The following is a 111,462-nucleotide window of genomic DNA, read 5'->3' on the forward strand; positions in this document are numbered from 1 at the left end:
GGGGCGGCTGCCGCAGCCGGCCCCGCCTCCGCTGCCTCCGCCCGGCACGCCCCCGCAGGGCAACCAGGCCCCCGGCACCCCGCCGCCCGGCACCCCGGTGCCCCCGCGCGGCCGCGGCTCCCGGCGTCCCGCGCCGGTCCGGCCGTGGCAGGAGGAGGCCCAGCGGCCACCCGACCCGGAGGCCACGCGGTTCATCCCGCGCACCGCCGGCGTCCCGATGAACTCGCGCTGGCCGGTCGCCGACCCGGACGTCATGCGCCCGTACGACGCGCTGGCCACCCAGGTCATGCCGGCGGTCAAGACGCCGCTGGTCAAGCCGGTCGAGCCGGGCAAGGAGGCGCCGGCCAAGGCGCCGTCGCTGGCGAAGGCGTCCGGCCGGATGGCCATCGCGTCGCTGATCAGCCGCATCACCGGCTTCCTGTGGAAGCTGCTGCTGGTCGGCGCGATCGGCCAGGGCATCGCGAACGACTCGTTCAACGTCGCCAACACGATGCCGAACATCATCTTCGAGCTGCTGATGGGTGGCGTGCTCGCCAGCGTGGTGGTGCCGCTGCTGGTCCGCTCGCAGGACGACCCGGACGGCGGCGCGGCCTACACCCAGCGGCTCATCACCGTGGCGTTCACGCTGCTGTTGTTCGGCACGGCCGTCGCGGTGCTCGCGGCGCCGGCGTTCACCAGCCTCTACGTCGACGGCTCCGGCAAGGCCAGCTCCGGCCTGACCACCGCGTTCGCCTACCTGCTGCTGCCGGAGATCTTCTTCTACGGCGTGTTCGCGCTGCTCTCGGCGGTGCTGAACGCCAAGCAGATCTTCGGCCCGACGGCCTGGGCGCCGGTGATCAACAACCTGGTGGTCATCTTCACCATCCTGGTCGTCTGGGTCATGCCGGGGGACATCAACACCGACCACCCGTCGATCACCGACCCGAAGGTGCTGACGCTCGGCATCGGCGTCACCGGCGGCATCGTCGCCCAGGCGATCCTGCTGGTGCCGCCGCTGCTGCGGTCGGGCTTCCGGTTCAAGTGGCGCTGGGGCATCGACAAGCAGATGAAGGAGTTCGGCGGCCTCGCGCTGTGGATCCTCGGCTACGTCGCCGTCAGCCAGATCGGCTACACGATCAACACGCGCGTGCTGACCAGCGGTTCACCCGGTGGTGTGACCGCGTACAGCAACGCCTGGCTGCTCTTCCAGCTGCCGTACGGCGTCATCGGCGTCTCGCTGCTGACCGCGATCATGCCGCGGATGAGCCGCGCGGCCGCCGACGGCGACCACAAGAAGCTGATCGGCGACCTCTCCTACGCGTCGCGGATGTCGACGGTGATGCTGGTGCCGATCTCCGCGGTGATGACCGTGGTCGGCGGCTCGATCGGCATCGCGCTGTTCACCTTCGGCAAGGGCACGATCGACACCGCCGAGCGGCTCGGCGACGCGCTCGCCATCTCGGCGTTCGCGCTGCTGCCGTACGCGCTGGTGATGCTCCAGATGCGGGTGTTCTACGCGATGAAGGACGCGCGGACGCCGACGTTGATCATGATCGTGATGACGCTGGTCAAGGTGCCGCTGCTGTACCTGTGCCCGGTGCTGCTGTCGCCGGACAACGTCGTGCTCGGCGTGATGATGGTCAACGCGCTGACGTTCGTCGTCGGCGCGATCCTCGGCCAGGTGTGGTTGTGGGTGACTTTGGGCAACCTGCGGAGCAAGCGGGTGATCGGCGTGATCCTGTTCACGGTGGTCGCCAGCGGGCTCGGCGTGGGTGCCGCCTGGGTGGTGGGGCAGATCGTGCCGGACTCGTTCGGGCCGACGCTGCAGGCGTGGATCAAGCTCTTCCTGCAGGGCATCGTCGGGATCGGGGTCTCGTTCGGAGTGCTGATGGCGCTGAAGGTGGAGGAGCTGAAACCGGCCACGTCGAGGTTCACCCGGTTGATCAAGCGGGGGTAACGATTCCGGTACGGAAGCCGACGACTCCCGCGTCGTATTCTGGGTAACCTTGGCGGGGGAGCTAACGGGAGAGAGTGCGGGTGGACACGAGGCGGAGCGAACAGGCGGGGGGTGCGAACCACGTGGGCAAGGCCCAGGTCGGATCGCTGGCCCCCGGGCGCGTGGTCGGCGACGGCCGCTACCGCCTCCTCGCGCAGTTCGGCGTGGACGAGCGGGGCGACGCGCACCTTTGGCGTGCGCGTGACGGGCAGCTGAAGCGCGACGTCGCGCTGACCCTGCTGGTCGGCGACCCGGCCGACCCGGAAGCCGCCCGGCTCGCGCGGCGCACCCTCGAACGCGCCACGCACGCGTCGAAGTTCGGGCACGGCGGCGTCGCCCGCGTGCTCGACGTGCTCGCGCTCGGCAGCGGCATCACCTCGAGCGAGGGACTGCTCGGGGTCGTCGTCGCGGAGTGGACCAAGGGCAGCGACCTGGTCGACCTCGTCGCGCAGCGGCCGGTGGCGCCCGCCGCGGCCGCGCGGATGGTGCAGGCGCTGGCCGAAGCGGTCGAGCAGGCCCACCAGAACGGCCTCGTCCTCGGCCTCGACCACCCCCAGCGCCTGCGGCTGACGCCGAGTGGCGCGCTGAAGCTCGCGTTCCCCGGCCCGCTGCCGGAGGCGACGCTGCGCGACGACGTCAAGGCGCTCGGCGCGGTGCTGTACCTGCTGCTGACCGGCCGCTGGGCGCTGCCCGGCGGGCCGCCCGCGATCGCGGCGGCGCCGATGTCGCCGCAGGGCCGGATCGTCCCGCCCCGCCAGCTGGTGCCGACGGTGCCGGCCGACCTGTCGTCGCTGGCCGTGCGCACGATCGAAGACGGCGGCAACGGCGGTATCCGCACCAGCGCGGCCATCCTCCGGATGCTCGACCAGGTGGCCGAGGAAGAGGAGCGCACCCAGCTGATCAAGGCCGTCGGCGGCGACCCGGCCGAGGGCGAAGGCACCGTCTGGACCACGAAGAAGCCGGTCAAGGACGTCGCGCGGCGGCGCAAGCTCGCGCTCGGCGTCACCGTGCTGGTGGTCGCCACGGTCGTCATCCTCGCCTGGGGCGGGCTGATGCTGATCAACGTCTTCCAGGGTGACTCGAAGGCGAGCGGGCCGACGATCAACGTCGCGGCGCCGCCGGCGTCGAGCCAGCCGGCCGGGCAGCCGCCCGCGTCGAGCGCGCCGGCCCCGCCGCCGTCGCCGGCCGTGGGCGCCGCGGTGAAGCCGCAGGCCGCGGCCGTCTACAACCCCGAGGGCAAGGGCGACAACACCGCGCGGGCGAAATACGCGATCGACGGCAAGCCCGAGACGCAGTGGCGCACCGAGCAGTACAAGCAGCAGTTCCCGGCCATCAAGCCGGGCGTCGGGCTGGTCGTCACCTTCAAGGACCCGATCAACCTGAGCCAGGTGCAGGTGTCCGGCGGCACGGCGGGCACCAAGGTCGAGATCCGCTCGGCGACCGAGAAGAACCCGGATCTGGCCGACACGAAGGTGGTCGGCAACGGCGACCTGAAGGACGGCGACACGACGATCCCGCTGGCCCAGCCGACGCAGGGCGAGTACTTCATCGTCTGGATCACCCAGCTGGGTGGCACGGACGGGGAGTTCCAGACGGAAATCGCCGACCTGACCTTCCTGCCTGCGGGGTGACGCACCCGACGGGGTCAGTAGGCTCTGCCGGGTGACAGCTGCAGCTCCCACGGATGCGGATCTGATAGCGGCTCACGCCGCGGGGGACCCCCATGCGTTCAGCGAACTCGTCCAGCGACATCGCGACCGCATGTGGGCAGTTGCCTTGCGCACGGTCCGGGATCCGGAGGAGGCCGCCGACGCGTTGCAGGACGCCTTCATCTCGGCGTTCCGCGCGGCCGACAAGTTCCGGGCGGAGTCGCAGGTCACGACGTGGCTGCACCGGATCGTGGTGAACGCCTGCCTCGACCGGATCCGCCGCCGGCAGGCGCGCCCGACCGTGCCGCTGCCGGAGACGGGCTTCAACGAGCCGGCCACCCCGCGCGACTCGATGGCCGAGCGCGAGACGAGCCTGCTCGTCCGCGAAGCCCTCGACCAGCTGCCGGAGGACCAGCGCGCCCCGATCCTCCTCGTCGACGTCGAGGGCTACTCCGTCGCCGAGACGGCCAAGATGCTCGGCATCGCCGAAGGCACCGTGAAGAGCCGGTGCGCGCGCGGCCGCGGAAAACTCGCGAAGGTTCTCGGACACCTGCGGAACCCCGATGCGATTGCGAACGTCCCAACTCACGAAAGCAAACGGGCCGGGCGCCAGCCGGGTAGCGGGGAGGGACGATGACGGACGAAAGCCGGGGGATCGGGGGGACCGTCGGTCCGCCCTGGTCTGTCGACGTGCTCGCCGACCTCCACGCCGGTGTGCTGGAGGACGCGCGGGCGGCCGAGCTGTGGCCGCTGGTCAACGCCGACCCGGAGGCCCGGGCGATCCTGGACGCGCTCGACGCGACGCAAACCGACCTGGCCTCCCTCGCCGAGGCGCCCGCGCCGCCGATGCCCGCGGAGTTCGCGGCTCGCCTGGACGCGGCGCTGGCCGCTGAAGCAGCCGCCCGCTTTCCAGCCCCGCGGGCGGCACCGGAGCAGGCCGGGTCCGGGGACGCCCAGGTGGTGGACCTCGCGGCGGCGCGGCGGCGCCGGAACAAGCGGCTCGGCTGGGCCGCCGGTGTCCTGACCGCGGCCGCGGCGGCGGTCGTCGCCGTGACGGTCGCGATCCCGGGCACCACGCAGCAGAGCGGCACGCCGAACGTCGCCGCCCCGGCGCCCACGGGCCCGTCGGTGGGCAGTGACGGCGCCGGCGCGCAGGCCCTGATCGGCAAGGGGCTCGGCGTCCGCGACTTCGGCCCGCTGCAGACCGAGGACAAGCTGGACGCGTGCGTCGCGGCCGCCGGGCTCGACCCGAAGGTGCGGCCCGAGGGCATCCGCCCGGTGAACGTCGGCGGCAAGGCCGGGACGATGATCATCCTGACCACCGGCAAGCTCGCGCAGTTCCGCTTGGTGGCCTTCGGCGCGGACTGCGGACCGGGTAATCCGGCGGTGCTCTTCGATAAGGTCGTCGGGGAGAAGTAGCGCCTGTCACCTCGGGAACACCGCCACCTACGATCGTGTTGAGCCTGGTACACGGGTCACTACGAGCGGAGGTCACGGGTGGCTGCCGAGGAAATCAGGAACCTGATCATCGTCGGGTCGGGTCCTGCCGGATACACCGCTGCCGTCTACGCGGCGCGGGCCCAGCTGGAACCGCTGGTGTTCGAGGGCACGCAGTTCGGCGGCGCGCTGATGACGACGACCGAGGTGGAGAACTTCCCGGGGTTCCGCGACGGCATCATGGGTCCGGACCTGATGGAGGAGATGCGCAAGCAGGCCGAGCGCTTCGGCGCCGAGCTGCGCGCGGAGGACGTCGAGTCGCTGGAGCTGGGCGGGGACGTCAAGTACGTCCACGCGAACGGCCGGCGCTACGCCGCCCGCGCGGTCATCCTCGCGATGGGTGCCGCGGCGCGGTACCTGAACGTGCCGGGCGAGCAGGAGCTGCTCGGCCGCGGTGTGTCGGCCTGTGCGACCTGTGACGGCTTCTTCTTCCGCGACCACGACATCGTGGTCGCCGGCGGTGGCGACTCGGCGATGGAGGAGGCGACCTTCCTGACGAAGTTCGCGAAGTCCGTCACCGTCGTCCACCGGCGCGACGAGTTCCGCGCGTCCAAGATCATGCTCGAGCGCGCCCGCGCGAACGAGAAGATCAAGTGGAAGCTGAACTCGCAGATCACCGGGGTGCTCGGCGACGGCAAGGTCGAAGGCCTGCAGCTGAAGGACACCAAGGACGGTTCCGAGTCGAAGCTGGACGTGTCGGGCTTCTTCGTCGCGATCGGCCACGACCCCCGCAGCGAGCTCGTGCGCGGGCAGGTGGACCTGGACGAGGACGGTTACGTGATCACCCAGGGCCGCACCTCCTACACCAACGTCGACGGCGTCTTCGCGGCCGGCGACCTGGTGGACCGCACCTACCGGCAGGCGATCACCGCCTCCGGCTCCGGGTGCAGCGCGGCCATCGACGCGGAACGATGGCTCGCGGAGCACGGCGAATCGGACGCGCACGAGGCGGCCGAGCTCGTCGGCGGCGGCTACGGCGCGGGCACCAACTGACTTTCCGGCGTTCACTCACCCTGAAGGAGCAACCATGACCAACACCGTGAAGGTGACCGACGCGACGTTCGTCGACGAGGTCCTGACCAGCGAAAAGCCGGTTCTCGTCGACTTCTGGGCGACCTGGTGCGGCCCGTGCAAGATGGTCGCTCCGGTGCTCGAGGAGATCGCGGCCGAGAAGGGCGACAAGCTGACGATCGCCAAGATCGACATCGACGAGAACCCGAACACGCCGCGTGACTACCAGGTGATGTCCATCCCGACGCTGATCCTGTTCCAGGGCGGCAAGCCGGTGAAGCAGATCGTCGGGGCGAAGCCGAAGGCCGCGCTGCTGTCGGACCTCGCCGACGTTCTCTGAACCGAAACAGCTCCGCGAACCCGGGGCCTGCGGGAACTCTCCCGGAGGCCCCGGGTTCTGCGCGTTCGGGGTAATCCACCCGGTGTGGGTGAATGGAGCGTGACCGGGGCCACCGAGGGTGCTCCACGATCGGGCTCTTGACGGACCTACCGGGCCTACGCTGTCACCGAGAGTTGGCAGGGCACAATAGAGGACCTGGGCCCGTCCCAGCGAAGGTTTTCTTGTTTCGCACCGAGCCCCCGTCGGTGCCCTAGGAAGAGCGAGGAGTGCATGCGGGTACTCCGCCGCGGTGACGCCGGTCCGGACGTCGCCGAGATCAGGTCCATCCTGGCCGGGATGGACCTGCTCCCGCCGGTCACCGGTACCGACGACTACGACACGTTCGACGTCGCCGTCGAGCACGCCGTCCGTGCCTTCCAGCAGCGTCGTGGGCTGATGACCGACGGCATCGTGGGTCCGGCGACCTTCCAGGCGCTCAAGGGCGCCAGCTACCACCTGGGCAGCCGCCCGCTGTCGTACATGATCGCCTCGCCGGTCCACGGCGACGACGTCTTCACGCTGCAGGAGCGCCTCACCGAGCTGGGCTTCGACGCCGGCCGCCCCGACGGCTACTTCGGCCCGGCGACCGAGCGCGCGCTCAAGACGTTCCAGCGCGACATGCGCCTGACGCCGGACGGCATGTGCGGCCCGGCGACCATCCGCGAGCTGCACCGCCTGTCCTCGCCGCGCGCCCGGGGCGGCCGCCCCGTGTTCCTGCGCGAGCAGGAGCAGGTGCGCCAGGCCGGCCCGCGGCTGCGCGGCAAGCGCATCGTGATCGACCCGGGCCACGGCGGCGACGACCTCGGCGTGGTCGCCGGCGGGCTGCGCGAGGCCGACATCGCCTGGGACCTCGCGCGCCGCCTCGAAGGCCGGATGAAGGCCACGGGCATGGAGGCGCTGATCTCCCGCGGCCCGAACCACAGCCCGACCGAGCTGGAGCGGGCCAAGTTCGCCAACGACGCGGGCGCGGACCTGTTCCTGTCCCTGCACAGCGACAAGAACCCGTCGCCGCGCGCGCAGGGTGTCGCGAGCTTCCACTTCGGCAACGGCAACGGCACGACGTCGACCGTGGGTGAGCTGCTGGCCGGCTTCATCCAGCGCGAGGTCGCGGCCCGCACGGGCCTGCAGGACAACCGCACGCACTACAAGTCGTGGGACATCTTCACCCGCACCCGCTGCCCGGCGGTCCGGATCGAGATCGGGTACCTGACGAACCCGGACGACGCCCGCAAGCTCGGCGACCCGGCGTTCCGCGACATCGTCGCGGAGGGCATCCTGATCGCCGTCAAGCGCCTGTATCTGTTGGGCGAGGGCGACCAGCCGACGGGAACGTTCACGTTCGCCGACGTCCTGGCGCACGAGCTGGCGAAGGCCGAATAAGGCCGACCACAACCGCTAGCGGTCCACCTTCACCTGCTCCACCACCCCTGGGGACGCGACACCCGCGTCCCCAGGTTTTCGGGCAGTCATCCACAGGTTTTCCACCGCGTCTATCAGCGCTCTGTGGATAACTCGGCACTTCTTCCACAGTTGTGCACACACCACGGAATCCGCTGTTTCGGGCACCCCGCAAACGTTTGCGGGGTCGTGGGAGAACGCGCTCAGGCGCGGCCGAGGCTGGGTTCGGCGGTGGTGATCGTCACCTGGCCGAGGAGCCGCTCCAGCGCCGCCTCGACGTCTTCCTTCCAGGTGATCGCCGAGCGCAGCTCCAGGCGCAGGCGCGGCCACTTCTGGTGGGGACGGACGGTCTTGAAGCCGACGCTCTGCAGGAACGCCGCCGGCAGCACGCAGCTGTGCCCGCCGTCGGGGTCCGTCTCGTCGGGGCGCGCGTCACCGAAGGCCTCGATCGCGCGCACACCGCGCTTGGTGAGGTCCTTGGCGACCGCCTGGACCAGCATCCGGCCGAGGCCGCCACCGCGGAACTCGGGGAGGACCTGGAAGGCGGTCAGCAGTACGGCGTCCGCGCTCGGCGGGGACGTCGGGAAGGCCAGCGACCGCGGGACGGCGTTCGGCGGCGCGTACAGCACGAACCCGACCGGCAGCGTGTCGCTGTAGACGATGCGGCCGCAGGAACCCCACTCGAGCAGCACGCTCGAAACCCAGGCTTCCTTCTCGACCTCGGTGGCGCCGAACTCCTCCGCCTGGTTCTTCAGGTGCGGGGCGAGTTCCCAGTACACGCACTGACGGCAGCTCTTCGGCAGGTGCTCGAGGTTGTCCAGTGTGACGCCCACGACGCGACGTGACACTCGCGACCTCCCTGACCTGCGCTCCCGACGGCGACCCGGCGCGAACACGGGTGCCATGGTCGAGGATAGGCGGATGTGACGAGCGCCGAAAGGCCAGGGGTCCCGGATGGGTGCCCGGTTACACTCGTCTGGATCTGTATCCATCGAGCCCCGGGTGAATCGTCGATGACCGAGAACCGCCCCAGCAAGCCGCAGAGCGGCCGCCAGAACCTCGACCCGCACCTCGAGCGGTACGCCGCGCGCACCGCCGGGATGACCGCCTCGGAGATCCGGGCGCTGTTCGCGGTGGCCAGCCGGCCCGAGGTGGTCTCGCTCGCCGGTGGCATGCCGAACCTGGCCGCGCTCCCGCTCGACACGCTGTCCGCGCAGGTGGCGGAGATCATCGCGGACGAGGGGCTCGTCGCCCTGCAGTACGGCTCGGCGCACGGCGTCCCGGTGCTGCGCGAGCAGATCTGCGAAATCATGGCGCTGGAAGGCATCAAAGCGCACCCGGACGACGTCGTGGTGACCGTCGGCTCCCAGATGGGCCTGGACATGGTCACGCGGCTGTTCTGCGACCCGGGTGACGTCGTGATCGCCGAAGGGCCGTCGTACGTCGGCGCGCTGGGCTCGTTCGCCGCGTACCAGGCGCAGGTCGTGCACGTGGCGATGGACGACCAGGGCCTGGTGCCTTCGTTGCTCCGGGAAGCACTCGATCAGGCGAAGAAGGCCGGTCGCCGGGTCAAGTTCCTGTACACGATCCCGAACTTCCACAACCCCGCCGGCGTGACGCTGGCCGTCGAGCGCCGCGCGGAGATCCTCGAGATCTGCCGCGAGCACAACGTCCTGGTCGTCGAAGACAACCCGTACGGGTTGCTCGGCTTCGACGGCCAGACCTACCCGGCGCTGCGCTCGACCGACCCCGACAACGTCGTGTACCTCGGTTCGTTCTCCAAGACGTTCGCCTCGGGACTGCGCGTCGGCTGGGTGCTGGCGCCGCACGCCGTGCGCGAGAAGCTCGTCCTGGCCGCGGAGTCGGCGACGCTGTGCCCGCCGACGTTCAACCAGATGATCGTGTCGCGCTACCTGGCCACGCACGACTGGAAGGGCCAGATCAAGAAGTTCCGCGAGAACTACCGCGACCGGCGCGACGCGATGCTGTCCGCGCTGGAGCAGTACCTGCCCGCGGGGTGCTCGTGGACCAAGCCGGACGGCGGGTTCTACGTCTGGGTGACGGTGCCGGAGGGCGTCGACACGAAGGCGATGCTGCCGCGCGCGGTGACCGCCCGGGTCGCCTACGCGTCCGGCACCGGGTTCTACGCCGACGGGTTCGGCAGCCGTCAGATGCGGCTGTCGTACTGCTACCCGACGCCGGAGCGCATCCGCGAGGGCGTGCGGCGGCTGGCCGCCGTGCTGGAGTCCGAAATGGACCTCGCACGCACCTTCGGTAGCGTGGGCACGCGCCAGATCCAGGGACCTCAGACGCCGTCGCCCGACACCGTCTGAAGTTCTTTACTGCTAAGGAGTTTCCACGGTGGTCGACCGTACCGTTGCCGTGCTCGCCGGCGGGCTTTCGCACGAACGCGACGTCTCGCTGAGGTCCGGGCGACGGCTTTCCGCGGCGCTCAAGTCCGAAGGCCTCGGCATCGAGGAGTGGGACACCGACGCGGGCCTGCTGGAGCGTCTGCGCACCCAGCGGCCGGACGCGGTGGTCGTCGCCCTGCACGGCGGCGAGGGCGAGAACGGCTCGGTGCAGACCGTGCTGGAGATGCTGGACGTGCCGTTCGTCGGGACCGGCTCCCAGGGCTGCCGCCGCGCGTGGGACAAGCCGACCGCCAAGGCGCTGCTGGAGAACGCGGGGTTCGTGACGCCGGGCTGGGCGGTGCTGCCGCACAGCACGTTCCGTGAGCTGGGCGCCCAGGCGGTGCTCGACGCGATGGTGGAGCACCTCGGCCTGCCGCTGATCCTCAAGCCGGACCAGGGCGGCTCGGCGCTGGGCACCCAGGTGGTCCGCGAGGCGGCCGAGCTGCCCGCGGCGATGGTCGGCTGCTTCGCGTACGGCGACACGGTGCTCGCCGAGCGCTTCGTCGACGGCGTCGAGGTGGCCGTGACGGTCATCGAGGGCGACGACGGGCCTGAGGCCCTGCCCGCGGTCGAAATCGTCCCGGAGAGCGGCGTGTACGACTACACGGCCCGCTACACGGCCGGCCTGACGGACTTCTTCACCCCGGCCCGGCTCGACGACGCCGCGGCCAAGGCGGTGGCCGAGCTCGCCGTCGCCGTGCACACCGTGCTCGGGCTGCGGGACATCTCCCGCACGGACGCGGTCGTCGCGGCGGACGGCACGGTGTACTTCCTCGAGGTGAACCCGTCGCCGGGCCTCACCGAGACGTCGACGGTCCCGATGGCGATCGAGGCGGCGGGCAAGTCGCTCGGCGCGGTGTTCGGCGAGCTGATCGGCCGCGCGATCTCGCGCTGACTCAGAGGTACGGACCGAAGTGGTCGGCCACCAGGCCGGCTACTTCTTCTGTGTTTCGGGAGCCGTCGATCTCGAGCACGCGGATACCCCGCGCGCGTACTTTGGCGGCGGCGTCCAGCGCGAGCAAGCGGTCACGCACCGGATCGCTCACTTCGGCGCTGATCGAGCCGGCGCGGGGCAGCGTCGCGGCTTGGTGCCTCCGGAACTCTTCGGTCGGCACCACGACGATCATCCGGCGTGGCGAGTCGAGCGCGCGCAAGCCGGCAGCGTCCACTCGAACCGCAACGCGAAGATCTCTCGCGCGTCGGCCGCCATCCGCCGGCGTCCGGCGGACCCAGTTCTCCTCCGGACCGCTCTCGACGGGTTCACCCCGCGCGAGCCGCCGGTGCCCACCGCCCGATCCAGAGCGCCCGGGCGATCGAACCCGACGGATCCCACACGCTTCCCCCTCATCGCTCAGCGTCGCGACGGTGGCACCGCTGAGCAATCATCACCGTGACGAAACACCCCGGGGTGATCCCTAATCGGTTTTCGGTGTCTGATTCGTCCCGTTCGCATCGATGATCGCGACGATCCGCTCGAGGTCGTCGACCGAGCCGAACTCGAGGGTGATCCGGCCCTTGCGCCGGCCGAGGTCGACCTTCACGCGCGTGTCGAAGCGGTCCGAGAGCCGGTTGGCGAGCTCCTGGAGCCCGGGTGCCTGGATCGGCTTGCGCGGCGCGGGCTTCGGCTTGGCCGGCTTCTCGCTCTTCTTGAGCGTGACGGCTTCCTCGGTCGCCCGGACCGACATGCCCTCCGCGACGATGCGCGCGGCGAGCTCCTCCTGGCTGTCGGCGTCCTCCAGCGACAGCAACGCGCGCGCGTGCCCGGCGGACAGGACGCCCGCGGCGACCCGGCGCTGCACCGGCAGAGGGAGCTTGAGGAGCCGGATCGTGTTGGTGATGACCGGCCGGCTGCGACCGATCCGGCTCGCCAGCTCCTCGTGCGTGACCGCGAACTCGTCGAGCAGCTGCTGGTACGCCGCCGCCTCTTCGAGCGGGTTCAGCTGGACGCGGTGGATGTTCTCCAGGAGCGCGTCCCGCAGCATCGACTCGTCGGCGGTCTGCCGGACGATCGCCGGGATCGCCTCGAGCTCCGCCTGCTGCGACGCGCGCAGCCGGCGTTCGCCCATGACGAGCTCGTACTCGTCGTTCCCGAGCTCGCGCACGACGATGGGCTGCATGAGCCCGAACGCGCGGATCGAGTGCTCGAGTTCGGCGAGCGCGTCCTCGTCGAAGACCTGGCGCGGCTGCTTCGGGTTGGGCTTGATCGAGCTGACGGGGATCTCGCGGTAGACGGCGCCGGCGACCTCGCCACCGTGCTGCTGGGCCTGCCCGTTGGCCGCGAACCAGCCCTTGTCCTCGGCCGCCTTCTTGTCCGCCGCGGCGCCGTCGGCGGGCGCCGGCAGCGCACCGCCGGTCGCCGGCCCCGTCGGGATGAGGGCGGCGAGGCCGCGCCCCAGCCCTCCTCTGCGCTCGGTCATGTGGAACTACCCTTCTCCATCTGTGCGCCGCGCTCGGCGATCTCCTTGGCCGCGTCGACGTAGCTCATCGCGCCGCGCGAGCCGGGGTCGTAGGCGAGCACGGTCTGGCCGTACCCGGGTGCCTCGGACACCTTCACGCTGCGGGGGATGACGGTCTTCAGGACGGTGTCGCCGAAGTGGTTCCGCACCTCGTTCGTCACCTGGTCGGCCAGCTTGGTGCGGCCGTCGTACATGGTGAGGAGGATCGTCGAGACGCGGAGCTCGCGGTTGAGGTGCTGCTGCACGAGCTCGATGTTGCTCAGCAGCTGCCCGAGTCCCTCGAGCGCGTAGTACTCGCACTGGATCGGGATGAGCACCTCCTGCGCGGCGACCATCGCGTTGACGGTGAGGAGGCCGAGCGACGGCGGGCAGTCGATGAAGACGTAGTCGACGCCGATCTCGTTGAGGATCTCCGAGGAGATCGCTTCCTTGAGCCGGGACTCGCGGGACGCCATCGAGACGAGCTCGATCTCGGCGCCGGCGAGGTCGATCGTCGCGGGGACGCAGAAGAGGTTCGGCGACTGCTCGGTCGGCTGGGCGGCGTCCGCGAGGGTCACCTCGCCGATGAGCACCTCGTAGATGGACGGCGTCCCGGACCGGTGGTCGACGTCGAGCGCGGTGCTCGCGTTGCCCTGCGGGTCGAGGTCGACGACGAGCGTCTTGAGCCCGTGGACGGCGAGCGCGGCGGCGAGGTTGACCGTGCTGGTGGTCTTGCCGACGCCGCCCTTCTGGTTGGCCACGGTCATCACCCGGCGGCGGCCGGGACGCGGGAGCATCCCTTCCTCCGGGTGCAGCAGACGCGCGGCGCGGGCGGCTTCTTCGGCGATCGGGGTCCAGCCCACGTCGGGGGTGGTCTCCGTGGAGTCGGACGGCGGGGGATTCACCGGTCTCGACACCTCCTCCATCTAGACGTCTGGTCGGTGGGCGAGTCGCGTCGTTTCACGTGGAACACGGCGACCCGTTAACGCTTCCTGCTCCGCGCCTTCGGCTTGCTCGTTGTCGGGAGGCGACGGATCTTCACGACCGTGCTGGGGACCTCTAGTACTGCGGCACCGCATTCGACGATCAGCGGGTCGGCCCCGCCGGCCTTGCGGATGGCGGCGCCGTCCCGGTCGATCTCGTCCGCCGCGCTGGCGCCCTTGAGGGCGACCAGGAAGCCGTCGGGACGGACCAGGGGCAGGCACCAGCCCGCGAGCCGGGCGAGGGGAGCGACCGCGCGAGCGGTGACGATGTCGGCGCCACCGAGCTGCTCACGCACAGGCCGCTCCTCCGCGCGTCCACGGACGATGGTGATCGGGAGTTCCAGCTTCTCGGCCACCTCGGCCAGCCAGTCCACCCGGCGGGCCATCGGTTCGAGCAAGACGATATCGAGGTCCGGTCGCGCGATCGCGAGCGGTACTCCCGGAAGCCCGGCACCGGACCCGACATCGACGACTCGCGCCCCTTGGGTCAGCTGCTCGCCGATGACGGCGGAGTTGAGGACGTGCCGCTCCCACAGCCGGTCGACCTCACGCGGCCCGATCAGGCCACGCTCGACGCCGTGGCGCTCCAGGAGTTCGACGTACCCGGCCGCTTGGTCCACGTGCTCACCGAACACTCGCTCCGCCGCGGCCCGTACCGCCCCGGCGGCCTGTTCCAAGCTCACTCCGTCTACTCCTCGTCCGCGCGTTTCACGTGAAACGCGCTCCTTCGATTGTCCCCGATGTCGAGGCGAAAACGAGCCGACAGTCCGCAGATGTGGAGAACTCCACTCGCCCGGCGGCCCGCGGCGGCCGGTTCCACGTGAAACACGACCCGCATCGGTCGGCCTCGGCGGGCGAGTTCCACGTGAAACATCACCGCTGTAATTCGCTCGGCCGCCGATGGGGGAGCGAGCGGCGCCACCGCCGAAGTCGCCACCATCGCGTGCGCGTTCGTCGCAGCGACGTGGGGCCGGGTACGCACCCACCCACACAAAGAAGCGGCCCCACCCGACCGGAGTCAAGTGGGGCCGCTGCCGACAACCGAAGCTCAGGACTCCGGGAAGATCACCACACGGCGCTTCGGGTCTTCGCCCTCGCTCTCGCTGGTGACTCCGGCGACCGTCGCCACCGCGTCGTGGACGACCTTGCGCTCGAACGGGCTCATCGGCTGCAGCCGCACCCGCTCGCCGCTCTGCAGGACCGACTCCGCCGTGGAGCGGCCGAGCTCGCGCAGCTCCTCGCGGCGGTCCGCGCGCCAGCCCGCGATGTCCAGCATCAGCCGGCTGCGGGAGCCCGTCTCCTGCTGGACCGCCAGGCGGGTCAGCTCCTGCAGCGCCTCGAGCACCGTGCCCCGCGGGCCGACGAGCTTCTCGAGGTCCTCGCCGCCGTCGATGCTCACGATCGCGCGGCCCGCTTCGACGTCCAGGTCGATGTCACCGTCGTAGTCGAGCAGATCGAGCAGGCGCTCGAGGTAGTCGCCGGCGATGTCGCCCTCTTGCACGAGGACGTCGTCGCCTCCCGACTTCTGCTCGGCCGCCTCGTCCGCGGCGGGCTCCTCCGGGGTCACGTCGTCCTTATCGGCGTCGATCGTGCCGACCGTCTCCGACATCATTCGTCTCCTCTCCGAACCGGTCGCGCTCAGCGGCGCTTCCGGCCCGACTTCCTGGTCGAGTCTTTGAGAAGGCCCGGCACGCCCGTGCCGTTGTCCTTCGAGCCGTTCTGGCCGTTCGTGTCGGCCGGGGTGGGGTCAGCCGCTTCCGCGGGCTCGGTCGGCGAAGACGACGAAGTCTGGGCGAAGCCGTGGGCCGAACCGGCCTTCGTGATCTTCTTCTGCGAGCCGCCCTGCGCGGGCTGGTTCTTCTTCTTCTGCTGGACCGGCTTCTGGCCGACCTTCGGCGCGGTCGGCTTCTGTCCCGGCTTCGGGCCGAGCGACGAGCGCTTCTCCGCGGCCTCCGCCTTGCGAGCGGCCTCTTCCTTGTCGATCTTCGTGTAGACGAGGCGCTGCTGCATCAGGGTCCAGCCGTTGTTCGCCAGCCAGTAGAAGAGGAGGCCGAGCGGGAACAGCGCACCGAAGACGAGCACACCGAGCGGGAAGATGTACATCGTCAGCTTGTTCATGATCGCGGTCTGCGGGGTGGCCGACGCGGCGTTCTGGCGGGCCACCGAGTGACGCGCGGTGAGGTGCGTGGCGATCGACGCGACGATCATCAGCGGCAGGGCGACCGGGAGGACGTTCCAGTGCCAGCCGGCGCCGCCCGAGCCACCGATCGCGGTGACGCCGTTGTGCACGGCCTCGCCGAGGTTGACGCCGAACAGCTTCGCGTTGGTGTACGACTGGACGTCGTGCTGGCTGAAGAAGTAGTTCTCGGTCTTGGGGCTGCCGTCCTTCGGCTGGATGCTGAACGCGCGGAGCACCCAGTTCAGGCCGATGAACACCGGGATCTGCAGGACCATCGGAAGGCAGCTGCCGAGCGGGTTCACGCCGTGTTCGCGCTGGAGCTTCTGCATCTCCTGCGCCTGGCGCTGCCGGTCGTTCGCGTACTTCTTCTGGACCTTCTTCATCTCCGGCGCGAAGTCCTGCATCTTCTTCATCGACCGGACCTGGTTCACGAACGGCTTGAACATGATGCCGCGGACCGTGAAGGTCAGGAAGATGATGCCGAGGATCCAGGAGATCGCCGTCGCTTCCCCGAAGACGAACCCGAAGACCTTGTGCCAACACCAGAGGATGAAGGACACGGGGTAGTAGATGAAATCGAGCACTGCTGCTACTCCTCGATCGGTGTTTCAGGTCGTCGGTGGCGCCACGAGAACTGCTCGGGCACGGGGTCGCGGCCAGGGGGTGTCCAGGGGCCGCAGCGCAGCAGCCGGCGCAGCGCGAGGTAGGAGCCGCGGCCGGCGCCGTGCCGGGTCAGGGCTTCGACTGCGTACGCGCTGCAGCTCGGGTAGAACCGGCAGGCCGGCGGCAGGAAGGGCGAAATCGCCTTGCGGTAGAGCTTGATGGGGAGCAGCAGGACCCAGGCGACGGGACCGGGCCGCGGGGGCTCGCTCTCCACGTCGTGCGTGTGGTCGTGCTCGGGGGTGGCTCGCATGCCGGTCACACCGCTGATCCGTGGTCGGGGGCCGCGTCGGCGGGACGCGCCGGGCGGGGGGCATCCCCGGCCGGACGACGCGACGCGGAAAGACCAAGCCGACGCAGCGCGGCGTCGAGATCGGCTCCGAGCTCGGCGCTGGACGCGGTGGCGGACGGCGGCAATGCCCTAACGACCAACGCGCTGCCTGGCGGAAGGGTTCCGAGCCGGGCCGAAACGAGGTGACGCAGCCGCCGGGTGACGCGGTGGCGGACCACCGAGTTGCCGACGGCCTTGCTCACCACAAAACCCGCCCTGGCCGCCGACGTGGAATCGGCGGCCCCGGACGGGTCCGTGGTCAACGCGTGGACGACGAGGCGGCGCTTGCCTGCCCGGGATCCGCGACGGAGAACCACGCGGAAATCCTCGCTCCGCCGCAAGCGTGCGGCAGCCGGCAGCACGGCGCGCCCCGACGTACCGGATCAGGCGGACAGCGCGGCGCGGCCCTTGCGACGGCGGCCCGCCAGGATGGCCCGGCCGGCACGCGTGCGCATGCGCAGGCGGAAGCCGTGCGTCTTGGCGCGGCGGCGGTTGTTCGGCTGGAAGGTGCGCTTACCCTTGCTCACTGCTTCTCCTGTGTGTCGCGTCGGACGCCGGGGTTTTCGCCCCGTCGTCTGGCGTGTCGTGCGGGCGCACGGCAGTCTCTGGTGTCTCCTACCAACGTGTGGCCTCGTCACGACGAGCGACGACAACGTGGGCACGCGAATAGCACCCGTCGCATACGGGAGACCTTACGAGGGTACGCACCCCTGTCCGGCGCTCGGTAAGCACCCCCTCGGCCACGGTACGCGACCGGGCCCGCGAGCCGAGATCATCGACGCCGCGGCACCGAATGGCAACACGCCGTACACCGTGAAATGCTTGCGACCCAGGATGCCTTGTGGCAGCGGGCGGGGCTTGTTAGCGTGCCTCTCTCGGGTCACCGGTCGAGGTGCACGAGTATCCGGGTGGTGGAGTGCCCACCGGCGTACGACGAGCCCGCAGGTGGCGTCGCCGCGGGTCGCCGTACATTAGTGCACAGCTGTGGACAACTATGTGGATATTCGCTGTGCCGGTGCGCACGCGGGTCCGCGCGGGAGCGCCGGACCGCGTGACCAGGGGTGATCGGCCGTCCACGCCGATGAGGGGAGGGGAGCCAGACAGGTGTCGGAGCACCAGCACAATCTGGGCGTCATCTGGGAACAGGTGGTACGCGAACTGTCCGACGGGACCCTGTCCCCCCAGCAGCGCGCCTGGATGCGCGTGACCCGCCCGATCGGCCTGCTCGACGGCACCGCCCTGCTGGCGGCCCCCAGTGACTTCGCGAAGGAAGCGATCGAACGCGGCCTGCGCGGCGCGATCACCGACGCGCTTTCCCGCCGGCTCGGCCGCGCCATCTCGCTCGCGGTGAAGGTCGACAGCACCGAGGCGGTCGCCCCGGTTCCCGCTCCCCACTACGTGCCGTCACCCGGCCGGGTGGAAAACGGCGCCGGGCCCGAGCCGGCGCCCGTGCCTCGGCCGGGTCCCGGTCCGATGCTGCCGCCGCCGCGTCCCGAGCCGACGCCGCCGCTGCCCCCGCACCAGTCCGTCGCGCCGAAGCCCGACGACGGTGACGACACGGACGAAGAAGTCGACGAAGAGGGCGAAGCGCTCGCCGCCGTCCACGAGATCTGGCCGACGTTCTCCGGCCAGCCGATCGCCGGCCAGCCCTACACCGCGCCGGCGCAGCCGCAGACGTCGAAGACGAAGCTGAACGAGAAGTACACCTTCGACACGTTCGTCATCGGCGCGTCCAACCGCTTCGCGCACGCGGCCGCGGTCGCCGTCGCCGAAGCGCCCGCCCGCGCGTACAACCCCCTTTTCATCTGGGGTGAGTCCGGGCTCGGCAAGACGCACCTGCTGCACGCGGTCGGCCACTACGCGCAACGGCTGTTCCCGGGCATGCGCGTCCGGTACGTCTCGACCGAAGAGTTCACGAACGACTTCATCAACTCGCTGCGCGACGACCGCAAGGTCGCGTTCCAGCGGCGCTACCGCGACATCGACATCCTGCTCGTCGACGACATCCAGTTCCTGGAAGGCAAAGAAGGTACGCAGGAAGAGTTCTTCCACACCTTCAACACCCTCCACAACGCGAACAAGCAGATCGTCGTCAGCTCCGACCGCCCGCCCAAGCGCCTCGAGACGCTGGAGGACCGGCTGCGGACGCGGTTCGAGTGGGGCCTGATCACCGACATCCAGCCGCCCGAGCTGGAGACGCGCATCGCGATCCTCCGCAAGAAGGCGGCGCAGGACAGGCTGGCGGTGCCGGGCGACGTCCTGGAGTTCATCGCCTCGCGCGTCGAGGCGAACATCCGGGAGCTCGAGGGCGCGCTCATCCGCGTCACCGCGTTCGCGTCGCTGAACCAGCAGCCGGTCGACGCCGGCCTGGCCGAAATCGTGCTGCGGGACCTCATCCCCGATTCGCACGCGCCGGAGATCACGGCGCCGACCATCATGGGCGTCATCTCCGAGTTCTTCGACGTGACGCTCGACGACCTGTGCGGCCCCGGCAAGACGAAGGCGCTCGCCACGGCCCGCCAGATCGCGATGTACCTCTGCCGCGAGCTGACCGACATGTCGCTGCCGAAGATCGGGCAGACGTTCGGCGGCCGCGACCACACGACCGTCATGCACGCGGACAAGAAGATCCGCAAGGAGATGGCCGAGCGCCGGCGCATCTACGACCAGGTGCAGGAGCTGACGTCGCGCATCAAGCAGCGCGCCCGCCAGTAGCACATCCCTTACCTCCCAACGACTTCGGGGCGTCCGCACACAGTGGACGCCCCGAAGTCGTCTTTGGAGTGTCCTAAGCGCACGTACGCGGCTTTGCTGCTTCGCGTGCGTACGCCTGCTTCGCCAAAGTCGTGAAAATTGTTTGTACACAAGGAAGTTTCCCCATGGTGTGGGCGGATTGCCCACAGTGCCAACGGATCCCTCATCAGCGACGACGTGGATTCCGTCCACACCCCGCCCACAGGTGATCCACAGTCCATCCACACCCTTGTCCACGCCGATTCCACAGGTTGCCCACATGATGTGCACAGGAGGGCCCCGTCACTCGGTAGAGCGATTCGGACCCCGCCGTCCACCCCCAGGAACAGTCCCGAACCTGGGGACAACCATGGGGACAACCGGGCCGAACTGTGGACGGATCGGGGGACGCCCGAAACCATCCACGGACGCCCCGAGTTGCCCACAGCTCCACCACCACGGTTCTCCACACGCCCCCGAGCGCTCCGACCTGCGCGAACGGCCTCAATCCACACAATCCACAACGCTTACTACTGCTACTGCCTTTAGATCTCTTCTAAGAGAGAAAAAGATAAAAACAGGCGGAGGACGAAGTTGGGGACAGCCGCGAGAACGTGTCGGCAAGTCGACAAAGTCAACGGGAGGCCGAGGTGACGGCGGGCCCCGCGACGGCCTAACGTGGACGCCTGCACCTGGTCCGCGCTCCGGCCGCGCAAGCGGGAGGGCGGACCGGCCGGAGGGGGCAGCCGGTCACTGCCCCGCGAGAACGAGGCCTGGCCCGAGCCACGAGCGCTCGGTCGTCGAAAGGATGCGCGCATGAAGATCCGCGTCGAGCGTGACGGGCTCGCCGACGCCGTCGCGTGGGTGGCCAGAAGCCTCCCCTCCCGGCCGCCGGTGCCGGTGCTGGGCGGTGTCCTGCTCGACGCCGGTTCCGACGGCGAGACCGACGCGCTGACCGTCTCGGGCTTCGACTACGAGGTCTCCGCCACGGTCGGCGTCCCGGCGACGATCGCCGACGGCGGCCGCCTCCTGGTCTCCGGCCGCCTGCTGGCCGACATCACCAAGGCGCTGCCCGCGCAGCCGGTCGAGATCTCCGTCGACGGCTCCCGCGCCACGATCACGTGCGGCAGCGCGCGGTTCTCCCTGCCGACCATGCCGGTCGAGGACTACCCGCAGCTGCCGTCCCAGCCCGCCTTCGCGGGTGAGCTCGCCGGCGACGCGTTCGGCCAGGCCGTCACGCAGGTCGTCGTCGCCGCGGGCAAGGACGACACGCTCCCGATGCTCACCGGCATGCGCCTCGAGATCTCCGGCAGCTCGCTGACCCTGGTCGCGACCGACCGGTTCCGGCTCGCCATGCGCGAGTTCACCTGGGAGCCGGCCGAGGGCCTGGCCGACGCCGCGGTGCTCGTCCCGGCGCGCACGCTCGCCGAAGCGGCCAAGACGCTCGGCGCGAGCGGCGCCACGATCCGCCTCGCGCTCGCCAGCGGCGAGGGCCTGCTCGGCCTGTCCGGCTCCGGCCGCTACACGACCACCCGCCTGCTCGACGCCGAGTTCCCGCCGTACCGCCAGTTGCTGCCCGCGTCGCACACCTCACGCGCGGTCATCGACGTGTCGGCTCTCACCGAGAGCATCAAGCGCGTTTCCCTGGTGGCGGAGCGGGGGACTCAGGTACGACTGGAGTTCGGGGACAACACGCTGCGGTTGTCCGCGGGCGGCGACGACGAGGGAAGCGCCGAAGAAGAGCTTCAGGTCGAGTACGAAGGTGAGCCGGTGACCATCGCGTTCAACCCGGGTTACCTCGTCGACGGCCTCGGCGCGCTCCACAGCGACCGGGCGGAGCTCACGTTCACCACGCCGAACCGGCCCGCGCTGATCAAGCCCGCCGACCCCGAGGGCAACGTCGTCCCCGGCTACCTCTACCTCCTGATGCCGGTCCGCCTGCCGGGCTGACCCGCACTTCTCGTTAGTACGTAAGGGGATCTCGATGGTTCAGCTCGGTCTCATCGGCCTGGGCAAGATGGGCTTCAACATGCGTGAGCGGCTGCGTGCGGCCGGTCACGAAGTGGTCGGCTACGACCGCAACCCGGACGTCACCGACACGACGTCGCTCGAAGACCTGGTGTCCAAACTGGACGGCCCGCGGATCGTCTGGATCATGGTCCCGGCCGGCGAGCCGACCCGCCAGACCGTCACCGAGCTGAGCAACCTGCTCGACGGCGGCGACATGGTCATCGACGGCGGCAACTCGAAGTACACCGACGACAAGCTGAACGCCGACCTGCTGCGTGCCAAGAACATCGGCTACGTCGACTGCGGCGTGTCCGGTGGCGTGTGGGGCAAGGACAACGGCTACGGCCTGATGGTCGGCGGCGCGGCCGCCGACGTCGAGCGGGCGATGCCGATCTTCGACGCGCTCCGCCCGGAAGGCCCGCGCGAGGAAGGCTTCTCGCACGCGGGCGACGTCGGCGCGGGCCACTACGCGAAGATGATCCACAACGGCATCGAGTACGGCATGATGCAGGCCTTCGCCGAAGGCTTCGAGCTGCTCGAGGCCGCGAAGGTCGTCAACGACGTGCCCGCCGTGATCAAGGGCTGGCAGCGCGGCACGGTCGTCCGGTCCTGGCTGCTCGACCTGCTCGTGCGCGCGCTCGACGAGGACCCGGAGCTGGACGACCTCGAGGGCTACGTCGAGGATTCCGGCGAAGGCCGCTGGACGCTGGAAGAGGCGATCAACAACGCGGTGCCGGCGCCGGTCATCTCGGCCGCGCTGTTCGCGCGGTTCGCCTCGCGCCAGGAGCACTCGGCCGCGATGCGCGCGGTCGCCGCGCTGCGCAACCAGTTCGGCGGGCACGCGGTGAAGAAGGCCGGCGGGTAAGGAGCAGCTGGTGTATCTGCGTCACCTGCAGGTCACCGACTTCCGCTCCTGGCCGCAGGCCGATCTCGCGCTCGACCCGGGGCCGACCGTGCTGGTCGGCCAGAACGGTCGCGGCAAGACCAACCTGCTCGAGGCGATCGGGTACGTCGCGACGCTGGGCTCGCACCGCGTCGCGACGGACGCGCCGCTCATCCGGCACGGCTGTGAACGCGCGCTGGTGCGGGTCGCGGTGGTCAACGACGACCGCGAGCTGACCGTCGAGCTCGAGATCACCAACGGCCGCGCGAACCGCGCCCGGGTCAACCGCGGCGCGGTCGGCCGGCCGCGTGACGTGCTCGGGATCCTGCGCACGGTGCTGTTCTCCCCGGAGGACCTGGCGCTCGTCCGCGGCGACCCGGGCGAGCGACGTCGGTTCCTCGACGAGCTGCTGGTGCTGCGCGCGCCGCGGTACGCGGGAGTCCGGGCCGACTACGAGAAGGTGCTGAAGCAGCGCAACGCCCTGCTCAAGACGGCGGGCAAGCGCCGGACCGGGCGGGAAGACCCGTACGCGCTCTCGACGCTCGAAGTCTGGGACGACCACCTCTCGGTGGCCGGCGCGGAGCTGCTGGCCGCGCGCCTGAACCTCGTCGCCGACCTCGCGCCGCACGCGGCCTCGGCCTACATGGGGGTCGCGCCGGACTCGCGGCCGGCGAAGATCTCCTACCGGTCGTCGCTGGGTGGGGCCCTCCCGCCGACGTACGGCGTACCGGATGGCGAACGGGCGCAACCCGAAGTCCTCAAGGACGTCTTGCTCAAGGCGCTCGGTGAAGCCCGCAAGGCCGAGCTCGAGCGCGGGATCAGCCTGGTCGGCCCGCACCGGGACGAGCTGGAGCTGATCCTGGGCGAGGCGCCGGCCAAGGGGTACGCGAGCCACGGCGAGTCGTGGTCGTTCGCGCTCGCCCTCCGGCTCGGCAGCTACGAGCTGCTGCGCGGGGAGGCGGGTGAGCCGGTGCTCCTGCTCGACGACGTGTTCGCCGAGCTGGACCGCAAGCGCCGGGCCCGGCTGGCCGAGGTGGCCGTGAGCGCCGAACAGGTGCTGGTGACCGCCGCGGTCGACGAAGACGTGCCGAGCGAGCTGGCGGGGAGCCGGTTCGTGGTGGCGGATGGTGAGGTCACGCGTGGCTGAACAGCGAAAACCAGGATCGGCAAGATCAACCCGAGCACCCGGTGTGACCGCTGACACAGGAGTTACCCACCGATCTGGGGACAAACCTGTGGACAGTGTGGATAAACCCGTGCCCGGGTTATCGCCGCGCGTGACCAAAAGGCCGGAACGGCCGCTTGACACCCCCCTCAAGGGGGTTAACCCGGCCGAGAACGGCGCGCCGACCACGCAGAGTGAAAACGGCACTGCTCCGAACGGGACCGGGACGAGTGGACGCGACCTCGCACATGCGGCTCTCGAGGCCGCGAAGGCCAAGGCGAAGGAGCGGGGCGTCCCGCCGGGCCGCCGTCGCCCCGCGGTCGGCGGCGGGCAGAACCCCCGGCGTCGCCGCTGGTCGGGGCCGGGCGCGGACGCGCGCGACCCCCAGCCGCTCGGTCGGCTGGTCTCCCGGCTCGTCCGCGACCGCGGGTGGAACGAGAGCGTCACGGGCGCCCGCGTCTTCGCCCAGTGGGCCAAGCTGGTCGGCGAGGACGTCGCCGAACACGCCCAGCCGGTCGCGCTGAAGGACGGCGAGCTCACCGTCCGCGCCAGCTCCACCGCGTGGGCCACCCAGCTGCGGTTGCTGCAGGGAAAGCTGCTGGCCAAGATCGCGGCGGGGGTCGGCAACGGCGTCGTGAAGCGGATGCGGATCCAGGGTCCGACCGCCCCGAGCTGGCGGAAAGGGCCCCGGCACGTGCCGGGTCGCGGCCCGCGTGACACGTACGGCTGACCCGGGTTGCGCGATGCTCGGTTGAATGCCCCGAGAACGCATCCAGACGCACTGAAATACGTCAAGACTCGGCTCGAACCGATTTCGTCCGTCTGTGACGCGTTCAGGGGTGTCCTTGCCGCATGTCAGCGGACGCGGCCAAGTACACTGGGAGGGAGCGAACGTCCGCTCGGGCGAGACGAGGAGAAACAAGGCCTGTGACCGAGAACAAGAGCGAGTACAACGCGTCGTCGATCACGGTGCTCGAAGGCCTCGAAGCGGTCCGCAAGCGACCCGGCATGTACATCGGTTCCACCGGTGAACGGGGCTTGCACCACCTCGTCCAAGAGGTCGTCGACAACTCCGTCGACGAGGCGATGGCCGGGTACGCCACCAAGGTCGAGGTTACCCTCCTCGCGGACGGCGGGGTGCGCGTCGTCGACGACGGCCGCGGCATCCCGGTCGACATGCACCCCAAGGAGAACAAGCCGACCATCGAGGTCGTGCTCACCCAGCTGCACGCGGGCGGCAAGTTCGACAGCGACTCCTACGCGGTGTCCGGCGGCCTGCACGGCGTCGGCATCTCCGTGGTGAACGCGCTGTCGACGAAGCTGCTCGCCGAGGTCAAGTACGGCGGCCGCGACTGGCGCCAGCTCTACACCGACCAGGTCCCGGGCCCCCTCGAAGACCTCGGCCCGGCGACCGAGACCGGCACGACGATGACGTTCTGGGCCGACGGCGACATCTTCGAGACCACGACGTACAACTTCGAGACGATCTCGCGCCGCCTCCAGGAGATGGCGTTCCTCAACAAGGGGCTGACGCTGTCCCTGCGCGACGAGCGCGTCGCCGACGAGGAGACCGAGGAAGACGCGGAGGGCAAGGTCGCCCGCGTCAAGGAGAAGGTCTACTGCTACCCGGGCGGGCTCGAGGACTTCGTCAAGCACATCAACGGCAGCAAGGACCCGATCCACCCCAGCGTGATCTCCTTCGACGCGAAGGGCACCGGCCTCGAGGTCGAGGTCGCGATGCAGTGGAACACCGGGTTCACGCCGTCGGTCTACACCTTCGCCAACACGATCAACACGCACGAGGGCGGCACCCACGAAGAGGGCTTCCGCGCGGCGCTCACCCGCGTCGTCAACTCCTACGCGCGCGACAAGAAGCTGCTCAAGGAGAAGGACGCCAACCTGACCGGTGACGACGTGCGCGAGGGCCTCGCCGCGATCGTCTCCATCAAGCTCGGCGAGCCGCAGTTCGAGGGCCAGACGAAGACCAAGCTGGGCAACAGCGAGGCCAAGACGTTCGTGCAGCAGCAGTCGAACGAGTGGCTGGCGGACTGGTTCGAGCGGAACCCGACCGAGGCGAAGACGATCATCAACAAGTCGATCTCCTCGGCCCAGGCCCGGATGGCCGCGCGCAAGGCGCGTGACCTGGTCCGCCGCAAGGGCGCGCTCGACATCGGCGGCCTGCCCGGCAAGCTCAAGGACTGCCGCTCCACCAAGCCGGAGGAGTGCGAGCTCTACATCGTCGAGGGTGACTCGGCCGGCGGCTCGGCCAAGGAGGGCCGCGACTCGATGTACCAGGCGATCCTGCCGATCCGCGGCAAGATCATCAACGTCGAGAAGGCCCGCATCGACCGCGTCCTCAAGAACACCGAGGTCCAGTCGCTGATCACCGCGCTCGGCACCGGCATCCACGACGAGTTCGACCTCTCGAAGCTGCGCTACCACAAGATCGTGCTGATGGCCGACGCCGACGTCGACGGCCAGCACATCACCACGCTGCTGCTCACCCTGCTGTTCCGGTTCATGACCCCGCTGATCGAGCACGGCCACGTCTTCCTGTCGCGGCCGCCGCTGTACAAGATCAAGTGGCCGCGCACGGAGCCGGAGTACGCGTACTCCGACCGCGAGCGCGACGCCGTCATCCAGGCGGGTGTCGAGGCCGGCAAGAAGCTCCCGAAGGACGACGCGATCCAGCGCTACAAGGGTCTCGGCGAAATGAACGCCGAGGAGCTGTGGGAGACCACGATGGACCCGGCGAACCGGCTGCTGGGCCGGGTCACGATGGACGACGCCGCCCAGGCCGACGACCTGTTCTCGGTCCTGATGGGCGAGGACGTCGAGGCCCGCCGCTCGTTCATCACGCGCAACGCGAAGGACGTGCGCTTCTTGGACGTGTAGGCGTCCCCTGCTCTTGTCCCGCCTGGACCACCCGCACCCGAGAAGGACCCCATGACGGAAACCCTCCCGCCGGCCCCGGAGAACGACCGGATCGAACCGGTCGACATCCAGCAGGAGATGCAGCGCTCCTACATCGACTACGCGATGAGCGTCATCGTGTCGCGGGCGCTGCCGGACGTGCGTGACGGCCTCAAGCCGGTCGCGCGCCGCATCCTGTACTCGATGTTCGACTCCGGCTTCCGGCCGGACCGCGGGTACAACAAGTGTTCCCGCGTCGTCGGCGACGTCATGGGCAACTACCACCCGCACGGCGACTCGGCGATCTACGACGCGCTGGTGCGGCTCGCCCAGCCGTGGTCGCTGCGCTACCCGCTGATCGACGGCCAGGGCAACTTCGGCTCGTCGGGCAACGACCCCGCGGCCGCCATGCGGTACACGGAGTCCCGGCTCGCGCCGCTGGCCATGCAGATGCTGGCCGACATCGAAGAAGACACCGTCGACTTCTCCGACAATTACGACGGCCGCACGCAGGAGCCCGACGTCCTGCCGTCGCGGTTTCCGAACCTGCTGGTCAACGGCGGGTCCGGGATCGCGGTCGGGATGGCGACCAACATCCCGCCGCACAACCTGCGCGAGGTGTCCGAAGGCGTCGTCTGGGCGCTGGAGAACCCCGAGGCGAACGACGACGAGCTGCTGGCCGCGCTGCTGGTCCGCATCAAGGGCCCGGACTTCCCGACCAAGGCGATGATCCTCGGCACGTCCGGCATCGAGGACGCGTACCGCACCGGCCGCGGCTCGATCCGGATGCGCGCGGTCGTCGAGGTCGAGGAGGACGCGAAGGGCCGCACGATCCTGGTCGTGTCCGAGCTGCCGTACCAGGTCAACCCGGACAACCTCGTCGAGAACATCGCGAACCTGGTCCGCGACGGCAAGCTCACCGGCATCGCCGACATCGCCGACGAGTCCAACAGCCGCTCGGGCATGCGGATCGTCGTCACGATCAAGCGGGACGCGGTCGCGAAGGTCGTGCTGAACAACCTGTTCAAGCACACCCAGCTGCAGCAGAACTTCGGCGTCAACATGCTGGCTCTGGTCGACGGCGTGCCGCGCACGCTGCGGCTCGACCAGATCATCCGGCACTACGTGAAGCACCAGGTCGAGGTCATCGTCCGGCGGACCAAGTTCCGCCTGAGGAAGGCCGAAGAGCGGGCCCACATCCTGCGTGGGTACGTCAAGGCCCTCGACATGCTCGACGAGGTCATCGCCCTGATCCGGCGGTCGCCGTCGGCGGACGAGGCCCGGCCGGCCCTGATGGAGCTGCTGGACGTCGACGAGATCCAGGCGACCGCGATCCTCGACATGCAGCTGCGCCGCCTGGCCGCCCTGGAGCGCCAGCGGATCATCGACCAGCTGGCCGAGATCGAGCTCGAGATCGCCGACCTCAAGGACATCCTCGAGAAGCCGGAGCGGCAGCGCGCGCTGATCCGCGACGAGCTGATGGCGATCGTCGAGAAGTACGGCGACGACCGCCGCACGCAGATCGTCGGCTTCGGCGGCGACGTGACCGACGAAGAGCTCATCGCGGTCGAGGACGTCGTCGTCACCATCACCCGCACGGGGTACGCCAAGCGGACGAAAACGGATCTGTACCGCTCGCAGAAGCGCGGCGGCAAGGGCGTGCAGGGCGCGACGCTGAAGCAGGACGACATTGTCCAGCACTTCTTCGTCTGCTCGACGCACGACTGGATCCTGTTCTTCACGAACAAGGGCCGCGTCTACCGGACCAAGACGTACGAGCTGCCCGAGGCCAACCGCAACGCGCGCGGCCAGCACGTGGCGAACCTCATGGCGTTCCAGCCGGACGAGCAGATCGCCCAGGTCATCCAGATCAAGAACTACGAGGTCGCGCCGTACCTGGTGCTCGCCACCCAGCGCGGCCTGGTGAAGAAGACGAAGCTCACCGACTTCGACTCGAACCGCTCGGGCGGCTTGATCGCGATCAACCTGCGCGAGGGCGACGAGCTGGTCGGCGCGGTGCTGGCGGCGGCCGACGACGACCTGCTGCTGGTGTCGGCGGAGGGCCAGTCGATCCGCTTCCACGCGACCGACGAGGCCCTGCGCCCGATGGGCCGCCCGACGTCCGGCGTGATGGGCATGCGCTTCAACGACGGCGACGAGCTGCTCGGCATCAGCGTCGTCAAGGAGGGCAAGTTCCTGCTGGTCGCGACGGACGGCGGCTACTCCAAGCGCACCCCGATCGAGGACTACCCGGTCCAGGGCCGCGGCGGCAAGGGTGTGCTCACCATTCAGCACGACCGCAAACGTGGCAGGCTGGTGGGTGCGCTCATCGTCGACGCCGAGGACGAGTTGTACGCGATCACCTCGAGCGGCGGCGTGATCCGCACGCCGGCGGGCGACGTCCGCAAGGCAGGACGGCAGACGAAGGGGGTCCGGCTGATGAATCTCGGCGAAGGAACCACTCTTCTCGCCGTCGCACGCAACGCGGACGAGCCCTCGGACGTCGCCAACGGTGACACCCCCGAGGACGCACCGGCTCCGGAAGCGCCGGACGCGGCGGGTGAGGAAACGACGGCCACGCCGGAGCAGTAAGTTTGCTCTCCGACGGCGGCCCCACGGCACGGGTAAGGACTGACTCTTCGTGACACCATCCGAGAATCCCGAGGCAGCGGGTTCGAACGGAACTCCGGCGAGCCCACCCTGGCAGCGGGTCGGCAAGGACGGCGACTCCGAAGCGACGGTCGGGATTGCCACGGACGAAGCGCTGTACAAGGCCGAGCCCCCGGCCGGCGAAACCCAGCCGGTCGCGGCGGAACAACGCCAGGTGGTGAGCGGAAGCGCGGCCCCCCGCCTCTTCGGCGGCGGGGGAGACACGCCCCCAGCCGGTGAGCCATCCGCGGCGGCGGTCCCGTCGGCGTCGGGCCAGCGAGCCCGCCCGAGCGCCCTCCGCCGCCCCGGCCGCGGCCCCCGCCGCGCGTCGCTGCAGGTCAAGCGCTTCGACCCGTGGTCGGTGCTGAAGCTGTCCCTGGTCCTGGGCGTGGCGATGTTCTTCGTCTGGCTGGTGGCGGTAGGCGTCCTGTACACGGTCCTGGACGGCATGGGCGTCTGGGACAAGCTGAACGGAACGTACTCGTCCCTGGTGGGCGGCGAAGGCGCGAACGCGTCATCGGAACCCCTGATCAGCGCGGGCCGTGTGTTCGGCATCGCGGCCATCCTGGGCGCGATCAACATCGTCCTGGTGTCGGCGCTGGCCACGGTGAGCGCGTTCATCTACAACGTGTCGGCGGACCTCGCCGGAGGCCTCGAAGTCACGCTGTCGGAGCGAGAGTAACCCGGTTGCAGGGCCCCTCCGGGGGTCCTGTAAAGTTCTCCTCGTTCAAGGGCCTATAGCTCAGGCGGTTAGAGCGCTTCGCTGATAACGAAGAGGTCCCAGGTTCAAGTCCTGGTAGGCCCACGCAAGTCAAAGCCCGGTTCGCTTCGCGCGGACCGGGCTTTTGCGTGACCCGGGTGACAAACTGAGTGACATCACTCCGAGGAGGCCTCGGCCTGATCGGCAGCTGCCTGTATCTACTCCGCGTCCACGACGATGCCCGCAACGGCTGTGCCGCCCGGTGAGTCGCTGGTAAGGATGACGTCGACGAATCGAGCTTTCTCAGCGAGTCGCCGATCGATCTCAGGGAGACCACCGGCGAAGGTCGCCTGGTCGAATAGGGCCTTGCCGGTGAAGGTCGCGTTGTCGAACGAGGCCTTGCTGGTGAAGGTCGCGCCGGTGAACGAGGCGAGGTCGGTGAAGGTCGCTTCCGCGAATGAGACTGGGCCGGTGAAAGTCGCCTCGCCGAATTGAGCATTGCTGGTGAAGGTCGCGCCGTAGAACCATGCCTCGCCGGTGAAAGTCGCGTCGACGAACCACGCGTCGCCTGTGAAGGTTGCGCTGTGGAACCATGCCTTCGCCGGTGAAGGTCGCTTCCAAGAACGAGGCAGAGCCGGCGAAAGTCGCGTCGACGAACGCGGCGAGGTCGGTGAAGATCGCTTCCGAGAATACGGCGGGGCCGGTGAAGGTCGCGTCGTCGAACGAGGCGGGGCCGTTGAAGGTCGCGCCGTTGAAGCGGACGCGCCGTAGTCGACGTCCCGATAGACCGAAGTCGATGAGGTGCGCGTTGGTCAGGTCGAGGTCGATGTCGGCCCAGAACTTCCCGCGGTTCTGCGGGTCAACGTGATCCTGAAGGATGCGCTGCCCCGCGAGTCGGACCTCGCGTTCCTGGGTCCGCTCCTGTTGTTCCGGGTCGTCGGTCGCCGGTGCGGGGTTAGGCGGCGTAAAGGGCATGCGCAGGTAGGCGCAGATGACGTTGACGATGCTCTGCCGTTGCCCCGGATTGTTGTGGGCGAGCCGTTCGAGAGCGTAGAGGCCGGCCAGGCGTACCGGGGCTTCAGCCGAGCCGAGCTGGTCGGCGGCCTTGGTGTACAGCTCGGTGACGTTCTTTTCTGTCGCGTCGCTCTCGCTGTGCCACTGTCGCCGTACGGCCAGCAGGAGCGCGAAGATGCCAGTGGTGCCGGCGCCGATGCCCAGCCCGGTCTTGATCGCGTCGACCCGCGCGGCACCGGGATCCTTTGCCGAAGCGGCCTCACCCAGTAGCCAGTTGGTCGCGACCCAGGCCACGACAACCACCACGATCGCAGCAGCGACGACGACCCACCAGCTCATTCCCGATGCCCGTGTTCGCGGTGCGTGCCGCCCGCGCAGCCGCCAGCCGGCGGCGGTTGCACCTGCCCCGCTACAGCGAACAGTGCGAGCGGCACGGCGTGCGGGCGTGCCCACCGGCCCAACGCCGGCCAGTCGACCCACCCGAACAGCACCGTCATCCCGCCCAGCAGCGCAGCCCCACTGAGCAACAAAGTTCCGCGCGCTGACGCCCAGTCCAGCGCGGGTAAGCGAGGCAGCGTCAGCTTCGTCACGCACGGTCAGTCGTTGCCGAGCGACCCGGTGCTACACCGGGGCAGCCAGACCTGGGTTCCGCTCACCGCACGAGCTTCTCCTGGCTGGCCGCCCAGGACGCCAACAGCGCCAGACCATCCGCCGCCGCCGTGTCGGCGGGTGCGGTGTAGACGTTCATCAGCAAACCAGGTTCAGCGGAAAGCTCCATCGACTCGACGTCCAGCTCGAGCCGGCCCACCACCGGATGGTGCAAACGCTTGCGCCCGGACCGGTGGAGCCGAACATCCTGAGACGCCCACCGCCGCCGAAACAGTTCGCTGCGTGTCGACAGCTCGCCGACCAGGGCGATCAGCTCCTCGTCGTGCGGATTTCGGCCGGCTTCCATACGCAGCTTTCCAGCCACATCGCCCGCGATTCGGTCGTAGTCGACGAAAAACGCTCTTGCCGCTTCGGGATCCAGATAAACGAACCGTGCGGTGTTCGCCGGGCGTCGTGGGTTCGCCAGTAGCGGTGAATACAGTGCGCGGGCGAGTTGGTTCACGGCCAGTACGTCATAACGGCCGTTGCAAATCCACGCCGGTGCGTCGGTGATGGCGTCGAGCACCTGCTGGAGCGCCGGACGCACCGTCGCGGCGGGGCGTCGGCGGCTGGGCGTCCTCGACTGCCGTGCGAGGTGGAACAGGTGGTCGCGCTCGGCCTCGTCGAGTTGCAGGGCAGACGCCAACGCCTCGAGCACCCCGTCGGAGACGCCGGCGAGGCTGCCGCGCTCCATCCGCACGTAGTAGTCGACCGACACCCCCGCCAGCAGAGCTACCTCTTCGCGACGCAGACCTTTGACCCGGCGGTTGCCGCCGTAGGCGGGCAGGCCGGACCGCTCGGGCGTGATCCGCGCGCGGCGGGAGCTCAGGAATTCCTTGATCTCCGCACGCACATCGATCTTGACCACCTCTTCACCGTAACCCCCGCCCGCGGGCGGAGGGGGGTTCTGCCGGTACCTCCTAGGTGCCCGTGGCGGTCGTGGCGATGCCGCCGTCGGTCGGGATGATCGTGCCCGTGAGGTACGACCCGGCGCGGCTGGCCAGGAACACGGCGATCCCCGCCATGTCGTCGTCGCGGCCGAGCCGGCGCAATGGCGCCTTCGCCGCGATCGTGTCGCCGATGGCGTCGAGCGTGGCCGCCATCATCTGCGACGGGAACGGTCCCGGTGCCACCGCGTTCACCGTGACGTGCTGCGGGCCCAGTTCCCTGGCCAGCACCCTGGTGAGCTGGTGGAGCCCCGCTTTGCTGCTGGCGTACGAATAATTGGGCGACTCGGCGACGTGGACGGCGGCGATACTGCCGATGTTGATGACCCGCGCGGGATCATCGGCGGTGCCCGCCCGGCGAAGCGCGGGCAGCAGCGCCTGCACCAGCCAGAACGGCGCCTTGAGGTTCAGGTCCAGCACCGAGTCCCAGGCCTCGCCCGGAAACGTCTCCAGCGGCTCTCGCCACATCGCTCCCGCGTTGTTGACGAGAATGTCCAGGCGTCCCGAGCCGGCCTCGACCAGATCCGCGAGGCGCCGGCACTCGTCGTGCCTGGACAGGTCGGCGGGGATTGCCCGGACGTCGCCGAATTCGGACAGCAGCCGCTGGGCTTCCGCGCACGTTTCCGCGTCGCGCGAGCTGATGACGACGTGGGCGCCCGCCTGCAGGAGGCCGCGCGCAATCATCATTCCGATGCCCTTGGTGCCGCCCGTGACCAATGCGTGTTTCCCGCTCAGATCGAAAAGGTCCGCGTGGGTGGTGAACTGGTTGCCCGCCATTTGTTCTTCGTTCCTTCGGTCGTGGAAGTGCTGAGAGCAGGCTGGCAGGCGTCCTCGACGTCCGGGAGTTCCTGGTGACACCGGTACTGGGAGAGCCCCTTAAATCTCGATCAAGAGGTGATCCAACGCACGGGCCGCGGGGTTACCTTCGAAGGAAGGCAAAGGGGGCCTGACATGACCTGGATCATCTTGGGAATCTTCGTCGCGGTGCTGCTGGGGATCGCCGTCGTGGTCGATCTGCGGGACCGGGGGCGCAAGGGGAAGCGGATCGCCGGCGGTCTTCGGGCGGCCCGGCAGACCGACATCGTGCAGGATCCGCAGGTGGGGGACCAGGGGAACTACCTCGGGCTCTGAGGTCAGTCCCGCTCCATCGTGAGCACCGCGCCAGTGCGCTGGGCGACGTCGACCTCGATGCGGCCCTGGCTGCTGTCCGCGATCTCCACTTCCCAGCTCGGCTGGCCCTGTGCCGTGTCCTGCTCGACGCCCAGTGAGCGGCCGCCGTACTTGTCGGTGGCGATCCTGGCGGCCTGGCTCTGGTCGACGCCGTGCGCCTGCGGCGGTGGGGTGGACGAGCTGCACGCGGCGGTCGCGACGAGCAGGGCGGCGGCGCCGGCGATCAGCGGGGCACGCATGACGGGACTCCTTCCGTGGACGACTTACCCTTCCGAGGGTGTCTTCGACGGAAAGCACCGGCATCAGGGGCCGACCCTGAGATGTCCCGGATACAGGTCAGCCCTGCCGGGAAGAGAAGACCGGCAGGGCTGAGCAGTCACAGTCGGCGCGCGCCACGGTCGCCTCTCGGCGAAATGGCGCTTCACGGCTCCAGCCGGACGGAACTCCGTGAAGGCGGTGGTTGAGGCCCGGGGGACACGGTGGGCGCACCGACCAGTGGGTACAACAGGACACCCCGCCCCGGTATTTCCGCCGGGGTGTGACGTGCGTTACCTGCGCAATCGTGGTTCCACGTGGAACCACCGCCCCGACGGCGCCCGGTCCCGGTGCAGTAACATCGCGGGGTAAGGGAAGCAAGCTGAGAAGGGGGCTTCGGTGAAGAAGCTGCTGGCACTCGCGGTCATCGCGGGCGGCGTCCTGTTCGTCGTGAAGCGCAACAAGGCGGCCAAGGCGGAAGCCGACCTCTGGCGCGAGGCGACCGCGCCGGTCCCCTCCAACAACGGCACGACCCCGGCCAAGCCGGCGGGCGCGTCCCACAACTGAGTTTCCGTGCGGGCGGCGCGCCGCCCGCACCCGGGGCTGTAGCTCAATTGGTAGAGCACCGCCTTTGCAAGGCGGGGGTCAGGGGTTCGATTCCCCTCAGCTCCACAACGAAGCCGGGTCGGCAGCTGCCGACCCGGCTTTTCTCGTCACCGCAGGAAGCTGAGCACCGCGTCTCGGCCCGCGTGGCCGCGCTCGCGGTTCTGGATCGAGTGCGACTCGCCCGGCACGATCACCAGCTTGCCGTTCGGCGCGGTCGACGCTTCCTCGCGCGCCCACTCCAGCGGTGTCGACAAATCGCGATCGCCGTTCAGCAACAGCACCGGCACGTTCGGCAGGGAACCGGCCGGGTTCGAGCCGGCGCGCTCCGCCGGCCACGGCAGGCAGCTCTGGATGAATCCCTGCTGCGTCGCGACTTCCGTTGTGTACGGCCAAGTCGCCGAAGCCGGCAGCGCACGCGCGGTCAGTGACAACAGCGGCTGCCGCAGGGAAACCGGCGTCGACGAGGAGCCCCATGGGAAGCGCTGGTCCGCGCACAACGTCGCCGCGTGGAGGCCGCTGCTGAACGCCGCCGGTGGCACGTCCTCGGTCGTGTAGCCCGTGACCACCTGGTCGAGCCAGTCCCGCGAGCCGCCGCGGGCCGCGTGCAGGGCGTCGATGATGTCGCCCGCCTCTTCCGAACGGTACGTCGGGTCGTTGAACTCGTACGCGACGATCGCGTCGAAGATCTTCACCCCCTCCGCCGCAGTCCGGTGGCGGACCACCCACGCGAGGTCGTCCGCCGGGTCGAAGCCACAGGCCGGGGCCACCGAACACGCGGCGCGGAGCACCCGGGCCTCGGCGGTCAGGCCCGTCAGATACAGCGATGCCGACGCGGAAGCGTGGTGCGGCAGCACCGAATCCAGCACGACCTTGCCGACGTTGCCCGGGTGCGCGATCGCGTACCGCGCCGCCGTGAACGAGCCGTACGAGACGCCGTCGACCACCATCTTCCGCACGCCCAGCGCCTGCCGCAGCTGGTCGAAGTCCGCGACGCTCTGGTCCGTCGAATACAGCGGCGCCGTCCGGCCGAGGATCCGCGCGCACTCGGTGACCGCTTCCGGTGTCGGCGTCGCGATGTCCGAACTGCCCATCTGCGCCTGCAGCCCCGGGCAGTTCAGCGCGCCCGCGCCGGTGCCGCGCTGGTCGAGCATGACGAACCGGTAGTCCTTCGCGACTTCCGGCAGCCGCTGCGTGGCGATGCGCGTGATCGTGCCGACGCCGCCCTGGCCGGGCCCGCCGGTCAGGAACAGCAGCACGCCCTTCGGCGCGGACACGTTGTCCGAGGTCGCGATCGGCAGGTCGAGCGTGCCCGGCACGCGGCCGGTGTGGTCGAGCGGCACGGTCAGCGTCGAGCACGTGAAGCCCGGCTGGTTCGGGCACGGATGCGGGTCCGTCAGCTTCGGTCGTCCCCCAGGACGCGCGTCGGCCGCGGCCACACCCCCGAGTGCGGCAGTCAGCGCCAGGACCAGCCCGGCGGTCAGCAGTTTCGAACGCATGATCCATCATCATCACAACGGTTCGGGCGCGGGATACCCCCGAACGGCCATACTTGCCCGCATGACGACCGCGCGGCTGCGGGCCTGGTGGGCCCACCGGCAGGGACTCGACGGCACGCTCCGCGGCACGTCCGCGGCCGAGGTCCTCGAGCGGACCGGCTGGGCCCGGTCGGTCGGCGGATCCGCTCCCTACCTGGGGCTCTTCGCCCGCGCCGGGCTGCGTCGCGAGGCAGTGGACGCCGACGTCGCGCGGCTGGTCATCCACGAACTCCCGTCGGCCCGCGGCTGCACGTACGTCCTGCCCGAAGCCGATTTCGCGCTGGGCCTGGCCGTCGGCGCGGGTGCTCCCGAAGGCGAACTCGCCGCCGCGGAGAAGCACCTCGCCGTGACGCGGGAAGAGATCGGCAAGCTCTGTGACGTCGTGCTCGACGTCCTCGGTGACGAGCCGCTGGACCCGGCCAAGCTGAAGGCCGCGTCGGGGACTGCCGTCCGCAACCTCGGTGACGCCGGCAAGAAGCGCGGCGTCACCACGACCTTGCCGCTCGCGCTCGGCCTGCTCCAGGCGCAGGGCGAGATCCGGCGCGTGCCGGTCAACGGCAGGCTGGACCAGCAGCGCTACGGCTATGTCCGGTGGGTGCCCCGCACCCCACCGTCCGATGTGGACGCCGAACTCGCCCGGCGGTACTTCGCCTGGGCCGCGCCGGCGTCCCTCAAGCACTTCCGGTGGTTCTCCGGCCGGACCGCGGCCGCGGCGAAGAAAGCCGTCGAATCTTTGGAGCTGCAGCCCGTCGAGGGCACGGATCTGCTGCTGCCGAAAGACCTCGCGGCGGAATTCGAGGCGTTCACCGTGCCGGACAAGCCTTCTTACGCGCTCGTCGCCGGGATCGACGGCGTCCACCTGCTGCACCGCGACCTCCCGCGCCTGCTCGACCCGGCCGACGCGGAACGTCCCGTGCCCGGCGGAAAAGGCACGCTCGGCGGCGAAGCGGATCCGCCGTGCCACCTGATCGTCGACCGCGGCCGGCTCGCCGGCCTGTGGGAGTTCGACGTCGGCACCGGGAAGATCGTCCACCGGTTCTTCGGCCGGGAAGACGATGCCCTGCGTGAAGCCGTTGCGGCGACCGAGGAGTTCGTCCGCGAAGACCTCGGCGACGCCCGCAGCTTCAGCCTCGACTCACCGAAGTCACGAGCGCCGCGGCTGGCCGCGCTCAGGGCTTGACGCAGGAGATCTTCGCCCGCACCGGACCCGTCGGAGTCGCTTCGCCCGCCGTGTTCGGCGCGTTGTCCCGGCGGTTGCCGTCGGAGCTCGTCACGCACAGGCGGCCGTCCGGCAGCAGCACCGGGCTGGTCGGGAACTCCAGTGGCCCGTCGTTGCGCAGCTTCGACGTCGCGTCCGCCGGGTTGCGGAAGTATTCGACGACGCGGCCGTCGCGCCGGGCCAGGACGATCGCGTTGCGCTCGTTCGCCGCCGTCCAGACCGTGCCCGCGCGGTCGATCACGATCCCGTCCGCGCCTTCGAGGTACGGGTGCTGCACCTCGAGGTCGTCGAGGCACAGGGTGTTCGCCGGGAACGCGGCGTCGCAGCCGGTCGCCGCGCGTGGGCGGCCGGCGCGGTCCATCGGCACGCGCCACAGCGCGCCTCGCGCGGTGTCCGCGACCAGCAACGTCCCGTCCGCGGTGAACGCCAGGCCGTTCGCCACGATGTGCTGCGAACCGGCGGTGTCCGCCGCGGTCCGGCCGTTCGGCGTGATCGTCACCGTGCCGGGCGGCAGGCCACGCACATCGCGCCCGAGCCCGCCGGGAACGACGTCGCTGACCAGTGGCTGCACGCGGAACTGTTCGACCGCGACGCCGTCCGCGCCCGCTCGCCACACCCGGCCCTGGCCGGTGCCGCCGTCGGAGATCCACAGCGCGCCCGACCGGTCGAACGCGAGGCCGTTCGCGCCGGGAACGCCGCCGGCGAACACCGTCGCGGCCGGCGGGTTCGCCGTGTCCGGCACGAACGACACCACGGTCTCGCCGTTCGCGACGTACAGCCGGCCCCTGCGGTCGAACGTCAGCCCGGCCGGGCTGCACGGCGCCGGGATCGTCCCGACGACCGCGGCCGGACCGCCGGCCGCGGCGACGCGGTAGACCGGGCACGGGTCGGCGCCCCGTGCCGGGGAGTAGAGGTTGCCGCGGCCGTCGGTGGTCAGGCCTTCCAGGCCGAGCGGCGCGGCGAACACCGTCTCGAACACGGCGGGGTGCCGTGGCGTGGACACTTCACCGGCGGAAGCGCCGGAAAGGAGCCCGGCGGACAGGGCGGCGGTGGCGGTGAGGACGACGATCCGGCGCATCAGGGCCTCCGTTTTGTCGGATTTCCTGCCTACGCCGCCGCGCCCGGGCCGTCAAGGCCAGAGGCGCTCGGTGACCCAGCCACGCTCGGTCTTCCGGTAGCGCAGCCGCACGTGCCGCCGGTCGTGACTGGCCTGCCAGAACTCGACCTCGTCCGGGTCCACCAGGTACCGCGTCCACGTTTCCGGGGCCACGCCGGGGTTTTCCCCGACCCAGCGCTCGGCTTCCGCGGCCGCCGCGTCGAGTTCAGCCGGATCGTGCAGCACCTGCGACTGGTGCCCGATGAACGCCTCGACGCGCGAGGCGGGCGGCCGGGCCAGGAAGTCCTCGGCGGACACCTCGGGCGCGGCAGGGGACACCGGCCCGCGCAGCCGGACCTGACGACCACGTCCGGGCCAGAAGAACGTCAGCGCGGCACGCGGATCCTTGCGCAGCTGCAGGCCTTTCGGGCTCTCCGAGCTGGTGGCGACCGCCCAGCCGCCGGGGCCGACGTCCTTGAGGATCACCACGCGCGCGTCGGGCGCGCCGTCGGCGTCCACTGTGGACAGTGTGACGGCGTGCGGCGCCAGCACGTGCTCGCCGGCCTCGGTCAGCCACTCCAGGAACAGCTCCCGCGGGTCCGCCGGCGCCGTTTCCGGCGTGAACACGGGAAGTTCTTCGGGGAACGACGGCCAGCCGCGCAACGCCACCATGTCAGTAACCGTACGGCCCCTGCTGCGGCGGATGACCCGGCGGTGGGTAGACCGGCGGCTGCGGCCCGGCCGGTCCGGCGTACGGCGGTGGCGGCACCGGCGGCGCGGCCATCGGCGGCTGGGGTTGCGGCTGCCAGCCCGGCGGCGGCTGCGGGGGCGGTGGCTGCTGCGGCGGCTGCTGGGCCTGCTGCCACTGCACCTGCTCCCACGCCTCGGCGGGCGGCGGGAAGCAGAACGTCAGCTTGGCGCGGATCGCGCCGTGCATCGCGGCGCCCCACATCTTCCCGCCGGTGAACGCGTACGCCTGCCCGGCGGTGAGATCGACCGCGACCATCCGCGTCTCGCCGCCGAACTGGTTGCTCGTCTTCGCCGACGCGGCCTGCGCGGCGTCCGGGTACACCGTCGGGGAGACCAGCCCGGCGATCACGACCGACCCCGCGGTCCAGCCCATGGTGCCGACCATGTTCGCGCGGGCGTGCTGCGTGGCGCGGCCGGTGAAGTCGTACAACGCGGCGGCGCTGACCTCGGGCACGGGCGCGGCGACCACGCAGTAGTTCATCGTCGTCAGCATCACCGACTCGGTGAACAGGCCGACGACGGCCGTCGCGGGCCCGATCTGCACGGAGTTCAGCCGGCCGCCGGAACGCTGGACACGCTCGGCCACCACGCCGAGGTACTGCTCGGGGGTGAGCACGCCGGGACCTCCCTCAGACCGTGAGGGGCCATCGTCGCACGCCCGGCCGTCACGGCGAGTTCAGCCAGCGGTTTTCACACATGCTTCATGGTTGACTGTGCGCGCTATGCGACGACTCGTACTTCTCGCGCCCGCCGTGGTGCTGCTGGCCGGCTGCGGCCCCACCATCGTGACCGGCACCGCGACCACCAGCCCGCCGTCCGCGTCGACCGGCACGGCCGCGGGCGCCGAGCTGCCCCCGGACCCGCAACCGGGAGCGACGAAGGACTGCCCCTACCTCGACAGCGAGTTCGTGGCCGACTCGAACGGCCAGCACGTCTCGAAGGTGCGCGTGTCGGCCGACCAGCCGCTCCCGTCGTGCTTCTTCTACCGCCCCGACGGCAAGATCCAGCTCACCGTGCGGGTTTACGTCGGGGACGCGAAGACGGCGACGGCGCTGGTCAACAAGGCGGCGCCGGTCGACACGTCCAACCCGGCGAGCGATCCGACGGGCTGGAAGGGCGGCTACCAGTCGGCCGACGACGGCGCCGTTTACGCTGTCTCGAAAGGGGCGTCGGCGGTCATCGCGACCACCAACCAGAAGCAGAGCGTGAAAGCACGCACAGTGGTCAAGAAGGCTATCGCTGCCCTGAAGCTCTAGGTAGCGGGCTCCACACGGGTGAGTGATGTTGATCTTGTATTACCCTGTGCGTCACGCGCAGGCTTCGTGGACTCGCGCACCGCAGCCACCGGGGCATCCCCACCCCGGGGCGGGGCACCAACTCTGCAACGACAAAGGACAAGATTCGTGGCTGACACCCTCAAGGACATCCTGCTCGACTCCAGCCGTCGCCCGGCTGTCGTGACCGACTTCGAAGGCCTCGTCGACGCTGAGGTCTCGGACAAGGGCGGCGTCTCCGGTGCCGTCGTGAAGACCGGCTTCGCCGCGGTCAAGAAGATCAAGCCGGGCATCATCCCCTCGGCCGTCGACACCCTGCTGCCCGACTTCGTCGTGGCGCTCGAGCCGTTCTACGGCGACTACAAGGCCAAGGGTGGCAACGACTTCGGCGCCTACCTGACCAGCCGCTCGGACGAGGCTTCCGACGCGCTGCTGAGCGTCACCGACTCGCGCGCGGAGAAGAGCAGCCGCGACAGCATCAAGAAGGTCTACGGCAAGCTGCGCCCGAACGGCAAGAAGAACGTCGAGGAGGCGCTGCCCCGCCTCGGCGCGCTGGTCGACAAGCACGCCGCCAACGCCTGATCGCAGACAGCACTGAAGAGGCCCCTCGGGTGCACGCCCGAGGGGCCTCTTCGTGTGCGGCTCAGTTCTTCTTCTCGGCGGGCGCCGGCGACGGGGCCTTGCCGTTCGCCTGCGGGCTCGGCTTCGCCGCTTCGGCGGGCTTCGGCGCGGGCGGGGTGGCCTTCGGCGGCGCGGGCGCGACCGGCGGCTCCTGCTTCGACCGGAGCGCGTAGGCGGCACCGGCGCCGACCACGAGCAGGCCGACCAGCCACGGCCACTTGCGACGGCTGCGCGTGCCCTTGGCCGCGGCCTTCGCGTCGACGACTGCGGCGTAGAAGTCCTTCTTCGCCGCCTTGAAGTCCTTCTTGCCGCGGCGCTTCGACTCGCCGGCCGCCTTCGCGGCCTTGATGGCGGCCTTCTTCGCCTTGCGGCCCGGCTTGCGCAGCTCGGAGAGCCGGGCGAGGGCCTCCTTGCGGGCAGCCTTCGAGCTCTTCTTGAGCTCCTTGCGGGTCAGCTCCGTCTTCTTCGCGAGCTGCTTCTGCACGCGGCGGCCGGACTTGGCTCCTTCGGAGACCAGCTTGTCGGCGGCGTCGACGGCCTGGGCGGTCGCCCGGGACATGGCCTTCACCTCATCAATCGTTTTGACACTGCTCTGTTGCCCGTAACCTATCGTGCCCTTTTTCGGGCCGCTTCGCTCCGTCTTCCTGCGTGAGTACCCGGTTACTCACCCCGCAAAGCCCCCGGACCCCCCGAAAGCTTGAACGAGTGGCACGATGACGCGTGTGAAAGCGACGCTGCACACCAACCAGGGTGACATCCACCTGAACCTGTTCCCCGACCACGCGCCGAAGACGGTCGCGAACTTCGTCGGGCTCGCGGAGGGCACCAAGGAGTACACCCAGCCGAACGCGGCGGGCACGAACTCCGGTCCCTTCTACGACGGTTCGATCTTCCACCGGGTCATCGACGGCTTCATGCTGCAGGGCGGCGACCCGACCGGCACCGGCCGCGGCGGCCCCGGCTACAAGTTCGGCGACGAGTTCCACCCGGAGCTGCAGTTCAGCAAGCCGTACCTGCTGGCCATGGCCAACGCGGGGCCCGGCACGAACGGCTCGCAGTTCTTCATCACGGTCGCCCCGACCACCCACCTCAACTTCCGGCACACGATCTTCGGCGAGGTGGCCGACCAGGAGTCGCGCGCCGTCGTCGACGCGATCGGCCGCACCTCGACCGGTCCGGCGGACCGCCCGCTGAACGACATCGTGATCGAAAAGGTCACCGTCGAGCACTGAGCGCACTGAAGCTCGGCACGCGAGGTTTCGGTAGGTTGGTCTCATCGTGAGCCAACCGCCGAACCCCGCCGCCGAACCACAAGCCGCGCTCCCCGGGTGCTGGTGGCACCCGAACCGCCCGACCGGGCTGAGCTGTTCCCGGTGCGGGCGTCCGGCGTGCCCTGATTGCCTGCGTGAGGCCCCCGTCGGCTTCCAGTGCACCGACTGCGTGCACGCCGGCGGTCAGCAGCAGCGCCGGCAGCACCGCGGCTACCAGGAGGCCGGCTTCGGCCAGCGCACGATCACCGGCGCGCGGCTGTCGAACTCGTTCCTCGCCACGCAGGCGATCCTCGCGATCAACGTCGTGGTCTTCCTCGGCACCGTGCTGCAGGCCCGGAGCCTCAACGACAACCAGCAGTCGAGCCTCTTCCAGCTCGGCGTGCTCTGGGGCCAGGCGACGTTCGGCGCCGACGAGTGGTGGCGCCTGTTCACCTCGGGCTTCCTGCACTACGGGCCCATCCACATCGCGGTCAACATGTTCTCGCTGTGGATGATGGGCCGCGCCCTCGAGCCGGTCTTCGGGAAGACCCGCTACCTCGCGCTCTACTTCGTCTCGATGCTCGGCGCGTCGACGGCCGTCCTGCTGTTCGACAACCTCGACGGCGGCACGGCGGGCGCGTCCGGCGCGCTGTTCGGCCTGATGGGCGCCTACGCGGTGATCGTGCTCAAGCTGCGCCTCAACCCGACCGGGCTGATCATCACGCTCGCCCTGAACGCCTTCATCACCTTCGGCGTCGCGAACATCTCGATCCTCGGCCACGTCGGCGGCCTGGTCACCGGCGCGCTGGTCACCGTGGCGATCCTGTACGCGCCGCAGGCCCGGCAGGCGACCTACCAGGTGGCCGGCATCGCCATCCTCGTCGCCGCGATGATCGGGCTGCTGATCTACAAGGACACCGAGGTCGCGACCCAGACGTGCCAGTTCGTCCAGTACCGCGGCCAGGAGCTCTACAGCTGCCGCTAGCCGCGCGCCCGCAGCGTGCTCAGCACGTCCAGGACGTCCCGCGGGTCTTCGCCGAGGTCGAGCCAGCCGAAGACGTACAGCTCGTCCTCGTGCTCGACCTCCAGCGTGACGCCGTCGCGGCCCAACCGGCGGGTGGTGCGCAGCCGCGTGCGCGTCCGGCCCCACGGCAGCCGGTGCGTGCCGCTCAGCGTCCGGGTCACCAGGCCCTCGGCGTCGGCGGCCAGCCGCGGCCGCACGAGCGTGGCGTGGCCGGCGAACGCGCCGACGGCCACCGCCGCGAGCGCGAACAGGACGAGGCCGCCGCGGTCCCCGGTCAGCGCGTCGGTCACCACGCCGGCCAGCAGCAGCGCGGTGACCGCCCAAGCCGATAGCACAAGGGCCCGACGTGGTGCCCAGGAGGTGGGGTAGTTATCCACAGGGGTTATCCACACTGGGGATGAGTCACACCGGTGTAATTCGGCGTCAAGCCGCCATTTGGAGTAATTATCAACGCCAGCGCATAGTCATCAGCAGACCCGCGATCATCAGCGCGAACCCGCCGGCGAAGTTCCAGTTGCCCAGGTCGGCCATCCAGGAGATCTTGTCCCCGGCGATGTAGTTCACCAGGAGCCACACCAGGCCCAGGAGCATCAACCCGAACATCGGGATCTTCCAGGCCAGGCCACTGGGGCCGGCGGCCCGCACCTTCACCGGCGTACGCCGGTCGGCAGGCGGGGTGTAAGCGGTCTTCTTGCGGACCTTGGACTTGGGCATCGTGTGTTCCTCGCGGTGCTCTTCGGGCTCGTCTGGTGGCGATGTCCCGCTGAGGGTGCGCAACCAGCGCCACGTGCACACGTTAACGTAAACGACGGTAGGAAAGCAGCGGCCAGGAGTGGTCGGATTTCCCGTACCGTGACGTCGGGGTCACCAAGTGTTCGACGCGGCTTGAGAGGAGCTTGCGTGGCTACACGCGAAGGGCCGGAAGACGACCGGCGCAGACACCCCGGTCAGCGGCCCGTGCCCCAGCGCCGCCAGCCGCCAACGCCGCCCGGCGGCCAGGTGCCGCCGCGCCCCGGTCAGCGTGGTGCGCAGCAGCCGCCGCGTGATCCGCAGGGCCGGCCGCCCCGCCGTCCGCAGGGCCCGCCCCGGCGCTACACCAGCCCGCCCCCGCCGCCCGGCGCGAACGAAGAGACCGTCATCTTCGCCCCGGTCGGGAAGGGTGGCACCGCGACCGCCGAGAAGCCCGCCCCGGCCCCGCTGGGCAGGGGCGGTGTCGCGATCCGGACGGCCGGCGAAGTCCTCATCACGCTCGGCCTGGTCGTGCTGCTGTTCATGGTCTACGAGCTGTACGTGACCGACCTGTTCTCCGCGGGCAAGCAGTCCGAGGCGAGCGACCAGCTCGACGGCGAGTGGGCGCACGACCGCACGCTGCACCCCGAGCTGGTCGACGGCAAGGCGTTCGCCCGGATCCACATCCCGACGTTCGGCGTCGACTACAACTTCACGATCCAGGAGGGCACCGACGACAAGGCCCTCGAAGTCGGCCCCGGCCACTACAAGGGCACGTCGCTGCCCGGTGAGCCCGGCAACTTCGCCGTCGCCGGCCACCGCGTCGGCAAGGGCGCCCCGTTCAACGACCTGGACAACCTCTCCTCCTGTGACCAGATCGTGATCGAAACCTCGACCGACTTCTACATCTACAAGGTCCTGCCCTACGACGACGAGATCGACGACTGGGCCGGCGCAAAGGGCGCGGACCCGAAGTGCAAGGGCGTCTCGACGCTGCGCGACGCCAACGCCGAGGGCGGCGGCGCCTACAGCGAGACCTTCGGCCGCAAGGTCGTGCTGCCCAGCGAGGGCACCGCGGTGAACCCGGTCCCGTACAAGGACGCCGAAGCGCTGCCGAAGGCCCAGCAGGCCGCGCTGCTCACGCTCACCACCTGCCACCCGCAGTTCTCCGCCAAGGAACGGCTCATCATCACCTCGGTGCTGACCCAGCAGGTGCCGAAGAACCAGGTCAAGGACTACGGCGACCTGCTCTCGAAGATCGGGGAAGCCTGATGTACGCCTGGCTCTGGCGGAAGTTCCCGGGCCCGTTCGCGGTGAAGCTGACGATCGCGGTGGTCCTCGCGCTCGGCGTCGTCGCGCTGCTGATGTTCGTGGTGTTCCCGTGGCTGGAGCCCCGGCTGTGGTTCAACGAGGTCGCGGTCAACTGAAGACGCGGAACAAGCACCGCCGGGAACCACCGCCGGAAGACCCGTGGAACGAGATCGGGCCCCGGCTGTGGGTGGGCGGGCACGTCCGGATCGGCCCCGAGGGCGAGGAGCCCGTGGTGCTCCGGCGTGAGTTCGACCTCGTGCTCAGCCTGTACCAGCGCGAAGGCCACGGCCCGCCGCCCGACATCGAACACCACTTCGCCGAGATGCCGGACGGGCCGCTGACCGCGGCCCAGATCGCCGACGTCGAGCGGTTCGCCGTGCTCGCGGCCGAGGCCGTCCGCGCCGGCCGCCTGACCCTCGTGCGCTGCCACACCGGGCTCAACCGGTCCGCTCTGGTCGGTGCGCAGGCACTCGTCGAACTCGGGCTCGGCGTGCCCGCGGCCATCGACCGCATCCGGCAGCGGCGCTCACCACGGGCGTTGCACAACCGCCTGTTCGTCCAGTATCTGGAGACCGGGCTGCCCGCCGCGCGGCTCCTGGCCGGGCTGGACGCTTGAGGTTCGGCGTCTTCCTGGTCAGCGGCCGCTTCCCGGGCCAGTCGGACGGCGACGTCCTGCGCCGATCGGTCCGGGCCGCCGAGCTGGCCGAAGCAGCCGGCTTCGACGACGTCTGGTTCGCCGAGCACCACTTCCTGCCCTACGGCGTCTGCCCGTCGGCGATCACGCTCGCCGCGCACGTGCTCGGCCGGACGTCGCGGATCGGGGTCGGGACCGCGGTGAGCGTCCTGTCCACGACGCATCCCGTGGCGCTGGCCGAGCAGTGGGCGCTGCTCGACGCCGTTTCCGGCGGCCGGCTGCGGCTCGGCGTCGGGCGGGGTGGGCCGTGGCAGGACCTCGAGGTGTTCGGCACCGGGCTGGACCGCTACGAGACCGGGTTCGAAGAAACCCTCGACGTCTTCCTGAGGGCGGCCACCGGCCGGGTCGGAGCCGAGGGAAGGCACTTCGCCTTCCGGGAGGTGCCGCTGGTGCCGGCCCCGGAACGGCGGCCGGACGTCGTCGTCGCGTGTGGTGGGCCGAAGTCCGACGCGGTGCGCCAAGCGGCCGCGCGAAACCTGCCACTGCTGCTCGGCCTGCACGCCGGCGACGAGGAGAAGGCCGCCACCGTCGCGGCCTACGGGAAGCCCGCGAACCACGTCTCGACCGTGCTCTGCCAGGTCGGCGACGTCGACGTCGTCCGCGAAGCACTGCCGGGCTGGCTGAAGGACGGGCTCGGCGCGCACGTCACGGTCGACGGGCGACCCGGGCCGGCGCGGGACCCGGGGGAGTACACCGAACAGCTCTGCGCGATCCACCCGGTCGGCACCGCGGCCCACTGCGTCCGGACCCTGGGAACGAGCCTCCGGCGCACCGGCGTCGGCCACGTGCTGATGCTCGTGGAGGCGTCCGGTACGCCGGAGGGGACGTACGAGAACATCGCGCGGATCGGCGCCGAGGTGCTGCCCGCGCTGCGGGCTAGCAGTCCCGCAGCTCCGGGCTCTGGTTGAGCAGCTGGCCGCGCGGCGAAACGAACGCGCGGTAGCGGTCGCCGTCGAGCTCGGAGTTCTTGAACACGGCGACCCGGTGGCAGTTCTGGAAGGCCAGCTTGACGCCGAAGTGGCGCTCGAGGCCGCCGCGGATCGCGTCCGAGGCCAGGGCCCGCAGCAACTGGCCGCGGGCGGCCTCGCTCGGGGGCGGCGTCTCGTTGTCGGCGAAGCCGTCGGCCGCGCCCTCGGCGTCGGCGATGACGCCGGTGATGACCTCCCAGGCGTAGGGCAGGGATTCCTTGACGCAGGTGACGAACTCGGCGTCGGTGACCTCGCCGCGCTCGGCCTTCTCCAGCAGCGCGGGTGACACGTCCAGGGACATCGAACCTCCAGTTTGAGCAGGGCCACCCTCTTGGCTACCGGCCGGGTGTCCGGGCCACAAGAGAAAACGATGATCATCACCAATATGGCGGATCACTCCCAGCGGAAGAGCTTCGCCGCCAGCGCCGTCCCGATCACCGCGAAGCCCGCGAGCACGAGCAGCTGCAGCGGCTGCACGCCCGAGCCGGTCCAGGTGTCCTGCAGCGGCTGGGTGCCCGGCGGCAGGTAGTCGCCGATTCGCTGCAGGACCGCAGGCATCAGCGGCCGCGGCAGGTACACGCCGCCGAAGAACATCGTCGGGACGAACGCGACCAGTGCGAACGCGCCGGCCGACTTCGCCGTCCGGGCGACCGACGCCGCCAGCAGGCCGAACGAGAACATCGAGACCGTGCCGAGCAGCAGCGTCAGCAGGAACAGCAGCGGGTGCTTCGGCATCGGGACGTCGTAGACCGCGTTGGCCACGCCCAGCGTCACGCCGATGCCCGCCAGCGCGACGACGACGTGGATCAGCAGCTGCGCGCCCAGCAGGTTCGCCGGGTGCACCGGGGTCGTGGCCAGCCGGCGCAGGACGCCCTGCTCGCGGTAGGTCGCGACGGCCGCCGGGATCGACTGCAGCGCCAGCATCGCGAGGCTGACGACGATCACCGACGGCACCCAGGCGTCGATGAACCGGGCGCCGCCGGTCTTGTCACTGGGCTCGGTCATGCCGGGGATGGCCCCGACCGCCAGCAGCACCGCGGCCGGCATCAGCAGGCCCGCGATGGCCATGATCGGCGTGCGGAGGAAGAGCTTGGCTTCGGTGGTGGTGATCTTGGCGAAGGTGTTCACAGCGTGCTCCTCGTGAGCGAGACGAACGCGTCGTCCAGAGTGGCGGCGTCGACGGACTGGCGGAGCTCGGCGGGGGTGCCGGTGGCGACCACGCGCCCGGCGTCGAAGATCGCGACGCGGTCGCACAGCCGCTCGGCCTCGTCCATGAAGTGGGTGACCAGCAGGACCGTGACGCCGGTGGCGCGCACGCCCTCGACCAGCTGCCACGTTTCGCGGCGGGCGTGCGGGTCGAGCCCGGTGGTCAGCTCGTCGAGGATGGCCAGCTCGGGGTTGCCGACCAGCGCCAGCGCGATCGACACGCGCTGCTTCTGGCCGCCGGAGAGCTTCCCGAAGTAGCTGCGGGCGTGGTCGCGGAGGTCGAGCCGGTCGAGCAGGCCGTCGACGTCGGCGGGCTCGGGGTAGCAGGAGGCGAACAGCTCCAGCGCCTCCCGCACCCGCAGCTTCGCCGGCAGCCGGCTCTCCTGCAGCTGGACGCCGACGCGGCGGGTCAGCGCGACCCGGTCGGTGGCCGGGTCGAGGCCGAGCACGGAGATCGTGCCGCCGTCGGCGCGGCGCAGGCCCTGGAGACATTCGACGGTGGTGGTCTTCCCCGCGCCGTTCGTGCCGAGGATGCCGAAGACTTCGCCGCGCTCGACGGTGAACGAAACGCCGTCGACCGCGACCCGGCTGCCGTAGCTCTTGCGGAGATCGGTGACTTCGATGAGTGGCATGGCTACGAAACTACGAAGGTTCGCGGCCGCGCAGAATGACGCTGAATCCCCAGCTCAAGTAGGGTTTTGCTGACACGGGGGTGGGGCTGGGCCCACCCCGTTCGGGGAGTTTCGGCCAGTGCGCGGACGTGGTCGGTGCGGCGATGATCCCGGGGGAAGGAGGTGCGGTGATGACGTACCTGCGAGCGCTCGGGCGGGCGGGCGCGCTGGCCGCGTTCGCCTTGCTCAGCTGGGTGGACGTGCTGGTCGAGCTGATCGCGTTCGCGCTGCTGTGCGTCGGGCTGGTCTTCTTCCTCGGCCCCGCGGTCGAGTGGGCGCGTGGCCGCTCGACGGTCGCGCGGACGCTGGCCGCGCGTTGGTGCGGGGTCGAGATCGAGCCGCCCTACCAGCCCGAACCGCCGGAGCCGGTGCGCGAGCGCGACGGCTGGTACCGCGACGGCAACCAGCTCTACAAGCGCGCGTTCTGGATCCGCTGGCAGCACCGGCTCACGTGGGCGCTGGAGGACCCGGCGGCGGGGCGTGAGTTCACCTGGCAGCTGGTGAACCCGCTGGTCACGCTGCTGTTGCCGGTGGCCGTCCTGCTCGGCGGTCCCGCCGTGCTGCCCGGTTACGGCCACTGGACGCGCTGGTGGCTCGGCCCCCGGCCGCCCGCCGAGCCGCGCCGGAACTGGTTGCACCGGCACGTCGAATCGCTTGGTCACCAGGTCGGGTTGCTGGCGGTTTCCGTGGTGCAGCTGGTCTTCGCGATCGTCCAGCTGGTCGTGATGGTCTTCCTCATGCCGGTGGCCACCCCGGTCGTGCTGGCGAACCGGAAGATCACGGACACGCTGCGCCGGGAGATCGGGAACTGGACGGGCGTGTCGATCACGCGACCGTACCTGCCGCCGCCGGGGTTGCCCGTGCCTCGCCCCGACGGGCTCTACCAGGCTGGTAACCAGCTGTACGAGGAGCCGTTCTGGCCGCTCCAGCACGCCCGCACGCGGTGGGTCTACCGGGACCGCGCCACCTGGCGCGACCTCGCCGGCGCCGTGCTCTTCCCACTGGTTTCGGTGGTCCTCGTCCTGCCGACGGTCGCGCTGGTCAGCCGGGGAGTGGTCGGCCTCGCCGCACTTTGGGTGTGGCGGCCGTTCGTCTCGTCGCCGATCGACTGGTTCCCGCTGCCGGCGGTGTCGACGCACCTCGGCGCGCTCGCGCAGACCCCCGCCATGCTGGCGATGGTCGTCGCGGGCCTGCTGCCGACGACCTGGCTGGCCCGGCACCAAGCGCGCTTCGCGCGGGTCTGGCTGGGCCCGACGGAGGCGACCCGGCTCGCCGCCCGCGTCGAACGGCTGAAGCAGACCCGCACCGACGTCACGGTCACCCAAGCGGCGGAGCTGCGGCGGATCGAACGCGACCTGCACGACGGGATCCAGTCGCGGCTGGTCGCGATAGGGCTGAAGCTCGGCGCGGTCGAGGCGCTGGTGGACACCGACCCGGCCGCGGCGAAACGGCTCGCGGCCGAGCTGCGGACGGCGTCGTCGGAGGCGTTGACCGAGCTGCGGGTGCTGATCCGCGGCATCCACCCGCCGGTGTTGTCCGAACGCGGGCTGCTGGACGCCGTGCGAGCGATGGCGCTGGACAGCCCGCTGAAGGCGGAGGTCACCGGCTCGCTGCCGGGCCGCGTCGAGGAGCCGGTGGAGGCGTGCGCGTACTTCGCGGTGTCGGAGCTGCTGGGCAACGCGGCGAAGCACGGCTCGAAGCGCGCGTCGATCGAGGTGGGCTTCGAGGACCACCTGCTGACGATCGTGGTGACCGACGACGGTCCCGGCGGCGCCGTTCCGGCGCGGGGTTCGGGGCTGCGCGGAATCGAGCGCCGGCTCGGTGGCTTCGACGGTAGGTTGACCCTGACCAGCCCGATCGGCGGGCCGACCAGGGCGATGGTGGAGATCCCGTGTCAGCTCGACCCAGAACCGTCGTCGCCGAGGACCAGTACCTCCTCCGAGACGGCCTGACGCACCTCCTGGCGGCGCACGGTTTCGACGTCGTCGCGGCGGTCGGCAGCGGCCCGGAACTGGCGGCAGCACTGCGCGAACACCGGCCCGAAGTGTCCATTGTGGACGTCCGGATGCCGCCGACGAACACCGACGAAGGGCTGCAGGTTTCGCTGGCCGCCCGCCGCGAAATCCCCGGACTGCCGATTCTCGTGCTGTCGCAGCACGTCGAGCAGCTCTACGCCCGCGAACTGCTCGCCGACGGCACCGGCGCGATCGGGCTACCTGCTGAAGGACCGCGTCTTCAACGCCGACCAGTTCATCGACGCGGTCCGCCGGGTCGCGGCCGGCGGCACCGTGATGGACCCCGAAGTGATCGCGAAACTCCTGTCCGGCAACGCATCCGACCCGCTCGCCGCGCTGACCCCGCGCGAACGCGAGGTCCTCGGCCTGATGGCGGAAGGCTGCTCGAACGCGGCGATCGCGGCCCGGCTGCACTTCAGCGAAGGCGCGGTCGGCAAGCACACGGCGAACATCTTCGCCAAGCTCGGCATCTCGGCTTCGGATGACACGAACCGCCGGGTGCTCGCCGTCCTCGCGTACCTGGGTTCCTAGTCGCGCGAGACGCGCGTCATCTCTTCGCGCTCCACGACCTTGATGCGCTCACGGCCCGCCGCGAGCCCGAGCGCCTTCTCGTGCGAGTCGAGCTTGCCCCAGCCTTCCCAGGTGGTGAACGGGATTCCGCGGGCGGCCAGGAAGTCGAGGATCGCGTCGGGCGAGTCGTACTTCGGGGCCTGCAGGGTGTCCGCGTCCGCCAGCACGCTCGCGATGGTCTCCGCCGCGTCGCCCTTGGTGTGGCCGATCAGGCCGATCGGGCCACGCTTGATCCAGCCCGTCACGTACACGCCCGGCAGCTGGTTCTCGTCGAGGTCCAGCACCCGGCCCGCCTGGTTCGGCACCACGCCGTTGACGTGGTCGAACGGGATTTCCGGCAGGTGCGACGAGAGGTAGCCGACCGCGCGGTACACGGCCTGGACGTCCCAGTCGTGGAACTCGCCCGTGCCGCGGACGTTGCCGTCGCCGGTCAGCTCGGTGCGTTCGGTCCGCAGGCCGGTCACCCGGCCGTCCTCGCCGGTGATCTCGGTGGGCGAGTGGAAGAAGTGCAGGTGCAGCCGCTTCGGGCGCGAGCCGGGCTCGCGGATCGCCCACTCCTGCAACGTCTTCACGACCATGTCGATCTGCTTCGACGCGCGCAACGCCGCGATGCTGCCGTCGTCGAACTCGATGTCCTCCGGCGACACGATGACCTCGACGTTCGGCGAGTGGTCCAGCTCCCGCAGCTCCAGCGGCGTGAACTTCGCCTGCGCCGGCCCACGCCGGCCGAAGACGTGCACGTCGGTGATCGGGCTGGCCTTCAGCCCCTGGTAGACGTTGTCCGGGATGTCGGTGGTCAGCAGCTCGTCGGCCGTCTTCGCGAGGATGCGCGCGACGTCCAGGGCGACGTTCCCGACGCCGAGGACGGCGACCGAGGTCGCGGTCAGCGGCCAGCTGCGCGGCACGTCCGGGTGGCCGTCGTACCAGGACACGAAGTCCGCGGCGCCGTGGCTGCCGTCGAGGTCGACGCCCGGGATGTCGAGCGCGCGGTCGGCGGACGCGCCGGTCGAGAAGATCACCGCGTCGTAGAACTCACGCAGCTCGTCGAGCTTGATGTCGGTGCCGTAGTCGATGTTGCCCAGCAACCGGATGTTCGGCTTGTCGAGCACCTTGTGCAGGGCGGTCACGATGCCCTTGATGCGCGGGTGGTCGGGCGCGACGCCGTAGCGGATCAACCCGAAGGGCGCCGGCATGCGCTCGAAGAGGTCGATCGTCACGTCGGCGTCGGACTTGTCCAGGATGTCGGCGGCGTAGATACCCGCGGGGCCAGCGCCCACGACGGCTACGCGAAGAGATCGAGTCACACCCTCCACGGTAAGTTAGGGTCACCTAACAAAAAATGTGATTTGCGGTACGGTCCACCAAGTGGGAGCCGGTAGGCTCGGCGTCATGCGTGTTCTCGTCGTCGACAACTACGACAGCTTCGTCTACAACCTGGTCCAGTACCTGGCCCAGCTCGGCGCCGACTGCACGGTCTGGCGCAACGACGTCGTGGACCTCGACCGCGTGCCCGAGTTCGACGCCGTGCTCGTCTCGCCCGGGCCGGGCACTCCCGAACGCGCAGGTCAGAGCATCGACGTCATCCGCAAGTGCGCCGAGACGCGCACCCCGATGCTCGGCGTCTGCCTCGGCCACCAGGCCCTCGGCGTCGTCTACGGGGCGACCGTCGACCGCGCGCCCGAGCTGCTGCACGGCAAGACGAGCCAGGTGCGCCACGAAGGCGCCGGCGTCCTCAAGAACCTGCCCGACGAGTTCACCGCCACCCGGTACCACTCCTTGACCGTCCTGCCGGAGACCATCTCCGACGCCGTCTTCGAGGTCACCGGGCGCACCGAGTCCGGCATCGTGATGGGCATGCGCCACCGGGAGCTGCCGCTGGAAGGCGTCCAGTTCCACCCGGAGTCCGTGCTCACCGAGGGCGGCCACCGGATGCTGGCGAACTGGCTGGCGCTGGCCGGCCACCCCGTCGACCCCGTCCGCGTCGACGAGCTCGAGCGGGCGACCAAGGCGCTCCAGAAGGCCGCTGTTGCGTGATCCGGCTCGAGGGGGTCGGCAAGTGGTACGGACGGGGTGACTTCGTCCTGCACGACGTCGACCTCCGCGTCGAGCCCGGGCACGTCGTGGGCGTGCTCGGCAGCAACGGCTCCGGGAAGTCGACCTTGCTGCGGATCATGGCCGGCGTCTCGCACGCCACCACCGGCACCGTCACCGGCACCCCGCGGATCGGCTACCTGCCCGACCGCTTCCCGGCCGGGCAGCGGATGGGCGCCCGCGCCTACCTGCGGCACATGGCCCGCATCCACGGGCTCACCGACCTGTCGGTGATCGACCCGCTGCTCGAGCGGCTCGCGCTCGTCGGCGGGCCGACCGCGCCGCTGCGCACGCTGTCCAAGGGCAACGCGCAGAAAGTCGGCCTCGCGCAGGCCGTCATGGTGCGGCCCGACCTGCTGATCCTCGACGAGCCGTGGTCCGGGCTCGACGTCGGCACGCACGCGATCCTGGGTGAGCTCGTCGCCGAGACGCGGGCGCGCGGGGCGAGCGTGGTGTTCACCGACCACCGGCCGCAGGTGGTGCACGACCACGCCGACGTCGTGCACCTCATGACCGACGGCCGGCTCACGGCCGAGAGCGCCGAGCCGACCACGCGGATCGTGCTCCGCGGGCGCGGCACCGACTGGGCGGACGAACCCGGCGTGCGGCACGCGGTCGTCGAAGGCGCGCAGTTCGTGCTCACCGTCGAAGTCGCGAGCGTGGACGCGGTGCTGCTGCGGGCGTTGAAGGACGGCTGGTCGGTGCGGGAGGTGGCGCCGTGCTCGCCATGACCCGGTACTACCTGGCGCTGCTCGGGCATTCCCAGCGGTACCTGCCGGCGTTGCTGGCCTACCTCGCGCTGTGCGTGATCCTCTACGCCGACCCGCACTCGCCGCCGCTGCCGCTGTTCGGCGTGAGCGCCGGCGGGCTCCTGGTCGTCTCGTGCTGGCTGACCATCGCGTTGCTCGACATCGAGGACCCGGTGCAGCGGCTGGTCACCCTGAGCCACGCGCGCCAGTGGCGGCGGATGATCACCGGTGCGATCTTCACCGTGCTGGCCTGCTCGCTGGTCCTGACGGTGATCACCGAGGCGTGGTCGGCGCTCAAGTCGTTCAAGGTCCAGCCGGCCGCGCTGGGCATCGGGCTGCTCGCTCACATCGCGTGCGCGCTGCTGGGCATCGCGATCGCGTTGCCGTGTTCGCGGCTGCTGGTGCACCGGATCGGCTGGACGGTGCTCGCTGCCGTGCTCACCCTGGTCGTCGTCCTGCTGGCGAAGATCCCGCTGGTCCACCCGCTGCTGCACGCCCTGACCGACGAAGAGCCGGTCGGCGGCCCGCTGGTGCTGGCCGTCGTGACGTCGGTGGTGGTGCTCGCCGCGAGCTTCCTGGTCGTGTCGACGCTCGTCCGCCGCCGGTCCTGACTGCAAATTGCAGATTTCAATTTCCAACGCGGACTTCCAGCGGGACCGCCCGGACGGCTAAGGTTCGGGTCCTCTCCGGTTCCGGGTGAAGGGAGCACGGGTGACGGCGGGGATCGTCGCGATCACCGGGCCAGACACCGACGGCGAGCTCAGCGAGCTCGCCGCCTGGCTGCGCGGCGAAGACGAGCTCCGCGGCCGCGTCCAGCTCTTCGACGCCGTCGTGGTCGGCGTGACCAGCAACTCCGCCGCCGTCTTCTGCCGGTCGCTCTTCGCGTGGCTGCGGCGCTGCCGCGAGGCCCGCGTCTCCCTGAAGGTCAAACGCTCGGGCGCCGCCGAGGAGCTCGAGCTCGACTGCGGGCCGGCCAGCGACGCCGACCAGGTGCTCGGCGCCGTCCAGCACTTCCTCGACAAAGCCTGAAACACGAAAGAGGCCCGCACGGACGAACCGTGCGGGCCTCTTCGATGACCGGGATCAGCCGCCCGAGCCGGTCGACGTCGTCGGGAACAAGCCGCCTTCCGAGACCGAGACCGTGACGTCCTGGTCCTTGTCGATCTGCGAGCCAGCCGACGGGTTCTGCCGGGTGATCGTGCCTTCCGGCTCCCGGCTGAGCTTGTCCGACTGCTGCTTGATCGAGCCGGTCCAGCCCATGCTCCGCAGCTTCGACTCCGCCTCGTCGACCGTCATGCGGAGCAGGCTCGGCATCTGGATCTGGGTCTGGCTCTGGTCGGGACCGGTCGACACGGTCAGCGTGATCACGCTGCCCGCCGCCACCGAACCACCGTTCGGCTGCTGGGTGATGACCGAGTCCTTCGGCACCGTGTCCGAGGCCTGGTCGACCTTCTTCGTCGTGAAGCCCTGGCCCTCCAGCGCCGCCTTGGCCTGCGAGTACGGCTTGCCGGTGAAGTCCTGGACCTGCTTGAGCGCCTTGGACTTGCCGACCGTGATCTTCACGCTGGTGCCCTGGTTGACCTCGGTCCCCGCGGTCGGCGTCTGCTGCTGCACCAGGCCGGCCTGGGCCGGGTCGCTGACCTCGACCTCTTGGACGTCCGTGTCCAGCGTCAGCTTCGCGTCCTTCAACGCCTGCTCGGCGTCGTCGCGCGTCTTGTTCTTGAGGTCCGGCACGCTCGCCTTGCCCGGCGCGACACCCACGTACAGCGTGATCTTCGCGCTCGTGGCGACCGGCGTCCCGACGTTGGGGTCGACCTTGACGACGTTGTTGATGTCGTTCTCACCGCACTGCGGGTCGCCGTTCGTCGGTGTCACCCCGCACGTGACGTTCTTCGTCTCGAGCGTCTTGAAGCCCTTGCCGCTGAGGGTCTCCCGAGCCTGCGGGACCGTCTGGTGCAGGACGTCCGGGATCGCCACCGTGGCCGCGTCGTCGTTGCTCTTGAACGCGTTGGACAGCCACATGATCAGCAGCACCGCGCCGAGCACGAACACGGCGGCCAGCACGGCCAGGATGGTCCGGCGGCGGCGCTTGGCCTTCGGGTCCTCGTCGTCCGGCTCGTTGTACTCCTCGTAGCGCTGCGGCTGCCGCCGGTCGGCGTTCATCACCTGCGTGCGCTCGTCTTCGGACATCACCATCGGCGCGGCCGGGCGCTGGCCCGACAGCGTGCGCACCAGGTCCGAGCGCATCTCCGCGGCCGACTGGTAGCGGTTCGCCGGGCCCTTGGCCAGCGCCTTCAGCACGACGGCGTCCAGCTCCGGGGCCACCGCCGGGTTCACCGACGACGGCGGGTTCGGGTCTTCCCGGACGTGCTGGTAGGCCACCGCGACCGGGGAGTCGCCGGTGAACGGCGGCTCGCCGGTGATCAGCTCGTAGAGCACGCAGCCGGCGGCGTAGACGTCGGACCGCGCGTCGACCGACTCACCGCGGGCCTGCTCCGGCGACAGGTACTGCGCCGTGCCGATCACCGCGGCGGTCTGCGTCATCGCGGACTGGCCGTCGTGCATCGCGCGCGCGATGCCGAAGTCCATCACCTTGACGGCGCCGTTCTTCGTGATCATCACGTTGGCCGGCTTGACGTCGCGGTGCACGATGCCGTGGCGGTGCGAGAAGTCCAGCGCCGCGCAGACGTCGGCCATGACCTCCATGGCTCGCTTCTGCGACATCGGGCCTTCGGTCTTGACGATGTCGCGCAGCGTCCGGCCTTCGACGTACTCCATGACGATGTACGGCAGCGGGCCGAACTCGGTGTTCGCCTCACCGGTGTCGTAGACCGCGACGATCGCCGGGTGGTTCAGGGCGGCGGCGTTCTGCGCCTCGCGGCGGAAGCGCTCCTGGAACTGCGGGTCCCTGGCGAGGTCGGCACGGAGGATCTTGATCGCGACTTCCCGGCCGAGGCGCACGTCGTGGCCGTGATGGACCTCGGACATGCCTCCGTAGCCGAGCGTTTCGCCCAGCTCGTACCGGTTGGAGAGCAGTCTGGGTGTGCTCATCTCTGGGTGCCGTTCCATTCCGTCCAAGGTGTGGTCATGATGCCTTGCTGGCCATCGTCGGTCGTGCCGGGAGTGTCCGCCGGATAGGCACTCGAAGCGGGCGGCTCCTCGGTGGGCGGTTGTCTGCCCGGGACCACCTGGCTCGACGTCTGACCGGTGTGCGGCGGCGAGCCGGAGCTGCCGATCATCTTCGCGATCAGCACGATGCCCGCCACCAGGACAACGAGCAGGATGGCCGCGAGCAGCGCCCACCAGCCCCACTGGGTCTTCTTCCGGGCGGCCGGCGCCATGGCCGGGCGCACCGCGGGCCGGGACGGCGGGCCGATGACGACCATCGGGTTCACCGCCGGCGACTGCGGGCCGATCGGCACGTGCTGCTGCTGCGGCGGGACCGGCTGCTGGACCGGCTGCTGTGGCACGGCCGGCTGCTGGCCGGTGAACGCTGCGTTGACCAGCCCGGACGGCGTCGGCAGCGGCAGCCCGGCGCGGACCGCGGCGACGGCGGCCGCGAACTCACCGCCGCTGTTGTAGCGCTGCCGCGGGTCCTTGACCAGGGTCGCCTCGATCACCGCGCGCGCGGCGGGCGGGACGTCCGGCGGCAGCGGTGGCGCGATGTCGCGGATGTGCATCATCGCGACCGTGACGGCGTTCTCGGACAGGAACGGCCGGTGCCCGGCGAGGCACTCGTACCCGCACACGGCCAGCGAGTAGACGTCGGACGCCGGCTCGGCCGGGTGCCCGAGCGCCTGCTCCGGCGCGATGTAGTGCGCGGTGCCCATGACCATGCCGGACCGGGTGACCGGCGCCGCGTCGGCCGCCTTCGCCACCCCGAAGTCGGTGATCTTCACCTGGCCCGCCGACGTCACCAGGATGTTGCCCGGCTTGACGTCGCGGTGCACCAGGCCTTGCTCGTGCGCGGCCTGCAGCGCGTTGCCCGCCTGCTCGAGCATGTCGAGCGTGAACTCCGCCGACAGCCGCCCGTGCTTGGCCAGCAGCCCGGCCAGCGGGTCGCCGTCGACGAGCTCCATCACCAGGTAGGCGATCGAGAGGTCACCGTCGAAGACGGTCTCGCCGTAGTCGTGCACCGCCGCGATGCCGGGGTGGTTGAGCGACGCCGTCATCCGCGCTTCGGTGCGGAAGCGGTGCAGGAACTCGGCGTCACCGGAGAGCTCGGCCTTGAGGATCTTGACGGCCACGGTCCGGTCCAGCCGGGTGTCGCTGGCCTGCCAGACCTCGCCCATCCCGCCGACGGCGATCCGGCTCGTCAGCTTGTAGCGGTCGGCCAGGAGCTGACCGGAGGACAGCATGCGCTATCCACCCCCGAGCTTCGCGTTGATGGCCGCGCGGCCGATTTCCGAAGCGACCTTGCCGCCCGTCGCGGCCAGGCCGCGGTCGCCGCCGCTTTCGACGATCACGGCGACCGCGATCTGCGGGTTGTCGGCGGGGGCGAAGGCGGTGTACCACGCGTGCGGGGCGGTGTTCTTGGAGTCCGTGCCGTGCTCGGCGGTGCCGGTCTTCGACGCGATCTGGATGTCCGGGCGCTTGCCGCCACCGGCGGTGAAGCCCTCGGAAGCGATCATCATGTCCTTGAGGATCGCGGCGTTCGACGACGACAGCGCCGGGGTGCCGGTGAGCTCGGTCGGGCTGTAGTCCTCGATGGTCGAGAGGTCCGGCGCCAGCACCGACTGCACCAGCTGCGGCTTCATCGCCATTCCGCCGTTGGCCACGGTGGCCGCGAGCAGGCAGTCCTGCAGCGGGGTGATCCGGACGTCACGCTGGCCGATGCCGCTCTGGTAGAGCGCGCCCTGGGAGTCCAGCGGGCCGACGGTCGACGGCGCGACCCGCATCGGCACGGTCAGGTCGGTCTGGCCGATGCCGAAGTTCGCCGCCGTCTTCTTCATCTTGTCCGCGCCGAGCTGGCCGGCGAACTCCGCGAACGGCACGTTGCACGAGTGCGCGAGCGCGTCCTTGAAGGTGCTGCCCGGGCAGGCCGCGCCCGCGTAGTTCTCCAGCGTCACGCTCGTGCCGGGGAGCTTCGTGTTCGGCGCCGGGTTGACCGGAGTGTCCGGGCCCTTGCCGTCCTCGAGCGCGGCCGCCGCGGTGACCAGCTTGAACGTCGACCCCGGCGGGTAGGTCTCCGAGATCGCCCGGTTCAGCATGGGCTTCTTCGGGTCCTTGTTGTCCGAGGTCCACGCGTCGGTCTGCGTCTTCGACGTGTGCGAAGCCAGCTTGTTCGGGTCGTACGACGGCGTCGACACCATCGCCAGGATCCGGCCGGTGCTGGGCTCCATCGCGACGACGGCGCCGGTGTAGCCCTTCTGCGTCATCAGGTCGTAGGCGGCCTTCTGCACGGCCGGGTCGATGGTGAGCCGGACGTTGCCGCCGCTCGGGTCGCGGCCGGTGACCATGTCCGACAGCCGGCGCACGAACAGCCGCGGGTCGGAGCCGTTGAGCACGTCGTCCTCGGACCGCTCCAGGCCGCCCGCGCCGTAGTTGATCGAGTAGTAGCCGGTGACCGGCGCGTACATCGGGCCGTCGACGTAGGTCCGGATGTACTTGTACTTGTCGTTCGACGGCTGGACGCTCGCCAGCACTTCGCCGTTGGCCTGCGACACGATCTTGCCGCGCTGGCGCGAGAACTCGTCGTAGAGGACACGGGCGTTGCGGGGGTCGTTGCGGTAGTCGTCGGCCTTCACGACCTGGATGTAGGTGGCGTTGCCGAGCAGCAGGACGATCATCACGAGCATCGTCATGCCGACCTTGCGGAGCGGGGTGTTCATGCCTGGCCGCTCCCGTCCGCCGGCGGGCGCTGCACCAGCACGGTGTGCGCGTCGGCGATCGGCGCCTGCGGTTGCTGCTGCTGCGGCTTCGGGCGGGCCGCGGGACGGCGGGCCGCGTCGGAGATCCGGAGCAGCAGCGCGACGAGGATGTAGTTCGCCAGCAGCGACGAACCACCCCTGGACAGGAACGGGGCGGTGATACCGGTCTCCGGGATGAGTTTCGTGACCCCGCCGACGACGACGAAGATCTGCATGACCATGGTGAACGCCAGCCCGCCGCCGAGCAGCTTGCCGAACGTGTCGCGCACCGCGAGCGCGCTGCGCATGCCGCGCATCGCGACCAGCAGGTAGAGCATCAGCACCGCGGCCAGCCCGATGAAGCCGAGCTCCTCGCCGATCGCGGCGGTGATGAAGTCGGTGTTGGCCTCGGGCACCATGTCCGGCCGGCCGGCGCCGAGCCCGGTGCCGCCGACGCCGCCGGTGCCGAGCCCGAACAGGCTCTGCACCATCTGGTAGCCGGTGTCGTCCGCGTCGGCGAAGGGGTCGATCCAGTTCGCGACCCGCAGCTGGACGTGGGAGAAGAGGTTGTAGGCGATGATGCAGCCGCCGACGAAGAAGCTCAAGCCCAGCACGACCCAGATGGCCCGCTCGGTCGCGACGTACAGCATCATCAGGATCACGCTGAAGAACAGCAGCGACGAGCCGAGGTCCTTCTCGAAGACCAGGATGCCGATGCAGGCGAGCGCCGCGATCAGGATCGGGCCGAGGTCACGGGCCCGCGGCAGCTCGACGCCGACCAGTTTCTTGCCCGCCACCATGAACAGGTCCCGCTTCGACACCAGGAACGAAGCGAAGAAGACCATCAGCAGGATCTTCGCGAACTCGCCCGGCTGGATCGAGAAGAACGGCAGCTTCAGCCACACCTTGGCGCCGTTGACCTCGGACAGGCTCGACGGCAGCAGCGCGGGCAGGGCCAGCGCGACGATCCCGACGAGCCCCGAGGTGTAGCCGTAGCGGGTCAGCGTCCGGTGGTCGTTGACGACGATGAGCACCACGACGAAGAACACGAGCGAAACGACCGTGAACAGCACCTGGGTCGTGATGGCCGGCGAAAAGTCCCGGCCGTTCTGCAGGGCCTTCTCGGCGTAGGCCAGGTCGAGCCGGTGGATCATCACCAGGCCGATGCCGTTCAGCAGCGCGACGCAGGGGAGCAGCACGGGGTCCGCGTAGGGCGCCCACTTGCGCACCGCCACGTGCGCCGCGGCGAAGATGGCGAGGTAGGCGAGCCCCAGCCAGACGATCGACCAGGTGAGCTCCTGCTCCTGGTTCGCTTCGACCAGGACCAAAGCGATCGTCACGATGAACGCCGCGAACCCGAGCAGGAGCAGCTCGGTGTTGCGCCGCGTCGGGACGTCGCGGGGCGGGTTGGTCTGGAACTGCGCGGCGAGTGGCTCGGCGGCGCGCGCGACGGGCTGGCTCATCAGTTACCGCCTCCCGTCGTCGGTGCCGTCGAACTCGGCGTCGAGCAGTCCCTCCCCGCTGGCTGGTTCGCCGACGATGGAGCAGTGGAACCGGCCGGCGCCGACGGCGTTGTCGTCGGCACGACCGAAGTGGTCGGCGCCGTCGAGGTCTGACCGCCCGGCGGCGCGCAGTTGTTCAGGCGCTTGTGCAGCTGCAGGAAGTCGTCGATGTACTTCCGGGCGTCGTCGAGGCTGTCCTTCTTGACGCCGTTCTGCACCGCCAGCCGCGCGTCCTCCTGGAGCTGGTTGACGCGCAGCTTGTCCGTGCACACCTGGTTGGGCGGGCAGGAGCCCTGCTCGTAGGTGTGCAGGTCGATGCCGAGGATGCTGCCGGGGACGCCGCGGTAGATCACGACTTCCTCGTCCGCACCTTCGCCGACATAGTACTGACTCAGCACGAAGTACCGGGTGGCGATGGCGGCCGCGGCGAGCACCACGAGCACCACCAGCGCCCCGGCCAGCCAGCGGAACCGCTTCCGGCGCTTGGCCTTGGGATCTTCGGTGGGCTGCGGCAGCTCCGGGCGCGGCTGCGGCGGGGGCTGGGTCAGCGCCCTGGCCCGCGCCGCGGGCGAATCACCCTGGTGCCGCTCGTCGCTGCCGTCGCCGGCGGCGCCGCCCACGATGGGCGCGTCCTCGCCGAAGTCGACGTCGACGACGTCGGCGATGATCACCGTGACGTTGTCGGTGCCGCCGCCCTTGAGTGCCAGCTCGATCATCCGGTCCGCGCACTGCTGCGGGTCCGGGATCTGCACGGCCTCGGCCAGCGTCTCGTCGCTGACCATGCCGGACAGGCCGTCCGAGCAGATCAGGTACCGGTCGCCGGAGCGGGCCTCGCGCACGGTGAGGCTCGGCTCGACCTCGTGCCCGGTCAGCGCCTTGAGCAGCAGTGACCGCTGCGGGTGCACCGCCGCCTCTTCGGGCGTGATCCGGCCCTGTTCGAGGAGCTCGTTGACGAAGCTGTCGTCGCGCGTGATCTGCGCGAACTGGCCACCGCGCAACAGGTACGCGCGGGAGTCGCCGACGTGCACCAGGCCGAGGCGGTTGCCGGCGAACAGGACGGCGGTGAGCGTGGTGCCCATGCCGTCGAGGTCGGGGTCCTGCGAGACGAGTTCGGCGATGGCGGCGTTGCCGTTGGCCACCGCCTCGCGCAACTGGGCGAGGAGGTCGTCACCCGGCTCGTCGTCGTCGAGCGGCGCGAGCGAGGCGATGACGACCTTGCTGGCCACCTCACCCGCCGCGTGACCACCCATGCCGTCGGCGAGCGCGAGCAGGCGAGGGCCGGCGTACACGGAGTCCTGGTTGCTCGAACGCACCAGGCCCCGGTCGCTGCGGGCTGCGTAGCGGAGGACGAGAGTCATGGGCGAAGCTCGATCACCGTCTTGCCGATCCGGATGGGGACTCCGAGCGGGACCCGGAGGGGTGCAGTGACCTTAGCCCGGTCCAGGTAGGTCCCGTTCGTCGAGCCCAGATCTTCCACGTACCAGTCCTCACCGCGCTGGGCGATCCGGGCGTGCCGGGTCGACGCGTAGTCGTCGTCGAGCACCAACGTGGAGTCGTCGGCGCGGCCGATCAGGATCGGCCGGCCGTCCAGCGCGATGCGGGTCCCGGCGAGCGCGCCGTGCGTCACCAGCAGCTGCTGCGGCGACTTGCTGTTGCGCGGCTTCTTCTCCTTCTTGCGCCCGAAGGTCGGCACCTGGACGCGCATGCCCGACGCCGCGTAGAGGTCCGAGCGGACGACTCTGAGCGCGGCGAACACGAAGAGCCAGAGCAGCACGAGAAAGCCCACTCTGGTGAGTTGTACGACCAGCTCTGGCACTTGGTGTGTCCGCTCCCGACTTCATCCGCGCAGCCGCGACGCGGGTACGCCGCGGTCCCCCCGCACGTCAATTCTGCGGGAACAGTATTCCGTGCCCCCAGTCAGCCCTGTGTACGGAACACGAGGGAGGAATGCCCCACCCGGATGACGTCGCCATCCGCGAGCTGCCAGGTCTGGACCGGAGTGCCGTTCACGGTCGTGCCGTTGGTCGAGCCGATGTCGGCGAGCGTCGCGCTCTGGCCGTCCCAGGTGATCTCCAGGTGCCGGCGGGAGACGCCGGTGTCCGGGAGGCGGAAGTCGGCGTCCTGGCCGCGGCCCACGACGTTCCCGCCCTGCTTGAGCGAGTACGTGCGGTTCGAGCCGTCGTCGAGCTGCAGGCTCGCGGCGAGCTGGCGGCCCGGCGCGGGCTGGGCGTACCCGCCCTGCTGCTGGCCGTACGGGTCGCCGGCCGGCTGGCCGTACGCCTGCTGCTGGCCGTACTGGTCGTAGCCGCCCTGCTGCTGGCCGCCGTACTGGTCGTAGCCGGGCTGCTGCTGACCGCCGTACTGGTCGTACCCGGGCTGCTGGTAGCCGCCCTGGTCGTAGCCGCCCTGCTGGGGCTGCGCGTAACCCTGGTCGTAGCCGCCCTGCTGGGGCTGGCCGTAACCCTGGTCGTAGCCGCCCTGCTGGGGCTGCGCGTACCCGCCCTGGTCGTAGCCACCCTGCTGGTAGCCGCCCTGGTCGTAGCCGCCGCCCTGGGGCTGGCCGTAGCCACCTTGGTCGTAGCCACCCTGCTGCTGGCCGTAACCCTGGTCGTACCCGGGCTGCTGGCCACCCTGCTGTCCGTAGCCGTACTGGCCCTGCTGGCCGTACGGGTCACCCTGGTCGTATTGGCCGTAGCCGGGGGGCTGGCTCATTGCTGGGTCTCCTGCGTTGCTGGGTCGTGCCGACCGTGGTGAACCGGCGCCTGAGGGGCGGGCGTCGGGATCGACGGACGAACGGGTCTTGAACTGTCCAGTATGCAGCGCCTCGTTGCGCTCGAGTGATACGACGACGTCACCATAGGTGTCCAGGCCTTCGGCGGCGAGGTGTTCCGCCACCGCCTTGGCGAGGACCTGGGTGACGCGTTGCTCGTCACCGGCCATGCGTTCGTGGTCAGCCGCCCCCAGGGACACGATGTAGTGATTCGGGGCGAGCTGCCGACCGCCTGCCAGCTCACGAACGTTCTCCTCACTCTCCCGCTCGAGCGCGATCGCCACTTCCTGCGTGACGACGTTGCCACCGAACATGCGCGCGAAAGTGTTCCCCACCAGGTTCTCGAGTCGCCTGTCGAATCTCTCGGCGCGGCCCACCGGGGAAAACCTCCTCACGCTCGTGCTTCCGCATCGATCCTATCCGGGTGAGCGAGCCTCGACACGGCCCCCGGTGAAACCCGTCGAAACGACCTGCTAGTCTTCTCTTCGCTGTCAGAGAGAAGCACTCGGGCGAGTGGCGGAATGGCAGACGCGCACGGTTCAGGTCCGTGTGTCCGAAAGGACGTGAGGGTTCAACTCCCTCCTCGCCCACATCGAAAGGGCCCCGGCTGGTTGCCGGGGCCCTTTTTCGTGTGCCGTGGGCCGCCGCGGAAATTTCTGCCCGGGTGGGGAATATCACCCGTTTGGCTCTGCGTGGTGTTCGCTCACGGCGGACTTTCGGGTGTATCAGGCTGTCGATTTGGCGACCCAGGTCGCCAGCACGTCGGCCCGGCTCGTCGTCTCGATGCCCGCGTGGGGGCAGCCCGGGCCGGTCGCCTCGATCGCCACCAGCTCGGTCCCGGTGAAGTAGGGCGCGCCCGAGTCGTACAGGCACGCGCTCGTGGTGATGTCCGGGGCCGCGCCGCGGACGCCCAGGGTGGCCTGCTCGACCTTGGCGACCGCCACCGTGCCCTGCTGCATCCGGGTCGCCGGCTTGGGGTCCGTGCCGGTCAGGCTGCCCCAGCCGGCCAGCGTGAGCTGCTGGCCGACCTTCGGCACCGCGTGGCTCAGCTTCAGGGGCGCGACGGTCGTCACCGGGGTGTCGAGCTTGATCAGGGCGACGTCGCTGCCGGTGGCCTGGACCACCTCGGTCACCTTGCGGGCGACGCCCGACTCCGTCGCCTCGTCGACCAGGCCCAGCGTCGCCGTCGTGGGGTACGGCGTCTTCCCGGAGACGCGGTTGCGCTGGGCGTCGTGGAAGCAGTGCCCGGTGGTCAGGACCCAGCCGGGGGCGACCAGCGCGCCCGTGCAATAGCTGCTGTACGTCGAGCCGTCGGGGCGCGGGATCTTCGTCATCGCGAGCTTCGCGACGAACCCGAACTGCCCGGGTGGCACGTCGGACCCGTGGGCGATCCCCGGCGCGGCCAAGGCGGCGGGGGCGGTGGAGATGGTCAGGACAGCAGCGGCGAGCAGGGCGCGCAGGCGCATTCTTCCCCTTCGTCGAATCGGTGGTCGGCGTTCGACGTTAGGGCCGCGGCCTGCCCCGCGGAATTCCCTGGCCGGGCGTCACCCGACCGCGCGGCCGGGTGACGCCCGAAGGGAGGTCAGCCGGTGTGCGAGGCGATCCAGTCCGCGACGACGTCGACCCGCGAAGTCGTCTCGAGCTGGTTGTGCGGGCAGTCCGGCCCGGACGACTCGACCGAGACCAGCTGGCCACCGGAGCCGGCGGCGACGAAGTAGGGCGCACCGGAGTCGTACACGCAGGCGCTCGTCGTGGACGTCGGCGCGACGCCCTGCACACCCAGCGTCGAGGTGGCGACCTGGCCGATCTTCACCGTGCCCTGCTGCAGCTTCGTCGACGGCGTCGGATTGGTCGCCGTGAGGCTGCCCCAGCCGGCGAGCGTCAGCTGCTGGCCGAGCGACGGCGTGAGCCGGTTGACCGTCAGCGGCGTGATGCCGGTGACGGCGGTGTCGAGCGTGGCGATCGCGATGTCGTTCGCCGCGGCCTGGTAGACGGTGACGACGTTGCGCGTCACGCCCGGCGTGCTCTGGTTGACGGTGCCGAGCAGCACCGACGTCGGGTACGGCACCGGGCCGGAGACCCGGTTGCGGTTGGCGTCGTGGAAGCAGTGGCCGGCGGTGATGATCCACTTCGCCGCGATCAACGCACCCGAGCAGGCGCTGTTGTACTTGGTGCCGTCGGGTTTCGGGATGTTCGTCATCGTGAGCTTCGCGGCGAACTTGAACGTCCCCGCCGGGACGTCGGCGCCGTTGGCCACGGCGGCCGCCGGGCTCGCGGTGGCGAGCCCGGCGGCCAAGGTGAGCAGGGCAGCGGAAAACACAGCGCGAACGCGCATCGGTGGATCCCCCTTGTCACGCACCGGCGGTCGAAGGCCGGTGATCACTTTCGAGGGTAGCGAGACCGAAGCGCGGGAAACTGCGCCGTTCAGCCCAAGTGCGAAGCGATCCAGTCCGCGACGACGTCCGCCCGCGCGGTGGTCTCCGCCTGGTCGTGGGGGCAGTCCGGGCCGTCGCTCTCGATGGACACCAGCCGGCCGCCGCTCTTGCCCGACGGGACGAAGTACGGCGCGCCCGAGTCGTACGTGCACGCGCTCGTCGTCGACGTCGGGGCGAAGCCCTTCACCCCGGTGTACTGCGCGTCGACCGTCGCGACCTTCATGACGCCCTGCTGCAGCTTCGTGCCCGGCGTCGGGTCGACCGACGTGAGGCTGCCCCAGCCTGCGAGCGTCACCTTCTGGCCCACCACCGGCGCCTTGCGGCTGATCGAGAGCGGCTCGATGCCGTAGACCGGCTTGTCGAGCTCGGCGATCGCGATGTCGTTGCTCGGTGACTGGTACACGGTGACGACGTTGCGGGTGACGCCCGGCTTGGCCACGGTCGTCGTGCCCAGCAGCACCGACGTCGGGTACGGCACCGGGCCGGAGACCGGGTTGCGGGCCGCGTCGTGGAAGCAGTGGCCCGCGGTGATGATCCACTTCTTGGCGATCAGGGAACCCGAGCAGGCGCTGTTGTACTTGGTGCCATCGGGTTTCGGGATGTCCGTCATGGTCAGCTTCGCGGCGAACTTGAACGTTCCCTGCGGGACGTCGGAGCCGTTGGCCACGGCCGACGCCGGCGCCGCGGTGACCACCGCGGCGGCGAGCGCGAACAACGTCGCGGAGAGCAAAGCGCGTGTGCGCATGGAAAAACCCCCGGATCAGGGCCGGCTTGGGGGCCGGCGATGGGGGCGAGGGTAGCGGTGGTGGCGGGTTCGCACGCCACCACCGCGAAAAAAGCTAGTTCACGCCGACCAGGTCGACGACGAAGATCAGGGTCTCGCCCGGCTTGATCACGCCGCCCGCGCCGCGGTCGCCGTAGGCCAGGTGCGGCGGGATGACGAGCCGGCGGCGGCCGCCGATCTTCATGCCCGCGACGCCCTGGTCCCAGCCGGAGATGACCTGGCCGGCGCCGAGGCCGAAGCGCAGCGGCTCACCGCGGTCCCACGAGGCGTCGAACTGCTCGCCGGTGGAGTGCGAGACGCCGACGTAGTGCACGGTGACGGCCTTGCCGGGGGTGGCTTCCGCGCCGTCACCGACCGTGATGTCGGTGATCTCGAGGTCGGCCGGAGGGTTGCCCTCGGGGCGGTCGATCTGTGGCTTTTCCAAGGTCATAGCACTCACCGTACCCACGCGCGCGAGGCTGCGCCGTTCGGACTACGTCCAAGGGCTGAAAAACGCGAAAAGTCTTCACACTTCAGCTACTGCTCGGTAGCGTGCGCTTCGTCACTCTTCTGACTGAGGGGAGCCCGGCATGCGACGTGGCATCCGCGCCCTGACCTTGACGGCACTGGGGGCCCTCGTGGCCGGCCTCACCCAAGTCGCCGTCACCGCTCCGGCCGCACAGGCGGCCGCGTCGCCCGACGACTACTGCGGCGGGCAGTGCAACGACATCCTGCCGCCCGGCGAACAGGGCAGCGCCACCCTCGCCGAGATCCTGGCGCACAAGGTGCTGGGCACCCGGCCCGCGCACGCGGCCGACCAGCTCGGCAAGTACGCCTCGCTGGCCGGCGGCTACCAGTCGCTGACCACCAGCACGATCAGCCAGTACTTCAACGACGCTTCGTTCGGAGTCGCGGCCGACCAGGTCGCGAGCACGACGAAGCCGCGTTCGGACGTCACGATCGTGCGCGACAAGGCACTCGGCGTCCCGCACATCACCGGGACCACCCGCAGCGGCACCGAGTTCGGCGCCGGGTACGCCGCCGCGCAGGACCGGCTGTGGCTGATGGACGTCCTGCGCCACGCCGCCCGCGGGCAGGTCACCCCGTTCGCCGGTGGCGCCGAGGCGAACCGCGAGCTGGAACAGCAGTTCTTCTCGAACGCGCCGTACACCGAGGCCGAGCTGCAGCAGCAGATCGACCGCGTCGCGGGCAGCGGCCCGCGGGGCGCGCAGGGCCTGGCCGACGCGCAGGCCTACGTCGACGGCATCAACAAGTACATCAACGACTCCCACAGCGGCCGGTACTTCCCCGGCGAGTACGTGCTGACCGGGCACGTCGACGCGATCACCAACGCCGGCACGATCGACCCCTTCAAGCTGACCGACCTCGTCGCGCTCGCCTCGCTGGTCGGCGCCGAGTTCGGCGCGGGCGGCGGCGGTGAGGTGCAGAACGCCATCGCGAAGCTCGCGATGCAGGAGAAGTACGGCGTCGTGCAGGGCGAGAAGGTGTGGCAGAGCCTGCGCTCCGAGGACGACCCCGAAGCCGTCAAGACGCTGCACGACGGCCAGACCTTCCCGTACGGCAAGACGCCCGCCAACGCGGTCGGGCGGGCCATGCCGGACAAGGGCTCGGTGACCGGGCAGCAGCTGGTGTTCGACCAGACCGGCTCGGCCGCGACCGCGACGCCGTCCACTGTGGACGTCGCCGCGCCCGCCGACCAGGAGCCCGCCCGCGGGATGTTCGAGAACGGCGTGCTGCCGGGGAACATGCTGAGCGAGAAGCACGGCATGTCCAACGCGCTGCTCGTCTCCGGCGCGCACACCGCCAGCGGCCACCCGGTCGCCGTGTTCGGCCCGCAGACCGGTTACTTCGCACCGCAGCTGCTGCTGTTGCAGGAGCTGCAGGGTCCGGGCATCTCCTCGCGCGGCGCGGCCTTCGCCGGGCTGAGCATGTACACGCTGCTGGGCCGCGGCCAGGACTACTCGTGGAGCGCGACGACGTCGGCCCAGGACATCATCGACACCTACGCGCTGACGCTGTGCGACCCGAGCGGCAAGGCGCCGACGAAGGACTCGAACTACTACACCTGGCAAGGCCAGTGCATCCCGATGGACACCGTCGAGGTGAAGAACGCCTGGAAGCCGACCGTCGCCGACGGGACCGCGGCCGGGTCGTACACCTTGCGCAGCTACCGGACGAAGTACGGGCCGGTGCAGAGCCGGGCGACGGTCGGCGGCAAGCCGGTGGCGTACGCGGCGCTGCGCTCGTCGTACTTCCACGAGGTCGACTCCCTGATCGGCTTCCAGGAGCTGAACGACCCGGGCTTCATCCACTCGGCGGCCGACTTCCAGAAGGCCGCGGCCGACATCAACTACACCTTCAACTGGTTCTACGCCGACTCGAAGGACATCGCGTACTTCAACTCCGGCAGCAACCCGTCGCGGCAGTCCAATGTGGACCCGAACATGCCGGTGTGGGGCGACCAGGGCCACGACTGGAACGGCTGGAACCCGGCCGGGAACGTCGCGACCTACACGCCGGCGTCGCAGCACCCGCAGTCGGTCAACCAGGACTACTACGTCAGCTGGAACAACGCGCAGGCCAACGGCTACGCGGCCGCGGGCGCGGACAAGTCGGCCGTGCACCGCGTCGACCTGCTCGACACGCGGGTCAAGACGATGATCCTCACCGGCCGCAAGGTCACCCGGGTCAACCTGACGCAGGCGATGGAGGACGCCGCGCTGGCCGACCTGCGCGCCGAGCGCGTCCTGCCGCTGCTGCTGCAGGTGCTCGACAAGACACCCACCACCGGCGCGGCGGCCGACGCCGAGGCGAAGCTCAAGACGTGGCTGGCGAACGGCCACCTGCGCCAGGAGACGTCGCCGGGCAGCAAGGCGTACGCGGACGCCGACGCGATCCGCATCTTCGACGCCTGGTGGCCGCTGCTCGTGCAGGCCGAGTTCAAGCCGGGCATGGGTGACGACGCCTACAACGCGATGACCGGCGTGATCGGCATCAACGAAAGCCCGTCCGGCTGGCAGAACGGCAACGGGCAGCACACCGGTCAGCCGCACAAGGGCTCGTCGTTCCAGGTCGGCTGGTGGGGTTACGTCAGCAAGGACATCCGGCAGGTGCTCGGCCAGCCGGTGGCCGGCCCGCTCGGCCAGACGTTCTGCGGCGGCGGCAACCTCACGACGTGCCGCCAGGCCCTCGTCGACTCGCTGACCACGGCCGCCGGCCAGGCCGCGAACACCGTCTACCCCGGGGACGGCAGCTGCTCCGCGGGTGACCAGTGGTGCGCCGACACGATCATCCACAACCCGCTCGGCGGCATCACGCAGGACAAGATCAGCTGGCAGAACCGCCCGACGTTCCAGCAGGTCGTCGAGTACACCGCGCACCGCGGCGACAACATCGCCAACCTCGCGCCGGGGAAGACGGTCAGCGCCACGAGCGCCGAGACCGGCTTCTACAACTCCCCGGCGTCGAACGCGATCGACGGCACCACCTCGACCCGCTGGGCCAGCGACTGGAGCGACGACCAGGCGATCACCGTCGACCTCGGTGCGCTGCAGCAGGTCTCGCGGGTCGGGCTGAGCTGGGAATCCGCGTACGGGAAGAGCTACAAGATCCAGACTTCGCCCGACGCGGTGAACTGGACCGACGCGGCCGTGGTCACCGACGGGGACGGCGGTCAGGACAACCTCTCGTTCGCCGCGAGGCCGGCGAGGTTCGTCAAGATGCAAGGCGTGCAACGCGGCACGAAGTACGGCTACTCGCTGTACGAGTTCGAGGTGTACGCGCACTGAAGCCAGGCCGGGCCGTTCGCGGACGCGCGGGCGGCCCGGCCTCCTCACCGCGGCGCGATTACCGTGATCGCATGGACGACTGGACGCCCCGCACCAAGGCCATCGCCGCCGGCCGGCCGCACGGCCCCGGCGAGCCGCTGAACACCCCGCTCGTCGCCACCAGCACCTACCGGGCCGGTGGCGACTTCGTGTATTCGCGCAGTGACGGCACGCCGACCTGGCACGCGCTCGAAGAGGCCGTCGGAGCGCTCGAGGGTGGCCACGCGACGGCGTTCGCCTCCGGGGTCGCGACGTTGTCCGCGGTGCTGGACCTGCTGCCGGTCGGGTCGCGGGTGGTCGTGCCGACGTTCAGCTACGCCGTGACGCGCGGGGTGCTCGCTCACGCGCAGAAGCTCGGCAAGCTCGCCGTCACCGAGCTGGCGCCGACCGACACGGCAGCCTGGGTCGCCGAGGCCGCGACGTCGGACCTGGTCTGGCTCGAGTCGCCGACCAACCCGACGCTCGACGTGATGGCGATCGAGACGATCGCCGCCGCCGCGCGCGGCCGGGTCGTCGTCGACAACACCTTCGCGACGCCGCTGCAGCAACGGCCGCTCGAGCTGGGCGCCGACGTCGTCGTGCACAGCGCGACCAAGCTGATCGGCGGGCACAGCGACCTGCTGCTGGGCATCACCGTGGCCAAGGATCCCGAGGTCGCGGCCGAGCTGAAGGGCGCGCGGACCCGTGTCGGCTCGACACCGGGCGCGCTCGAAGCGTGGCTCGCGCTGCGGGGCCTGCGGACGATGCCGGTCCGGCTGGCCGAGCAGTCCCGTACGGCGGCGCTGCTGGCGGCGCGGCTCGGTGACCACCCCGCGGTGACGCGCGTGCGCTACCCGGGCTTCGGCATGATGGTCGCCTTCGAGCTGGCCGATGCGGCGGCCGCCGACCGCTTCTGCGCGTCGACCCGCCTGATCGTCCCGGCCACCAGTCTCGGCGGCGTGGAGAGCCTGGTCGAACGGCGGGCCTGGCTCCCGGGTGAGGAGCGGGTGCCCGCGGGTTTGCTCCGGTTCAGCGTCGGCCTCGAGGATCCTGACGACCTGTGGCGGGACCTGAACAGCGCGTTAGCGGAGTAACAACCGCCGGCGAATCCTCGATAGTCGCGGCATCGCAGGTCAACCGCCGTTGGGAGTCATCGTGGGTAGAACGCTGAACCGGGTCGCGGGTGTCGTTTCGGCAGCGGCGCTGGTCACCTTCGCCGCGGCGCCGGTCGCGCTCGCGGACGACGAGACGCCCACGTCGACGACGGAACCGACCACGTCCACTTCGGAGACTCCGACCTCGAGCAGCGCTCCGACGAGCAGCACCTCGGCGACCCAGACCGAGTCCTCGCCGGTTTCGACCACGGGCACTCCCGCGCCGGCGAAGCCGAAGCGTGCGGCCGCCGCGCCCACCACGCCGAAGACGACGACTTCGCCCTCCGAAGCGTCCGAGCCGCCGAAGGACGACTACCAGGACAACACCGGCGCCGGCTTCGTCGGCCTCGGCGGCGAAGGCGTCCTGGTCATCAACTGCGCGGCGGGTGCGCCCGGCAACCTGGCCGCCCAGTACCTGAGCGTCACCGGTGGCCCGGACCAGGACGAGTCCGACGGCCGGATCTGGAACTACACCGTCCGGGTCGCCGACGCGCCGGCCGGCACCACGACCGCCAAGTTCAGCTGGACCTGCGCGGGCGTCGAGGGCAACGGCACCGTCGAGTTCGAGCAGGAGCAGCCGCCGACCACGAGCACCAGCAGCTCGCCGACCACGACCAGCGCGCCCGCGTCGAGCACCGCGCCGGTGACCACGGCGACCACCACGACGAGCACCACCGCTCCCGGCAACGCCGCTCCGAAGGCCCAGGTCAAGGTCACGCCCAAGGGCACGGTCGAGACCGGCTTCGGCGGCATGGCCTGGTGAGGATCCGCCGGGCGGGCGCGGCCCTCGCGCTCGTCCTGACGCTGGCCGCCTGCAGCACTCCGGAGCAGCCGAAGGCGGCGCCGGCGCCGGTTCCGTCCTCGGTGCCGGTGACCGCGCCGTTCAAGGGACTTCGCCCGACGTCGGTCAAGATCCCCAAGATCGGCGCGGAGTCCAGCCTGCTCGCGGTCGCGGTCAAGACCGACGGCTCGATCTCCGTCCCGTCGGTGCACCAGCCGATGCAGGCCGCCTGGTACAAGCTTTCCCCGGTGCCCGGGGACGTCGGCCCGGCGATCGTGCTCGGGCACGTCGACGGCGACAAGAAGCCCGGCATCTTCTACAAGCTCAAGGACCTCGCGCCCGGCGACGAGGTCGACATCGACCGCAGTGACGGCAAGAAGCTGAAGTTCGTCGTCGACCGCGTCACGCAGGTTCCGAAGGACACGTTCCCGAAGGACGCCGTCTACGGCAACAGCGACAAGCCCGAGCTGAGGCTGATCACCTGCGGTGGCGTGTTCGACCACGCCGAGCACAGCTATAAGGACAACATCGTCGTCTACGCGAACCTAGCCAACGCCTGAACCGGGGTACGGGTACGTCGGCTTCAGCGTGGTTTCCGGGCACACCCAACGCCGCATGCCGGCGTCGCACACGGCGTAGCCCCAGTTGATCAGCCGGTCCTGCGTCCGCTCGGACATCCTGGTCAGCCGGGTCTTCGTCACGGCCAGCTCGCGGGTCTGCTCGACCGGCGCCGGCAGCGCGTCCGGCAGCTCGAAGTGCGTGATGTCGCTGTAGGTCGCCCAGTACGTGCCGGCGAACCGCTTGTCCTGGTAGGACTTCAGCAGCGAGCCGGTGCGCAGCTCGCGGACCTGGTTGTCCATCACGGTCAGCACGCGGAACATCTGCATCGGCCAGTTGCGGCGCGGCTTTTCCTCGTGCCGCATCTTCTTGCCGGCGTCGCTGACCAGGACGGTCGCGCACTGGTTCTCGATCGGGTCGAGGCCGAGGTTGTCGTACACGCCGGCGTCGCTGAGCACGATCTCGCGGTCCGCTTGGTGCGGGTCCGTGATCACGACCGGCGAAAGCATCGGCGGGAACGCCGACGACGCGGCCACCGCCGTCGCCAGGGGAATCCGCCCGTGCGGGCCGGACTGGCGGAAGAACCACCACAGCGAGCCGTCCTGCAGGCTGGTCGCGGTGAACACGAAGTTCGGGCCGGCCGGGTCGAGGTCTTCGAGGCAGCAGTCGCCGAAGAGGTGCTTCGCGTAGCGGCGGGCCAGTTCCTCACCCGCGCTGCGCCACGGCATCACCATGGCCTTCAGCGTCACCGGGACGTCGAGGTTGGTGCGCGCCAGTTTCCGCAGCGGCTGCACGACTTCCTTGCCGAAGTTCTCGGCGACGCCGTCTTCGCCGAAGTACAGCTTGTGCCACGCGTGCGCGAGCACCCCGGCCGCGATCGAACCGCCGGAGACGCTGGAAACGGTGGTCAGCTTCGGCAGCCAGCCGAGTTCGTTGAGCCGCCAGAGCGCGCCGGCGTGGAAGAGCATTGCGCGATAGCCACCGCCGGACAACGCGAGCCCGACTCCGTCTCGTTTCGTCCCGGCCATTCGGCCGAGTCTAGGACCGCAGCAAGGGGGCGAGCAGCGGGCGTTGCCCGGCGGGCACGTGTTCCGCGTAGTTGTCGTACAACGCCTGCTTGGCGAGCTGGGCCGCACCGGCGCCATCGGCTGCGCGGATCGCGTCGAGCACTTCGGCGTGGTGGGCGAGCCACGCGCGCATCAGCGACGTCCGGTTGCTGGCGTGCTCGAGCTTGTCCTCGATCAGCTCCAGCACCACTCCGCGCACGACTTCTTCGCTGACCACCAGCAGGGGATTGCGTGAGATGCGCGCGATGACTTCGTGGAAGGCGACGTCGGCGCGGCTGAACTCGGCGTACCCGTGCGAGACGCCTTCGCGCATCGCCTCCAGCGCCGTGTCGAGGCCGGTCAGGTCGTCCTCGGTGCGCAGCTCGGCGGCGAGCAGGTGGGCCGAGCCGTCGAGGATCATCCGGAACTGCAGCAGTTCGGCGAGCCCGACGTGGTCGGCCCGCGCGAGCCGGTGCATCGAGCGGTGCAACGCCGCCGGCGACGCGGCCAGCACCTCGGGGCCGCGCGGGTCACCGGGGCGCGACCGGATCATCTCGGCGGCTTGGAGCACGCGCAGGGCTTCGCGGATCGTCGAGCGGCCGACGCCGAACTGCGTCATCAGCTCGCGCTCACTCGGCAGGCGTTCGCCCGGCTTGAGCCCGCCGCTGATCACGGCCTGCTCGATCTGCTCGACGACCCGCTCGTACGCGCGGACCGGAGCCACCGGTTCGAACCGCATCCTTGACCTCGTCGTCCGCTCAGTGCAGGCTACTGGTCAGACCAGTGTACTGACCTGGAGGCCGAATGAAAGCCCGGATTCCGGTGGTGGCAGCGGCGCTGCTGCTTGCCGTCACCGGCTGCTCGGCCGGCTCGTCGGCCAGTGTTTCCGCTGGTCCGGACACGCTTTCCGTCGGCTTCACGGCCGAGCCGGCGAACTTCGACTTCACCAAGACCGACGGTGCCGCGATCCCGCAGGCGCTGCTCTACAACGTCTACGAAGGCCTGGTGAAGCTCGACTCGCAGGGTCGCGTGGTGCCGCTGCTCGCGAAGTCGTGGACGATCAGCCCGGACCGTCGCACCTACGACTTCCAGCTCCAGCCGGGTGTGAAGTTCAGCAACGGCGCACCGTTCACGGCCGAAGACGTCAAGTTCTCGCTGCTGCGCGTGAAGACCGACTGGACGATCTCGATCAAGTCCACGATGGACGTTGTCGACCACGTCGACGTCGTGGCGCCGGACCACGCGCGGGTCGTGCTGTCGAAGCCGTCCAACGGCTGGCTGTTCAGCCTGACCAGCCGGCTCGGCGCGATGTTCAGCCCGACCGGCGTCGCCGACCTGGCGAACAAGCCGGTCGGCACCGGGCCGTACGTCGTGGCCGCCCGCAAGCGCGGCGACTCGGTGGTGCTGAAGGCGAACCCCGCGTACTGGGGCCGGGAACCGGCGTACAAAACCGTGGTCCTCAAGTACATCAAGGACCCGACGGCGCTGAACAACGCGTTGTCCAGCAACGGCATCGACGTCATCTCGGCGGTCACCGCACCCGACTCGATCCCGCAGTTCCAGGCGGACGACCGGTTCCAGGTCATCCAGGGCACGTCGAACAGCGAGGTCACGCTCGCGATGAACAACGCGCGGCCGCCGTTCACCGACGTCCGGGTGCGCCAGGCGCTGATGTACGCGATCGACCGGAAGGCGTTGCTGGACACGGCGTGGGCCGGTCGCGGCACGCTGATCGGCAGCATGGTCCCGCCGACCGACCCCTGGTACGAGGACCTGTCGAAGGTCTACCCGTTCGACCCCGCGAAGGCCGAGGCGCTGCTGACCGAGGCGGGCGCGACGAACCTGAACCTGCGGATGCGGATCCCGAACCTGCCGTACGCGGTGTCGGCCGCGCAGGTCGTGCAGTCGCAGCTGGCCGACGTCGGGGTGCGGACGACGATCGAACCCCTCGACTTCCCGGCGGTGTGGCTCAAGCAGGTGTTCACCGACCACGACTACGACCTGTCGATCATCCAGCACGTCGAGGCCCGCGACATCACGACGTTCGGGAAGCCGAAGTACTACTGGGGTTACGACAGCAAGCGCGTCCAGCAGCTGCTCGCCGAAGCCGACAGCGGGACGCCGGAGCAGCAGGTCGCGGACATGAAGCAGGTCGCGCGGCAGCTGAACACCGACGCGGCCGCGGACTGGCTGTTCCTGTTCCCCAACGTGATCGTCGCGAAGGCCAAGGTCGGCGGGTTCGCGGCGAACCAGGTCAGCGAGTCCTTCGACCTCACCGGGCTGGCGCCGCGATGACCGCCAAGGTGCTGCGCCGGGTGGCGATCTTCGTGGTCAGCGTGCTGGTCGCGTCGATCGTGGTGTTCCTCTTCATGGCCGTGCTGCCGGGTGACCCGGCGCAGGTCGCGCTCGGCGTCAACGCGACGCCGGAGCTGCTCGCCAAGACACGCGCGGAATTCGGCATCGACCGGCCACTGGTCACGCAGTACTTCGACTGGATCGGTGGCGTGCTGCACGGCGACTTCGGCCGCTCGTACGTCACGCGCGACGCGATCGGTCCGCAGCTCCTGGATCGTCTCGGCGTGACGCTCTGGCTGGTCGGCGCCGGGATGCTGGTGGCGCTGGTGATCGCGATTCCCGCGGGCACGTTCGCCGCGGTCAAACACCGCAAGGCTTCCGGCGCGAGCGTTTCGGGGTTGTCGCAGATCGGCGTCGCGATCCCCGCGTTCCTCGCCGGGATCATCCTGGTGCAGATCTTCGCCGTGCAGCTGCGCTGGCTGCCGTCCGGCGGGTGGACCCCACCGGACCAGAACTTCGGCGAGTTCTTCCGCGGGCTCGTCCTGCCCGCGTTGTCCCTCGGTTTGGTGCAGGGCGCGGTGCTCACGCGCTATGTCCGGTCGGCGGTGCTCGACACGCTCGGCCAGGACTACCTCCGGACCGCGCGGTCCAAGGGGCTCCGGCCGGGGCAGGCGTTGGTGCGCCACGGTTTGCGCAACGCGTCGGTACCGGTGGTCACCGTGCTCGGGCTGCAGCTGGCGACGCTCTTGATCGGCGCGGTCGTCGTCGAGCGCGTGTTCGTGCTGCCGGGACTCGGCTCGATGCTGCTCGACGCGGTGTCGTCGCGGGACCTGCTGACCGTGCAGGGGATCGTGCTCGTGCTGGTGGTCGGCGTGCTGGTGGTCAACTTCGTCGTCGACGTCCTGTACACCGTGCTCGACCCGCGATTGCGAGGTTCGTGATGCGCAATCTCGTCATCGGCGGAGTGCTCGTCGGCTTGGTCGTGCTGGCCGCGCTGCTGTCGTTCGTGTGGACGCCGTTCGACCCGGTGAAGGTCGACGCCGCCCACCGGCTCCTGGGCTTCGGGGGCGAGAACCTCTTCGGCACCGACAAGTTCGGCCGCGACCTGCTCAGCCAGATCATGGTCGGCGCGCGGACGACGTTGTACGTCGGTGTCGTCGCGGTGGGCATCGCCGCGGTGATCGGCACGCCGCTGGGGATCCTCGCCGGGATGTCGCCGCGGTGGCTGGGTGAGTTCGTCATGCGGGTCAACGACCTCGTGCTCGCGTTCCCCGCGTTGCTGCTGGCGATCATGTTCGGCGCGGTGTTCGGGGCGGACACGCTGACCGCGATGGTCGCCATCGGCATCGCGACGATCCCGTCGTTCGCGCGGATCGCGAGGTCCGGGACGCTGCAGGTGATGAGCACCGAGTTCGTGCTCGCCGCGCGGGCCGGCGGCCGGTCGCGGTTCTCCATCGCCGTCCGGCACGTGCTGCCGAACATCTCCGGCCTGCTGATCGTGCAGGCGTCGGTGTCGTTCGCGATCGCCGTGCTGGCCGAAGCGGCGTTGTCGTTCCTCGGGTTCGGCACGCGGCCGCCGACGCCGTCGTGGGGACGGATGCTGCAGGAGTCCCAGGAACTGCTGACCGTGCACCCGCGGCTCGCGCTGGTGCCGGGCATCGCGATCGCCGTCGCCGTGCTCGGGTTCAACCTCCTCGGCGACGGCCTGCGTGACCGCCTCGACCCCCGATTGGCGGCGAAGGTATGACGCTTTCGGTTTCGGGTCTCAGCGTTTCTTCGCTCGTGCGTGACGTTTCCTTCGAGATCGGCGCAGGCGAGCGGGTCGGGCTGATCGGGGAGTCCGGGTCGGGGAAGTCGCTGACGGCGTTGTCGATCATGGGCCTGCTCCCGGACGAACTCCGCGCGTCCGGCTCGGTCCGGCTCGGCGACCGCGAGCTGCTCGGCATGTCCGAAAAGGACCTCTCCCGGCTACGCGGTGACGAGCTGGCGATGGTGTTCCAGGAGCCGATGACGGCGTTGAACCCGGCCATGCGCGTCGGCCGCCAGGTCACCGAGCCCGGCCGGATCCACGGCCGCCGCCACCGCGCGGAAGACCTGCTGTCCTCGGTGGGCTTGGCGGACACGGCCCGCGCGTACCCGCACCAGCTGTCCGGCGGCCAGCGGCAGCGGGTCGTCCTCGCGATGGCGCTGGCGAACGAGCCGTCGCTGCTGATCTGCGACGAGCCGACGACCGCCCTCGACGTCACGGTCCAAGCCCAGATCCTCACCCTCATCAAAGCCGCACTTTCACGTGAAAGTGCGCTCCTCTTCATCACGCACGATCTCGCGGTGGTCGCGTCGGTGTGCGAGCGCGTGCTCGTGATGCTCGACGGCGAGATCGTCGAAGCGGGTTCGACGCGCGAAGTCCTGACGTCGCCGAAGCACGAGTACACGCGCAAGCTCCTGGCCGCCTCGGACCTGGAGGCCCGCCGATGAGCATCATCGAAGTCCGCGACCTCGAACGCCGCTACGCCCGCCGGGACGTCCACGCGTTGCGCGGGGTCAGCTTCGACGTCGAGGCCGGACAGCGGTTCGGCATCGTCGGCGAGTCCGGCTCGGGCAAGTCGACGCTGGTCCGGCTGCTGGCCGCACTCGACCAGCCGACCGCCGGCACGGTCTCGTTCCAGGGCCGGCGCATCGACCACCTCCCCGAACGCAAGCTCGGCTTCCTGCGCTCGGAGCTGCAGATCGTCTTCCAGGACCCGATGGGCTCGCTCGACCCGCGGATGCGAGTCGCCGACATCATCTCCGAGCCGCTGGGCCGCCGGAACCCGAAGCTCGTCGACGAGCTGCTGGCCGCGGTCGGCCTGCCCGCCGACGCCGCCGGGCGGTACCCGCACCAGTTCTCCGGCGGCCAGCGGCAGCGGATCTCGATCGCCCGCGCGCTGGCGCCGCACCCGAGCGTCCTGATCGCCGACGAGCCGGTCAGCGCGCTCGACGTGTCCGTGCGCGGCCAGATCCTCGACCTGCTCGCGTCGCTGGTGGACCAGTTCGCGCTGACGCTCATCTTCGTGTCGCACGACCTCGGCGTCGTCCGGCACGTCTGCGACCGCGTCGCGGTGATGCGCCGCGGCGAGATCGTCGAACTGGGCGACGTGGCCCAGGTCTACGACGCACCGCAGCACGAATACACCCGGGAGCTCCTCGCCGCCGCACCGAACCTGCGTGCGGAGCTGGCCCGGTTGAGCGGAGGTGAAGATGGCTGAGTACCCGGACGGACTGCCGGTCGGCGCGGGCTGGGTGTCCACTGTGGACGCCGAAGAAATCGTTTTCCCCTACGACGGGAGCGTGATCGGCACCGCGCCCGTCGGCACTCCCGAGCTGGCAACCCGGGCTGTCGACGAGGCTGTCGCCGTCGCGCGCGAAGTGGCTTCGCTGCCTTCGCGGACTCGGCGTTCGCTGCTCAACGACGTCGCGGCGGCTTTGGCCGAGCGCCGTGCGGAGTTCGAGGACCTGCTCGTGCTGGAGACCGGCAAGCCGCTGGTGGACTGCCGGGTCGAGGTCGCGCGCACGATCGTCACCTGGGAAGCCGCCGCCGAAGAGGTGTCGCGGCTGCACGGCGAGACCGTGCCGCTCGACCTGCTGCCCTCCGGCGACGGGCTGCTCGGGTTCTGGAAGCGCAAGCCGATCGGCGTGGTCGTCGGCATCGCGGGCTTCAACTACCCGCTGCTGCTGGCGTCGCACAAGATCGCGCCGGCCATCGCGGCCGGCTGCCCGGTGATCGTGAAGCCGGCACCGCAGACGCCGCTGGCCACGCTCTGGCTGGTCCACCTGGTCCGGTCGCTCGCGCCGCTGCCGGCGATGGTCCAGCTGGTCACCGGCGACGCGGCCGTGGGCGCGGCGCTGACGACCGACCGCCGGATCGGCGCGGTGTCGTTCACCGGCTCGGCCGCGGTCGGCCACCGCATCGCCCGCGACGCGGCGCCGACGAAGACGTTGCTGGAGCTGGGTTCGAACGCGGCGCTCGTCGTCGCTGCCGACGCGGACCTCGAAGCCGCGGTCGACGCCGTGCTGCGTGGCGGGTTCTACGCGTCCGGCCAGGCGTGCATCTCGGTGCAGCGGGTGCTGGTCGTCTCGTCGGTGGCTGCGGAGTTCACCGAACGGCTGCTGGCCCGGCTCGACGAGGTCGTCGTCGGCGATCCGCGGGACGAGAAGACGCGGGTTTCCGCGCTGATCGACCCCGCTTCGACCGAGCGGGTCGCCGCGTGGATCGAGAAGTCGGGCGCCCGCCAGGTCGGCGGCGGTGTCGAGGGCACGGTGCTGCGGCCGACGGTCCTGCTCGACGTCCCGGACGGCGTCGAAGCCTGGGACGAGGAGATCTTCGGCCCGGTCGTCTGCGTGCGCACGGTGTCCGATGTGGACGAAGCGTTCGCCGCGGTGAACGCGTCCCGCTACGGCCTCCACGCCAGCGTCTACAGCAAGTCGCTGAACACGGCCTTCCGCGCGCTCGACGAGCTGGAAGTCGGCGGCGTCGTCGTCAACGAGGTGCCCGGCTTCCGTTCCGACACCATGCCCTACGGCGGGGTGAAGGACTCCGGCATCGGCCGCGAGGGACCGCGGTTCGCCGTCGAGGAACTGACCGTGACGAGGATGGCGGTGCTGCGCCCGTGAACTACTCGACGTTGTTCCGGCTGGACGGGCGCCGGGCCGTGGTGCTCGGCGCCGGCGGTATCGGCCGCGAAGCCGCGCGTGCGCTCGCGGCGCACGGCGCCGACGTCGTGTGCGCCGACCGTGACCTCGAAGCCGCACGCGAGGCCGGCGTCGGCGAGGCGTACGAGATCGACCTGCTCGAGCCGGGCGCGCTCGACCGTGCGGCGACGGACCTCGGCCCGCAGGACATCGTCGTGCTGACCGCCGCGATGAACGTCCGCAAACGTTTGCTGGACTACACCCGTGAGGAGTTCGACCGCGTCCTCGCGCTGAACCTCGGCGTGACGTTCGAGGTCGTGCGCGTGTTCGGCGCCGACATGGTCGCGCGCGGGCGGGGGAGCATCATCGGCTTCTCGTCGATCCGCGGGACGACCGTCGAGCCCGGCCAAGGCCCGTACGCGGCGACGAAAGCCGGGCTCGTCCAGCTGTTCCGGACGGCCGCGGCGGAGTTCGGCCCGGCCGGCGTCCGGGTCAACGCGATCGCCCCCGGCGTCGTCGAGACGCCGCTGACCGCGCAGATCAAGGCGAACCCGGAGTGGTACGACGCGTATGCGACGAAGGGCGCGTTGGGCCGCTGGGCGCGTCCCGAGGAGCTCGCCGGCGCGGTCGTGTACCTCGCTTCGGACGCTTCGTCGTTCGTGACCGGCTCCGTGCTGGCGGTCGACGGCGGCTGGACCGCCGTCGACGGCCGCTTCGAACCGCCGGCGTCTTGAGGAGGCTTCATGACCGAGCTGCCCGATCTGACCGCCGTCGAGCTCGTCGCGCAGTACCGCGCGAAGACGCTCTCGCCGGTCGAGGTGACCGAAGCCGTACTCGCCCGGATCGACGCGCGAGAGCCGGAGTTGCACGCGTTGTACGCGTACGACCCTTCAGCGGCTCTCGACGACGCGAAGGCGTCCGAAGCGCGCTGGGCGTCCGACGAGCCGCTGGGCCCGATCGACGGCGTCCCGCTGACGCTGAAGGAGAACATCGCGACCCGCGGCACCCCGGTTCCGCTGGGCACGGCGGCGACCGCGCTGGTCCCGGCCGCGGCGGACGCCCCGGCGGCCGCGCGCGTCCGCGAGTCCGGCGGCGTCCTGCTGGCCAAGACGACGATGCCGGACTACGGGATGTTGACGTCCGGCCGGTCGAGCTTCCACGAGACGGCGCGGAACCCGTGGCGGACGTCGGCCTCGCCGGGTGGCTCGAGCGCGGGTGCGGGTGCGGCGGCCGCGGCGGGCTACGGCCCGCTGCACGTCGGCACGGACATCGGCGGCTCGATCCGGCTGCCGGCGGGGTGGTGCGGCCTGGTCGGGCTGAAGCCGAGCTTCGGCCGGGTGCCGGTCGACCCGCCGTTCCTCGGCCGGGTGGCGGGCCCGATGACCCGCACGGTCGCCGACACGGCGTTGCTGATGAGCGTGCTGTCCGCGCCCGACGAGCGTGACCACCTCAGCCTGCCGCCGCACGACTTCGACTGGTCGTCGCTCGACGGTTCCCTGTCCGGACTGCGGGTCGGCCTGCACCTCGACCCCGGCGTCGGCCTGCCGGTGGACCCCGCGACGCGCGACGCCGTCACGGCGGCGGCCCGGGTCTTCGAGGCGGCGGGCGCGGTCGTCGAGCCGGTCGGGCCGTTCCTGACCCGCGAGATGCTCGGCGGCCTGGACGTCTTCTGGCGCACCCGCGCCTGGTCGGACCTGGCGGCGTTGCCGGCGGACCGCCGCGCGAAGGTGCTGCCGTACATCGCGGCCTGGGCCGCGGGCGGCGCGGAGGTGTCCGGTGTGGACGTTTACCGCGGCTTCGCCCAGATCGACGCGATCAGCGTGGCCGCCCTGCGCGCGACGGCGCCCCACGACATCGTGCTGTCGCCGACGTGCCCGGTGGCGGCCCCGCCGGCGGAGTGGGCGTCCCCGACGAACGACCCGGCTCGCCCGTTCGAGCACATCGCGTTCACGGTGCCGTACAACATGTCCGGCCAGCCCTCGGTCTCGGTCAACTGCGGCTACACCGACGACGGCCACCCGATCGGCCTCCAGCTGACCGGCCGCCGCTTCGACGACGTCGGCGTCCTGCGGGTCGCCGCGGCCTACGAAGGCCTGCGCGAGCCGCAACGGCCCTGGCCGATCGGATAGGGAAGAAGTTCGGGCCCCGCGGCGAAGTGGTGGTGAAGCTGTCGCCGACGGGAAGGAACTCCATGACCGAGGCAGCCCCGGTGGCCGGCGTCGAGCAGTTCACCGAGGTGCACGACCGCCACTTCGCCGAGGTCTACCGCTACGTCGCCGGCCGGCTCGGCGCGCAGGCCGCGGAGGACGTCGCCGCCGAGACGTTCCTGGTGGCGTTCGACCGCCGCAAGACGTTCGACCCCGCCCGCGGCGAACTGCGGGCGTGGCTGTTCGGCATCGCGACGAACCTGGTGTCGAGACACCGCCGCAAGGAAGCCCGCCACTACCGCGCGCTCTCGCGGATCGAGGTGCCCCGGCCGCTCGAGGGACACGAAAACCGCGTCGTCATGAATGGACAGCTGGGAAAAGCGTTGTCCCGGCTGACTTCGGGCGAGCGGGACGTCCTGCTGCTCGTGGCCCTCGCCGACCTCGGGTACGCCGAAGTCGCCGAGGCGCTCGGCATCTCCCCGGGCACGGTCGGCTCCCGGCTGACCCGCGCCCGCAAGAAGCTCGCTCCCGTTCTCGCCCCGGAGGCCACCGATGAATGACCTCGAAACCCTGCGCACCGCACTCGTGTCCGGCGAGCCGTCCCAGGACGTCGTCGACCGCAGCCGCCACCGGCTGCAGAACCGGATGCTCGGACGTCGCAGGCGCACTCGCCCGCTGGCGATCGGCGCCGGGCTCGTCGCCGCGGCGGCAGCGATCGTCGTGGCGAGCCTGCCCGGCCCCCCGCCCCCGGCGCCGCCTTCGCAGGCGGTGGACGCCGGCCCGGCGGTCCTGCTGGCGGCCGCCACCGTCGCCGAGCACGCCCAGGTCGGCACCGGAAAGTACTGGCACTCGACGACGAAGGTCGGCAAGGAGACCTGGGAGTACTGGACCACCCCCGACGGGCAGGAGTGGTACCGCGGCGAGAACACCCACGGCAAGGCCGTGCGCCAGCCCCGCCCACGGCCCCTCCGGCTGACCGACGACGAGGTCACCCTCAGCCAGATCTTGACGCTTCCCACCGACCCGGCCGCCCTACGGGACTGGTTCGCGAACGGGCTGCGGAACTACTCCCCGGCGAGCCAGCGGGACTGGGCCGTGCTCCAATCCCTGATCGACCTGGTCTCCGTCGTGCCCTCGCCCCCGGCGGTCCGGGCGGCGGCGTTCCGCGCGATCGCCGCGTACCCGGGCGTGCAGGCGCTGGACGACCGAAGCGTGCGGCTGCCGGGCGGCGGCCGCCTGGTCGTCGACCCGAAGACCGGCCAGGTGGACAGCGCCTCGGTGTTCCTCGGCCCGGACGGCAAACCGGCCCACAACGCCAACGGCGACACGTACGCGGTCAGTGCCGAGTGGACGGACGACCTGCCGACGTGACCTCAGCTCTTGACGGCCTCGGCCAGCGCCAGCACCCGCCGCGCGTTATCGACGTGCAGGTTCTCGATCATCCGCCCGTCCACGGTCACCACACCACGACCAGCCGCCCGAGCCTCCTCGAAGGCCTCGATGATCCGCCGCGAGCGGTCGATCTCCTCCTCCGACGGCGCGAAGATCCGGTTGCACGGCTCGACCTGCGCCGGGTGGATCAGCGTCTTCCCGTCGAAGCCGTACTGCCGCCCCTGCTCGCACTCGGCCTCGAACCCCTCGAGGTCCTTCACGTCGTTGTAGACGCCGTCGAGGATGACGCGACCGGTCGCCCGCGCCGCCAGCAGGCACAGCGAAAGCCCGCCCAGCAACGGCCCGCGGCCCGGGACGAACTCCGCGTGCAGCTCCTTGGCCAGGTCGTTCGTGCCCATCACCAGCACGGTGAGCCGCTCGGACGCCGCCGCGATCTCCTCCGCGTGCAGCATCGCGACCGGGGTCTCGACCATCGCCCAGATCTTCGTGTGGTCCGGCGCCCCGCCGAGCTCCAGCGCGCGCTCGATGTTGTGCACCTCGGCCGCCGAGTTCACCTTCGGCACGACCACCGCGGCCGGGCCGGCCGACGCCGCCGCGCGCAGGTCGGCGTCGTGCCACTCGGTGTCCAGGCCGTTGACCCGGATCGTCACCTCGCGGGTCCCGTACGAACCGACCGCGGCGCAGACGCGTTCGCGCGCGGCTTCCTTGGCGTCGGGGGAGACGGCGTCCTCGAGGTCGAGGATCAGCGCGTCCGCCGGGATCGTCTTGGCCTTCTCCAGCGCTCTTTCGTTGGCGCCGGGCATGTAGAGCACGGAACGTCGGGGCGTGGTCATCCGAGGGTCTCCTTGGTGGCCGCGTCATAAGCCGCGGCGAGTTCGGGGTCGTCCGCCGCGAGGGCGTCGGCCAGTTCGGCGACCACGCGGCACTGCTTCACCGACGCGTCGTCCTGCATCTTCCCGTCGATCATCACCGCGCCCGTGCCGTCGCCCATCTCCGCGATGACGCGCCGCGCCCAGGCCACATCGGACGGCGAAGGCGAGAACACCTTCTTCGCGATGTCGATCTGCACCGGGTGCAGGCTCCACGCGCCGACGCAGCCGAGCAGGAACGCGTTGCGGAACTGGTCCTCGCACGCGACGACGTCGCGGATGTCCCCGAACGGCCCGTAGTACGGCAGGATCCCGTGCATCGCGCAGGCGTCCACCATCCGCGCGACCGTGTAGTGCCAGAGGTCCTGCTGGTAGGTGGTCCGGCCCTCGTTCAGGTCGTCGCCGGTCGGGTCGGTGCGCACCAGGTAGCCGGGGTGGCCGCCGCCGACGCGGGTCGTCTTCATCCGGCGGCTCGCGGCCAGGTCGGCCGGGCCGAGGGAGATGCCCTGCATGCGCGGGCTCGCGCCGGCGATCTCCTCCACATTGGCCACCCCGCTGGCCGTCTCGAGGATCGCGTGCACCAGCAACGGCTTCGTCAGGCCGGCGCGCGCCTCGAGCTGCGCCAGCAGCCGGTCGACGTAGTGGATGTCCTGCGCGCCCTCGACCTTCGGCACCATGATCACGTCGAGCTTGTCGCCGATCTCGGTGACCAGCGTGACCAGGTCGTCGAGCACCCACGGCGAGTCGAGGCTGTTGACGCGCGTCCACAGCTGCGTCCTGCCGAAGTCGGTGGCCTTCGCGATCGAGACGAGCCCGGCGCGCGCGGCCTCCTTGCGGTCCGCGCGCACAGCGTCCTCGAGGTTCCCGAGGAGGACGTCCACCTTCTTCGCGATGTCCGGCACCTTGGCCGCCATCTTCTCGTTGCCCGGGTCGAAGAAGTGGATCATCCGCGAGGGCGTCACCGGGATCTCCCGCACGGGAGCGGGCGCGCCCAGGGCGAGCGGGGCGAAGAAGTCCTTCGGGGAGCGCATCGGTCCTCCACGGCGACGACTAAGTGACTGGTGGGTAACTTTAGTCCGGCGCGCGGGACGCCGCTGCGGCGTAAGTCACCGCCGTGTGGGTGACGGTGGGCAACCGCAGCTCAGCGGCCTGCGTCCACTGTGGATTCTTCCCGGGTTGGGCCGAACGGGCTAGTCGGACCGAAGAGGACAATCCTGCCTTGGGTAGTCGATCGCGGGCGGACGGTAATGCCACTCACCTGACTCTCACTCGGTTGGCCGCACCGTTCGACCGAAGTCGGATGACCGCCTACCGACCGGTCATCGACCGCTGGGCGCCGCCGATCGCAGCCACTCGCGCTACCCGGCGACTCCGCGCCGTCACGCTGTTAGACAAGTGAGGTGCCGGTTTCCCCCGGTCACGAAGCAGTGCAGGGCAGAAGGAGGCGGACTCGTGGCGGCTACACCTCAGAACACCGAGCGCTCGACGGTCGCCGGTGGCGCGAAGCGCAGCCGGTCGATGCCGAGCCGGGTGGTGCCGCCGATCGAACTCCCCGCGAGCGTCGACGAGCTCGCCCGCGCCGCCGCCGCCCAGCTGGGCTGGAACGGCGTCGTCCTGCCCGAGACCACCATCCTCGGCCGCAAGGTCTGCGTGGTCGCCAAGCTGCGCACCGACGTGCACGCCGAACGCATCGCGATGGGTGCCGGCCCGGTGGCCGACCGCGCCACCGTCGACACCTGGACCTGGCCGGAGCTGGCCGGAACCGCCCCCGCCCCGGCCGCCGAGATCGTCGGCGTCCTGGCCGTCGCGCGCCACTGGCGCACCGCGATGGCCTCCGCGGTTCCGTTCGCCCGCTACGGCGAGGCCGCGATGGTGCTGCCGTCACCGGTCACCCTCACCGAGGACTACGTCGGCAACTGCCTGCCGCGGGCCCGCGCGTACGGCCTCGCGGTCGTCACGGCCGACCCGAACGCGGTCGTCGACCTCGACCTCGAGGGCCGCACCGAGCGCGTCGTGCTCGCCGAGGACCCGGTCTCCCGGCTGGTGAACGAGCTGGTCTACGACCACCTGCTCCGGACCGCGGAGGCGCCCGCTTCGCACTAGGGTCGGCTCCATGCGAGTCGTCATTGCTGGTGGACACGGTCAGATCGCGCTGCGGCTGGAGCGGCTGCTCGCCGCGCGCGGGGACGAAGGGGTCGGGATCATCCGCAATCCCGGCCACGCGGCGGACCTCGAGGCCGCCGGTGCTCAAGCCGTCGTGCTCGACCTCGAAAACTCCGATGTGGACGCCGTCGCCGAAGTCCTGAAGGGCGCCGACGCCGCGATCTTCGCGGCCGGCGCCGGGCCGGGCAGCGGCACCGCCCGCAAGGACACTGTGGACCGTGGCGCCGCGGCGTTGTTCGCCGAAGGCGCCGAGCGGGCCGGGGTCCGGCGGCACATCCAGGTCGGCTCGATCGGTGCCGACAACCCGGAGAACCCCGACGTCACCGAGGAGTTCCGGCACTACCTGCGTGCCAAGCGCGCGGCCGAAGACGACCTGAAGGCCCGTGACCTCGACTGGACGATCCTCCGGCCCGGATCGCTCACCGACGACCCCGGCACCGGCCTGGTCCTGCTGGCCGAGAACACCGGCCGCGGCCCGATCCCGCGTGACGACGTCGCCGCGGTGCTCGTGGCCCTGCTCGACACGCCTTCATCCGTCCGCCGCACCCTGACGCTGATCTCGGGCGAGGACGCCATCGGCGAAGCGGTCTCCGCGCTGTGATCTCTGAAGCGTCGAGAGAGATCGCCGTCTTCAGCGGGTCCGCGCACCCCGAACTGGCCGAAGAGATCTGCGCGCAGCTCGGCGTCCCGCTGCGGCCGGCCGAGGTCCGGCGGTTCGCGAACGACTGCCTCGAAGTTCAGCTCCAGGCGAACTGCCGCGAGCGGGACGTCTTCATCATCCAGCCGCTGGTGAAGCCGGTGCAGGAGCACCTCGTCGAGCTGCTGCTGATGCTCGACGCCGCGCGAGGCGCCTCGGCGTCCCGCATCACCGCGGTGATGCCGCACTATTCGTACGCGCGCTCGGACAAGAAGGACGCGCCGCGCATCTCCATCGGCGGCCGCCTGGTCGCCGACCTGCTGACGACGGCGGGCGCGAACCGCGTGCTCGCGATGACGTTGCACTCGCCGCAGGTGCACGGCTTCTTCAGCGTCCCGGTCGACCACCTGCACGCACTGCAGGAGCTGGCGGAGCACTTCCGCCAGTACGACCTTTCGCGCACCACCGTCGTCTCGCCCGACCTCGGCAACGCGAAGGAGGCGTCGCACTTCGCGCGGCTCCTCGGCGTCCAGGTCGCGGCCGGCGCGAAGGAGCGCTTCCCGGACGACCGCGTCCAGATCACTTCGGTGATCGGCGAGGTCGCCGGCCGGGACGTGATCGTCCTCGACGACGAGATCGCCAAGGGCAGCACGGTGCTGGAGCTGCTCGACAAGCTCGCCGAGCTGGAGCCGCGCTCGATCCGCGTGGCGTGCACGCACGGCCTGTTCGCGGCGAAGGCCATCGAGCGGATCGGCGGCCGGCCGGAGGTGCTGGAGATCGTCTGCACCAACACGGTCCCGGTGCCCGAGGAAGAACGCACCGAAAAGCTGAAGATCCTTTCGATCGCGCCGGCCATGGCCGAGGCGATCCGCCGGATCCACAACGGCGAATCGGTGTCGGCGCTGTTCAGGTGACGGGCCCGAGCACCCGGTCCAGGTAGGTGTTGGCGAAGACGCCGTCCGGGTCGGTTTCCTTGCGCACGCGCAGGAAGTCGTCGAAGTGCGGATAGCGCTCGCGGAGGACGCCGGCGTCGAGGTCGTGCATCTTGCCCCAGTGCGGGCGGCCGCCGACGGCGCCGGCGATCTTCTCGAACGCGCTGAAGTACTCGCGGTAGGGCATGCCGACGAACTGGTGGATGGCGATGTAGGCGGAGTCGCGGCCCTGCGCGGTCGAGAGCCAGATGTCGTCGGCCGCGGCGACGCGCACCTCGACCGGGAACATCACCGGGTCCCTCAGCGTTGGGACTACCGCCCGTAGTTCGGCGAGCACGTCCAGCACTGATTCACGTGGAACAGCGTATTCCGTTTCGGTGAAGCGGACGTTGCGCGCGGTCACGAAGACGCGGTGGGAGGTGTCGCTGTACTCGCGCGCGGACAGCATGTTCGACGCGAAGCTGTTCAGCGGACGCACGAGCCGCGGCATCAGCCGGCCGGTCCGGCAGAGCCCGCCGAACGCGACGTTCTCCATGATCTGGTAGTCGACGAACTCGCGGACCTTGCTGAGCGGTTCCGCCGTCTCGCACCGGTTGTTGCGCTTGACCAGGGCGTTCTTGCCGTAGGGGAACCAGTAGAACTCGAAGTGCTCGTTCTGGTCGGCGAAGTCGTGGAAGCCCTCGAGGACCTGCTCCAGCGGCTCCGGCCGCTCCTGCGCACGCAGGTAGAAGGACTTTTCGCAGCGCAGGGTCACGGTCGTGATGACGCCGATCGCGCCCAGCCCGACCCGGGCGGCGGCGAAGAGGTCCGGCTTTTCCTCGGCCGAGCAGGCGACGACCGAGCCGTCCGCGAGCACGAGCTCGAGCGCGGTGATCTGGGTGGCGATACCGCCGAGCTTCGCGCCGGTGCCGTGCGTGCCGGTGGAAATCGCGCCGGCGATGGTCTGCGCGTCGATGTCGCCGAGGTTGGTCATGGCCAGCCCGAGCGCGTCGAGCTCGGCGTTGAGCTGCTTGATGGTGGTGCCCGAACGGACGGTGACCTGCCCGGACTCGAGGTCGACGCGCTCGATGCCGGTCCAGTTCCGCAGGTCGAGCGCGTCGGAGTCGGCGACGGCGATCGCGGTGAAGGAGTGGCCGCTGCCCCAGGGCCGCACGGTCCGGCCGGCCGCGGCGACGCCTTCGACGGCGGCCGCGATCTCGGCGGCACTGCGCGGTGCGTGAACGTGCTGCGGTGAGGCGGACGCGGTGCCCGCCCAGTTGGTCCACCGGGTCATGCGCGCCCCCTCCATCGGTCGATTGTCCGAGACAGTATGTGAACAGTATTCGCGTTTCAAGCTTTGTTGTCGTACTTTAGACCTCGTGACCAGTGCGACGGTGTACGACTTGGCGACCAAGGACCTCGATCCACCCTTGGCCGTGGTCGACTTGGCGGCCTTCGACGCGAACGCGGACGACCTCCGCCACCGCGCGGCGGGCAAGCCGATCCGCGTCGTCTCGAAGTCGGTCCGCTGCCGGGCGTTGCTGGAGCGCGTGCTCGCGATGCCGGGCTTCGAAGGCCTGATGTGCTACTCGCTGGCGGAGGCGATCTGGCACGTCGAGCAGGGCACGACCGATGACATCGTCGTCGCCTACCCGACGGCCGACCACGAAGCCCTCCGCCGCCTGGCCGCGTCGGAGCAGGCCCGCGCGTCGATCACGATCATGGTGGACTCGCCGGCGCACCTCGACCTCGTCGACGCCGCGCTCGGCCACAGCCACCCGGAAATCCGCGTGTGCCTGGAGCTGGACGCGTCGTGGCGGCCCCTGCCGGGAATCCACGTCGGCACCCGGCGTTCCCCGATCTTCACGCCGAAGCAGGCGTCGACGTTCGCGCAGCAGGTCGTGGCCCGCCCGGGCTTCCGCCTGGTGGGCGTGATGGCGTACGAAGGCCAGATCGCGGGCCTCGGCGACGCGGCGGGCGCCCGCCTGAACCGCGCGGTGATCGCCTGGATGCAACGCCGTTCGGCGGCGGAGCTGAACCGCCGCCGAGGCGCGGCGGTCCGCGCGGTCCAAGCGGTGACCCCGCTCGAGTTCGTGAACGGCGGCGGCACCGGAAGCATCGAGTCGACGGGCGCGGACGCGGTGGTGACGGAGATCGCGGCGGGCTCGGGCCTGATCGGCCCGACCCTGTTCGACGGCTACTCCCGCTTCACCCCCCGCCCGGCGGCGCTGTTCGCGTTGCCGGTGGTCCGCCGCCCGACCCGCAACATCGCCACGCTCTTTTCGGGCGGCTACATCGCTTCGGGCCCGGCGGGTGCTTCGCGGGTGCCGCAGCCGTACCTGCCGACTGGCCTGAAGCTGCTCGGTTTCGAAGGCGCGGGCGAGGTCCAGACGCCGGTGACGGGCCGCGCGGCCCGCAGCCTGCAGCTGGGTGACCGGGTGTGGCTCCGCCACGCGAAGGCGGGCGAGCTGGCGGAGCGGTTCACGCACTACCACCTGGTGCTGGGCGACCGGGTGGAGCGCACGGTCCCGACGTACCGTGGCGAGCACCAGAACTTCGGCTGACCCTTCACCCGCCGTCGGCGTCGAACTCCGCCTTGCGCTTCGCGAGGTAAGCCGGCCAGTCCGCGCGCGCGGCGATCACGTCGTCGATGGAGAGCTTGACGACCGCGCAGCCGCTGAGCGAGCAGGCGCGCGGTGCGGAGGCGTCGATCAGCGAGATGCCGCCGATCTCATCGCCGTCGTCGAGGTAGGTGCACAGGACCGGGTGGAACGAGCAGTCTTCGTAGATGTCGCCCGGCCGGATCTCCTCGGAAGAATCCACCAAGGCCCCCTTCCGTCCCGGACGTTTGCGCCACCGCTGCCGCAACTTCAGCGCCTCGCGGCCCACTGGTCGATCGCGCGAATCAAGGCGCGGCACCCATCCGACACCCAGCTCGCCGGCCCACACGTGGCCCTTCCAGCCAGCCGGGACCCACAGGCAGCCCATTTCCAGCCGGCCTGGCCCACGCGTGGCCCATTTCCCGCCGGCCGGGGCCCACACGCAGCCCACCCTCCCGGGGGAACCCCCACTTCCAGTCTATCGGCACCCACCGACAGCCAGGCCTCAAGCAGCAGGGTTGTCCACAGCTGTGCATACCTGTGGACAACTTCTGTGGACAACCAAACTCAAGACTGCTCCCCGAACCGAGCCGCCAGATACCCCTTCACCACGTACTTGGCCTCGGCGACGATCTTCTCGTCCCCCCGCGGCTCCTTCCGGAACGCCAGCTTGAGCAGCGCGTCCGCCACCTCGTTGGCGATCCCGATCGCGAACCGCAGGTCCTCCACCGGGCGGTCCACCTGAGTCGCGACCAGGTCGGTGAGCGAATCCACGATCACCGCGTTGTTGTCGCGCGTCTCGTCGAGCAGCTGGCGGTCGATGATGTCGCCGAAGTGGACCTTCGAAAACCCCGGCACCGTCCGGTGCATCTCCAGGTAGATGTCGAGGATCGAGTCCACGACGTCCCACCAGTGCTCCGGGCCGAGCTGTTTGAGGCGCTCGTTCACCGCGCCCACGAACCGCTCCAGGTTCCGGGCGGTAAGCGCTTGCACGACGGCGCGCTTGTCCGGGAAGAACTGGTACAGCGAACCCACCGCGACGCCCGCTCGTTTGGCGATCAAGGTGGTCGTCAGCGCGTCGTAGCCGAGTTCGTCGATCAGGGCCGCGCTCGCGTCGAGCATCTGCTCGACCCGCTTCGCGCTCCGCTGTTGAACCGGTTGACGGCGCAGGGGGGTGGCTTCGGCCGGCACCTTCGCGGCCTGGATGTCGGACACGGCGCTCCTCCTCGTCTGATCTGGGACTTTATCGCGCCGACGGGCTTCCCCACGGACGAGTGAAGACCTAGTATATGAGAACTTTTCATGTTCACCCAGACGGGTGGCCTGACGAAGGGGTCAGCACCGGTGCAGAACCCGATCTTCCCGCCCGGCTTCCTCTGGGGTGTTTCGACCTCGGCGTTCCAGATCGAGGGCGCCACCAGCGAAGGTGGGCGCGGACCGTCCATCTGGGACACGTTCACCGCGACCGAGGGCAAGATCGCCCGCGGTGAACAAGCAAAAGTAGCCGCCGATCACTACCACCGCTACCCCGAAGACATCGCCCTGATGGCGGAGCTCGGCGTCGGCGCCTACCGGATGTCCATCGCCTGGCCCCGGATCCAGCCTGACGGCCGGGGCAAGCCGAACCCCGAGGGGCTCGGCTTCTACGACAAGCTGATCGACGCCGTCTGCGAGGCCGGCATCGCGCCCGCCGTCACGCTTTACCACTGGGACACCCCGCAAGCCATCGAGGACGAGGGCGGCTGGCTCGCCCGGGACACCGCTCAGCGCTTCGCGGAGTACGCCCGCATCCTCGGCGAACGCTTCGCCGACCGGGTGAAACTGTGGATTCCGCTCAACGAGCCCATGGTCATGTCGATCTTCGGCTACGCCATCGGCGAGTACGCCCCCGGCAAGACGCTCCTGCTCGACGCCATCCCGACCGCGCACCACCAGAACCTCGCCCACGGCCTCGCCGTCCAGGCCCTCCGCGCGGCCGGCGCCACCGACGTCGGCACCGCCAACAACCACTCGCCGATCTGGCCGGCCGAGCCCGACGACGAAGAAGCTGCTGAGTGGCTCGACGCCCTGCTCAACCGTCTCTTCGCCGACCCCGTGCTGCTCGGCAGCTACCCCGAGCAGCTCCACGCGCACCTGCCCGCCGGGTTCGCCGACGACCTGCCCACCATCGCGCAGCCGCTCGACTTCTACGGCGTCAACTACTACGAGCCGCAGGGGGTCGCGAAGCCGAGCCCGGGCAACCCGCTGCCCTTCGACCTTCGCCCGATCGAGGGTTACCCGATGACGACCAACGACTCGCCGATCGTCCCGCACGCGCTGCGTGAGCTGCTGCTCGACTTCCACCGGCGCTACCGCGACAAGCTGCCGCCCATCCAGATCACCGAGAACGGCTGCAGCTTCGCCGACGTCGTCGCCGAGGACGGTGGGGTGCACGACCCCGAGCGGATCGACTTCCTGCACAGCCACCTCGTCGCGCTGCGCGAGGCGATGGACGCCGGCGTCGACGTGCGGGGGTACTTCTGCTGGTCCTTGCTGGACAATTTCGAATGGTCCAAGGGGTACGCGCCGCGCTTCGGCCTGGTGCACGTCGACTACGAGACCCTGCGGCGGACGCCGAAGGACTCGTTCCACTGGTACCGGAAGCTGGTGCGCGATGAGCAGTGAAACGACCCGGACGCTGCCGGAGGCGCTCGCCGAGCCCGTCGTGCGGGTGCGGCCCGGCTGGATGAGCCTGCTGTTCTTCGCGAACATCGCGCTCTGGCTGGGGATCTACGCCCCGATCCAGGTGCTGCTGCCGCAGCAGGCCGAGCTGCTCGACCAGGCGAACAAGGAGTTCGTGCTCGGCCTGGTGATGGGCGTCGGGGCGATCGTCGCGCTGATCGTCAACCCGGCCGTCGGGCTGCTGTCCGACCGGACGACCTCGCGCTTCGGCCGCCGCCACCCGTGGACGGTGATCGGTGCCGCCGTCGCGACCGTCGGGTTGCTCGTGCTGGCCTTCGCGCCGGACGTCGCGGTGCTGATCGTCGGCTGGTGCCTCGTGCAGGCGGGCCTCAACGGCATGCTCGCCACGCTCATGTCGGCCATCGCCGACCGCGTCCCGGTCGGGCAGCGCGCGCAGGTCGGCGGGCTCGTCGGCATCGCGCAGATGCTCGGCACTGTGCTGGGCGCGGTCGTGGTCGTGGTGATGCTCGGCATCGCCGGGATCCCGCTGGCGTACGCGGTGTGCGCGGTGATCGTCGTCGCCGGCGCCGCGTTCTTCGTGTTCCGGACGCCGGACGCGCGGCTGCCGGTGGAGTTCCGGCCGTCGTCACAGGCCGGCGAGGTGCTGCGGAACCTGTGGGTCTCGCCGCGGCGGCACCCGGACTTCGCGTGGGCGTGGTCGTGCCACTTCATGATCAACCTCGGCAACGCGTTCGGGACGCTGTACCTGTTGTTCTTCCTCAAGGACGCGGTGCACTACGAAGACCCGGACACGGGCCTGCTGATCATGATGGGGCTGTACGGGGTCGCGCTCGTCATCGGCGCGGTGCTCGCCGGGCACTTCTCCGACAAGTCCGGACGGCGTAAGCCATACGTCCTTGCGGCCTCCGGAGTGATGGCGTTGGCCGCTTTGCTGCTGGTCGTCTGGCAGAGCTGGCCGGTCGCGCTTGCCGCGTCGCCGCTCCTGGGCGTCGGCTTCGGTGCGTACATGGCTGTCGCGCTCGCGATGCTGACGCAGGTGCTCCCGACGGCGCAGGACCGCGCGAAGGACCTGGGTGTCATCAACATCGCGAACTCGCTGCCGCAGGTGGTGGCTCCGCTGCTGACGCCGCTGGTGCTCGCCTACCTGGGTGGGTATCCCGGGCTCTTCGCCGCTTCGGCGGTCGCGACGCTGCTGGCCGCGGTGCTCGTCCTGCGGGTGAAGGCGGTTCGTTAGGAGTTGGAACCGCGGGCCGGTGCCGGTCGGGGGAGGGGAGTGCAACGGCACCGGCCCGCGGAATTCGAGGGCCGCTCTGTGTTTCATCAACAGCGGGAGCGGGTCGCGTCGAGGTGAACCAGTGGTCCAGGCCTCTTCGATGATCAATCTAGCGGGCGATTACCGCCTGGGCTAGGGCTAACGCGTAATTTTTTCGATTAATCGCGGTGGGGACCGGGAGGACGGCCGAGGACTGGTTCGCGCTGCTCGGGGGTGCGGGCGAAACAGTCCTCGGCCGGGCGGTGGCGGGCACGGGTCCGATGGGGCGATCGGCCCGGCGTGCGCACCGGATCAGGGGCGGAACGGCACTTTCCTGGGGAAGTCGCGCCGGTGGGTCGTCACCGCGGGAGGTGGTGGCGGCCCGGCGACTCAGGCAGTGACCGCTCGGCGCGGGTTCACCAGCGCGTGGCGCCCGGTGGTCTCGGCCGCCGACGGTGCGGGCACCGGACGGCCCTGCGCCGGGACCGGGCTTTTGCGGCGGCCCTGCAGCCGGCTGTCCGCCGTGGACTGCTGCGGCGCCAGCCCGCCGGCCACCAGGTGTTCGTGCGCGACCTGCCAGACCGAGCACGGCGCCTTGCAGCGGTGCCACCGCGTCGAGCAGGTGGGGCAGTCGCCGCGCTCGTCGGGCTCGTGCATCTTCAGCATCGCGCGCCACGCCTCGGTCAACCGGGGCAGTTCGGAGCGCGCGACCGAGACGAGCGACTGGGCGTCGGCGCGGTTCGCCAGGTCGGTCAGCATGTCGAGGCGCTCCCAGACCGCGTTGCGGAGGACCTGCCCGAGTACCTGATCCATGATCAGCTCACCGTTACCTTTCCGCCATCTTGGCGGCTTCGTTGAGCGCGGCGCGCAGCTGTCCGAGCTGGCCGGACGTCAACCGCGCGGTCTCACCGGGGGGCGAGACCACTACCACCTGGTTGTCTTCGACGAACACCGTCACCGCGCGTTCCCGGCTGATGAGGTCGCCGCACTGCACGCGCCACACCAGCTGACCGCCCTCGTAGTGCCGGACGTTCGCGGTGCGGGGGTCCACCGCCGGGGCGGGGGCCACGGGACGGACGGCGGAGACGGAGGAGACCGTCGCGACCGCCGGCCGCACGGCGCGGGTCGCCGTGCCCGCATGTCCCCCTGCGAACGAGTCCACGAACTCCACGCCCTTCTCCGCTCTGTCGAAAGTCTTCGAAGATGCCATCTGCAACATCGCACCTGGACGACGTTGGTGTTCTCTGCGGTTTTCGTAGCTCTCCGTGATCGCTGCCGGTGTCCGGGCGGTGACGGAGATCTGACAACTACAGTGAGGTGAAACCGGGTGCGATAGAAGGTCGAAATGGCGTCATAGCGGTGACCGGACCGGGTTCCACGGTAAGCGGTCAACGGACTTCGCCCGGACCGATCAGGGCGCCAGTCCGGCTGTTCACACGGTTTCGCAGGTTTGCCTACGCTGTTTCACAGACGCCCGACCGGACAGTGGAGGGGGCGCGATGGACGCCAGTAACGGTGGCAGTGCCGAAGCCCGGCAGAGCCACGCAGTTCCCGCTGACGCGTGGGAGCAGCCGGAGATGAGAGCGGCTCTCGCGACTCGTGAGATCAGCGCCGTCTACCGGCTCCTGCGCAAGCACGGTGTCTCGCAGCGCCAGATCGCCGCGATGACCGGCCAATCCCAGTCCGAGGTGTCGGAGATCCTCAAGGGTCGCCAGGTCATGGCCTACGACGTGCTCACGCGGATCGCCGATGGCCTGGGTGTCCCCCGTGGATACATGGGCCTCGCCTACGACGAGGCCACGGCGATACGCGTCGTCGGCTCCGCCGACGGCCAGCAGGCTGAGGAGGACGAGTCCGTGAAGCGACGGAGGTTCCTCGCGCACGCCGCCCAGGTCACGATGGGTGCGGCGGTGTTCGGTCCGGAATCGGGCACGTGGTCCGCGGGCCCGGCGCGCACGCCGGCCCCCGGGCGGATCGGCATGACGGACGTGCGTCAGGTGGAGGCCGCGACGCGGGCTCTGCGGGCGCTGGACTACCAGTACGGCGGCGGGTTCTGCCGCGACGCCGTCGTGGCGCAGCTGTCCTGGGGACAGCAGATGCTCGAGGCCCACGGCACCGAGATGGTGAAGAACCGGCTGTACGTGGCGCTCGCCGACCTCCACTCGCTGGCCGGCTGGACCTCCTTCGACACCGGCCTGATGGACTCCGCCCGCGGCCACTTCGCGAACGCGCTGGACCTGGCCAAGCAGGGCGAGAACCACCCGCTGGTGGCCAACGTGCTCTACCGCATGGGCCGCGTCTACCTGCACCAGGACGCCCCGAACGACGCCCTGAAGCTGTTCCAGCTGGGCCAGATCGCCGCCCAGGAATCCGGCTCCGAGCTGGCGGTTTCCGTGCTGTGCGCGAACGAGGCGTGGGCCTACGCGATGATGGGCAACGAAGAGCAGGCGGTGAAGCTGCTCGGCCGGAGCAAGGACGAGTTCGAGCGCGCCAACCTGGCCGAAGCCGAGTCGTGGGTGAAGTTCTTCACCGAGACCGACGTCTACGCGATGGTGGGCACCGTCCACACCGTCCTCGCGCAGAAGAACGCCGAGCACACGAAGTACGCGATCCCGGCGCTGACCAGGGCGGTCGAGTCCTACGACGACGACATGGCCCGCTCCAAGACGTTCATGCTGAGCGCGCTGGCCACGAACCACCTGCTCGACGGCGACCTCGACCACGGCGCCAAGGTCGGCGGCAAGGCCATCGACTGCGCCGAGGGCATCAAGTCCGAGCGGGTCAAGGACCGCATGCGGCCGCTGCAGGACGAGGCCGAGCGCCGTCGCAACAACGCTGACGCCCGTGACCTCGCCGATCGCCTCAACGCTTTCTACGCCGCCTAGCGCCGAAGGTGCCGGCACCGTCTTGAACGGCCGGTTCACCCCCGCGAAACTGCGGGGCGTGCTGGCGGAGACCTGCGCCCGGCTCGGGCTGGACCCGGCCGGCGCGCGGCTGCTGCGGTTCACCAACAACGCGGTGTTCGCGCTGGTCACGGCCCCGTTCGTGATCCGGATCGTCGGCTCGACCCAGCTGAAGCACCGGGTCGGGACGGTGGTCCGCGTCGCCCGGCACTTCGAGCGCCACGGCGTCCCCGCGATCCGGCTGCTCGACACCGTCGAGCAACCGATGGAGGTCGGCGAGCACCTGGTGACCGTGTGGCACCAGGTGCCGAGCATCGGCCGCCCCGCGACGTCCGCCGACCTGGCCCGGCTGCTGCGCCGGGTGCACGCCCTGCCGGCCCCGGACGACCTCGCGGAGTGGGCGCCGTTCGCCGCGGTGCGGGCCCGGGTTTCGGACGCCGAAGAGATCGTCGCCGCCGATCGCGAGTTCCTGCTCGACCGCTGCGCCGAGCTCGAAGCCGCGCTGGCCGACCTGGAGTTTCCGCTGCCCAGGAGCCTGGTGCACGGCGACGCGTACCCGGGCAACGTCATCCCCGGACCGGCCGGGCCGGTGCTCTGCGACTTCGACTCGTCGTGCGTCGGGCCGCCGGAGTGGGACCTGACGCCGCTGGCCGTCGGGCGTGATCGGTTCGGTGACCCGCCGGTGCGCTACCGGATGTTCGCCGCGGCGTACGGCTTCGACGTCACGTCCTGGCCCGGGTTCGCCGTGCTGAGGGCGATCCGCGAGCTCAAGCTGACCACCAGCGTGCTGCCGATCCTGCGCAGCCGGCCGCAGGTGCGGCCCGAGCTGTTCCGCCGTCTCGACGACCTCCGCACCGGCCGGACGGACACGCGCTGGACGCGTTACCGCTGAGCCGGGACTGTCACATCTTGTGACCGGCACCACAGTCTGCACGTGCATTCGACGACTGCAGATGACCGTTCGTCGCTTCAAGAATGCGGCTTGCTCAGGGTAGAAAGTTCGGTCCGACCGGTCGCCTCCAATGGTCTACCCCTCATCCCAATGCGCAACTTGCAGCTACGCGCCGTGACTTGGGACCGCCACTACCAGCGGGGAAGGGTTTTCAGGACGCGACGACCGGCGCCCGCGTCAGCACGACGGCGAAACCGAACGCCAACCCCATGACGGTCAGCTCGAGCGTTGCCCACGCGGCGAGCGCCGTGCGGTTGTGCCGGACGATCTGCGGCATCAGCCGGAAGCGGGTGTACGCGCCGAGCAGGGCGATGGCACCGGTGCAGAGGAACTTCAGCACGAAGAGCTGCCCGTACGGCGTCGTGAAGATCGCCGCCCAGAAGCCGATGGTCGGGTTGAGCGAGATCTCGATGAGGCCGTTGAAGAGCCCGGTCGCCGCCGAGAGGATCAGACAGAGCGTCGCGAGCTTCGAGAACCGGGGCAGCGCGTGCGCCAGCAGCGTCCGGTTCGCCACGAGGAGCACGGTCATCGCGCCGAGGCCGCCGGTCCAGGCGACGGCGCTCATCACGTGCAGCTCCATCGAGATCATCGTGTAGTCGTGGTAGCTCCAGTTCGACGCGTGCCCGGTGACCGGCAGCGGCAGCAGCGCGAACAGGCCGAGCCCGACGCGGACCTCGGCGGGCACCTTCTCCCCGAAGCGCAGCGCGAGCCCGCCGATCCCGGCGTGCACGAGCGCGAGCGCGGCGACGATGACGAGTGCCTTGCCCGCGCCGACGTTCGCGATGTAGTCGCCGATGTCGGCCGCCGACAGCGTCGACGAGCCCGGCTTGTACTCCGCGGTCTGCAGCACCAGAGCGACGACGGCGGTCGTGGCCCAGATCAGCGATGCCGCGACGCCGGCCGGGCGGGCCAGCCGCATGACCGGCTCGGTGAGCTTCGGCCGGTCGTAGCCGACGAGGACCGACAGCAGCGCCAGGCCGATCGTCGCGACCGCGGAGAGGTCGAGTAGCACCCGCACGACGGGGATGCCCGCCGAGACCACCGCGCTGGGCTCCACCACACCGGGGACCGGGGTGGTGGCCATGAGCGCGACGCCGATCAGGGCGCCGAGCAAGCCCGCGGTCACGACGCACAGCAGCGTCGCGTAGCGGGGTTTCGCGGTGGTTTCGGCCTGGGTCATCTTCGCTACTTCTTCTCTTCCACGGACCGGCCCGAGCGCAGGGCCACGGTGAGCCCGATCGCCAGGAGCACGACCGCGCCGGCGATCCACACCCAGATCGGCACCCCGGTCGACGACGACTGCGGCGCCGCCGACGACGAGCTGCCCGGCGACTTCGCCGCGTCCACGGTCGCCGGCGTGCCGGTGCCCGCCGCGGTGAGCGTGAAGCTCAGCTCACCGGTGACCGGGTGGCCGTCGGCGGACAGGACGCGGTAGCCGATGGTGTACTTCCCGGCCGGTCCGAGCGGCCGCAGGGGCGCGCTGATGACGTTGTTCACCACGCTGATCGGTCCCTCGGCCCACTGGCCGCCGCCGGGTCCGGTCACCGCGATCTGGTTGACGTCCGCGCCCTGCACGTACTGGTCGAACGTCAAGCTGACCTTCTGCGGGCCGGCGGCGATGGACGAGCCGTTCGCCGGGTCCGAAGAGATCAGCACGTTGTGCGCCAGCGCGGGGGTGGCCGTGCCGAGCACGGCCACCACCGTCAACGCCAGCGCGACGAGCGCCTTCCGCATTTAGCTGTTGCCTCCCGACTTCGCGGTGGCCTTGCGGGCCCGGATGGTCGCGCCGGCCCCGACGCCGAGGCCGATGGCGCCGACGAGCAGGCCGGCGCCGCCGAGCCAGCGGGCCGTGTTGTCCGACGCCGCCGAAGCCTGGCTCTGCTCGCCGGTCGTCGACGCCGTGTTCGCCATGTTGCCGTGCGCGTCGCCGTCTTCGGCCTTCGCGGCCAGCTTCACGGCCGGCGCCGGGTGCTCCGGCTCCTCACCGCCGGCCGGCGTCGGCTGGTTCCAGTCGACGACCTTGCCGTCGCTGTAGGTCTGGTGGGCCGGGAACTCCACCTCGTCCACGTTGGTCGGGAGCGGACCGAAGGACACCGAGAACTCCTGGTAGTCGGTGGCCTTGAGCTCGCTGCCCGCCTGCGCGGTCCACGTGACGGCGGTGACGGCTTCGGTGATCTCCGTGCCGTTGTCCTTCTTGATCGGGGTCGGCAGCTTCGACTTCGTCACCTGCGCGGTCCAGCCGGGGACCGGCTTGGTCCGGACCGAGCCGATGCCGTAGTCCGCCTTGAAGTCGACGGCGACCTTCGTGGTGGTGACGGGGTCCTTCTCCTCGCTCGGCACGCGGAACACGATCGCGGCGTACCCGCCCTTCGTGGGCTGCGGGCCGTAGACGTTGGCGGTGACGTGCGCGGACGCGACGCCGGCGCCGAGGAGACCGGCGACGCCGACGGTGGCGGCGAGGACACCGGCGCGCTGGAAGACGTGCTGGGACATGGGTTCACTCCTGATGAACTCAAAAAGGGAGACGGCGCGGTTCGGGGACCGGCCGTGCGGGGTCGAGCTGGGTTTCAGGAGTGGCGCGGCGGGCCGCGCCGCCCGTGGATCCGGCGCAGGTCGACGCCGACGAGGTGGTTCGGCGCCGCGGTGCGGGCCGGGAGTGGCAAGGGGGCCGCCGAGAGCACCGGCAGCGGGGTGAGCAGCCGCGGCAGGACCGCGCGCAGCACGGCGAGCACCGTGAGCAGCGTCGAGTCCGCGCGGGCGAGCAGGAGCGCGGTGCCCACGGTCGCGACGGCGTGCGCGGTGAGCATGCCCAGCCCGGTGCTGCCGGGCATCGCGTACATGTCGTGGTGGCCGGCGAGCGTGGTGAGCAGCAGGTGCATCACGAGCTGGGCGGCGCCGAGCAGCGTGATCGTGGCGACCGTGCCGCGGGCCCGGCGGGCGAGCGCGGTGGCGGTCCAGCCGAACAGGCCGGTGAGCAGCGCGGTCATCGCCGGGTCCGGCAGTCCGCCGTCGGCGAGCCGGTGCGCGGTGACCGAAAGCACCGCCGCGCTCACGGCGAGCAACACACCCCGGGTAGCACCCAGCACGGCGGGTCGCCGTGCCGGAACACTCATGGGGAGCAGCCTAAGGGACCTGCCCCCGCGTGAGCGTGTGATCCCGTGAAGTGAGCACACACCGAGTTCACGTCCGCCGCCACGCCGTGGTTCAGGTCATTTGTTGCCGATCAGGGCCCGGAAGGCCAAGGTGGGCGGAACCGGTGGGCCGAAGCGGGGGTTTGGCCCGGCCTCGCGCTGGGTACTGAGCCGTCGGTCAGGAACTAGCCCGATCGGGTGAAGGCCTGTGCGGAAGGCGGGAGAGCGGACACGGATGAACCTCTTCGACTACATCTCCGACCGAGCGAGCAAGCTCTGGCTGGAGGCATACCTGCACACCAGCATGGTGGTGCAGTGCACGATCCTCGCGGCGGTCCTCGGCGTGCTGATCGGGGTCGCGGTCTACCGCAGCCCGATCGGTTCGGCGCTGGCCACGGCGCTGGCGAGCACGATCCTGACGGTCCCGTCGTTCGCCCTCCTGGGCCTGCTGATCCCGATTTCGGGGCTCGGTCCGACGACGGCCGTCATCGCGCTGGTGCTCTACGGCCTGCTGCCGATCGTCCGGAACACGATCGTCGGGCTCGACGGCGTCGACCCGGCGATCACGGACGCCGCGCGCGGCATCGGGATGAGCCGCTTCGGCGTGCTCACCCGGGTCGAGCTGCGGCTGGCCTGGCCGGCGATCCTCGCCGGCATGCGGGTGGCGACGCAGATGCTGATGGGCATCGCGGTCATCTCCGCCTACGCGAAGGGCCCCGGCTTCGGCGCCGAGGTCTTCTCCGGGCTCACGAACGCGGGGAGCACGAACTCCCTGAACCAAGCCGTCACGGGCACGGTCGGGGTCGTCATCCTCGCCCTGATCCTCGACGGCGTCTACGTCCTGATCAAGCGCTTCACCATCTCAAGGGGTGTCCGTGGCTGAGAACGAGGAAGTCTCCGGCGTCGAGATCGAGCTGGAGCACGTGACCAAGCGCTACCCCGGCACCCGTGAAGCGGCCGTCGACGACTTCTCCATGGTCGTGCCCGCCGGCAAGATCGTGGTCTTCGTCGGCCCGTCCGGCTGCGGCAAGACCACCACGATGCGGATGATCAACCGGCTGGTCCAGCCCACTTCGGGCCGGATCACCATCGGTGGCGACGACGCGCTGAAGCTCGACGTCGACACCCTGCGCCGCCGGATCGGCTACGCGATCCAGCAGGCCGGCCTGTTCCCGCACTTCACCGTGGCGCAGAACATCGGCGTGGTGCCGGGCCTGCTCGGCTGGGACAAGAAGAAGGTCAACGACCGGGTCGAGGAGATGATGGACCTGGTCGGGCTCGACCCGGCCGACTTCCGCGACCGCTTCCCGCGCCAGCTCTCCGGCGGGCAGCAGCAGCGCGTCGGCGTCGCGCGGGCGCTGGCCGCGGACCCGCCGGTGCTGCTGATGGACGAGCCGTTCGGCGCGGTCGACCCGATCACCCGCGGCAACCTGCAGGACGAGCTGCTGCGGCTGCAGACGGACCTGAAGAAGACGATCGTGTTCGTCACGCACGACTTCGACGAGGCCGTGAAGCTCGGCGACAAGATCGCGGTGCTCGGCAACCAGTCGTCGATCCTGCAGTACGACACGCCCGAGGCGATCCTGGCCAACCCGGCCAACGACACGGTCGCTGGGTTCGTCGGCGCGGGCGCGTCGCTGAAGCAGCTGACCCTGCTGCGGGTCCGCGACGTCGAGCTCGCGCAGGACGCGCTGACCGTGTCGGTCTCCGACGACCCGGCCGAGCTGCGCAAGAAGCTCGAAGACCAGCGCAAGCACTTCGCGCTGGTCCTGGACGCGCGCCGCCGTCCGACGCGCTGGGTGCACGTCCGCGACCTGGTCGCCGGGGCGTCGCTGGCCAACGCGGGCAAGCCGCTGCGGGACATCGTCAGCCTGCAGTCGACGCTGCAGGACGCGCTGGAGGCGATGCTCGCCGAAGGCGGCTCGGTGCCGGTGACCGGCCCGCGCGGCGAGTACGCCGGCACCATCCAGCTGGACACCGTGATCTCGACCATCCAGCAGCTGCGTGACGAGCACACGAACGGTGAAGAGGTGTCCGCATGACGGCTGCCGTCGACACCGGCTTCAGCACCGAATCCGGCTCGAAGCGCGCGGAGCGCATCCGGCTCCTCGCCCAGCCCGCCGCGGTGCTCGTGATCGTCGCGGTCACGCTGATCTGGGTCTTTTCGAGCGGCCTGAACGCGACCGAGAAGGAGACGCTCAACGCGTCGTCGCTGTTCACGGCGTTGTGGGACCACCTCCTGATGACGCTCGTGGTGACCGCGATCGTCGTGCTGGTCGCCGTGCCGCTCGGCGTGATCGTCACGCGGCCGTGGGCGCGCTTCCTCGCGCCGATCTTCCTGGCCATCGCGAACATCGGCCAGGCCGCGCCCGCGCTCGGCGTGCTGGTGCTGTGGTTCATCGTCACCGGCGCGGTCGGCGGGCTGTGGGTGGCGGCGCTGCCGCTGGCCTTCTACTCGCTGCTGCCGGTGCTGCGGAACACGATGGTCGGCATCCAGCAGGTGGACCCGGCGCTGATCGACGCCGGCCGCGGCATCGGGATGTCGGCGTCGGCGGTGCTGTGGCGGGTCGAGCTGCCGCTGGCCGTCCCGCTGATCCTGGCCGGCCTGCGCACGTCGCTCGTGCTGGCGGTCGGCACCGCGACGTTCGGCATGTTCGTCAACGCCGGCGGGTTCGGCCTGCTGATCGACACCGGCTACAAGCTGAACCTGACCTCGGTGCTGGTGACCGGCTCGGTGCTGGCCGTCGCGCTGGCGCTGCTGGTGGACTGGCTGGGCGCGGTCGCCGAACAGTTCTTCGGACCGAAGGGGCTGCGATGAAACTCCGGCGCATCACGGCGGCCCTCGGCGTGGCCGTGCTCGGCGCGACGCTCTCGGCGTGCGGGCTGACGGTCAACCAGGCGGTGCCCTACGACATCCAGCCCGGCTCGATCCAGCCGATCCCGTCGCTGCAGGGGCTGAAGGTGACGGTGGGGTCGAAGGACTTCACCGAGAACATCATCCTGGCGTACATGAGCGAGATGGCGTTGTCCGCGGCGGGCGCGGACGTCGTCGACCTGTCCGACATCAAGGGCTCGAACTCCTCGCGGCAGGCGTTGCTGTCCGGGCAGACCGACGTCACCTGGGAGTACACCGGCACCGGCTGGATCAACTACCAGGGCAACGAGCTCCCGGTCCCCGGCGGCGAGAAGGCTCAATACGACGCGACGGCCAAGGCGGACGAAGAGAAGTTCGGCGTCACGTGGCTGAACTACTCGCCGCTCAACGACCAGTACGCGTTCGCCGTCACCGAGGCGTACGGCGCGAAGAACAACCTGAAGACGACGTCGGACCTGGCGGCGTTCCTCAAGCAGAACCCGGACCAGAACCGGTTCTGCCTGGAGACGGAGTTCACCAGCCGGCAGGACGGTTTCCCGGCCGCGGTGAAGGCCTACGGCTTCCAGAGCCCGAAGATCGAGAACTTCGGCATCGGCACGATCTACTCGGCGGTCGCGGGCGGCACCTGCCCGGTCGGCGAGGTGTTCACCACCGACGGCCGCATCTCCGGGCTGAACCTGCGGGTGCTCGAGGACGACAAGAAGGCGTTCCCGCAGTACAACGCGGTCCCGACGCTGCGTTCGGAGTTCCTGAAGCAGCACCCGGACATCCGCGGCCCGCTGGAGAAGGTCGGCGCGGCGCTGGACAACCAGCAGATGGTCGAGCTGTGCAAGCAGGTCGACGTCGACGGCCAGGACGCGGGCAAGGTGGCCCACGACTGGATGGTCAAGAAGGGCTTCGTGAAGTAACCCCCGGCACTTTCCCTACGAAAGCTCCGCACCCAGGGCCGCCACTTTCCCTATGAAAGTGGCGGCCCTGGTGTTTCGGGTCAGAGGCCGAGGCGGTGCAGCAGCAGGCCCTCCAGCCGCTCCAGCTCGCCGGCCACCGCGCGGTGCACGGACTTGCGCCGCGCCGCCGGCATGCGCTCGGCCGCGCGGACCGATGCCGACAGCTGCTCCAGCGTGCTCAGCGTGTCCGTCGCGAACTCCTGGTCCGCCTTCGACGCCTTCTCCGACTTCTGGAGATCGCGGCAGCCGTCGGCGACGCCGGCGATCCGGGCGTGCAGCGCCGCGCCGCGGCCGGTGTACTCGCCCAGCTTGTCGACCGAGACGCCCAGCTTGCGCGCCTGGTAGCGGTCGTACGCCTCCCGCGCCGCGCCCGCCGCGCGCACCGCGAACGGCGCGACCACCGGGATCACGGCCGGGCCGAGCACCTTCGCCACCGCGACCGCGTTCTTCGCCTTCTTGGGGGTGAACCTGGCTTCACCCTCGACCTTGGCCTTGCGCGCCATGGCACCTCCTGCGACGTGTCGAGGTCGAACTTACTGGTCGCCCGGGTGGCGGGCATGTCGGCTCGGCGGTGGGAATCTAGAGTGATCTCCATGAAGACCGAGGTGGTGCTCGACGCGGGAGCGGTCAGCCGCTGCCGTCGCCGTGTCCACCTCGAGCACGATCCCGCGATGCGCGAGGTACCGCTTTCCCCGCCGGACCCGACGGCGCAGCAGCGGATCGCCGACGCCACGGCCCACCGCGAGGACATCGTCAGCAGGCTGATGGCGGCCAACCCGGGGCACTGGGTGAAGATCGACCGCGGCCTGCCCGCGCACGAGCGCGTCGAGCAGACCGAACAGGCCTTCGCCGCCGAAGCCCAGTACATCTGGGGCGCGTTGTTCCCGGTCGACGCGGCCGGGCACCGGCGCGGCGGCATCGACCTGCTGGTCCGCACCGGCCGCGGCTACGTCCCGGTGCTCGTCGTGCGCCACCGGATCTCCGACCGCGGCACCGGCGCCATCGTCACCGAGCTGACCGACCTCGACCCGGCGCACCGCGGCGCCGACGAGCACCGCAAGGTCCGCTCGCAGCCGCGCGACCAGCTGCGGCTCGTGCACATCCGCCGCATGCTGCAGACGCTCGGGCAGGCCGACGAAGGCCTCGCCGTCGGCGGCGTGATCGGCCTCGACGCCGACGTCGTCGTCTGGCACGACCTGACCGCGGGCACCTGGCCGGGCGGGCGCAGCGCGCTCACCGAGTACCAGGCCCGGTTCGCCGACCGGCTCGCCATCGCCACCGCGGCCGCGAACGGCGAGGAGCCGCTGGCTGAGCCGTCGCGAGTGCTGGAGTGCCGCCGCTGCCCGTGGTGGCCGACGTGCGAGGTGGTGCTCACCGAGACCCGCGACGTCAGCCTGGTCGTCCGCGGCGAGGACGCGATGGAGCTGCGCCGCGCCGGCGTGTCCACAGTGGACGAGCTGGCCGCGCTCGACCCGGCGGGCGAGCCGCCGGCGGTGAACTGGACTGGTGTCACGTTCCCGGACGCGGTGGTGCTCGCCCGGGCCTGGCTGGCCGACCTGACGCTGGTGCGCCGCGTCGAGGCGGTCGAGGTGCCCCGCGCCGACGTCGAGGTCGACGTCGACATGGAGAGCTTCGGCGACGCGGGCGCGTACCTCTGGGGCTGCCTGCTGACCGGCGCCGACATCGGGCTGGAGCCGGGCTACCGCGCGTTCGCGACCTGGGACCCGCTGCCGACCGACGACGAGGCGCGGTCGTTCGCCGAGTTCTGGGCCTGGCTCACCGACGTCCGCAAGCGCACCGAAGCGGCCGGGCTGACGTTCCGCGCCTACTGCTACAACGCGCTGGCGGAGAACCGCTGGCTCTTCGGCTCGGTCGAGCGCTTCGGCGACTACCCGGGCGTTCCGGCGAAGAAGGACATCCAGTCCTTTGTGGACTCCGACGAGTGGGTCGACCTCTTCCGCAGCGTCACCGACCAGTTCCTGTGCTCCCACGGCAAGGGGCTCAAGGTGATCGCCCCGGTGGCGGGGTTCTCGTGGCGTGACCCGGAGGCCGGTGGCGAGGCGTCGATGCGCTGGTACCGCGACGCGGTGGGCATGGACGGCGAGGTTCCCGACGACGTCCAGCGCGAGCGCCTGCTGCGCTACAACGAGGACGACGTCCTCGCGACGCAGGCGCTGCGCGAGTGGATCGACGCCCGGGCGCAGGCCGAAGTGCCGTACATGTTCGATCTCTGAGTAGTTCGCTGACTAAGACACTTGTCGGCCGAAACGACCACCGGTACTGTTCAGGTTGTTCGAGTGCGCCTCACGCGTACGAAGTTCGTCATCAAGCAGTGTGGTGGGGGTGCCGAACTGCTTGATCAAGCCCGTTCGCTGAACCTCCATCGCGAACCTCGACTCACCACTTCCCGGTGTCGTGCAGTGCGCCAAGCTCGGCCCGAGCGGATCGTCTACCGGATCACTCAGGCCGGGCGGGCGGAGTTCGAGGACTGGGTCCGCGAGCTCGTCGGCACGCTCGACCGGGAACCGCCGGACGATCTGGGAGAGTTCGTGGAGAGGTAGGAACCATGGAGACGACCCGCAAGCACCGGGTGCCCGAGATGGAGGGCTTCCAGGCCCGCTGGTACGCCAAGAACCGCGGCACGGCGGCCCAGCTCACGCAGTACCGCCGCCAGGCCGCCGAGGTCACGTCGGGCTGGCCCGAGGGCGCCGACATCCTGGAGGTCGCGCCCGGGCCCGGCTTCTTCGCCATCGAGCTGGCCAAGCGCGGCTTCCACGTCACCGGGCTCGACATCAGCCACACGATGGTCGAGATCGCCCGGGAAAACCGCGCGGACCTGGCGATCGACTTCCGCCAAGGCGACATCACGCACGCGCCGTTCGACGCGGAGTCGTTCGACTTCCTGGTCTGCCAGGCCGCGTTCAAGAACTTCCGGCAGCCGGTGGCCGCGCTGAACGAGATGCACCGCGTGCTGCGCCCGGGCGGGTTCGCGGTGATCCACGACCTCAACCACGAGGCCACCGGCGCCGACATCGGCCGCGAGGTCGCGTCGATGAATGTCGGCGTGGTCAGCAGCTTCACGGTCCGGCAGACGCTGGGCTGGCTGCGGCGCCGCGCGTTCACCCGCGAGCAGTTCGAGGCGCTGGCCGCCGAAAGCGCTTTCGGTGGCTGCTCGGTGACGACGGACGGCATCGGCCTGGAAGTCCGGCTTACCCGGGGGCCTGCTCCTATCGGCTGACGCCGGTACTTGGGCGCCGCGTCGCGAACACCTGGACAGGCAGGTGCTTCGTGGTCGTCGAGGGGTCCGGGGGGACGACGTGCCGCAGTTGCGGGTCCACTTCACCGACGCCGATCTCGCGCGCACAAGGCTGAGACCGGAGCTCGACCTGCTCTGGGAGGTCGTCGGCAGCGCGCAGGTCCTGCAGCACGGCGACGGCGGGTTGCCGTTGAACCACTGGCGCCGCCGGGTGCGTGAGCGGATGCGCGACGCGCGGGCGGTCCGGCTCGCGGTGCACACGGTGACGACCGTGGCACCGCACGCCGCCTACTTCCCGGACTTCCTCACGCCCACCACGGCCGTGCGTGACATCGGCGAAGGCGCCGAGGCGGTGCTGTCGGCTTCGCCGCGGCGGGTCCGCGAGGAAATCGGGCGGCTGCGGCCGGCCGGAGCGTCGGCCGCGCGGTGGCTGGACGACCTCGCCCGCGGGAAGACCGCCGCGGTGCGCCACCTGTGCCGCGCGTTGCACGTCTACTTCGACACCCTGCTCGAGCCGGACTTGCCCGTGTTCGGCAACGGGGTGCGCATCGCGTGCGCCGAGGGCATCCAGCGGTACCTGCGGGAAGGTCCCGAAGGCCTGCTGCGCTGGCTCGGCCCGGCGACGAGCTGGCGGCCGCCGGTGCTGACCGTCGACTACCCGGTCGATCGCGACCTGCGGCTCGGCGGCCGCGGCCTGGTGCTGATCCCCAGCTACTTCGGCGT

The 111,462-nt window shown here is 70.3% G+C and carries 113 protein-coding genes, 3 tRNA genes and 2 pseudogenes (1 of these 118 only partly in view); 67 read left to right on the forward strand and 51 right to left on the reverse strand.

Annotated features, from left to right (window positions below; translation table 11 throughout):
* The first annotated feature begins 217 nt into the window (after positions 1-217).
* The 7 genes from murJ (at position 218) to M8542_RS25290 (ending at position 7,891) form a co-directional block, all read left to right on the forward strand.
* Entirely contained in the window at positions 218-1,936 is a 1,719-nt protein-coding gene (gene murJ / locus M8542_RS25260) for a murein biosynthesis integral membrane protein MurJ (RefSeq protein WP_372508603.1), read from the forward strand.
* Between the two features lie 80 nt (positions 1,937-2,016).
* Positions 2,017-3,606, forward strand: coding sequence for a protein kinase family protein (locus M8542_RS25265; protein ID WP_372508596.1), 1,590 nt, complete (start codon positions 2,017-2,019; stop codon positions 3,604-3,606).
* A gap of 31 nt (positions 3,607-3,637) precedes the next feature.
* The gene (gene sigM / locus M8542_RS25270) at positions 3,638-4,261 is read left to right on the forward strand and encodes an RNA polymerase sigma factor SigM (protein ID WP_257922722.1); all 624 of its coding nucleotides are present in this window, start codon (positions 3,638-3,640) and stop codon (positions 4,259-4,261) included.
* Complete coding sequence (locus M8542_RS25275) at positions 4,258-5,043, forward strand: RsmA family anti-sigma factor (protein WP_257922723.1); 786 nt, start codon at positions 4,258-4,260, stop codon at positions 5,041-5,043. Before sigM ends, M8542_RS25275 begins: the two co-directional genes overlap by 4 nt.
* 78 nt (positions 5,044-5,121) lie before the next feature.
* On the forward strand, positions 5,122-6,114 hold the full coding sequence (gene trxB / locus M8542_RS25280) for a thioredoxin-disulfide reductase (RefSeq protein WP_257922724.1): 993 nt from the start codon (positions 5,122-5,124) through the stop codon (positions 6,112-6,114).
* 34 nt (positions 6,115-6,148) lie between these two features.
* Positions 6,149-6,472 carry a thioredoxin gene (gene trxA, locus M8542_RS25285; protein ID WP_257922725.1) on the forward strand — a complete coding sequence of 108 codons (324 nt, stop codon included), beginning with the start codon at positions 6,149-6,151 and terminating at the stop codon, positions 6,470-6,472.
* Positions 6,473-6,742: 270 nt separating this feature from the next.
* Positions 6,743-7,891 (forward strand): N-acetylmuramoyl-L-alanine amidase, encoded by a 1,149-nt coding sequence (locus M8542_RS25290; protein ID WP_257922726.1) that lies wholly within the window; start codon positions 6,743-6,745, stop codon positions 7,889-7,891.
* A 221-nt stretch (positions 7,892-8,112) separates the two neighbouring features.
* Here the strand turns inward: M8542_RS25290 and M8542_RS25295 are convergent, their stop codons facing one another.
* Positions 8,113-8,757, reverse strand: a complete 645-nt coding sequence (locus M8542_RS25295; protein WP_257922727.1) for a GNAT family N-acetyltransferase — start codon at positions 8,755-8,757, stop codon at positions 8,113-8,115.
* A gap of 165 nt (positions 8,758-8,922) precedes the next feature.
* Between M8542_RS25295 and M8542_RS25300 the strand changes: the two genes are divergently transcribed.
* Both M8542_RS25300 and M8542_RS25305 read left to right on the forward strand, forming a co-directional pair.
* Positions 8,923-10,242, forward strand: coding sequence for an aminotransferase-like domain-containing protein (locus M8542_RS25300; protein WP_257922728.1), 1,320 nt, complete (start codon positions 8,923-8,925; stop codon positions 10,240-10,242).
* A gap of 28 nt (positions 10,243-10,270) precedes the next feature.
* Positions 10,271-11,215 carry a D-alanine--D-alanine ligase family protein gene (locus M8542_RS25305; protein ID WP_257922729.1) on the forward strand — a complete coding sequence of 315 codons (945 nt, stop codon included), beginning with the start codon at positions 10,271-10,273 and terminating at the stop codon, positions 11,213-11,215.
* Between the two features lies 1 nt (position 11,216).
* On the opposite strand, the gene M8542_RS25310 is transcribed toward M8542_RS25305, so the two are convergent.
* The 9 genes from M8542_RS25310 to rpmH form a co-directional block, all read right to left on the reverse strand.
* Positions 11,217-11,474 carry a hypothetical protein gene (locus M8542_RS25310; protein ID WP_257922730.1) on the reverse strand — a complete coding sequence of 86 codons (258 nt, stop codon included), beginning with the start codon at positions 11,472-11,474 and terminating at the stop codon, positions 11,217-11,219.
* Between the two features lie 261 nt (positions 11,475-11,735).
* Positions 11,736-12,737 (reverse strand): ParB/RepB/Spo0J family partition protein, encoded by a 1,002-nt coding sequence (locus tag M8542_RS25315; RefSeq protein WP_257922731.1) that lies wholly within the window; start codon positions 12,735-12,737, stop codon positions 11,736-11,738.
* Entirely contained in the window at positions 12,734-13,660 is a 927-nt protein-coding gene (locus M8542_RS25320; protein WP_372508598.1) for a ParA family protein, read from the reverse strand. The genes M8542_RS25315 and M8542_RS25320 overlap by 4 nt, the downstream gene beginning before the upstream one ends.
* Positions 13,661-13,737: 77 nt before the next feature.
* Entirely contained in the window at positions 13,738-14,421 is a 684-nt protein-coding gene (gene rsmG / locus M8542_RS25325; RefSeq protein ID WP_257922733.1) for a 16S rRNA (guanine(527)-N(7))-methyltransferase RsmG, read from the reverse strand.
* Positions 14,422-14,786: 365 nt separating this feature from the next.
* Positions 14,787-15,347, reverse strand: coding sequence for a Jag family protein (locus tag M8542_RS25330; protein WP_257922734.1), 561 nt, complete (start codon positions 15,345-15,347; stop codon positions 14,787-14,789).
* 29 nt (positions 15,348-15,376) lie between these two features.
* The gene (yidC, locus tag M8542_RS25335; RefSeq protein WP_257922735.1) at positions 15,377-16,501 is read right to left on the reverse strand and encodes a membrane protein insertase YidC; all 1,125 of its coding nucleotides are present in this window, start codon (positions 16,499-16,501) and stop codon (positions 15,377-15,379) included.
* A gap of 5 nt (positions 16,502-16,506) precedes the next feature.
* Positions 16,507-16,830: a membrane protein insertion efficiency factor YidD gene (gene yidD, locus M8542_RS25340; RefSeq protein ID WP_257922736.1), complete on the reverse strand. Its 324-nt coding sequence runs from the start codon at positions 16,828-16,830 to the stop codon at positions 16,507-16,509.
* A gap of 5 nt (positions 16,831-16,835) precedes the next feature.
* A complete protein-coding gene (gene rnpA / locus M8542_RS25345) occupies positions 16,836-17,270 on the reverse strand; it encodes a ribonuclease P protein component (protein WP_257922737.1) in 435 nt (144 codons plus the stop codon).
* A 21-nt stretch (positions 17,271-17,291) separates the two neighbouring features.
* Positions 17,292-17,435, reverse strand: coding sequence for a 50S ribosomal protein L34 (rpmH, locus tag M8542_RS25350; RefSeq protein WP_003082934.1), 144 nt, complete (start codon positions 17,433-17,435; stop codon positions 17,292-17,294).
* Between the two features lie 577 nt (positions 17,436-18,012).
* Here rpmH and dnaA point away from each other — a divergent pair.
* The 9 genes from dnaA to M8542_RS25395 all read left to right on the forward strand — a co-directional run bounded on the left by dnaA (position 18,013) and on the right by M8542_RS25395 (position 30,066).
* A complete protein-coding gene (gene dnaA, locus M8542_RS25355) occupies positions 18,013-19,623 on the forward strand; it encodes a chromosomal replication initiator protein DnaA (protein WP_257922738.1) in 1,611 nt (536 codons plus the stop codon).
* Positions 19,624-20,457: 834 nt separating this feature from the next.
* Positions 20,458-21,591, forward strand: a complete 1,134-nt coding sequence (gene dnaN / locus M8542_RS25360) for a DNA polymerase III subunit beta (protein ID WP_257922739.1) — start codon at positions 20,458-20,460, stop codon at positions 21,589-21,591.
* A gap of 34 nt (positions 21,592-21,625) precedes the next feature.
* On the forward strand, positions 21,626-22,516 hold the full coding sequence (gnd, locus tag M8542_RS25365; protein ID WP_257922740.1) for a phosphogluconate dehydrogenase (NAD(+)-dependent, decarboxylating): 891 nt from the start codon (positions 21,626-21,628) through the stop codon (positions 22,514-22,516).
* Positions 22,517-22,526: 10 nt separating this feature from the next.
* Positions 22,527-23,681, forward strand: coding sequence for a DNA replication/repair protein RecF (gene recF, locus M8542_RS25370; RefSeq protein ID WP_257922741.1), 1,155 nt, complete (start codon positions 22,527-22,529; stop codon positions 23,679-23,681).
* Between the two features lie 130 nt (positions 23,682-23,811).
* Entirely contained in the window at positions 23,812-24,429 is a 618-nt protein-coding gene (locus M8542_RS25375) for a DciA family protein (protein WP_257922742.1), read from the forward strand.
* Positions 24,430-24,626: 197 nt separating this feature from the next.
* Complete coding sequence (gyrB, locus tag M8542_RS25380) at positions 24,627-26,594, forward strand: DNA topoisomerase (ATP-hydrolyzing) subunit B (RefSeq protein ID WP_257922743.1); 1,968 nt, start codon at positions 24,627-24,629, stop codon at positions 26,592-26,594.
* A gap of 51 nt (positions 26,595-26,645) precedes the next feature.
* Complete coding sequence (gene gyrA / locus M8542_RS25385; protein ID WP_257922744.1) at positions 26,646-29,204, forward strand: DNA gyrase subunit A; 2,559 nt, start codon at positions 26,646-26,648, stop codon at positions 29,202-29,204.
* 49 nt (positions 29,205-29,253) lie between these two features.
* On the forward strand, positions 29,254-29,943 hold the full coding sequence (locus tag M8542_RS25390) for a DUF3566 domain-containing protein (protein WP_257922745.1): 690 nt from the start codon (positions 29,254-29,256) through the stop codon (positions 29,941-29,943).
* Positions 29,944-29,992: 49 nt separating this feature from the next.
* Positions 29,993-30,066 (forward strand) — tRNA-Ile (locus M8542_RS25395).
* A 113-nt stretch (positions 30,067-30,179) separates the two neighbouring features.
* Here the strand turns inward: M8542_RS25395 and M8542_RS50660 are convergent.
* From M8542_RS50660 to M8542_RS25410, 4 genes and pseudogenes are all read right to left on the reverse strand, one after another.
* Entirely contained in the window at positions 30,180-30,593 is a 414-nt protein-coding gene (locus M8542_RS50660; protein WP_372508604.1) for a pentapeptide repeat-containing protein, read from the reverse strand.
* Positions 30,583-31,314, reverse strand: a pseudogene (locus M8542_RS25400) (pentapeptide repeat-containing protein); the annotation flags it as partial. The pseudogene M8542_RS25400 and the gene M8542_RS50660, both read right to left, overlap by 11 nt.
* A 313-nt stretch (positions 31,315-31,627) precedes the next feature.
* Entirely contained in the window at positions 31,628-32,491 is an 864-nt protein-coding gene (locus M8542_RS25405; protein WP_257922747.1) for a helix-turn-helix transcriptional regulator, read from the reverse strand.
* 52 nt (positions 32,492-32,543) lie between these two features.
* Positions 32,544-33,347, reverse strand: coding sequence for an SDR family oxidoreductase (locus tag M8542_RS25410; protein ID WP_257922748.1), 804 nt, complete (start codon positions 33,345-33,347; stop codon positions 32,544-32,546).
* Positions 33,348-33,521: 174 nt separating this feature from the next.
* On the opposite strand from M8542_RS25410, the gene M8542_RS25415 reads away from it, so the two are divergent.
* Positions 33,522-33,701 (forward strand): hypothetical protein, encoded by a 180-nt coding sequence (locus tag M8542_RS25415; RefSeq protein ID WP_257922749.1) that lies wholly within the window; start codon positions 33,522-33,524, stop codon positions 33,699-33,701.
* Positions 33,702-33,703: 2 nt separating this feature from the next.
* Here the strand turns inward: M8542_RS25415 and M8542_RS25420 are convergent, their stop codons facing one another.
* Positions 33,704-33,979 carry a PepSY domain-containing protein gene (locus M8542_RS25420; protein WP_257922750.1) on the reverse strand — a complete coding sequence of 92 codons (276 nt, stop codon included), beginning with the start codon at positions 33,977-33,979 and terminating at the stop codon, positions 33,704-33,706.
* Between the two features lie 415 nt (positions 33,980-34,394).
* Here M8542_RS25420 and M8542_RS25425 point away from each other — a divergent pair, with 415 nt between their 5' ends.
* A complete protein-coding gene (locus tag M8542_RS25425) occupies positions 34,395-34,562 on the forward strand; it encodes a DLW-39 family protein (protein WP_086679331.1) in 168 nt (55 codons plus the stop codon).
* 32 nt (positions 34,563-34,594) lie between these two features.
* Positions 34,595-34,667: transfer RNA gene (locus M8542_RS25430), tRNA-Ala, on the forward strand.
* Positions 34,668-34,708: 41 nt separating this feature from the next.
* On the opposite strand, the gene M8542_RS25435 is transcribed toward M8542_RS25430, so the two are convergent.
* Entirely contained in the window at positions 34,709-36,097 is a 1,389-nt protein-coding gene (locus tag M8542_RS25435) for an alpha/beta fold hydrolase (RefSeq protein WP_257922751.1), read from the reverse strand.
* Positions 36,098-36,158: 61 nt separating this feature from the next.
* On the opposite strand from M8542_RS25435, the gene M8542_RS25440 reads away from it, so the two are divergent.
* A complete protein-coding gene (locus tag M8542_RS25440) occupies positions 36,159-37,316 on the forward strand; it encodes a DNA glycosylase AlkZ-like family protein (RefSeq protein WP_257922752.1) in 1,158 nt (385 codons plus the stop codon).
* Here M8542_RS25440 and M8542_RS25445 read toward each other — a convergent pair.
* The 3 genes from M8542_RS25445 to M8542_RS25455 are packed head-to-tail and all read right to left on the reverse strand — an operon-like array spanning position 37,306 to position 39,817.
* Positions 37,306-38,433 carry an SMP-30/gluconolactonase/LRE family protein gene (locus M8542_RS25445; protein ID WP_257922753.1) on the reverse strand — a complete coding sequence of 376 codons (1,128 nt, stop codon included), beginning with the start codon at positions 38,431-38,433 and terminating at the stop codon, positions 37,306-37,308. The two genes, M8542_RS25440 and M8542_RS25445, sit on opposite strands and share 11 nt — an antisense overlap.
* Positions 38,434-38,484: 51 nt before the next feature.
* Entirely contained in the window at positions 38,485-39,123 is a 639-nt protein-coding gene (locus tag M8542_RS25450; RefSeq protein WP_257922754.1) for a pyridoxine/pyridoxamine 5'-phosphate oxidase, read from the reverse strand.
* A 1-nt stretch (position 39,124) separates the two neighbouring features.
* On the reverse strand, positions 39,125-39,817 hold the full coding sequence (locus M8542_RS25455; RefSeq protein ID WP_257922755.1) for a hypothetical protein: 693 nt from the start codon (positions 39,815-39,817) through the stop codon (positions 39,125-39,127).
* 106 nt (positions 39,818-39,923) lie between these two features.
* On the opposite strand from M8542_RS25455, the gene M8542_RS25460 reads away from it, so the two are divergent.
* Together M8542_RS25460 and M8542_RS25465 are read left to right on the forward strand one after the other, a co-directional pair.
* On the forward strand, positions 39,924-40,457 hold the full coding sequence (locus M8542_RS25460; protein WP_257922756.1) for a DUF2020 domain-containing protein: 534 nt from the start codon (positions 39,924-39,926) through the stop codon (positions 40,455-40,457).
* 147 nt (positions 40,458-40,604) lie between these two features.
* Positions 40,605-41,057, forward strand: coding sequence for a DUF6918 family protein (locus M8542_RS25465; RefSeq protein ID WP_257922757.1), 453 nt, complete (start codon positions 40,605-40,607; stop codon positions 41,055-41,057).
* A 61-nt stretch (positions 41,058-41,118) separates the two neighbouring features.
* Here the strand turns inward: M8542_RS25465 and M8542_RS25470 are convergent, their stop codons facing one another.
* Entirely contained in the window at positions 41,119-41,655 is a 537-nt protein-coding gene (locus tag M8542_RS25470; RefSeq protein ID WP_257922758.1) for a hypothetical protein, read from the reverse strand.
* Between the two features lie 154 nt (positions 41,656-41,809).
* On the opposite strand from M8542_RS25470, the gene M8542_RS25475 reads away from it, so the two are divergent.
* Positions 41,810-42,328 carry a peptidylprolyl isomerase gene (locus M8542_RS25475; protein WP_257922759.1) on the forward strand — a complete coding sequence of 173 codons (519 nt, stop codon included), beginning with the start codon at positions 41,810-41,812 and terminating at the stop codon, positions 42,326-42,328.
* Positions 42,329-42,374: 46 nt separating this feature from the next.
* Positions 42,375-43,331, forward strand: a complete 957-nt coding sequence (locus M8542_RS25480) for a rhomboid family intramembrane serine protease (protein WP_257922760.1) — start codon at positions 42,375-42,377, stop codon at positions 43,329-43,331.
* On the opposite strand, the gene M8542_RS25485 is transcribed toward M8542_RS25480, so the two are convergent.
* Positions 43,328-43,705: a PH domain-containing protein gene (locus tag M8542_RS25485; RefSeq protein ID WP_257922761.1), complete on the reverse strand. Its 378-nt coding sequence runs from the start codon at positions 43,703-43,705 to the stop codon at positions 43,328-43,330. The genes M8542_RS25480 and M8542_RS25485 overlap by 4 nt on opposite strands.
* Before the next feature lie 112 nt (positions 43,706-43,817).
* Positions 43,818-44,084, reverse strand: a complete 267-nt coding sequence (gene crgA / locus M8542_RS25490) for a cell division protein CrgA (RefSeq protein ID WP_257922762.1) — start codon at positions 44,082-44,084, stop codon at positions 43,818-43,820.
* A 186-nt stretch (positions 44,085-44,270) separates the two neighbouring features.
* Between crgA and M8542_RS25495 the strand changes: the two genes are divergently transcribed.
* The 4 genes from M8542_RS25495 (at position 44,271) to M8542_RS25510 (ending at position 47,012) form a co-directional block, all read left to right on the forward strand.
* Complete coding sequence (locus M8542_RS25495) at positions 44,271-45,371, forward strand: class E sortase (protein WP_372508599.1); 1,101 nt, start codon at positions 44,271-44,273, stop codon at positions 45,369-45,371.
* Entirely contained in the window at positions 45,371-45,526 is a 156-nt protein-coding gene (locus tag M8542_RS25500) for a hypothetical protein (protein WP_086675995.1), read from the forward strand. Before M8542_RS25495 ends, M8542_RS25500 begins: the two co-directional genes overlap by 1 nt.
* Before the next feature lie 116 nt (positions 45,527-45,642).
* On the forward strand, positions 45,643-46,026 hold the full coding sequence (locus tag M8542_RS25505; protein WP_257922763.1) for a protein-tyrosine phosphatase family protein: 384 nt from the start codon (positions 45,643-45,645) through the stop codon (positions 46,024-46,026).
* The gene (locus M8542_RS25510) at positions 46,023-47,012 is read left to right on the forward strand and encodes an LLM class flavin-dependent oxidoreductase (RefSeq protein WP_257922764.1); all 990 of its coding nucleotides are present in this window, start codon (positions 46,023-46,025) and stop codon (positions 47,010-47,012) included. The genes M8542_RS25505 and M8542_RS25510 overlap by 4 nt, the downstream gene beginning before the upstream one ends.
* Here the strand turns inward: M8542_RS25510 and M8542_RS25515 are convergent.
* The 3 genes from M8542_RS25515 to M8542_RS25525 form a co-directional block, all read right to left on the reverse strand.
* Positions 46,981-47,373, reverse strand: coding sequence for an SCO5389 family protein (locus tag M8542_RS25515; protein ID WP_257922765.1), 393 nt, complete (start codon positions 47,371-47,373; stop codon positions 46,981-46,983). The two genes, M8542_RS25510 and M8542_RS25515, sit on opposite strands and share 32 nt — an antisense overlap.
* 92 nt (positions 47,374-47,465) lie before the next feature.
* On the reverse strand, positions 47,466-48,200 hold the full coding sequence (locus M8542_RS25520; RefSeq protein ID WP_257922766.1) for an ABC transporter permease: 735 nt from the start codon (positions 48,198-48,200) through the stop codon (positions 47,466-47,468).
* On the reverse strand, positions 48,197-48,910 hold the full coding sequence (locus M8542_RS25525; protein WP_257922767.1) for an ABC transporter ATP-binding protein: 714 nt from the start codon (positions 48,908-48,910) through the stop codon (positions 48,197-48,199). The genes M8542_RS25520 and M8542_RS25525 overlap by 4 nt, the downstream gene beginning before the upstream one ends.
* A gap of 170 nt (positions 48,911-49,080) precedes the next feature.
* On the opposite strand from M8542_RS25525, the gene M8542_RS25530 reads away from it, so the two are divergent.
* A complete protein-coding gene (locus M8542_RS25530) occupies positions 49,081-50,901 on the forward strand; it encodes a sensor histidine kinase (protein WP_257922768.1) in 1,821 nt (606 codons plus the stop codon).
* A pseudogene (locus M8542_RS25535) lies at positions 50,841-51,495 on the forward strand (response regulator). The gene M8542_RS25530 and the pseudogene M8542_RS25535 overlap by 61 nt, the downstream one beginning before the upstream one ends.
* Here M8542_RS25535 and M8542_RS25540 read toward each other — a convergent pair.
* Positions 51,492-52,811 carry an FAD-dependent oxidoreductase gene (locus M8542_RS25540; RefSeq protein ID WP_257922769.1) on the reverse strand — a complete coding sequence of 440 codons (1,320 nt, stop codon included), beginning with the start codon at positions 52,809-52,811 and terminating at the stop codon, positions 51,492-51,494. The pseudogene M8542_RS25535 and the gene M8542_RS25540 sit on opposite strands and share 4 nt — an antisense overlap.
* A gap of 112 nt (positions 52,812-52,923) precedes the next feature.
* Here M8542_RS25540 and M8542_RS25545 point away from each other — a divergent pair, with 112 nt between their 5' ends.
* The 4 genes from M8542_RS25545 (at position 52,924) to M8542_RS25560 (ending at position 55,403) form a co-directional block, all read left to right on the forward strand.
* Positions 52,924-53,568: an aminodeoxychorismate/anthranilate synthase component II gene (locus tag M8542_RS25545; protein ID WP_257922770.1), complete on the forward strand. Its 645-nt coding sequence runs from the start codon at positions 52,924-52,926 to the stop codon at positions 53,566-53,568.
* Entirely contained in the window at positions 53,565-54,356 is a 792-nt protein-coding gene (locus tag M8542_RS25550; RefSeq protein WP_257922771.1) for an ABC transporter ATP-binding protein, read from the forward strand. Before M8542_RS25545 ends, M8542_RS25550 begins: the two co-directional genes overlap by 4 nt.
* Positions 54,344-54,985, forward strand: a complete 642-nt coding sequence (locus M8542_RS25555; protein WP_257922772.1) for a hypothetical protein — start codon at positions 54,344-54,346, stop codon at positions 54,983-54,985. The genes M8542_RS25550 and M8542_RS25555 overlap by 13 nt, the downstream gene beginning before the upstream one ends.
* Positions 54,986-55,085: 100 nt before the next feature.
* The gene (locus tag M8542_RS25560) at positions 55,086-55,403 is read left to right on the forward strand and encodes an effector-associated constant component EACC1 (RefSeq protein ID WP_257922773.1); all 318 of its coding nucleotides are present in this window, start codon (positions 55,086-55,088) and stop codon (positions 55,401-55,403) included.
* A gap of 54 nt (positions 55,404-55,457) precedes the next feature.
* Here the strand turns inward: M8542_RS25560 and pknB are convergent, their stop codons facing one another.
* From pknB to M8542_RS25595, 7 genes are all read right to left on the reverse strand, one after another.
* On the reverse strand, positions 55,458-57,425 hold the full coding sequence (gene pknB, locus M8542_RS25565; protein ID WP_257922774.1) for a Stk1 family PASTA domain-containing Ser/Thr kinase: 1,968 nt from the start codon (positions 57,423-57,425) through the stop codon (positions 55,458-55,460).
* Entirely contained in the window at positions 57,422-58,732 is a 1,311-nt protein-coding gene (locus M8542_RS25570) for a serine/threonine-protein kinase (RefSeq protein ID WP_257922775.1), read from the reverse strand. The genes pknB and M8542_RS25570 overlap by 4 nt, the downstream gene beginning before the upstream one ends.
* Before the next feature lie 3 nt (positions 58,733-58,735).
* Positions 58,736-60,205, reverse strand: coding sequence for a peptidoglycan D,D-transpeptidase FtsI family protein (locus M8542_RS25575; protein WP_257922776.1), 1,470 nt, complete (start codon positions 60,203-60,205; stop codon positions 58,736-58,738).
* Positions 60,202-61,686: an FtsW/RodA/SpoVE family cell cycle protein gene (locus M8542_RS25580; RefSeq protein ID WP_257922777.1), complete on the reverse strand. Its 1,485-nt coding sequence runs from the start codon at positions 61,684-61,686 to the stop codon at positions 60,202-60,204. The genes M8542_RS25575 and M8542_RS25580 overlap by 4 nt, the downstream gene beginning before the upstream one ends.
* Positions 61,686-63,083: a PP2C family protein-serine/threonine phosphatase gene (locus M8542_RS25585; RefSeq protein WP_257922778.1), complete on the reverse strand. Its 1,398-nt coding sequence runs from the start codon at positions 63,081-63,083 to the stop codon at positions 61,686-61,688. The genes M8542_RS25580 and M8542_RS25585 overlap by 1 nt, the downstream gene beginning before the upstream one ends.
* Positions 63,080-63,541, reverse strand: coding sequence for an FHA domain-containing protein FhaB/FipA (locus M8542_RS25590; RefSeq protein ID WP_003079002.1), 462 nt, complete (start codon positions 63,539-63,541; stop codon positions 63,080-63,082). The genes M8542_RS25585 and M8542_RS25590 overlap by 4 nt, the downstream gene beginning before the upstream one ends.
* 101 nt (positions 63,542-63,642) lie before the next feature.
* Positions 63,643-64,872, reverse strand: a complete 1,230-nt coding sequence (locus M8542_RS25595; RefSeq protein ID WP_257922779.1) for an FHA domain-containing protein — start codon at positions 64,870-64,872, stop codon at positions 63,643-63,645.
* Positions 64,873-65,002: 130 nt separating this feature from the next.
* On the opposite strand from M8542_RS25595, the gene M8542_RS25600 reads away from it, so the two are divergent.
* Positions 65,003-65,085: transfer RNA gene (locus M8542_RS25600), tRNA-Leu, on the forward strand.
* A gap of 135 nt (positions 65,086-65,220) precedes the next feature.
* Here the strand turns inward: M8542_RS25600 and M8542_RS25605 are convergent.
* The 4 genes from M8542_RS25605 to M8542_RS25620 form a co-directional block, all read right to left on the reverse strand.
* Positions 65,221-65,961, reverse strand: coding sequence for a S1 family peptidase (locus M8542_RS25605; protein WP_257922780.1), 741 nt, complete (start codon positions 65,959-65,961; stop codon positions 65,221-65,223).
* Positions 65,962-66,077: 116 nt separating this feature from the next.
* Positions 66,078-66,830 (reverse strand): S1 family peptidase, encoded by a 753-nt coding sequence (locus M8542_RS25610; protein ID WP_257922781.1) that lies wholly within the window; start codon positions 66,828-66,830, stop codon positions 66,078-66,080.
* Between the two features lie 89 nt (positions 66,831-66,919).
* Complete coding sequence (locus M8542_RS25615) at positions 66,920-67,675, reverse strand: S1 family peptidase (RefSeq protein WP_257922782.1); 756 nt, start codon at positions 67,673-67,675, stop codon at positions 66,920-66,922.
* A 94-nt stretch (positions 67,676-67,769) separates the two neighbouring features.
* Complete coding sequence (locus M8542_RS25620) at positions 67,770-68,144, reverse strand: FKBP-type peptidyl-prolyl cis-trans isomerase (protein ID WP_257922783.1); 375 nt, start codon at positions 68,142-68,144, stop codon at positions 67,770-67,772.
* Between the two features lie 139 nt (positions 68,145-68,283).
* Here M8542_RS25620 and M8542_RS25625 point away from each other — a divergent pair, with 139 nt between their 5' ends.
* The 4 genes from M8542_RS25625 (at position 68,284) to M8542_RS25640 (ending at position 74,015) form a co-directional block, all read left to right on the forward strand.
* Complete coding sequence (locus M8542_RS25625) at positions 68,284-71,502, forward strand: penicillin acylase family protein (RefSeq protein WP_257922784.1); 3,219 nt, start codon at positions 68,284-68,286, stop codon at positions 71,500-71,502.
* Between the two features lie 71 nt (positions 71,503-71,573).
* Positions 71,574-72,614, forward strand: a complete 1,041-nt coding sequence (locus M8542_RS25630) for a trans-sulfuration enzyme family protein (protein ID WP_257922785.1) — start codon at positions 71,574-71,576, stop codon at positions 72,612-72,614.
* A 61-nt stretch (positions 72,615-72,675) separates the two neighbouring features.
* Positions 72,676-73,437 (forward strand): hypothetical protein, encoded by a 762-nt coding sequence (locus tag M8542_RS25635; RefSeq protein WP_257922786.1) that lies wholly within the window; start codon positions 72,676-72,678, stop codon positions 73,435-73,437.
* Positions 73,434-74,015 (forward strand): class F sortase, encoded by a 582-nt coding sequence (locus tag M8542_RS25640; RefSeq protein ID WP_257922787.1) that lies wholly within the window; start codon positions 73,434-73,436, stop codon positions 74,013-74,015. Before M8542_RS25635 ends, M8542_RS25640 begins: the two co-directional genes overlap by 4 nt.
* On the opposite strand, the gene M8542_RS25645 is transcribed toward M8542_RS25640, so the two are convergent.
* On the reverse strand, positions 74,001-75,041 hold the full coding sequence (locus tag M8542_RS25645; RefSeq protein ID WP_257922788.1) for a patatin-like phospholipase family protein: 1,041 nt from the start codon (positions 75,039-75,041) through the stop codon (positions 74,001-74,003). The genes M8542_RS25640 and M8542_RS25645 overlap by 15 nt on opposite strands.
* A 10-nt stretch (positions 75,042-75,051) precedes the next feature.
* Positions 75,052-75,798, reverse strand: a complete 747-nt coding sequence (locus tag M8542_RS25650; protein ID WP_257922789.1) for a FadR/GntR family transcriptional regulator — start codon at positions 75,796-75,798, stop codon at positions 75,052-75,054.
* 65 nt (positions 75,799-75,863) lie between these two features.
* On the opposite strand from M8542_RS25650, the gene M8542_RS25655 reads away from it, so the two are divergent.
* From M8542_RS25655 to M8542_RS25700, 10 genes are all read left to right on the forward strand, one after another.
* Positions 75,864-77,354, forward strand: coding sequence for an ABC transporter substrate-binding protein (locus tag M8542_RS25655; RefSeq protein ID WP_257922790.1), 1,491 nt, complete (start codon positions 75,864-75,866; stop codon positions 77,352-77,354).
* Complete coding sequence (locus M8542_RS25660; protein WP_257922791.1) at positions 77,351-78,295, forward strand: ABC transporter permease; 945 nt, start codon at positions 77,351-77,353, stop codon at positions 78,293-78,295. Before M8542_RS25655 ends, M8542_RS25660 begins: the two co-directional genes overlap by 4 nt.
* Positions 78,295-79,101 carry an ABC transporter permease gene (locus M8542_RS25665; RefSeq protein ID WP_257922792.1) on the forward strand — a complete coding sequence of 269 codons (807 nt, stop codon included), beginning with the start codon at positions 78,295-78,297 and terminating at the stop codon, positions 79,099-79,101. Before M8542_RS25660 ends, M8542_RS25665 begins: the two co-directional genes overlap by 1 nt.
* Positions 79,098-79,829, forward strand: coding sequence for an ABC transporter ATP-binding protein (locus tag M8542_RS25670; RefSeq protein WP_257922793.1), 732 nt, complete (start codon positions 79,098-79,100; stop codon positions 79,827-79,829). The genes M8542_RS25665 and M8542_RS25670 overlap by 4 nt, the downstream gene beginning before the upstream one ends.
* Positions 79,826-80,599, forward strand: a complete 774-nt coding sequence (locus M8542_RS25675) for an ABC transporter ATP-binding protein (protein WP_257922794.1) — start codon at positions 79,826-79,828, stop codon at positions 80,597-80,599. Before M8542_RS25670 ends, M8542_RS25675 begins: the two co-directional genes overlap by 4 nt.
* Positions 80,592-82,004 carry an aldehyde dehydrogenase family protein gene (locus M8542_RS25680; protein WP_257922795.1) on the forward strand — a complete coding sequence of 471 codons (1,413 nt, stop codon included), beginning with the start codon at positions 80,592-80,594 and terminating at the stop codon, positions 82,002-82,004. Before M8542_RS25675 ends, M8542_RS25680 begins: the two co-directional genes overlap by 8 nt.
* Positions 82,001-82,756, forward strand: coding sequence for an SDR family NAD(P)-dependent oxidoreductase (locus M8542_RS25685; protein WP_257922796.1), 756 nt, complete (start codon positions 82,001-82,003; stop codon positions 82,754-82,756). Before M8542_RS25680 ends, M8542_RS25685 begins: the two co-directional genes overlap by 4 nt.
* A 9-nt stretch (positions 82,757-82,765) precedes the next feature.
* Positions 82,766-84,151 carry an amidase gene (locus M8542_RS25690; RefSeq protein WP_257922797.1) on the forward strand — a complete coding sequence of 462 codons (1,386 nt, stop codon included), beginning with the start codon at positions 82,766-82,768 and terminating at the stop codon, positions 84,149-84,151.
* 62 nt (positions 84,152-84,213) lie between these two features.
* Positions 84,214-84,729, forward strand: a complete 516-nt coding sequence (locus tag M8542_RS25695) for an RNA polymerase sigma factor (RefSeq protein WP_257922798.1) — start codon at positions 84,214-84,216, stop codon at positions 84,727-84,729.
* Entirely contained in the window at positions 84,722-85,540 is an 819-nt protein-coding gene (locus M8542_RS25700) for a CU044_5270 family protein (protein WP_257922799.1), read from the forward strand. The genes M8542_RS25695 and M8542_RS25700 overlap by 8 nt, the downstream gene beginning before the upstream one ends.
* A 2-nt stretch (positions 85,541-85,542) precedes the next feature.
* On the opposite strand, the gene M8542_RS25705 is transcribed toward M8542_RS25700, so the two are convergent.
* Entirely contained in the window at positions 85,543-86,394 is an 852-nt protein-coding gene (locus tag M8542_RS25705) for an HpcH/HpaI aldolase/citrate lyase family protein (protein ID WP_257922800.1), read from the reverse strand.
* Positions 86,391-87,461 carry an HpcH/HpaI aldolase/citrate lyase family protein gene (locus tag M8542_RS25710; RefSeq protein ID WP_257922801.1) on the reverse strand — a complete coding sequence of 357 codons (1,071 nt, stop codon included), beginning with the start codon at positions 87,459-87,461 and terminating at the stop codon, positions 86,391-86,393. Before M8542_RS25710 ends, M8542_RS25705 begins: the two co-directional genes overlap by 4 nt.
* A 421-nt stretch (positions 87,462-87,882) precedes the next feature.
* Between M8542_RS25710 and M8542_RS25715 the strand changes: the two genes are divergently transcribed.
* From M8542_RS25715 to M8542_RS25725, 3 genes are read left to right on the forward strand one after another with little or no spacing between them, the layout of a single operon-like run.
* Positions 87,883-88,533, forward strand: a complete 651-nt coding sequence (locus tag M8542_RS25715; RefSeq protein WP_257922802.1) for a hypothetical protein — start codon at positions 87,883-87,885, stop codon at positions 88,531-88,533.
* Positions 88,534-88,543: 10 nt separating this feature from the next.
* Positions 88,544-89,194, forward strand: a complete 651-nt coding sequence (locus M8542_RS25720) for an SDR family oxidoreductase (RefSeq protein ID WP_257922803.1) — start codon at positions 88,544-88,546, stop codon at positions 89,192-89,194.
* Positions 89,191-90,144, forward strand: coding sequence for a ribose-phosphate diphosphokinase (locus tag M8542_RS25725; RefSeq protein ID WP_257922804.1), 954 nt, complete (start codon positions 89,191-89,193; stop codon positions 90,142-90,144). The genes M8542_RS25720 and M8542_RS25725 overlap by 4 nt, the downstream gene beginning before the upstream one ends.
* On the opposite strand, the gene M8542_RS25730 is transcribed toward M8542_RS25725, so the two are convergent.
* On the reverse strand, positions 90,137-91,435 hold the full coding sequence (locus M8542_RS25730; RefSeq protein ID WP_257922805.1) for a D-arabinono-1,4-lactone oxidase: 1,299 nt from the start codon (positions 91,433-91,435) through the stop codon (positions 90,137-90,139). The two genes, M8542_RS25725 and M8542_RS25730, sit on opposite strands and share 8 nt — an antisense overlap.
* 85 nt (positions 91,436-91,520) lie before the next feature.
* On the opposite strand from M8542_RS25730, the gene M8542_RS25735 reads away from it, so the two are divergent.
* Positions 91,521-92,705, forward strand: a complete 1,185-nt coding sequence (locus tag M8542_RS25735) for an amino acid deaminase/aldolase (RefSeq protein ID WP_257922806.1) — start codon at positions 91,521-91,523, stop codon at positions 92,703-92,705.
* 4 nt (positions 92,706-92,709) lie between these two features.
* Here M8542_RS25735 and M8542_RS25740 read toward each other — a convergent pair whose 3' ends face one another.
* The gene (locus tag M8542_RS25740) at positions 92,710-92,964 is read right to left on the reverse strand and encodes a hypothetical protein (protein WP_257922807.1); all 255 of its coding nucleotides are present in this window, start codon (positions 92,962-92,964) and stop codon (positions 92,710-92,712) included.
* Between the two features lie 344 nt (positions 92,965-93,308).
* On the reverse strand, positions 93,309-93,956 hold the full coding sequence (locus tag M8542_RS25745; RefSeq protein ID WP_086860456.1) for a TetR/AcrR family transcriptional regulator: 648 nt from the start codon (positions 93,954-93,956) through the stop codon (positions 93,309-93,311).
* A 129-nt stretch (positions 93,957-94,085) separates the two neighbouring features.
* Between M8542_RS25745 and M8542_RS25750 the strand changes: the two genes are divergently transcribed.
* Positions 94,086-95,405, forward strand: a complete 1,320-nt coding sequence (locus M8542_RS25750; RefSeq protein ID WP_257922972.1) for a GH1 family beta-glucosidase — start codon at positions 94,086-94,088, stop codon at positions 95,403-95,405.
* Positions 95,395-96,657, forward strand: coding sequence for an MFS transporter (locus M8542_RS25755; RefSeq protein WP_257922808.1), 1,263 nt, complete (start codon positions 95,395-95,397; stop codon positions 96,655-96,657). Before M8542_RS25750 ends, M8542_RS25755 begins: the two co-directional genes overlap by 11 nt.
* Before the next feature lie 408 nt (positions 96,658-97,065).
* Here the strand turns inward: M8542_RS25755 and M8542_RS25760 are convergent, their stop codons facing one another.
* Together M8542_RS25760 and M8542_RS25765 are read right to left on the reverse strand one after the other, a co-directional pair.
* Positions 97,066-97,488, reverse strand: a complete 423-nt coding sequence (locus tag M8542_RS25760; protein WP_257922809.1) for a hypothetical protein — start codon at positions 97,486-97,488, stop codon at positions 97,066-97,068.
* A gap of 13 nt (positions 97,489-97,501) precedes the next feature.
* A complete protein-coding gene (locus M8542_RS25765; RefSeq protein ID WP_257922810.1) occupies positions 97,502-97,846 on the reverse strand; it encodes a hypothetical protein in 345 nt (114 codons plus the stop codon).
* Positions 97,847-98,174: 328 nt separating this feature from the next.
* On the opposite strand from M8542_RS25765, the gene M8542_RS25770 reads away from it, so the two are divergent.
* Positions 98,175-99,560 carry a helix-turn-helix transcriptional regulator gene (locus tag M8542_RS25770; protein ID WP_257922811.1) on the forward strand — a complete coding sequence of 462 codons (1,386 nt, stop codon included), beginning with the start codon at positions 98,175-98,177 and terminating at the stop codon, positions 99,558-99,560.
* Positions 99,561-99,582: 22 nt separating this feature from the next.
* Positions 99,583-100,470 carry a phosphotransferase family protein gene (locus M8542_RS25775; RefSeq protein ID WP_257922812.1) on the forward strand — a complete coding sequence of 296 codons (888 nt, stop codon included), beginning with the start codon at positions 99,583-99,585 and terminating at the stop codon, positions 100,468-100,470.
* 211 nt (positions 100,471-100,681) lie between these two features.
* Here the strand turns inward: M8542_RS25775 and M8542_RS25780 are convergent, their stop codons facing one another.
* The 4 genes from M8542_RS25780 to M8542_RS25795 all read right to left on the reverse strand — a co-directional run bounded on the left by M8542_RS25780 (position 100,682) and on the right by M8542_RS25795 (position 103,592).
* The gene (locus tag M8542_RS25780) at positions 100,682-101,710 is read right to left on the reverse strand and encodes a CopD family protein (protein WP_257922813.1); all 1,029 of its coding nucleotides are present in this window, start codon (positions 101,708-101,710) and stop codon (positions 100,682-100,684) included.
* Positions 101,711-101,715: 5 nt separating this feature from the next.
* On the reverse strand, positions 101,716-102,264 hold the full coding sequence (locus M8542_RS25785; RefSeq protein WP_257922814.1) for a copper resistance CopC family protein: 549 nt from the start codon (positions 102,262-102,264) through the stop codon (positions 101,716-101,718).
* Positions 102,265-103,023 (reverse strand): YcnI family copper-binding membrane protein, encoded by a 759-nt coding sequence (locus tag M8542_RS25790; RefSeq protein ID WP_257922815.1) that lies wholly within the window; start codon positions 103,021-103,023, stop codon positions 102,265-102,267.
* 74 nt (positions 103,024-103,097) lie between these two features.
* Complete coding sequence (locus M8542_RS25795) at positions 103,098-103,592, reverse strand: hypothetical protein (RefSeq protein WP_257922973.1); 495 nt, start codon at positions 103,590-103,592, stop codon at positions 103,098-103,100.
* Positions 103,593-103,896: 304 nt separating this feature from the next.
* Here M8542_RS25795 and M8542_RS25800 point away from each other — a divergent pair, with 304 nt between their 5' ends.
* The 4 genes from M8542_RS25800 to M8542_RS25815 are packed head-to-tail and all read left to right on the forward strand — an operon-like array spanning position 103,897 to position 107,444.
* Positions 103,897-104,544, forward strand: a complete 648-nt coding sequence (locus M8542_RS25800) for an ABC transporter permease (protein WP_257922816.1) — start codon at positions 103,897-103,899, stop codon at positions 104,542-104,544.
* On the forward strand, positions 104,537-105,703 hold the full coding sequence (locus tag M8542_RS25805; RefSeq protein ID WP_257922817.1) for an ABC transporter ATP-binding protein: 1,167 nt from the start codon (positions 104,537-104,539) through the stop codon (positions 105,701-105,703). Before M8542_RS25800 ends, M8542_RS25805 begins: the two co-directional genes overlap by 8 nt.
* Positions 105,700-106,479: an ABC transporter permease gene (locus M8542_RS25810; protein ID WP_257922818.1), complete on the forward strand. Its 780-nt coding sequence runs from the start codon at positions 105,700-105,702 to the stop codon at positions 106,477-106,479. The genes M8542_RS25805 and M8542_RS25810 overlap by 4 nt, the downstream gene beginning before the upstream one ends.
* Positions 106,476-107,444 (forward strand): glycine betaine ABC transporter substrate-binding protein, encoded by a 969-nt coding sequence (locus M8542_RS25815; protein WP_257922819.1) that lies wholly within the window; start codon positions 106,476-106,478, stop codon positions 107,442-107,444. Before M8542_RS25810 ends, M8542_RS25815 begins: the two co-directional genes overlap by 4 nt.
* 80 nt (positions 107,445-107,524) lie before the next feature.
* On the opposite strand, the gene M8542_RS25820 is transcribed toward M8542_RS25815, so the two are convergent.
* The gene (locus tag M8542_RS25820; protein ID WP_257922820.1) at positions 107,525-107,986 is read right to left on the reverse strand and encodes a DUF6474 family protein; all 462 of its coding nucleotides are present in this window, start codon (positions 107,984-107,986) and stop codon (positions 107,525-107,527) included.
* A gap of 90 nt (positions 107,987-108,076) precedes the next feature.
* On the opposite strand from M8542_RS25820, the gene M8542_RS25825 reads away from it, so the two are divergent.
* From M8542_RS25825 to M8542_RS25840, 4 genes are all read left to right on the forward strand, one after another.
* On the forward strand, positions 108,077-109,717 hold the full coding sequence (locus M8542_RS25825; protein ID WP_257922821.1) for a TM0106 family RecB-like putative nuclease: 1,641 nt from the start codon (positions 108,077-108,079) through the stop codon (positions 109,715-109,717).
* 186 nt (positions 109,718-109,903) lie between these two features.
* Positions 109,904-110,044: a helix-turn-helix domain-containing protein gene (locus tag M8542_RS25830; protein WP_257922822.1), complete on the forward strand. Its 141-nt coding sequence runs from the start codon at positions 109,904-109,906 to the stop codon at positions 110,042-110,044.
* A 5-nt stretch (positions 110,045-110,049) separates the two neighbouring features.
* Positions 110,050-110,721: a class I SAM-dependent methyltransferase gene (locus M8542_RS25835; RefSeq protein ID WP_257922823.1), complete on the forward strand. Its 672-nt coding sequence runs from the start codon at positions 110,050-110,052 to the stop codon at positions 110,719-110,721.
* Between the two features lie 79 nt (positions 110,722-110,800).
* A protein-coding gene (locus M8542_RS25840) for an ArsR/SmtB family transcription factor (protein ID WP_257922824.1) crosses the window boundary here: on the forward strand, positions 110,801-111,462 show its 5' portion. It continues 334 nt past the right edge of the window; the window shows 662 of its 996 coding nt (coding positions 1-662); it begins with the start codon at positions 110,801-110,803; its stop codon lies beyond the right edge, outside the window.

It is taken from the genome of Amycolatopsis iheyensis, from assembly GCF_024703995.1.
Classification (GTDB): Bacteria; Actinomycetota; Actinomycetes; order Mycobacteriales; family Pseudonocardiaceae; genus Amycolatopsis; species Amycolatopsis iheyensis.

Bases quoted from the DNA above. Each gene is read 5' to 3' on its own strand.
- M8542_RS25815 (WP_257922819.1), top strand. From the start codon at position 106,476: ATGAAACTCCGGCGCATCACGGCGGCCCTCGGCGTGGCCGTGCTCGGC.
- M8542_RS25760 (WP_257922809.1), bottom strand. From the start codon at position 97,488: ATGGATCAGGTACTCGGGCAGGTCCTCCGCAACGCGGTCTGGGAGCGC.
- M8542_RS25825 (WP_257922821.1), top strand. From the start codon at position 108,077: ATGAAGACCGAGGTGGTGCTCGACGCGGGAGCGGTCAGCCGCTGCCGT.
- M8542_RS25445 (WP_257922753.1), bottom strand. From the start codon at position 38,433: ATGCGCCGGATCGTCGTCCTCACCGCCACCGCCGCCCTGTCCGCCGGG.
- M8542_RS25710 (WP_257922801.1), bottom strand. From the start codon at position 87,461: ATGCGCTCCCCGAAGGACTTCTTCGCCCCGCTCGCCCTGGGCGCGCCC.
- M8542_RS25675 (WP_257922794.1), top strand. From the start codon at position 79,826: ATGAGCATCATCGAAGTCCGCGACCTCGAACGCCGCTACGCCCGCCGG.
- M8542_RS25770 (WP_257922811.1), top strand. From the start codon at position 98,175: ATGGACGCCAGTAACGGTGGCAGTGCCGAAGCCCGGCAGAGCCACGCA.
- M8542_RS25755 (WP_257922808.1), top strand. From the start codon at position 95,395: ATGAGCAGTGAAACGACCCGGACGCTGCCGGAGGCGCTCGCCGAGCCC.
- M8542_RS25655 (WP_257922790.1), top strand. From the start codon at position 75,864: ATGAAAGCCCGGATTCCGGTGGTGGCAGCGGCGCTGCTGCTTGCCGTC.
- M8542_RS25800 (WP_257922816.1), top strand. From the start codon at position 103,897: ATGAACCTCTTCGACTACATCTCCGACCGAGCGAGCAAGCTCTGGCTG.
- M8542_RS25315 (WP_257922731.1), bottom strand. From the start codon at position 12,737: ATGACCGAGCGCAGAGGAGGGCTGGGGCGCGGCCTCGCCGCCCTCATC.
- M8542_RS25435 (WP_257922751.1), bottom strand. From the start codon at position 36,097: ATGCGTTCGAAACTGCTGACCGCCGGGCTGGTCCTGGCGCTGACTGCC.
- pknB (WP_257922774.1), bottom strand. From the start codon at position 57,425: ATGAGCACACCCAGACTGCTCTCCAACCGGTACGAGCTGGGCGAAACG.
- murJ (WP_372508603.1), top strand. From the start codon at position 218: ATGAACTCGCGCTGGCCGGTCGCCGACCCGGACGTCATGCGCCCGTAC.
- M8542_RS25330 (WP_257922734.1), bottom strand. From the start codon at position 15,347: ATGTCGGAGACGGTCGGCACGATCGACGCCGATAAGGACGACGTGACC.
- M8542_RS25580 (WP_257922777.1), bottom strand. From the start codon at position 61,686: ATGAGCCAGCCCGTCGCGCGCGCCGCCGAGCCACTCGCCGCGCAGTTC.
- M8542_RS25790 (WP_257922815.1), bottom strand. From the start codon at position 103,023: ATGTCCCAGCACGTCTTCCAGCGCGCCGGTGTCCTCGCCGCCACCGTC.
- M8542_RS25605 (WP_257922780.1), bottom strand. From the start codon at position 65,961: ATGCGCCTGCGCGCCCTGCTCGCCGCTGCTGTCCTGACCATCTCCACC.
- M8542_RS25615 (WP_257922782.1), bottom strand. From the start codon at position 67,675: ATGCGCACACGCGCTTTGCTCTCCGCGACGTTGTTCGCGCTCGCCGCC.
- M8542_RS25690 (WP_257922797.1), top strand. From the start codon at position 82,766: ATGACCGAGCTGCCCGATCTGACCGCCGTCGAGCTCGTCGCGCAGTAC.
- M8542_RS25650 (WP_257922789.1), bottom strand. From the start codon at position 75,798: ATGCGGTTCGAACCGGTGGCTCCGGTCCGCGCGTACGAGCGGGTCGTC.
- dnaN (WP_257922739.1), top strand. From the start codon at position 20,458: ATGAAGATCCGCGTCGAGCGTGACGGGCTCGCCGACGCCGTCGCGTGG.
- M8542_RS25470 (WP_257922758.1), bottom strand. From the start codon at position 41,655: ATGTCCCGGGCGACCGCCCAGGCCGTCGACGCCGCCGACAAGCTGGTC.
- M8542_RS25575 (WP_257922776.1), bottom strand. From the start codon at position 60,205: ATGAACACCCCGCTCCGCAAGGTCGGCATGACGATGCTCGTGATGATC.
- M8542_RS25780 (WP_257922813.1), bottom strand. From the start codon at position 101,710: ATGACCCAGGCCGAAACCACCGCGAAACCCCGCTACGCGACGCTGCTG.
- M8542_RS25700 (WP_257922799.1), top strand. From the start codon at position 84,722: ATGAATGACCTCGAAACCCTGCGCACCGCACTCGTGTCCGGCGAGCCG.
- M8542_RS25525 (WP_257922767.1), bottom strand. From the start codon at position 48,910: ATGCCACTCATCGAAGTCACCGATCTCCGCAAGAGCTACGGCAGCCGG.
- M8542_RS25645 (WP_257922788.1), bottom strand. From the start codon at position 75,041: ATGGCCGGGACGAAACGAGACGGAGTCGGGCTCGCGTTGTCCGGCGGT.
- M8542_RS25420 (WP_257922750.1), bottom strand. From the start codon at position 33,979: ATGCGTGCCCCGCTGATCGCCGGCGCCGCCGCCCTGCTCGTCGCGACC.
- M8542_RS25835 (WP_257922823.1), top strand. From the start codon at position 110,050: ATGGAGACGACCCGCAAGCACCGGGTGCCCGAGATGGAGGGCTTCCAG.
- M8542_RS25630 (WP_257922785.1), top strand. From the start codon at position 71,574: ATGGACGACTGGACGCCCCGCACCAAGGCCATCGCCGCCGGCCGGCCG.
- M8542_RS25475 (WP_257922759.1), top strand. From the start codon at position 41,810: ATGACGCGTGTGAAAGCGACGCTGCACACCAACCAGGGTGACATCCAC.
- M8542_RS25705 (WP_257922800.1), bottom strand. From the start codon at position 86,394: ATGACCACGCCCCGACGTTCCGTGCTCTACATGCCCGGCGCCAACGAA.
- M8542_RS25665 (WP_257922792.1), top strand. From the start codon at position 78,295: ATGCGCAATCTCGTCATCGGCGGAGTGCTCGTCGGCTTGGTCGTGCTG.
- M8542_RS25545 (WP_257922770.1), top strand. From the start codon at position 52,924: ATGCGTGTTCTCGTCGTCGACAACTACGACAGCTTCGTCTACAACCTG.
- M8542_RS25670 (WP_257922793.1), top strand. From the start codon at position 79,098: ATGACGCTTTCGGTTTCGGGTCTCAGCGTTTCTTCGCTCGTGCGTGAC.
- M8542_RS25460 (WP_257922756.1), top strand. From the start codon at position 39,924: ATGCGACGACTCGTACTTCTCGCGCCCGCCGTGGTGCTGCTGGCCGGC.
- M8542_RS25680 (WP_257922795.1), top strand. From the start codon at position 80,592: ATGGCTGAGTACCCGGACGGACTGCCGGTCGGCGCGGGCTGGGTGTCC.
- M8542_RS25410 (WP_257922748.1), bottom strand. From the start codon at position 33,347: ATGGCGGGCAACCAGTTCACCACCCACGCGGACCTTTTCGATCTGAGC.
- M8542_RS25730 (WP_257922805.1), bottom strand. From the start codon at position 91,435: ATGACCCGGTGGACCAACTGGGCGGGCACCGCGTCCGCCTCACCGCAG.
- M8542_RS25695 (WP_257922798.1), top strand. From the start codon at position 84,214: ATGACCGAGGCAGCCCCGGTGGCCGGCGTCGAGCAGTTCACCGAGGTG.
- M8542_RS25515 (WP_257922765.1), bottom strand. From the start codon at position 47,373: ATGTCCCTGGACGTGTCACCCGCGCTGCTGGAGAAGGCCGAGCGCGGC.
- M8542_RS25500 (WP_086675995.1), top strand. From the start codon at position 45,371: ATGTACGCCTGGCTCTGGCGGAAGTTCCCGGGCCCGTTCGCGGTGAAG.
- M8542_RS25810 (WP_257922818.1), top strand. From the start codon at position 105,700: ATGACGGCTGCCGTCGACACCGGCTTCAGCACCGAATCCGGCTCGAAG.
- M8542_RS25625 (WP_257922784.1), top strand. From the start codon at position 68,284: ATGCGACGTGGCATCCGCGCCCTGACCTTGACGGCACTGGGGGCCCTC.
- trxA (WP_257922725.1), top strand. From the start codon at position 6,149: ATGACCAACACCGTGAAGGTGACCGACGCGACGTTCGTCGACGAGGTC.
- M8542_RS25290 (WP_257922726.1), top strand. From the start codon at position 6,743: ATGCGGGTACTCCGCCGCGGTGACGCCGGTCCGGACGTCGCCGAGATC.
- M8542_RS25660 (WP_257922791.1), top strand. From the start codon at position 77,351: ATGACCGCCAAGGTGCTGCGCCGGGTGGCGATCTTCGTGGTCAGCGTG.
- M8542_RS25300 (WP_257922728.1), top strand. From the start codon at position 8,923: ATGACCGAGAACCGCCCCAGCAAGCCGCAGAGCGGCCGCCAGAACCTC.
- M8542_RS25610 (WP_257922781.1), bottom strand. From the start codon at position 66,830: ATGCGCGTTCGCGCTGTGTTTTCCGCTGCCCTGCTCACCTTGGCCGCC.
- M8542_RS25570 (WP_257922775.1), bottom strand. From the start codon at position 58,732: ATGCTGTCCTCCGGTCAGCTCCTGGCCGACCGCTACAAGCTGACGAGC.
- yidD (WP_257922736.1), bottom strand. From the start codon at position 16,830: ATGCGAGCCACCCCCGAGCACGACCACACGCACGACGTGGAGAGCGAG.
- M8542_RS25720 (WP_257922803.1), top strand. From the start codon at position 88,544: ATGCGAGTCGTCATTGCTGGTGGACACGGTCAGATCGCGCTGCGGCTG.
- M8542_RS25820 (WP_257922820.1), bottom strand. From the start codon at position 107,986: ATGGCGCGCAAGGCCAAGGTCGAGGGTGAAGCCAGGTTCACCCCCAAG.
- crgA (WP_257922762.1), bottom strand. From the start codon at position 44,084: ATGCCCAAGTCCAAGGTCCGCAAGAAGACCGCTTACACCCCGCCTGCC.
- gyrA (WP_257922744.1), top strand. From the start codon at position 26,646: ATGACGGAAACCCTCCCGCCGGCCCCGGAGAACGACCGGATCGAACCG.
- M8542_RS25785 (WP_257922814.1), bottom strand. From the start codon at position 102,264: ATGCGGAAGGCGCTCGTCGCGCTGGCGTTGACGGTGGTGGCCGTGCTC.
- M8542_RS25530 (WP_257922768.1), top strand. From the start codon at position 49,081: ATGACGTACCTGCGAGCGCTCGGGCGGGCGGGCGCGCTGGCCGCGTTC.
- M8542_RS25450 (WP_257922754.1), bottom strand. From the start codon at position 39,123: ATGGTGGCGTTGCGCGGCTGGCCGTCGTTCCCCGAAGAACTTCCCGTG.
- M8542_RS25415 (WP_257922749.1), top strand. From the start codon at position 33,522: ATGACCTGGATCATCTTGGGAATCTTCGTCGCGGTGCTGCTGGGGATC.
- gnd (WP_257922740.1), top strand. From the start codon at position 21,626: ATGGTTCAGCTCGGTCTCATCGGCCTGGGCAAGATGGGCTTCAACATG.
- M8542_RS25440 (WP_257922752.1), top strand. From the start codon at position 36,159: ATGACGACCGCGCGGCTGCGGGCCTGGTGGGCCCACCGGCAGGGACTC.
- M8542_RS25620 (WP_257922783.1), bottom strand. From the start codon at position 68,144: ATGACCTTGGAAAAGCCACAGATCGACCGCCCCGAGGGCAACCCTCCG.
- M8542_RS25275 (WP_257922723.1), top strand. From the start codon at position 4,258: ATGACGGACGAAAGCCGGGGGATCGGGGGGACCGTCGGTCCGCCCTGG.
- M8542_RS25585 (WP_257922778.1), bottom strand. From the start codon at position 63,083: ATGACTCTCGTCCTCCGCTACGCAGCCCGCAGCGACCGGGGCCTGGTG.